Annotated in this window: 80 protein-coding genes (2 of these 80 only partly in view); 48 read left to right on the forward strand and 32 right to left on the reverse strand. The window is 71.3% G+C overall.

Going from position 1 to position 115,343, the window contains the following annotated elements; translation table 11 throughout:
- The 4 genes in view from C4J65_RS31550 to C4J65_RS31565 are tightly spaced (each overlapping or abutting the next) and all read left to right on the forward strand, a layout consistent with a single transcriptional unit that may run on beyond the window.
- Positions 1-1,125 carry the 3' portion of a TIGR02677 family protein gene (locus tag C4J65_RS31550; protein WP_240330562.1) on the forward strand. The gene continues 483 nt to the left of window position 1, outside the view, so 1,125 of the gene's 1,608 nt are visible here — the last part of the coding sequence; its start codon lies beyond the left edge, outside the window; its stop codon occupies positions 1,123-1,125.
- The gene (locus C4J65_RS31555; protein WP_115745494.1) at positions 1,125-2,474 is read left to right on the forward strand and encodes a TIGR02678 family protein; all 1,350 of its coding nucleotides are present in this window, start codon (positions 1,125-1,127) and stop codon (positions 2,472-2,474) included. The genes C4J65_RS31550 and C4J65_RS31555 overlap by 1 nt, the downstream gene beginning before the upstream one ends.
- A complete protein-coding gene (locus tag C4J65_RS31560) occupies positions 2,471-6,664 on the forward strand; it encodes a TIGR02680 family protein (RefSeq protein ID WP_115745495.1) in 4,194 nt (1,397 codons plus the stop codon). Before C4J65_RS31555 ends, C4J65_RS31560 begins: the two co-directional genes overlap by 4 nt.
- Positions 6,661-7,959: a TIGR02679 family protein gene (locus tag C4J65_RS31565; RefSeq protein WP_115745496.1), complete on the forward strand. Its 1,299-nt coding sequence runs from the start codon at positions 6,661-6,663 to the stop codon at positions 7,957-7,959. Before C4J65_RS31560 ends, C4J65_RS31565 begins: the two co-directional genes overlap by 4 nt.
- Positions 7,960-7,961: 2 nt before the next feature.
- On the opposite strand, the gene C4J65_RS31570 is transcribed toward C4J65_RS31565, so the two are convergent.
- Positions 7,962-9,947 (reverse strand): N-6 DNA methylase, encoded by a 1,986-nt coding sequence (locus C4J65_RS31570; protein ID WP_115745497.1) that lies wholly within the window; start codon positions 9,945-9,947, stop codon positions 7,962-7,964.
- Positions 9,948-10,101: 154 nt separating this feature from the next.
- On the opposite strand from C4J65_RS31570, the gene C4J65_RS31575 reads away from it, so the two are divergent.
- The 4 genes from C4J65_RS31575 (at position 10,102) to C4J65_RS31590 (ending at position 20,247) form a co-directional block, all read left to right on the forward strand.
- Positions 10,102-11,043, forward strand: a complete 942-nt coding sequence (locus C4J65_RS31575; RefSeq protein WP_115745498.1) for a serine/threonine-protein kinase — start codon at positions 10,102-10,104, stop codon at positions 11,041-11,043.
- A 212-nt stretch (positions 11,044-11,255) separates the two neighbouring features.
- Positions 11,256-12,521, forward strand: a complete 1,266-nt coding sequence (locus C4J65_RS31580; RefSeq protein WP_115745499.1) for a serine/threonine-protein kinase — start codon at positions 11,256-11,258, stop codon at positions 12,519-12,521.
- A 155-nt stretch (positions 12,522-12,676) separates the two neighbouring features.
- Positions 12,677-15,928: a DISARM system SNF2-like helicase DrmD gene (gene drmD, locus C4J65_RS31585; protein WP_115745500.1), complete on the forward strand. Its 3,252-nt coding sequence runs from the start codon at positions 12,677-12,679 to the stop codon at positions 15,926-15,928.
- Entirely contained in the window at positions 15,925-20,247 is a 4,323-nt protein-coding gene (locus C4J65_RS31590; protein ID WP_115745501.1) for a hypothetical protein, read from the forward strand. The genes drmD and C4J65_RS31590 overlap by 4 nt, the downstream gene beginning before the upstream one ends.
- Before the next feature lie 85 nt (positions 20,248-20,332).
- Here C4J65_RS31590 and C4J65_RS31595 read toward each other — a convergent pair whose 3' ends face one another.
- Complete coding sequence (locus C4J65_RS31595) at positions 20,333-20,524, reverse strand: DUF397 domain-containing protein (protein ID WP_115746721.1); 192 nt, start codon at positions 20,522-20,524, stop codon at positions 20,333-20,335.
- An 11-nt stretch (positions 20,525-20,535) separates the two neighbouring features.
- A complete protein-coding gene (locus tag C4J65_RS31600; RefSeq protein ID WP_115745502.1) occupies positions 20,536-21,396 on the reverse strand; it encodes a helix-turn-helix transcriptional regulator in 861 nt (286 codons plus the stop codon).
- A gap of 1,089 nt (positions 21,397-22,485) precedes the next feature.
- On the opposite strand from C4J65_RS31600, the gene C4J65_RS31610 reads away from it, so the two are divergent.
- The 4 genes from C4J65_RS31610 (at position 22,486) to C4J65_RS31625 (ending at position 24,531) form a co-directional block, all read left to right on the forward strand.
- Positions 22,486-23,133: an AAA family ATPase gene (locus C4J65_RS31610; protein WP_240330563.1), complete on the forward strand. Its 648-nt coding sequence runs from the start codon at positions 22,486-22,488 to the stop codon at positions 23,131-23,133.
- On the forward strand, positions 23,121-23,249 hold the full coding sequence (locus C4J65_RS37135; protein WP_275898178.1) for a hypothetical protein: 129 nt from the start codon (positions 23,121-23,123) through the stop codon (positions 23,247-23,249). Before C4J65_RS31610 ends, C4J65_RS37135 begins: the two co-directional genes overlap by 13 nt.
- A gap of 320 nt (positions 23,250-23,569) precedes the next feature.
- Positions 23,570-24,022: an ATP-binding protein gene (locus tag C4J65_RS31620; protein ID WP_115745503.1), complete on the forward strand. Its 453-nt coding sequence runs from the start codon at positions 23,570-23,572 to the stop codon at positions 24,020-24,022.
- A 101-nt stretch (positions 24,023-24,123) separates the two neighbouring features.
- Complete coding sequence (locus tag C4J65_RS31625) at positions 24,124-24,531, forward strand: hypothetical protein (protein ID WP_115745504.1); 408 nt, start codon at positions 24,124-24,126, stop codon at positions 24,529-24,531.
- A gap of 6 nt (positions 24,532-24,537) precedes the next feature.
- Here the strand turns inward: C4J65_RS31625 and C4J65_RS36445 are convergent, their stop codons facing one another.
- The gene (locus C4J65_RS36445) at positions 24,538-27,843 is read right to left on the reverse strand and encodes a type ISP restriction/modification enzyme (protein ID WP_205351098.1); all 3,306 of its coding nucleotides are present in this window, start codon (positions 27,841-27,843) and stop codon (positions 24,538-24,540) included.
- 331 nt (positions 27,844-28,174) lie between these two features.
- Here C4J65_RS36445 and C4J65_RS31640 point away from each other — a divergent pair, with 331 nt between their 5' ends.
- Positions 28,175-30,577: a hypothetical protein gene (locus tag C4J65_RS31640; protein ID WP_115745506.1), complete on the forward strand. Its 2,403-nt coding sequence runs from the start codon at positions 28,175-28,177 to the stop codon at positions 30,575-30,577.
- Positions 30,578-30,591: 14 nt separating this feature from the next.
- On the opposite strand, the gene C4J65_RS31645 is transcribed toward C4J65_RS31640, so the two are convergent.
- The gene (locus tag C4J65_RS31645) at positions 30,592-31,254 is read right to left on the reverse strand and encodes a hypothetical protein (RefSeq protein WP_115746723.1); all 663 of its coding nucleotides are present in this window, start codon (positions 31,252-31,254) and stop codon (positions 30,592-30,594) included.
- Positions 31,255-31,400: 146 nt separating this feature from the next.
- Here C4J65_RS31645 and C4J65_RS31650 point away from each other — a divergent pair, with 146 nt between their 5' ends.
- Positions 31,401-31,751: a deoxyxylulose-5-phosphate synthase gene (locus C4J65_RS31650; RefSeq protein WP_115745507.1), complete on the forward strand. Its 351-nt coding sequence runs from the start codon at positions 31,401-31,403 to the stop codon at positions 31,749-31,751.
- A gap of 81 nt (positions 31,752-31,832) precedes the next feature.
- Here C4J65_RS31650 and C4J65_RS31655 read toward each other — a convergent pair whose 3' ends face one another.
- Positions 31,833-33,788 carry a serine/threonine-protein kinase gene (locus tag C4J65_RS31655; protein WP_205351178.1) on the reverse strand — a complete coding sequence of 652 codons (1,956 nt, stop codon included), beginning with the start codon at positions 33,786-33,788 and terminating at the stop codon, positions 31,833-31,835.
- Between the two features lie 116 nt (positions 33,789-33,904).
- Positions 33,905-34,273: a hypothetical protein gene (locus C4J65_RS31660; RefSeq protein WP_115745509.1), complete on the reverse strand. Its 369-nt coding sequence runs from the start codon at positions 34,271-34,273 to the stop codon at positions 33,905-33,907.
- A 264-nt stretch (positions 34,274-34,537) separates the two neighbouring features.
- Here C4J65_RS31660 and C4J65_RS31665 point away from each other — a divergent pair, with 264 nt between their 5' ends.
- Positions 34,538-35,191 carry a PASTA domain-containing protein gene (locus C4J65_RS31665; RefSeq protein ID WP_115746724.1) on the forward strand — a complete coding sequence of 218 codons (654 nt, stop codon included), beginning with the start codon at positions 34,538-34,540 and terminating at the stop codon, positions 35,189-35,191.
- Between the two features lie 249 nt (positions 35,192-35,440).
- Complete coding sequence (locus C4J65_RS31670; protein ID WP_115745510.1) at positions 35,441-37,210, forward strand: hypothetical protein; 1,770 nt, start codon at positions 35,441-35,443, stop codon at positions 37,208-37,210.
- 138 nt (positions 37,211-37,348) lie between these two features.
- On the opposite strand, the gene C4J65_RS31675 is transcribed toward C4J65_RS31670, so the two are convergent.
- The 4 genes from C4J65_RS31675 to C4J65_RS31690 form a co-directional block, all read right to left on the reverse strand.
- The gene (locus C4J65_RS31675; protein ID WP_240330565.1) at positions 37,349-38,053 is read right to left on the reverse strand and encodes a hypothetical protein; all 705 of its coding nucleotides are present in this window, start codon (positions 38,051-38,053) and stop codon (positions 37,349-37,351) included.
- A 144-nt stretch (positions 38,054-38,197) separates the two neighbouring features.
- Entirely contained in the window at positions 38,198-38,803 is a 606-nt protein-coding gene (locus C4J65_RS31680) for a hypothetical protein (RefSeq protein ID WP_240330566.1), read from the reverse strand.
- A gap of 33 nt (positions 38,804-38,836) precedes the next feature.
- On the reverse strand, positions 38,837-41,386 hold the full coding sequence (locus C4J65_RS31685) for a DUF262 domain-containing protein (protein WP_115745511.1): 2,550 nt from the start codon (positions 41,384-41,386) through the stop codon (positions 38,837-38,839).
- A gap of 119 nt (positions 41,387-41,505) precedes the next feature.
- Positions 41,506-42,354 (reverse strand): hypothetical protein, encoded by an 849-nt coding sequence (locus tag C4J65_RS31690; RefSeq protein WP_115745512.1) that lies wholly within the window; start codon positions 42,352-42,354, stop codon positions 41,506-41,508.
- Between the two features lie 306 nt (positions 42,355-42,660).
- On the opposite strand from C4J65_RS31690, the gene C4J65_RS31695 reads away from it, so the two are divergent.
- On the forward strand, positions 42,661-48,564 hold the full coding sequence (locus tag C4J65_RS31695) for an AAA domain-containing protein (RefSeq protein ID WP_240330567.1): 5,904 nt from the start codon (positions 42,661-42,663) through the stop codon (positions 48,562-48,564).
- A 101-nt stretch (positions 48,565-48,665) separates the two neighbouring features.
- Here the strand turns inward: C4J65_RS31695 and C4J65_RS31700 are convergent, their stop codons facing one another.
- The gene (locus C4J65_RS31700) at positions 48,666-50,837 is read right to left on the reverse strand and encodes a DEAD/DEAH box helicase (protein WP_115745513.1); all 2,172 of its coding nucleotides are present in this window, start codon (positions 50,835-50,837) and stop codon (positions 48,666-48,668) included.
- A 179-nt stretch (positions 50,838-51,016) separates the two neighbouring features.
- Here C4J65_RS31700 and drmA point away from each other — a divergent pair, with 179 nt between their 5' ends.
- The 3 genes from drmA to drmC are packed head-to-tail and all read left to right on the forward strand — an operon-like array spanning position 51,017 to position 57,512.
- Positions 51,017-54,859 (forward strand): DISARM system helicase DrmA, encoded by a 3,843-nt coding sequence (gene drmA / locus C4J65_RS31705; RefSeq protein ID WP_205351099.1) that lies wholly within the window; start codon positions 51,017-51,019, stop codon positions 54,857-54,859.
- On the forward strand, positions 54,856-56,751 hold the full coding sequence (locus C4J65_RS31710) for a DUF1998 domain-containing protein (RefSeq protein WP_115745514.1): 1,896 nt from the start codon (positions 54,856-54,858) through the stop codon (positions 56,749-56,751). Before drmA ends, C4J65_RS31710 begins: the two co-directional genes overlap by 4 nt.
- Positions 56,748-57,512, forward strand: coding sequence for a DISARM system phospholipase D-like protein DrmC (gene drmC / locus C4J65_RS31715; protein ID WP_115745515.1), 765 nt, complete (start codon positions 56,748-56,750; stop codon positions 57,510-57,512). Before C4J65_RS31710 ends, drmC begins: the two co-directional genes overlap by 4 nt.
- A 71-nt stretch (positions 57,513-57,583) precedes the next feature.
- Here the strand turns inward: drmC and C4J65_RS31720 are convergent, their stop codons facing one another.
- Positions 57,584-60,577 carry a carbohydrate binding domain-containing protein gene (locus C4J65_RS31720; protein ID WP_115745516.1) on the reverse strand — a complete coding sequence of 998 codons (2,994 nt, stop codon included), beginning with the start codon at positions 60,575-60,577 and terminating at the stop codon, positions 57,584-57,586.
- 344 nt (positions 60,578-60,921) lie between these two features.
- Between C4J65_RS31720 and C4J65_RS31725 the strand changes: the two genes are divergently transcribed.
- The 4 genes from C4J65_RS31725 to C4J65_RS36915 all read left to right on the forward strand — a co-directional run bounded on the left by C4J65_RS31725 (position 60,922) and on the right by C4J65_RS36915 (position 66,866).
- The gene (locus tag C4J65_RS31725) at positions 60,922-62,646 is read left to right on the forward strand and encodes a carbohydrate-binding module family 20 domain-containing protein (protein ID WP_115745517.1); all 1,725 of its coding nucleotides are present in this window, start codon (positions 60,922-60,924) and stop codon (positions 62,644-62,646) included.
- Between the two features lie 180 nt (positions 62,647-62,826).
- Positions 62,827-63,930 (forward strand): C40 family peptidase, encoded by a 1,104-nt coding sequence (locus tag C4J65_RS31730; RefSeq protein ID WP_115745518.1) that lies wholly within the window; start codon positions 62,827-62,829, stop codon positions 63,928-63,930.
- Between the two features lie 4 nt (positions 63,931-63,934).
- Positions 63,935-64,867 (forward strand): hypothetical protein, encoded by a 933-nt coding sequence (locus C4J65_RS31735; RefSeq protein ID WP_115745519.1) that lies wholly within the window; start codon positions 63,935-63,937, stop codon positions 64,865-64,867.
- Positions 64,868-64,988: 121 nt separating this feature from the next.
- Complete coding sequence (locus tag C4J65_RS36915; protein WP_240330568.1) at positions 64,989-66,866, forward strand: GNAT family N-acetyltransferase; 1,878 nt, start codon at positions 64,989-64,991, stop codon at positions 66,864-66,866.
- Positions 66,867-66,991: 125 nt separating this feature from the next.
- Here C4J65_RS36915 and C4J65_RS31750 read toward each other — a convergent pair whose 3' ends face one another.
- On the reverse strand, positions 66,992-67,909 hold the full coding sequence (locus C4J65_RS31750; RefSeq protein ID WP_162833445.1) for a LysR family transcriptional regulator: 918 nt from the start codon (positions 67,907-67,909) through the stop codon (positions 66,992-66,994).
- Between the two features lie 71 nt (positions 67,910-67,980).
- On the opposite strand from C4J65_RS31750, the gene C4J65_RS31755 reads away from it, so the two are divergent.
- The gene (locus C4J65_RS31755) at positions 67,981-68,424 is read left to right on the forward strand and encodes a tautomerase family protein (RefSeq protein WP_115745520.1); all 444 of its coding nucleotides are present in this window, start codon (positions 67,981-67,983) and stop codon (positions 68,422-68,424) included.
- A 22-nt stretch (positions 68,425-68,446) separates the two neighbouring features.
- Here C4J65_RS31755 and C4J65_RS31760 read toward each other — a convergent pair whose 3' ends face one another.
- The gene (locus C4J65_RS31760) at positions 68,447-69,496 is read right to left on the reverse strand and encodes a LacI family DNA-binding transcriptional regulator (protein WP_205351100.1); all 1,050 of its coding nucleotides are present in this window, start codon (positions 69,494-69,496) and stop codon (positions 68,447-68,449) included.
- A 138-nt stretch (positions 69,497-69,634) separates the two neighbouring features.
- Between C4J65_RS31760 and C4J65_RS31765 the strand changes: the two genes are divergently transcribed.
- Genes C4J65_RS31765 through C4J65_RS31780 form a run of 4 tightly spaced genes read left to right on the forward strand, consistent with a single transcriptional unit; the run spans position 69,635 to position 75,111 of the window.
- Positions 69,635-70,939, forward strand: a complete 1,305-nt coding sequence (locus tag C4J65_RS31765) for an extracellular solute-binding protein (protein WP_115745521.1) — start codon at positions 69,635-69,637, stop codon at positions 70,937-70,939.
- Positions 70,940-70,949: 10 nt separating this feature from the next.
- Positions 70,950-71,906 (forward strand): sugar ABC transporter permease, encoded by a 957-nt coding sequence (locus tag C4J65_RS31770; RefSeq protein WP_115745522.1) that lies wholly within the window; start codon positions 70,950-70,952, stop codon positions 71,904-71,906.
- Positions 71,903-72,721, forward strand: coding sequence for a carbohydrate ABC transporter permease (locus tag C4J65_RS31775; RefSeq protein ID WP_115745523.1), 819 nt, complete (start codon positions 71,903-71,905; stop codon positions 72,719-72,721). The genes C4J65_RS31770 and C4J65_RS31775 overlap by 4 nt, the downstream gene beginning before the upstream one ends.
- Complete coding sequence (locus C4J65_RS31780; protein WP_115745524.1) at positions 72,718-75,111, forward strand: glycoside hydrolase family 3 N-terminal domain-containing protein; 2,394 nt, start codon at positions 72,718-72,720, stop codon at positions 75,109-75,111. Before C4J65_RS31775 ends, C4J65_RS31780 begins: the two co-directional genes overlap by 4 nt.
- Positions 75,112-75,164: 53 nt before the next feature.
- On the opposite strand, the gene C4J65_RS31785 is transcribed toward C4J65_RS31780, so the two are convergent.
- Positions 75,165-75,737: a dihydrofolate reductase family protein gene (locus tag C4J65_RS31785; protein WP_162833446.1), complete on the reverse strand. Its 573-nt coding sequence runs from the start codon at positions 75,735-75,737 to the stop codon at positions 75,165-75,167.
- A gap of 40 nt (positions 75,738-75,777) precedes the next feature.
- Positions 75,778-77,454, reverse strand: coding sequence for a PucR family transcriptional regulator ligand-binding domain-containing protein (locus C4J65_RS31790; protein WP_162833447.1), 1,677 nt, complete (start codon positions 77,452-77,454; stop codon positions 75,778-75,780).
- A 151-nt stretch (positions 77,455-77,605) separates the two neighbouring features.
- Between C4J65_RS31790 and C4J65_RS31795 the strand changes: the two genes are divergently transcribed.
- From C4J65_RS31795 to C4J65_RS31810, 4 genes are all read left to right on the forward strand, one after another.
- A complete protein-coding gene (locus C4J65_RS31795) occupies positions 77,606-78,868 on the forward strand; it encodes an aminotransferase class III-fold pyridoxal phosphate-dependent enzyme (RefSeq protein WP_115745526.1) in 1,263 nt (420 codons plus the stop codon).
- Positions 78,869-79,013: 145 nt separating this feature from the next.
- The gene (locus C4J65_RS31800; protein ID WP_115745527.1) at positions 79,014-80,453 is read left to right on the forward strand and encodes an NAD-dependent succinate-semialdehyde dehydrogenase; all 1,440 of its coding nucleotides are present in this window, start codon (positions 79,014-79,016) and stop codon (positions 80,451-80,453) included.
- Positions 80,454-80,522: 69 nt separating this feature from the next.
- A complete protein-coding gene (gene argG, locus C4J65_RS31805; RefSeq protein WP_115745528.1) occupies positions 80,523-81,968 on the forward strand; it encodes an argininosuccinate synthase in 1,446 nt (481 codons plus the stop codon).
- Positions 81,969-82,349: 381 nt separating this feature from the next.
- A complete protein-coding gene (locus tag C4J65_RS31810) occupies positions 82,350-85,745 on the forward strand; it encodes a CARDB domain-containing protein (RefSeq protein WP_115745529.1) in 3,396 nt (1,131 codons plus the stop codon).
- 33 nt (positions 85,746-85,778) lie between these two features.
- Here C4J65_RS31810 and C4J65_RS31815 read toward each other — a convergent pair whose 3' ends face one another.
- The 5 genes from C4J65_RS31815 to C4J65_RS31840 all read right to left on the reverse strand — a co-directional run bounded on the left by C4J65_RS31815 (position 85,779) and on the right by C4J65_RS31840 (position 93,718).
- Complete coding sequence (locus C4J65_RS31815) at positions 85,779-88,061, reverse strand: PI-PLC domain-containing protein (RefSeq protein WP_115745530.1); 2,283 nt, start codon at positions 88,059-88,061, stop codon at positions 85,779-85,781.
- Positions 88,062-88,157: 96 nt separating this feature from the next.
- The gene (locus C4J65_RS36240) at positions 88,158-89,174 is read right to left on the reverse strand and encodes an ABC transporter ATP-binding protein (RefSeq protein WP_162833448.1); all 1,017 of its coding nucleotides are present in this window, start codon (positions 89,172-89,174) and stop codon (positions 88,158-88,160) included.
- On the reverse strand, positions 89,171-91,183 hold the full coding sequence (locus C4J65_RS31830; protein WP_115745531.1) for a dipeptide/oligopeptide/nickel ABC transporter permease/ATP-binding protein: 2,013 nt from the start codon (positions 91,181-91,183) through the stop codon (positions 89,171-89,173). The genes C4J65_RS36240 and C4J65_RS31830 overlap by 4 nt, the downstream gene beginning before the upstream one ends.
- Positions 91,183-92,133, reverse strand: coding sequence for an ABC transporter permease (locus C4J65_RS31835; protein WP_115745532.1), 951 nt, complete (start codon positions 92,131-92,133; stop codon positions 91,183-91,185). Before C4J65_RS31835 ends, C4J65_RS31830 begins: the two co-directional genes overlap by 1 nt.
- A 31-nt stretch (positions 92,134-92,164) precedes the next feature.
- The gene (locus tag C4J65_RS31840; protein ID WP_115746733.1) at positions 92,165-93,718 is read right to left on the reverse strand and encodes an ABC transporter substrate-binding protein; all 1,554 of its coding nucleotides are present in this window, start codon (positions 93,716-93,718) and stop codon (positions 92,165-92,167) included.
- A 208-nt stretch (positions 93,719-93,926) separates the two neighbouring features.
- Here C4J65_RS31840 and C4J65_RS31845 point away from each other — a divergent pair, with 208 nt between their 5' ends.
- The 6 genes from C4J65_RS31845 to C4J65_RS31870 all read left to right on the forward strand — a co-directional run bounded on the left by C4J65_RS31845 (position 93,927) and on the right by C4J65_RS31870 (position 100,154).
- Complete coding sequence (locus C4J65_RS31845) at positions 93,927-94,658, forward strand: FadR/GntR family transcriptional regulator (RefSeq protein WP_205351179.1); 732 nt, start codon at positions 93,927-93,929, stop codon at positions 94,656-94,658.
- A 254-nt stretch (positions 94,659-94,912) separates the two neighbouring features.
- The gene (locus C4J65_RS31850; protein ID WP_115745534.1) at positions 94,913-95,935 is read left to right on the forward strand and encodes an alpha/beta fold hydrolase; all 1,023 of its coding nucleotides are present in this window, start codon (positions 94,913-94,915) and stop codon (positions 95,933-95,935) included.
- A gap of 25 nt (positions 95,936-95,960) precedes the next feature.
- A complete protein-coding gene (locus C4J65_RS31855; RefSeq protein WP_115745535.1) occupies positions 95,961-97,445 on the forward strand; it encodes an exo-alpha-sialidase in 1,485 nt (494 codons plus the stop codon).
- Between the two features lie 89 nt (positions 97,446-97,534).
- Positions 97,535-98,494 (forward strand): dihydrodipicolinate synthase family protein, encoded by a 960-nt coding sequence (locus C4J65_RS31860; RefSeq protein ID WP_115745536.1) that lies wholly within the window; start codon positions 97,535-97,537, stop codon positions 98,492-98,494.
- Positions 98,491-99,438: an ROK family protein gene (locus tag C4J65_RS31865; RefSeq protein ID WP_115745537.1), complete on the forward strand. Its 948-nt coding sequence runs from the start codon at positions 98,491-98,493 to the stop codon at positions 99,436-99,438. Before C4J65_RS31860 ends, C4J65_RS31865 begins: the two co-directional genes overlap by 4 nt.
- Positions 99,435-100,154 carry a putative N-acetylmannosamine-6-phosphate 2-epimerase gene (locus C4J65_RS31870; RefSeq protein WP_115745538.1) on the forward strand — a complete coding sequence of 240 codons (720 nt, stop codon included), beginning with the start codon at positions 99,435-99,437 and terminating at the stop codon, positions 100,152-100,154. Before C4J65_RS31865 ends, C4J65_RS31870 begins: the two co-directional genes overlap by 4 nt.
- 10 nt (positions 100,155-100,164) lie before the next feature.
- Here the strand turns inward: C4J65_RS31870 and C4J65_RS31875 are convergent, their stop codons facing one another.
- Positions 100,165-101,619 carry a glyceraldehyde-3-phosphate dehydrogenase gene (locus tag C4J65_RS31875; RefSeq protein WP_115745539.1) on the reverse strand — a complete coding sequence of 485 codons (1,455 nt, stop codon included), beginning with the start codon at positions 101,617-101,619 and terminating at the stop codon, positions 100,165-100,167.
- Positions 101,620-101,832: 213 nt separating this feature from the next.
- Here C4J65_RS31875 and C4J65_RS31880 point away from each other — a divergent pair, with 213 nt between their 5' ends.
- Positions 101,833-102,252, forward strand: coding sequence for an SseB family protein (locus C4J65_RS31880; protein WP_115745540.1), 420 nt, complete (start codon positions 101,833-101,835; stop codon positions 102,250-102,252).
- A gap of 29 nt (positions 102,253-102,281) precedes the next feature.
- Here C4J65_RS31880 and C4J65_RS31885 read toward each other — a convergent pair whose 3' ends face one another.
- Positions 102,282-102,692 carry a MarR family transcriptional regulator gene (locus C4J65_RS31885; RefSeq protein WP_115745541.1) on the reverse strand — a complete coding sequence of 137 codons (411 nt, stop codon included), beginning with the start codon at positions 102,690-102,692 and terminating at the stop codon, positions 102,282-102,284.
- 129 nt (positions 102,693-102,821) lie between these two features.
- Between C4J65_RS31885 and C4J65_RS31890 the strand changes: the two genes are divergently transcribed.
- From C4J65_RS31890 to C4J65_RS31910, 5 genes are all read left to right on the forward strand, one after another.
- Positions 102,822-103,109: a helix-turn-helix domain-containing protein gene (locus C4J65_RS31890; protein WP_162833449.1), complete on the forward strand. Its 288-nt coding sequence runs from the start codon at positions 102,822-102,824 to the stop codon at positions 103,107-103,109.
- A 211-nt stretch (positions 103,110-103,320) separates the two neighbouring features.
- Positions 103,321-103,785 (forward strand): fluoride efflux transporter CrcB, encoded by a 465-nt coding sequence (gene crcB, locus C4J65_RS31895; RefSeq protein WP_115745543.1) that lies wholly within the window; start codon positions 103,321-103,323, stop codon positions 103,783-103,785.
- Positions 103,782-104,126, forward strand: a complete 345-nt coding sequence (locus C4J65_RS31900) for a DUF190 domain-containing protein (protein WP_115745544.1) — start codon at positions 103,782-103,784, stop codon at positions 104,124-104,126. Before crcB (C4J65_RS31895) ends, C4J65_RS31900 begins: the two co-directional genes overlap by 4 nt.
- Positions 104,123-104,497 carry a fluoride efflux transporter CrcB gene (gene crcB, locus C4J65_RS31905; protein ID WP_115745545.1) on the forward strand — a complete coding sequence of 125 codons (375 nt, stop codon included), beginning with the start codon at positions 104,123-104,125 and terminating at the stop codon, positions 104,495-104,497. The genes C4J65_RS31900 and crcB (C4J65_RS31905) overlap by 4 nt, the downstream gene beginning before the upstream one ends.
- Positions 104,498-104,536: 39 nt before the next feature.
- On the forward strand, positions 104,537-105,373 hold the full coding sequence (locus C4J65_RS31910) for an undecaprenyl-diphosphate phosphatase (protein WP_115745546.1): 837 nt from the start codon (positions 104,537-104,539) through the stop codon (positions 105,371-105,373).
- Positions 105,374-105,394: 21 nt separating this feature from the next.
- Here C4J65_RS31910 and C4J65_RS31915 read toward each other — a convergent pair whose 3' ends face one another.
- Positions 105,395-106,453, reverse strand: a complete 1,059-nt coding sequence (locus C4J65_RS31915; protein WP_205351101.1) for an acyl-CoA desaturase — start codon at positions 106,451-106,453, stop codon at positions 105,395-105,397.
- Between the two features lie 135 nt (positions 106,454-106,588).
- Between C4J65_RS31915 and C4J65_RS31920 the strand changes: the two genes are divergently transcribed.
- Entirely contained in the window at positions 106,589-107,521 is a 933-nt protein-coding gene (locus tag C4J65_RS31920; RefSeq protein WP_162833450.1) for a glutaminase, read from the forward strand.
- 18 nt (positions 107,522-107,539) lie between these two features.
- Here the strand turns inward: C4J65_RS31920 and C4J65_RS31925 are convergent, their stop codons facing one another.
- The 3 genes from C4J65_RS31925 to C4J65_RS31935 form a co-directional block, all read right to left on the reverse strand.
- Positions 107,540-108,715, reverse strand: coding sequence for a serine hydrolase (locus tag C4J65_RS31925; RefSeq protein WP_162833451.1), 1,176 nt, complete (start codon positions 108,713-108,715; stop codon positions 107,540-107,542).
- A 98-nt stretch (positions 108,716-108,813) separates the two neighbouring features.
- The gene (rho, locus tag C4J65_RS31930) at positions 108,814-109,953 is read right to left on the reverse strand and encodes a transcription termination factor Rho (RefSeq protein ID WP_115745548.1); all 1,140 of its coding nucleotides are present in this window, start codon (positions 109,951-109,953) and stop codon (positions 108,814-108,816) included.
- Positions 109,954-110,314: 361 nt separating this feature from the next.
- Positions 110,315-110,725 carry a nuclear transport factor 2 family protein gene (locus tag C4J65_RS31935; protein ID WP_115745549.1) on the reverse strand — a complete coding sequence of 137 codons (411 nt, stop codon included), beginning with the start codon at positions 110,723-110,725 and terminating at the stop codon, positions 110,315-110,317.
- A gap of 80 nt (positions 110,726-110,805) precedes the next feature.
- On the opposite strand from C4J65_RS31935, the gene C4J65_RS31940 reads away from it, so the two are divergent.
- Entirely contained in the window at positions 110,806-111,393 is a 588-nt protein-coding gene (locus tag C4J65_RS31940; protein ID WP_115745550.1) for a PadR family transcriptional regulator, read from the forward strand.
- 4 nt (positions 111,394-111,397) lie between these two features.
- A complete protein-coding gene (locus C4J65_RS31945) occupies positions 111,398-112,123 on the forward strand; it encodes a class I SAM-dependent methyltransferase (RefSeq protein ID WP_115745551.1) in 726 nt (241 codons plus the stop codon).
- Positions 112,124-112,132: 9 nt separating this feature from the next.
- Here C4J65_RS31945 and C4J65_RS31950 read toward each other — a convergent pair whose 3' ends face one another.
- From C4J65_RS31950 to C4J65_RS31965, 4 genes are all read right to left on the reverse strand, one after another.
- Positions 112,133-112,897 carry a winged helix-turn-helix domain-containing protein gene (locus C4J65_RS31950; protein ID WP_115745552.1) on the reverse strand — a complete coding sequence of 255 codons (765 nt, stop codon included), beginning with the start codon at positions 112,895-112,897 and terminating at the stop codon, positions 112,133-112,135.
- Positions 112,898-113,021: 124 nt separating this feature from the next.
- Positions 113,022-113,990: an acetylxylan esterase gene (locus C4J65_RS31955; protein WP_115745553.1), complete on the reverse strand. Its 969-nt coding sequence runs from the start codon at positions 113,988-113,990 to the stop codon at positions 113,022-113,024.
- Between the two features lie 119 nt (positions 113,991-114,109).
- On the reverse strand, positions 114,110-114,694 hold the full coding sequence (locus C4J65_RS31960; protein WP_115745554.1) for a hypothetical protein: 585 nt from the start codon (positions 114,692-114,694) through the stop codon (positions 114,110-114,112).
- A gap of 150 nt (positions 114,695-114,844) precedes the next feature.
- Positions 114,845-115,343: the 3' portion of a ferredoxin reductase gene (locus C4J65_RS31965; RefSeq protein WP_115745555.1), read on the reverse strand. It continues 263 nt past the right edge of the window; the window shows 499 of its 762 coding nt (coding positions 264-762); the start codon falls outside the window, past its right edge; the stop codon is at positions 114,845-114,847.

Below are 115,343 nucleotides of genomic sequence, written 5' to 3' on the forward strand. Positions count from 1 at the left end.
CCGCAGCGGGCGCTTGAGCGGATCAGCACCCTCTTCGTGCAGTTCGCCGAGTTCGCCGAGTCGGTCCGGGACTTCTACGCCTACCTGGGACAGGTGCTGGCGCGCTACGACCTCGACTCGGCCGAGTACCAGGGATTCAAGGAACTGCTGCTCGACTACGTGGAGGCCATCACCGAGGACGTCTCCTTCCGGGCCCCGCGCATCGCTGCCCACCTTGACGTCCTCCGGCCGCACCTGCCGGCGCTGCTCGCCCGAATCGACGCGCACGCGACGGGTATCGGAGCACTCGCCGACGGACTGCCCGAGACCCGGGTGCAGCGCAGCCGCGGCCGGGACCTCGCGGACTGGGAGGGACTGCGCGAGTGGTTCACCGTCACCGGAGCGCACTCCAGCCAGGTGGACCAGCTGCGGGACGCCACCCTGCGCGCCCTGCAGTCGCTGCTCGCCAACGCCAAGCGGATGCTGCGCTCGGCCTCCGGCGAGATGTCCCGCCGCAAGGACCTGCTGCGGCTTGCGGCCTGGTTCGACGCCGCGGAGCCCGACGAGGCCCACGACCTCGCGGTCGCCGCCTTCGGGCTCTACGGCGCGCGGCACCTGGGAGTCGCCCCGGACCCCGACCAGTCCGTGCCAGCCTACGTGAGTTGGTGGACCGGCCCCGTGGTCGACGTGCCGGTGGCGCTGCGCGAGCGCGGCAGCAGGACCCCGCGCGGACGTGCGGCGGCGGCCGAGGACCACTCCGAGCAGAAGCTCCGCCTCATGGAGCAGGCGCGAGCGCAGGCCGAGGCCCGGCAGACGGCGGCTGACGAACTGCGCAGCGCCTCGGGCCGGTTCGACCAGGTGAGGCTCGGTGCCCCGGCCATGCGGCTGTTGCTGGAGCTGCTCACCACGGCCCTCGGCAACGCCCGGCTGAACAAAGCATCCGGCGACTTCCTGCTCGACGGCGCGCAGGCGGACGACGCTGATCTCGGCATCCGGCTGACCGCATGGCGCACGCCAGGCCGGTCCACTGTCCTGCGGTCCGTGGACGGCGACCTGACCGCGGACGATCTCACCGTGGCCGTCGAAAGCACCTCCGCACCCGCGGTGGGGGAGACGATGCCCGAGGCCGAAGAGGCGAGCGCCTGATGCCCCTGCCGTCCGCCCACGACGTCGCCCTCGCGGCCGAACGCCGCACCGCCGCCCGGCTTCTGCTGGCCCACCCCCTGGTCACCAGCGCCGGCCCGCACAGCGACACGTTTCCACTGATCCGGCGCCACGCCGACTGGCTCGCCCAGCGCTTCCAGCAGGTGTTCGGCTACCGCCTGCTGGTGGAAGCCTCCTATGCCCGGCTGTTCAAAGCGGGCCTCGGACCGGGATCGGGCCACCGCCTGGAACGCCCGTCGACCGGCACGCCGTTCACCCCGCCGACGTACGCCTACCTGGCCCTGGCCCTGTCCGTCCTCGTCACCGCCCCGGAACAGCTCCTGCTCTCCCAGCTCGTCGCCGACCTGCGCGCCGCGGCCGTCGACGCCGGAATCGAGATCACCGACGCCGGGCGGCAGGCCGAGCGGCGGACCCTGGCGGCCGCCCTGCGGCAACTCGTCGACTGGGGCGTCCTGGTGGAAACCGAGGGCCGGGTGGCGGCCGTCGCCGAGGAACGGGCCGGAGAGGCACTGCTGACCGTGGACCGCGACATCGCCCGGGCCGTCGTCGCGGGTCCGCTCGCCCAGAGCCGCGACGGCGCGGACCTCGTGCGCCGGGCCGCCGACCCCGGCTTCGGAGGACCCCGTACCTACGTCCGCCGGCGTCTCGTCGAAACCCCCGTCGTCCACCTCGACGACCTCACCGACGCCGAACGCGAATGGCTGCGCACCCGGCAGCGGCGCGAGGCGCAGGCCTTCTCCGAACTGCTCGGCCTGGAAGCCGAGATCCGCGCCGAAGGCATCGCCTTGATCGACACGGACGACGAACTCACCGACCTGCACCTGCCCGGCACCGGCACGGTCGCCCAGGCCGCGCTGCTCCTGGTGGAACGGCTGGCCGACCGGCTGCGCCCCGAAGAGCCCGGCCATCCGGCGGTCGGCGGCCGGCTCGTCATCGGCGTACCCGTCCCCGACGGGCTGCTGCCCGGCCTGCTCGACGAACTGATCGAGGAGTACGGCAAGCGCGGCACCTGGCAGCGCGGCCACTTGGAGGACCGGGACGGATTCCTGGCCGCCGTACTCGACCTGCTCGTCCGCATGAACCTGATGGCTCCCGCCGGTCCCGTCCGCGCGGACGGGACCGGCGGGCCGGAGGGATACGAGCGGGACCCGGCCGACGGCCGCTCCGTTACCGACGTCTCCCAGGCGCGCGGCCAGAGCCGCACCGACGGCGGCGGCTGGATCCTGCTCGCCGCGGCCGCCCGGTACGCCACGAAGGTGGCGGTCAAGCCCCGTACCACCCCCTCCCCGGCGGACGTCGCCCCGGACACCCCGAAGGAGTCACCCCGATGAACCGCCCGCAGTCCCCGCACCGCTACCGACTGCACCGCGCGGGCATCCGGAACGTCTGGCAGTACGACCACCAGGAGTTCACCTTCGGCCAGGGCCGCATGCTGCTGCGCGGCAAGAACGGCGCGGGCAAGTCCAAGGCCCTGGAGATGCTGCTGCCCTACCTCCTCGACGGTGACGCCCGCGCACTTGACGCCACGGGAACCGGACGCACCACCCTGGCCTGGCTGATGCTCGACGGCTTCGCACAGACCAACAGGCTGGGCTACCTGTGGCTGGAGTTCGCGCGGACGGACGAGGAGGGGAACGACCGGCATCTGACTATCGGCGCGGCCGTCCGGGCGTCCCAGTCGACCAAGACGGCGAAGCCCTTCTTCTTCACCACCCGGCTGCGGGTCGGCGGGGACCTCGACCTCGCCCCCGCCGGCCACCCGCTCCCCGTCGACCGGCTGAAGTCGCTGGTCGGCCCGGAGAACATCACCGAACGCGCCGTCGAGCACCGGGCCAGGGTCGCCCGCGATCTGTTCGGCCTCACCGACCCGGCGCGCTACCGCAACCTGCTCCACCTGCTGCACCGGTTGCGCCGCCCCACCATCGGTGACCGCATCGACTCCGGCGGACTGGTCTCGGTCCTCGCCGAGACCTTGCCCGCCCTCGACGACGAGGTCGTGGAGAAGGTCGCCCGCAGCCTGGACGACCTCGACTCCGTCAGGGCCTACCTCGGACGCCTCGAACGCACCGACCGGGCGCTGCGCACCTTCCTCACCGGCTACCGCGGTTACCTCCACGGAGCGCTGCGCCGGCGCACCGACCGGACCGGCGATGAGCTTCAGCGACTGACGGAACACCGCAGGTCCGCGGGTGACGCGGCACACGAAGCGGAAGCGCTCCGCGAACGGGAACAGGAACTCGACGGCCGCATCGCAACCCTCGAGAGCGAGACGAACGCGGCCGAGACGGACCTGGCCGCGCTGCACGCCAGTGCCGGATACCGCAGCCTGCGCGAACTCGGAGAGAAGCGCGCCACCGTCACCGCGCTGCACAGCGCGGCCGGCGCCGCGTTCAAGGCCGTCCGCCAGGCGCATATCAACGAGGAGGCGGCGGGGCGGCGGCTCACCGCCGACACCGGACGGCTCGGCCAAGAGCTGGTCGAACTGACCACCGGACACGGAGAATTGCTGCGAGACGCAGAGCGATCCGGGGTGGACTCCGTGCACCTGGGAGAGCCCGTGGGGACACCCGTCGCCCCGGTCGCACTCGCCACCACCGCAGAACTGACCGCCCCTGAAGGAGACTTCCACCTGGTCCGGCACAGCGAGGTGCTGGCCGTCGACACCGAGATCTGCACGACCGCCCTCCACGCCTGGGACGCCCGGCTCGACGCCGCACAGCCGGTGATCAGGAACCGCGCCCGGTTCGTCACGGAACTGGGCGCCCTCATCGAGCGGTCGGACGCGGCCCAGCGGCAGGCGGACGACGCCGACGCCGCCCGAGAACATCTGGAAGAACAGGCGGAGCACGCGCGCACCCAGGCGGAGCGACGCCGGGAGGAAACCGTGGGCGAGGGGGCGGCGTACGCGGATGCCGCCAGAGCCTGGACCGGCGAACTGCGCAAGCTCACCGGCCTGCCCCTGGACGACGTGCTGTCCCTGATCGCCTACGACCAGACCGACGGCCCACTGCCCGCCCAGACCCCCGATGAGCTGGCCGACACGGCCCGTTCGGCCGTCGACTTGTGGCTGACCGACCTGGGCGAGGAGCGCGACGCTCTCTCCCTGACCGTCCACGGCCTCAAGAGCGAACGGGACGGCCTTCGGCAACGGCGCGAGCAATGGGAACACCTCACCGACCCCGAGCCGCCACCCCCGCCCCACCGCACTGCTCCCCGCACGCCCGGCACAGGAGCGCCGCTGTACCGGCTCGTGGACTTCGTATCCGGCCTGGAGGCGGACGCGCGGGCGGGGCTGGAAGCCGCGCTGGAGGCGAGCGGCCTGCTCGACGCCTGGGTGCGCACCGACGGTACGGTCCTTGACCCGGCCACGTACGACACCCTCGTGGCTCCAGGATCACCGGTCACGGGACCGTCACTCACCCGCGTACTGCGGCCGGTCGCCGCACCGGACAGCGGAGTGACGGCGGAGCAGGTCCAGCGTGTGCTGGGATCGATGGCTCTCGCCGAGAGCCCTGAGGTGCACCCGGTGGACGTGGCAGAGACCGGGCCGCACACCGCGATCGGAACCGACGGCTCCTGGCGGCTCGGCATCGCCCGCGGCCGCCACACCAAGCAGACCGCCGAGTACGTGGGCGCGGAGGTACGCGCCCAGACCCGCCGCCGGGCACTGGCGGACATCGACCGCAGGCTGAGGGACGTACAGGACGAGCTTGAGCAGCGTCGGCACCGGCTGCGCGTCCTCACCGAGCACCGCGACCAGGTCGGCGGCACCCTGCGCCGACCGCCCTCGGCACGAGGACTGACCGATGCGTGGGCCCGAACGGCCGAGGCCGAGCGTGCCGCCGAGTCCCTCGCCGCGCAGGCGTCCGCAGCCACCCGGGAGGCGCAGCAGGCACGCACCCGCGCGGTCACCGTCCGACGTGAGACCGAGGCGACGGCGAGTGCCCAGGACCTCCCGGTGAACCCGGCCGCACTCGGCACGGTCCGCCTGGCCCTCGACCGCCTCGGACAGGGCACCCAGCAGCTGCGGCGGCGGATCAGCGCGGTCCTGTCCACGACCGAGAGCCACCGCGCCGGCCGCACGGACCACGAGCGCGCCGAGTCCGCCCGCCGGGAAGCCGAGGCGGACTACGCCGAGCCGCTGGGCCGCCTGGAGACGGCCCGCCGTACCGTCCGGGGCCTGGAAGACGCCCTCGGTGCCACGGAGCAGGAGATCCTCGCCCGCGAGGCCGGGGTGAAGCGCCGCCTGGACGCCGTGGGACGGCAGCTCCCGCCAGCGAGGAGGGACCGGGACGAGGTGCACGACCTGCGCGTACGGGCGGAAGAAGACGAGAGGAAGTGGCGCGAGGCACTCGCCGCCCAGGAGACCGAGGCACTGGCCTGCGGCAGCGGTCTGCGAGTGGCCCTGTCGCTGCCGGGCGTCCTGAGGGCGGCGGGCCTCCACGCCGACGCGGGCGGGGGACCCGTCAAGCCGGACCCCGTCCACCATGACCCGAGGGAGCGCATCACGGCACTGAGCCGACTGGTCGACGCCGTGCGCGGCGGCCTGGACGCCGAACACCGCGACCTCTCGGACACCGCCCTCCTCAACCGCCACACCGAACTGCGCGACCAGCTCTCCGGCGGTTACGACGCGACGATCGAGGAACAGGACGGCATCAAGCTCTGCCGACTCGTCGACGACCGGGGTCCGCGCGACATCGCCGAGGTCGGCGAGCGCATCGCGACCGAGGCCGCCGAGGCACGCGACCGTCTGACCGAACGCGAACGCGAGGTCTTCCAGCGCTTTTTGACCGGAGAGCTGGGCGATCACCTGTCCGCACAGGTGCTGGCCGCCGGCGCCCTGGTCGCCGCGCTCAACACCACCCTCGACACGGTCCGCACCTCGCACGGTCTGGGCGTCAGCCTCGACTGGAAACTGGCCGACGGGGTGGAGGCGGACGTCAAGGCGGCCGTCGACCTCCTGCGCAGCCCCTCGGGTCTGCGCACCCGTGAGCAGTCCGAGCGACTCCGCGACGTCCTCCAGCGCCGTATCGAGGATGCCCGCCGCGCCGACCCCTCCGCCGGTTACGCGGCCCACCTGCGCACCGCCCTGGACTACCGCAGCTGGTTCACGTTCACCCCCTGGGTGGTGAACGACGCGGCACCGGGCAGCCGCCGCAAACTCTCCGGCCGCACGGGCCTGAGCCAGGGCGAGCAGCGCGTCCTCTCCTACCTGGTCCTCTTCGCAGCGGCGGCGGCGCACTTCACCGGCCTCGCCGACACCGCCCCGCATACACCCCGCCTGATCCTCCTCGACGACGCGTTCGCCAAGGTCGACGAGCCCACCCACGCCCGCCTCGGCCGCATCCTGGTCGACCTGGACCTCGACTTCGTCCTCACCAGCGAACGCCTGATCGGCAACTGGCCCGACGTACCGTCCCTCCACATCTACGAATGCCTGCGCGACCCGCACGTACGGGGCGTGGCCACGCTGCACTACACGTGGAACGGGCGGCATCGGAGACTGATGCCGGTATGAGCCGCCCCGGACGCGCCGACGAGGGTTCCCTGAACGCCGAGACCCTCGCCTTCCTCACCCGGCCGGGCCTCAACCGCCTCTGGACGGCGGCCCGCGCCCGTCTCGAACGCAACGGCCTTCGGCCCACCGGCACCATGAGACTCCAGCACCTGGACGCACCGGAACGCGAGGCCCTCTCCCTCCTCCTGGCCAGACCCGTCACCGGCACCACCGCCGCGATCAGCCTCTCCGACCTGGACGCCCGCCTGCACACCAGCGCGGCCGGCCGGGGCCTGGCTGCGACCCTGGAGGCGCTGGGCCCGCCCCTGACGGACCGCAGGGCGCTCCGCGACGCGGCGACGGCCGAACGGGCCCGCGTATGGTCGACGGCCCGGACGGAGCTGGAGTCCACCTCTCTGTCGTCCCAGCCTTGGACGGAGCGGTGGCTGGAGGACCTACGACGCGGCGGCACCCTCACCCGCCAGGACCCGTACACCGCGGCCACGGTCGTCACCCAGGCGATCCGCACCCTGGCCACGCTCTTCCCGGACGGCGACGCGCACCCCACTCCCGTTTCCTGGGGCCGCGGCGAACTGGCCACCCGAGCAACCGGCTCCGCCCACGGCCTGGACGACGGCACCCTGCTGTCCCGGCTGGTCCTACGAGGCATAGCCCTGGCGCACGACACGGAGTTCCCCACCGACGCCCCCACCCGCCGTGCCCTGTGGCGCACGGCCTCGGTCACCCCGGACGAGGTCTCCAGCACGGTCCTCACCTACGGCCTGCGCCCCACCGGCGGTACCTGGCAGGAGACGGCCCTGTGCGAGCGCGCCGACCACCACAGGGAAACCCACCTGACCCTGCGCGAACTACGCACACTGACTCTGCGGTTGCCGCCCGGCGCCCGGGTCCACGTCTGCGAGAACCCCCGCGTGGTCGAGGCCGCCGCCGACACCGCCCGTACCGCACCCCTGGTCTGCACCTCGGGCAGCGCGACGACGGTCGTCCTCACCCTCCTCGATGTCCTGGCGGCGTCCGGCTGCACCTTCGCCTACCACGGCGACTTCGACTGGCCCGGCATCGCACTCGCCAACCGGATCACGCAGCGGTACGGAGCGGAACCGTGGCGGATGCGGGCGGCCGACTACGAGTACCTGGCGTCACGTGCCCAAGTGCGGGACACACCGACGATCCTACTCACCGGCCCGCCGGCCGAGGCCGCCTGGGATCCGGAATTGGCCCCCACGATGACCGCTGTGGGAATCGCCCTGCACGAGGAGGCGGCGCTCGATCTGCTTCTGGAGGACCTCGGGTGAGGTCAGACGCCGAGCCCACCCGCGGCGAGCAGGTCGGACACGTCGTTCACCAGTTTCCTGCCCGTGCCGTCGGCGTTGACGAGTCGCGTCTCGAAGTCTCTGAGGCTCCGGAAGACCTCGGCGTACGCCGCCTGCTCCGTCAGAGGGAGTTGGAGAACCTGCAGGCGCCGGATATCGACCCGTGACGAACTGGAGGCGTGGGTGCCCGCCTGACGTCCGTTGGACGGCGCGCGCAGGCAGCCCGCCAGGAAGTGCGCGTCCAGTTTCGCCGGGTCCACCCGCAGGGCGTGCAACTGCGGTCCCAGGGCCGTCGGAGGCCCCTCATGCACCCAGGCCTTGAACGCCCGCACGACACCGGCGACCACGACATCGCCCTTCTCGGCGATCACAGGGGCCGACTCGACGGCGACGTTTCCGCTGGGTGTGCCGTCCGCCACTAGGTCGGCAACGGTGAGCAGGGGCACGGAGGTCCCTCCGGACGCCACCGCACCGTCCAGCGGCTGCTGCCCGGCGCGCAACGACAGGGCACCAGCCTTGACGAGATCTCCGACGCCGACCGTGGTCTGTGGTCCGTCACCGTCGAACTCCAGTTCCGACAGGCGCTCGGCCCGACGAGCCAGGTCGGTCAGCGTCGCCCCCACTTCCTTCCAGACCGTCGAGAGTTCGAGGCCGGACGGCTCGGTGCGCACCGAGGTGTAGCGCCCGGGCGTGACGTCCACCTCGTCGTCCAGAAGTTCGATGAGAGGAACCCGGACGGCACCGTCCGGCAGCTCCACGTCCGGGTGGTCGAGGGCTTGCAGCGCGGAGAGGACAAAGGCCTGGAGCGGCTCCCAGGTGGGGCCGGACTCCCGCCCGCCGGTTCGCGCGAAGCGCGTCGCGTCGATCAGAAGCGCGTCCTGGCCGGGCGAGCCCGTCCCCGGGCCGTCCGGAGCGGCTCTGAGGATCCACAACTGGAGCGAGACGCTGTGCGGTTGGGCGCTGCCGGGCGGGAGAGCCACCACGGCCCGGAGCGCGCCGGTGCGCAGCAGGGAGCCTCGGATGCGCCGGCCGGCCTTGCGTGAGGCGACCGCGGGAGGCAGAACGACGACGGCCGCCCCGCCGGGCTCGAGATGGGCGAGCAGGTGCTGCACCCAGGCCAGTTCGGGCTCGGTGCGCGGCGGGAGACCGTAGGTCCAGCGCTGGTCGGTGGCGAGTTCCTCGTAGCCCCAGTCACGCTCGTTGAACGGCGGGTTGCACAGTGCGACGTCCGCCGGCACCTGGGCGAACGGGTCCGCGCGCAGAGCGTCGGCAGTGGCGATCTCCGTACGGACGTCGTGGTCGTCCGCGACGAACGCCAACCGGGCGGAGGCCAGTGCGGCGAGGGCGGGGTCCCGCTCGCACGCCAGCACCCTGACACCCGGACTCGCGCACTCCTGCACGGCAGCAGCCGCCAGGTGCCCTGTGCCGCAGGCCGGGTCGAGGACGGTGAGTCCCTCGTCGGGCCCGCCGACACGGACGTCGAACCCGATCCGTGCCATCAGGGTGGCGAGGGGCGCAGGCGTGGTGCTCAGCTGACGCACATGGGTCTCGAGCCACCGCTGGAGCAGGAACTCGAACGTCTCGCGCGTCCCCTCGTTGCGCCCCAGCTTCGCCGCCTCGACCGCCAGACGCTCGGCCTCGGGGGAGAGTTCCACCCGTGAGGAACGTGCGCGTGGCGAACGCATACGGTGGGCCGCCTCGGAGATGGCCAGACCCGACTGGTCCCTGCTGCCGAGCACCTCGAACCGTGGCCACAGGAGCTCGCGCCCCGCGATGCTGTCGAGCTTGCCGTTGTCCCGCAGCCACTGTTCGACCTCCGCCAGGGAGAACTGGGGACTGACGTCCGTGCCTCCGATACGCGTGGGGAAGGAGTCGTGACGCCGCCGCCAGTTGCTCACCGCGGCACGTCCCACCCCGGCGATCCGGGCGATCTCGGCGAGGCTGACGGGTACGGAACCGGTTGTACTCATCGACAGTCTCCGAGGTACTGGGGGTGTGCGTGCGGGTTGGTGGTGAGCGGGTCTCCGTAACGCGGCTGTACGTGAGAGGCTACTACGCTCATTGACAGTGTTCACAGTGCAAGTGTCCGCGTGTGTTGTGCGGATAGTGTGGAGGACGGGCGAAATGCAGAAATTCACGCCTGGGACAGTGCTCCTGGACCGCTACCAGCTCACATCGGTGCTCGGCCGAGGGCTGATGGGCCATGTGTGGCAAGGACGGGACATGCGCCTGGAGCGGCCCGTGGCCGTGAAGACGGTCGCCGCCCACCTGCTCGCCGTTCCCCAGAGCCGGGAAGAGGCGCTGCGGCGCTTTCAGCGGGAGGCGAAGGCCGCGGCACGCCTCAGCCACCCGAACACGACCACCGTCTTCGACGCGTCCATCACGGACGGCACCTGCTGCCTGGTGATGGAGTTGATCGAGGGCACCACCCTCGAGTTCCTCTTCGACCAACAGGACGACGGACGGTTCGACGTGCCCACGGCCGCCGCGGTCGCGGCCCAGTTGTGCGCCGGCCTGTCGGCCGCCCACGGGGCCGGCCTCGTCCATCGTGACCTCAAGACGCAGAACGTCATGGTCCGCGGGGACGGTCTCGTGAAGATCCTGGACTTCGGACTGGTGAAGGTGCTGAGCGACACCGACCCGCGCCTGACCATGACGGGCGAGAGCGTCGGCAACATCGTGTGCGCCTCGCCCGAACTGCTTTCCGGGCACGGCCGGCTCGACGGGCGCAGCGACCTCTACGCGGTCGGCTGCCTGCTGCACCACATGCTCACGGGCGAGACCCTCTTCGCCACGGACCAGCCGGCGCTGCTGGCGACGCACCACCTGAGCTCACCGCCGCCCTTGATCGCGGACTCGGGGGTCGACGTCCCCCGCGACCTGGGGGAACTGATCACAGCCCTGCTCGCCAAGCGTCCGGAGGACCGCCCGTCCTCCGCGGCGGAGGTGTACACGGCCCTGGCCCCCCACCTCCCGGTTCCCGACCCCCGGCTGGCCGCCCGGCGAGGTACGCCGGAGGACCCTCGCCGCCCGTTCCTGGTCCCGCAGGGACCGATCCCCGTGTGAGCGGAACCCGGCGTGAGCGGCACTCCGCGGATGCGGTCCCCGCGCGGGCGGTGTCCGTGCTGAGAGGCGCCCGGCGTGAACATGGTGCCGGGGGAGCAGAGCCTTGTGTGAGCGGTGAGAAAATGGCCGCGCCGACCGGGTGCGTGACCTGACCACGCCCCGGCCACAGGGAAGCCTAGGGCGCACGGGCGCCGGGACTGGGGACGGGCGCGATGCGGCGAAACCTTGGACGGTACGAGCTCACCCGGGAGCTGGGCCGGGGCGGCATGGGAGTCGTCTGGGCGGCGAACGACAGGGAGGGCGGCCGCGAGGTCGCGGTGAAACTCCTCGCCCCTCCGGCGGGCGGCGCCGACTTCACCTCACTGGAGCGCCGCTTCCTCCGCGAGGCCCGACTCACCAGCCGCCTGAACCACCCGGGCATCCCCGCCGTCCACGACCACGGCAGCCACGACGGGGAGCTCTACCTCGTCATGGACCTCATCCCCGGCCGAGCCCTCGACGCCGTCCTCAAGAGCGAGGGCCCGCAGCCCGTCCAGCGTGCCGCCGACATCACCCGGCGTACGGCCGACGTCCTGGCCCACGCCCACGCGAAGAGCGTCGTACACCGAGACCTCAAACCCTCGAACCTGATGATCACGCCCGACGGCGAGACCAAGGTCCTCGACTTCGGCGTCGCCGCCGCTCTCGAGCCGCAACCCGGCGAAACCCGCTTCACCGCGGCGAACGCCACCCCCGGCACCGTGATGTACATGCCTCCCGAACAGGCCGTGGGCCAGACCGTGCCCGCCAGCGACCTGTACTCGCTGGGCTGCGTCCTCTACGAGCTGCTCACCGGCGCCCCGCCCTTCGCCACCGGAAGCCACTTCTACCTCTACCACCAGCACGCGCACGACCCCGTGCCCCCGCTCGACGAACGCCGCCCCGGCGTCCCGGCCGGACTGCGGGAGCTGGTGGAGGCGCTCCTGGAGAAGAAGCCGGAGGACCGGCCCGCCTCCGCGGCCGAGGTGGCCCTGCGCGTGGCGACCTGGGCGTCACCCGTCCCGGCCCGCCCGTCGAAGCCGGTGATTCCGCACCCGCGGCTGGCCGAGATCGACCGCCTCCGCCGCTCCGGCCACCCGGCCCGCGCCCTCCAGGAGTACGGCGACCTGATGGCCGGTGCCGGCCTCGGACGGGCCGACGTGCTCGCCGCCCGCGCCGGACACGCCCTGTGCGCGGGCACCATCGGCCGCACCCGCGAGGCACTCGACGAGCTGAAGTCGGTCCTCGCCGAGCAGCGCAGCCTCCTCGGACCCGACGACCCCGGGGTGCTGGACACGCGGTACGAGATCGCTGTCCTGCTGGCCCGCACCGGCGAGCGCCACGCGGCCGGGGAACTGCTGAAGCGCCTCGCCGACGACGAGGACCGGATCCTCCCCGCCGCCGACTCCGGGTCCGGGCGCGCCCGCGCGCTGCTCGACCGACTTCGCCGTATGAGGTGACCCGTGACCACAGGTGCCGGAACCTGACAGCAAGTGAGCTTGTAATCTATGTTCACAGGTGACGAGCGTGCTAGCCTGCGGTCGCACCGTTCCGGTGGGGAGACAGGACACTGTCTACGGACGGCAGCAGGAGAGAACCGAGGGGAACAGCGCCCATGACGTCAGCAGCTCAGCGTGAGACCGAGCGGTCGGGGGCAGCCGAGAAGCTCCCCGAGGAGGGCAACCTCGTCGAGGTGCGCGGCCAGTCGTGGGTGGTCGCCCGTGTGGAACCCTCCCCGCCCGCAGAGGATGGTGAGGAGGAGCGCCGCCCCGCCACCCTGGTCCACCTCCAGTCCGTCGCCGACGGCCGCTTCGGCGACACCCTCTCCGTCATCTGGGAGGTCGAGCCCGGCCGCCGCGTCCTGCCCGCCGGCTCCCTCCCCGACGCCTCCACCGGCACCTACGACTCCCCGAACCGCCTTGCCGCGTTCCTCGACGCCGTCCGCTGGTCCGCAGTGGCCTCCGCCGACGCCAAGACCCTCCAGGCCCCGTTCCGCTCCGGCGTCGCCGTCGAGCCGTACCAGCTCGAGCCGGTCTCCCGCGCCGTCGGCGCCCCTCGCGTCAACCTCCTCCTCGCCGACGACGTCGGCCTCGGCAAGACCATCGAGGCCGGACTCGTCGTCCAGGAACTGCTACTGCGCGGCCGGGCCCGCCGCACCATGGTCGTCTGCCCCGCAGGCCTCACCCTCAAGTGGCGCGACGAGATGGCCGAGAAGTTCGGCCTGGAGTTCACCATCGTCGACTCCGAGCACTGCGCCCGCCTCCGCCGCACCCACGGCACAGCGGCAAACCCCTTCCGCGTCCACCCGCTCACCATCGTCTCCCTGCCCTGGCTGCGCGGCCAGAAGGCACAGCGCCTCCTCGACGAGGTCATCGGCGCCCCCGAGGAGAGCCCCGACGGTGAGCACAAGCGCTTCTTCGACCTTCTCGTCCTCGACGAGGCCCACCACGTCGCCCCCGCCGCACCCAAGCAGGTCTACGCCGTCGACTCCCAGCAGACCAAGCTGATCCGGCGCCTGGTCCCGCATTTCGAACACCGCCTCTTCCTCTCCGCCACCCCGCACAACGGCTACCCCGAGTCGTACACCGCCCTCCTCGAACTCATCGACGACCAGCGCTTCGCTCGCGGCGTCGACCCCGACAAGGAGGCGCTGAAGGACACCGTCGTACGCCGCCTGAAGTCGACGGTCACCAACGCCGACGGCACGCCCCGCTTCCGCACCCGCGTCACGCGCGAACTCGCCGTCGACTACACGCGGCAGGAGCGCGCGATCCACGAACTGCTCGGTTCGTTCGCGGAACTCCGTCGTAAGAAGCTCACCCCGAAGGCCCGGGGCGGCCGCCGCGCCGCCGACCTGGTGACCCTGCTGCTGAAGAAGCGCCTGTTCTCCTCCCCGGCCGCCTTCCTCCACACCGTCCAGGTCTACCTCTCCCACCTGGACGACACCGGCGGCGGCCCGGCCCGAGGACGCTCGGCAGCCGCCGAAGTACCGGAGTGGCTGGAGGAGTTCGCCGACATCGTCGCCGACCTCGACGACACCGGCCTGGTCGACGCGGAGGACGACGCCCTGACCCGCTCCACCTCGCTCACCCCGGCGGAGGACGGCCAGGAACTGGACCTGCTCCAGGAGATGGAGCGCTGGGCCCTCACCCACGAGGCCGCGCCCGACTCCAAGGCGGAGGCGCTGATCGCCGAGATCAAGGCCGTCTGCCGCCCCGACGGCAAGAAGTGGACCAACGAACGGATCGTGGTCTTCACCGAGTACCGCGACACCCAGGAGTGGCTCCACGACCTCCTCCAGCAGGAGGAACTCACCGACGGCGGCCGCGTCGAGCGCCTGCACGGCGGCCTCTCCACCGAGGAGCGCGAGCGCATCCGCCTCGGCTTCCAGACCGAGCCGTCCCGCGCCGAGGGCAAGGTCCGCATCCTCCTCGCCACCGACGCCGCCGGCGAGGGCATCGACCTCCAGAACCACTGCCACCGCCTGATCAACTACGACATCCCCTTCAACCCCAACAAGCTCGAACAGCGCATCGGCCGCGTCGACCGCTGGGGCCAGAAGAAGGACCCGGAGATCGCCCACTTCATCGGCTCCGGCTGGCAGCAGGCCCAGGCCGGCTCGTACGAGGCCGACCTGGAGTTCCTCTCCCGCGTCGCCAAGAAGGTCGCCCGCATGGAGCACGACCTGGGCTCCGTCAACGCCGTCCTCGCCGACGCGGTACAGCGCCGCATGACCGGCGACACCGCTCCCGTCGACGTCGAGAACGCCAGGCCCAAGCCCATCAAGGGCCGCCGCACGGGCGGCGACGTCGCCCCCGAGCAGAACGTCACGGCCCAGACGAAGCGGCTCGCCGACCAGTACGAGGAGACGGTCGACACGCTGGGCCTGACGCCGGTCAACGTCAAGCGCGTCGTCGACACGGCCCTGGCCCTCGACCACCAGCCGCCGCTCCAGCCGTCCACCGTCCGCGCCGAGGACTTCGAACCCGGCGACCTCTTCGACGTACAGCCGCTGTCCGGCAGTTGGGAGCGCGCGACCCGCGGTCTCGCGCACAAGCTCCGCGAGGGCGAGCAGCGCCCGCTCACCTTCTCCCCGCAGGTCGCCGCGCAGGGCAGGGACGACGTGGTCCTCGCCCACCTCAAGCACCCCCTCGTCGCCCTCTCCACGCGCCTGCTCACGGCGGCCGTCTGGAACGCCGACTCGGTCGGCCTGAGCCGCGTCACCGCCGTCGTCACCGACGACCCGGCCGTCACGACGACGCTCGTCTCGGCGTACGCCCGTTACGTCCTCGTCGGCACCGACGGCACCCGCCTGCACGAGGAAGTCCTCTACGCGGGCGGCTGGTTCGGCGACACGGGACGCTTCCGCCGCTGGGAGTCGGTGGGCGAGCAGGGCCGGATCCTGTCCCAGGCCCTCACCCAGGGCACGGAGGCCGCCCCGCACCTGCGCAGGGAACTCACGGAGGCCTGGCCCAAGCTCCGCGACCCCCTGTACCGCTCCCTGGAGGCCCGCGCCGCCGAACTCGGCCGCCAGCTCGAGAGCCGCCTCGCCGACCGCCGGACGGAAGAGGAGCGCCGCATCACCGCCACCCTCGACCGCTTCGAGAACACCCTGCGCGCAAAGCTCAAGGAGGAGGGCGACGGAGAGGGCGAACAGCTCGCCCTCCTCACCGCCCACGAACTGACCGGCCACGAACGCCGCCAGTTCGAGGAGGACCGCCAGCGCTGGCAGCACCGCCTCGAAGGCCTCCCCGCCGAGCGCGAGCGCGAGCTGGCCGCCATCGCCGCCCGCTACCGCGAGCCCCGCTCGCACCTCTTCCCCGCCGCCGTCGTCTTCGTCGTCCCCGCAAAGGAAGCCCGCCGATGAGCCCCCGCCGCCCCATGAGCCGTGGAGTAGCCGCCGCCAAGGCCCAGGCCGCCGACGGCCGCCGGCAGCACCAGGAGTGGCTGGACCTCACCGAGGTCTCCGGCCCCTTCCTGACGATGCCCGTCCTGCTGCGCGCCTGGCCTCAGCTCGACACCCTGGAGAAGGACGAGCGGGCCCGGCTGCGTGCCCACCACGCCGACTGGCAGACGGACACGGTCGCCGGGCGCGACGCGTGGGTGGCGTACGTCCTGCGCCGCCTGCTCGGCTGGGACGACGCCCTCACCTTCCGCGAGGGCGACTCCGAGCACCACGGCCTGGACCGCCTCGCCCTGCGGGTGGCCGAGCACAACACGGAGGTCCGCCCGGACTTCGCGCTGGTGGAACCGGGTGCCGACCTTGCCGCCGAGCCGGACGTCGACGCTGCCGCGAAGAGGGTGAGGCTGCTGGGCGTCACGGTCCCTGCGGGCACCGTGCCGACTGCGCGGGCGGGCGGTGGTGGCGACTGGGCGGCGGCTCCAGCCGACCGCCTGGCCCGTCTCCTGCGTCACCACGGCGTCCCGCTGGGCCTGGTCACCGACGGCCGCTGGTGGTGCCTGGTCTGGGCCCCGCTGGGCGGCGTGACGACCACCGCCGTCTTCGACTCCATCGGCTGGAACGAGGCGGCGGAACGCAACGTCGTCCGCGCGTTCGGGTCGCTGCTGAGCCGGCGTCGCTTCTTCGAGTACGACGAGTCCGAGACGCTGGTCGGGCTGCTCAAAGCGAGCCTGGCGGCGGGCGAGGACGTCACCGAGGCGCTCGGCGTCCAGGTCCGGCAGGCGGTCGAACTCCTCGTCGACGCGATCGGGCGGGCGGATGTGCGTGCCGTCGAGAACGGTGCGGCAGGCCTGCACGCGTCGGGGGTACCGGCAGGCGACATCTACCGCGGCGCGGTCGCGGTGATGATGCGCGTCGTCTTCCTCCTCTTCGCGGAAGAACGAGGCCTACTCCCCGCCGACAACGAGGTGTACGCACGCTCGTACTCGGCCCGCTTCCTGCGCGACGAGTTGAAGGCGCGGGCGGACGAGGAGGGCGAGACGTCGCTTGAGCACACGACGTCGGCCTGGCACCGCCTGATCGCCCTCTTCCACGCCGTGCACGGGGGAGTGGACCACCCGGGCTCCGGCTTCCGCCTCCCCGCGTACGACGGCTCGATCTTCGACCCCGACAAGTACCCGTGGCTCGAGCGCACCACCCCGCTCCTCCCCATCGACGACCGCACGGTCCTGCACATGCTCCAGGCCGTGCAGGAGGTCCGCGTCGGCAAGGGCAAGGACCGCGAGGTCCGCACCCTCAGCTTCCGCGCGCTGGATGTCGAGCAGATCGGCTACGTCTACGAGGGCTTGCTGTCCTTCGACGGGCGCCGGGCCACCGAGCACATGGTGGGCCTGATCGGCCCGGAGGGCCTGGAACACGAGGTCCCGCTGCGGGAGCTGGAGTCCCTGGCGGCGAAGGCGGGCGGCTCGCTGAAGACGCTGGCGAAGTCCATCCATGAGAAGTGGAAGGACCCCAAACCTCCGGCGACGGCGGGCCAGTTGGAGAAGAAGCTCGCCCCGTTGGGTGCGGAGGAGTCGGCGGAGGCCCGTCGCCGCCTGAACGCGGTGACGAAGGACGCGGCACTGACGGAGCGGCTGCTCCCGTTCGTCGGCATCCTCCGCGACGACCTGCGCGGCCTCCCGACGGTCATCCCGAACGGCGCGCTGTTCGTCACCGAGTCCTCCCTGCGGAAGAACACGGGAACGCACTACACGCCCCGCTTCCTGGCCGAGGAAGTCGTCCTGCACGCACTGGAGCCCTTGGTCTACGAGCCGGGCCCGCTCCAGACGGCGGACACGGGGGAGTGGCGCCTGAAGTCCGCCGACCAGATCCTGGACCTGAAGGTCGCGGACATCGCGATGGGCTCGGCGGCGTTCTTGGTGGCGGCGTGCCGCTACCTGGGGGACCGCCTCATCGAGGCCTGGGAGGCCGAGGGCCGCACGGATGCGATGGCGTACCGCGCGGGCCGGGCGGTGGACGCCGTTACGGCGGCGGACGCGGAACAGGACCCGGTAGTGGTCGAAGCACGCCGCCAGATCATCGAACACTGCCTGTACGGCGTGGACATCAACGCAATGGCCGTGGAGATGGCCAAGCTGTCGCTGTGGCTGGTGTCCATGGACCCCGAGCGGCCCTTTACGTTCCTGGACGACAGGTTGGTGTGCGGCGACTCGCTGCTGGGCGTGCACAGCATGGAGCAGCTCCAGTCCGTCCACATGAAGCCGCAGGGGCAGACCGACGTCCTGGCCGAGCAGGCACGGGAACTGGTCGACCAACTGACGCGCGAGCGCTTGGCGATCACCGCCATCAAGGGCGTCGACCTGCCGGCGCTCCAGAAGAAGCGGGAGCGGCTGGAGGAGGTCAACCGGCACTCGCGGCGGCTTCGGTTGGTGGGTGACCTGATTGCGGGGGCAGCGCTGGCCACTTGTGCTTCGGGGCGGGTGCCATGGTATGAGGAGGACGGGGGCGAGCGGGTTCGGGATCTGTTCCCGCGGGCTGCATGGATCGTTCAGCAGGTCGTGGCGGACGGCGTCGAGGACAACTCGGAGGTGGTGTGCGAGGCGAGGGCCGCGGCGGAGGAGTGGCTGGCCGCGGAATTGCCGGAGGGGGCTCTGGAACGGCGGCCGGTGCACTGGCCGCTGGTATTTCCGGAGGTGTATTCGCTAAGGGGCGGGTTCGACGCCGTTGTGGGAAATCCTCCGTTCCTCGGCGGTAAAAAGCTCACTGCACCTCTTGGGCAGGCCTACCGTGAATATATGGTTGATTTCCTCGCCAATGAAGTGCGAGGAAATGCGGACCTCGTCGCGTATTTCGCGCTCAGGATTCATGAACTACTGAATGCCTCGGGTCAAACGGGCATTATTGCGACCAATACTTTGGCGCAGGGTGACACCCGCGAGGTGGGCCTCGATCAATTGATTGGTGCGGGCGTAGAAATCAGGCGAGGAATCAAGAGCGCTCCGTGGCCCTCGAAATCTGCTGTCCTGGAGTACTGCGCTGTATGGATGGCTAAGGAGATTGCTAAAGGTGTTCCCGCCATTCTTGGCGGGCAGGCCGCGCCCAGCGGCATCACGACGTCACTCAATCCCGTCACGCGGATGCGGTCGTGGGTCGAGAAGTTGCAACAGAGTGCACATCTTGCCTACATGGGCAACAATGTCAATGGCATCGGGTTCGTCTTGCAGGCCGAACAGGCAGAAGAGCTCGTAGCTGCTGATGCCCGGTCAGAGGAAGTAATCTTTGGTTATCTAACCGGCCAAGACGTGAGCAACGATCCTGAGTGTGCCCCGAGCCGACAGATCATTGATTTCGGCGGTATGAGCCAAAGCGAAGCCCTGTGCTTTCCGGCGGCATTCGAGCACGTCCGCAAACATGTGAAGCCGCAGCGGGAACTGCTGGGCGATGACAAGAAGTCCGTACGGGAAAAGTGGTGGCAGTATGAGAAGTTGGCTCCAGGGATGCGAGTGGCCATCAAGCAGCTGAGGCGCTGCATTGTCATCTCGCTAGTCGGGAAGGCAGTTATGCCTGTAATGGTGCCAACCGGGCAGGTTCTTTCCCACAGGCTAGGAGTCTTCGCGTCGGATGATACTGCTTTGCTCGCGTTGCTGAGTAGTGCGCCCCACTTCTGGTGGACACTGGACCGGACATCCACGCTAGAGACTCGTATCAACTACAGTCTCTCGGATGTGGTGGAGACGCTTGGCCGTCCAACGCCCACTGAGCGATTGCGGAAGGCTGGGGCTCTTCTGGACACCCATCGTCGAATGTTGATGCTCGCTCGCACTATGGGACTCACGGATACTTACAACTTGGTCCACGATCCTGATTGCCAGGACGAGGGAATCGTCGAACTCCGCAGTATCCACGAGGAAATCGATCAGGCTACCGTCGAGGCTTACGGTTGGAGTGATCTCCAGGACGGATCCGGGCAAACCCCACCGATCGACCCGACTCATGAGACGTTCCCTCTCGACCATGGCTTCCACGAGACGGAGCAAGGCATCCGCTACACCATCGGCCTGCTGGCCCGGACTGAAATTATTGACCGCCTGCGTCAGTTGAACCACCAGGTGTACGCCGACGAGGTTCACCTTGGTCTGCACAAGGGAGTGACGGAGAAGAAGGCCAGGGAGAAGCACCCCGACCTGCCTCCGCCCTCCCTGAAGGTCGTACGGAAGCGCAAGGAGCAGCTGGCTGCGCGAGGTAGGTCGGATTTCGGTGAGGGCACCGAGGGTGCCCTCTTCTGAGCCGGTGGCATGACAACGGGCTGGTTCGCGTCACCTCAAGTGACGCGAACCAGCCCGTTGTTCCGCTCGGAAGTACTGGGCGGCGCTATCCCGCCGTGAGCGCGACGAACGCCGCCCACCCGCCCCGGTTGACCAGCAGCACCGGCCCGTCGCCCCCAATCTTGGAGTCCCGTACGTACACGGCGTTGAGACCGGTAGCCACCTCCACGCAGTTGCCGCCGTCGGATCCGCTGTAGCTGCTCTTGAACCAGTGCAGCCTGTCCAGGTGCTCGGCCATCCGCTCCACGCTCACGTCTCTCCCACCATCCGCTCGATGAGTCGCGCAGACTCCTCGACGTTCAAGGCCTGCGACCGCAGCTTGCCATATCGCAAGGCGAAGGTACTGACCTCGGTGGGCTCGGAGACGACGCACCCGACACCCTGGGACTCGAAGTATCCGAGGTGCTTGTGATCCTGGGTCTCCACTACCACGAACGCACCGTTCTTACCGGGGTGGAAGCCCCGGCAGGCGGGCACGACCTGGACCTCCACATTCCGCAACGCACCTACTTCGAGGATGCGTTGCCACTGTTCGCGCATGACCTCGGGGCTGCCCACCGGATCGCGTAGCGCCTCCTCGTTGATGATGAAGGAGACCTCCGTGAGCGGCACCCGATCCAACAGCTTCTGCCGCCCAAGCCGCGCTTCCGTACGTTGGTCGATGCTCTCCTCGCTCAGCGGTGGGCAGTGCCCGGAAAAGACAGCCCGCGCGTACGCCTCCGTCTGCAACAGCCCCGGCACGAGCAGTGGCTCATAGTCGCAGCGACTCACTGCCTCCGCCTCGATGACCGCGAAGTTGCGGAAGAAGCGCGGCAGCTTCGCCCGGTCCACCTCGTCCTGGAGAACCTCCAGAACCCCACCCGCCTCCAGCACCCGGTCCGCGGCCCGTGTGAACGCCGCCTTCGCCGGCCGCCGCCCCTGCTCGACCGAGGAGACCTGCTCCAGCGAGTAGCCGATGGCCTCCCCCAGCTGCTGCTGGTTCAGCCCGGCCCGCTTTCGCAGATGCTGGAGCAACCTCCCGTACGCCGCCCACGCCCCCGGCAGGTCGCCCCCGCCCTCGTCCTTCGCCTTCGCCGCCCGACCGCTCCGCGTCTCCCGCACCGTACTCATGCCTAACGCCCTTCCGTCCCGCAACGCACCCCGCCCACCCGTACCCCGGGCGGCTCCCGACCGGACCGCCGATACCTTGCTCAACGCACGCCGCGGTGGCCTGGGTACGGCTCCGGACCCGTACAACACCCGTACCGAGTCCCGTACGACCGCGTGCAGCGAGGGTCGGTTCCCGTCGACGGAAACGGGCTTCGCCCCTTTCCGCACGACGATCGCATCATGGTGAGATGGGCGCCGTGAGCCAGATATGCAAGTGGTGCGACCGCCCGTTGAAGCAGCGCCGGTGGCGCCGGTACTGCAACCGCCGGCACGCGGTGAAGCACCGGGTGACGAGCTGGATCGACCAGCTGCTGACCACGGTTTGTGACGCGGCCGAGGACCGGATGCCCTGGTCGCCCGGAGGATCGGTCAGGTCTCCGGCAGTACGAGCCAGATCTCGGATAAGACGAGGCCGTGCTCACCACCACCGCCCCGCAAGGGCAGCCAAACGTGGCCCGGTGCCAGTCGCAGGCCACTGTCCAGGGGCCGTCCCTGCCTCCGCACTCGGGGCAGCCGACGGTTTCGGCCGCCCATACGTCCGGCGCGGGTCTGCTGTAGTGACGGAATCTGCCCGAGTGACGGGCCTGCCAGGGCTCGACCGGTGGCGTGAGGGGGACGGCTCCGGGCATGTTCGTCGCAGCGAGGGCGGTGAACAGTGCAGTGAGGTCGGGGAGCGGGGCTTCGCCCGTTTCGGTCGGCGGCGCCACGTGATCCGTCGTCTCCGGCACGATGCCATTCCTCGGAGCCGCAGCCGCGAGGGGCGGATTCGGGGCCGAGTGTCAGGGCAGCAGGGCGCGGGCGACGGCGGCCAGGAGAGCGGCGGCAGGCGGACTGACGGCACCGGCGTCGCGGTGGTGGACGGGGCGATCCTGAGGATGCGCTGAAGCCGTCTGTGACCAATCCCGGAGGGCCGTTCGGTCAGGTCAGGGACGACAACTTCGACCGCGTGACCGACTACCGCACCCCCGCGACGCTCGGACGCAACGGAAATCCTCCCGCAGAGTTCCAGGTCGATGACTCCTCGTGGGCCGTCACCCTTCGGAGGGCCTCATGAGCCGGACGTCGATCGCGCTGTTCAACAACACGGGCGGAGTGGGGAAAACGACTCTGACCTATCACATGGCGCACATGTTCCGAAGGCTCGGGCTCACCGTGCTGGCCGTCGACCTCGACCCGCAGGCGAAACTCACCTCGATGTGCTTGGACGAGACCGAGATCGAAGAGCTCTGGGAGAACCCCTCCGAACTCATCGCGCAGGGCGCCGCTCCGCCCGCCCTGCCCGGGACCGGCCGCGTCCGCAGCGGGCAGACCATCGCCGACGGGGTGCGGCCGATCCTGGAGGGCACCGGAGACGTCGCCCCCGTAGAGCCGGCCGAACTGCAGGACGGCCTGTGGCTGCTGGCGGGCAGCCTGGACCTGAGCCGCTTCGAGGACAAGCTGTCCAACGAGTGGTTCAAGACCTTCGCCGGCGGCATCGCGGCGATCCGTACGACCACCGCGTTCCACCGCGTCGTGGAGCAGGCCGCCGCAGCCGTCCACGCGGACATCGTGTTGGTCGACGTGGGCCCGAACCTCGGGGCGATCAACCGGTCCGCGCTCATCGCGGCGGACACCGTGCTCATGCCGCTCGCCGCGGACCTCTTCTCCCTGAAAGGGCTCAGCTCGCCCACGACGCACGGAAGCCCATGTTCGACCTGAAGGCGGCCGACGGCGCGCTCGGCAGCACCCAGAAGTACGTGCAAACCTGCTATCGGGAGTTCCGCGGACTCGCGGAAGGAGTGCTGGCCAGGATGGAAGAACTGGCCGCGGAGTGACCGACCGGTTCCCCCAGCGGGCGAAACCGGTGGATGGTGCCCTTCCACCGAAGGGCACCATCGCGCGGAACTACACAGTCGCGAGCGCCACGAGCACGGCCCACCCGCCCCGACCGACCCGCAGCACGGCGCCGTCGTCTACGGCCTTCGAATCCCGTACACAGACGGCGTCCGACCGGCGGCCACCTCTACGCCCGGCGCTCCAGCCACGGGCGCGGACTCGTGCACCTGTCGTACGAACCCGTACAGCGGCCGTACCGCGAGCCCGGGTACGGAAGTCCGACCTCGCCAGGCCATCTGCGTGACGTGACGGTGGCTCTGTGAAGCCATCCAATCTCAGGGTCGAGCCATCCGCCGCTGCCCCACACCTCACCGTCCTTCTCAGCAGCACTCCACGCGGAGCCCGTCTCGCCCGTCGCCTCGCCGGACAGCAGCTCGCGGCCTGGGGGACCCCGTACGACTCCGAGACGTCACAGGCCGTCGCCCTCGTTACGGCGGAGCTGGCGGCCAACGCCATCACCCACGGCCGTAACCCCGGACGCGATTTCCGTCTGACGCTGCTCCACCTGACCGAGCACGGCGTCGTCCGCATCGAGATGACCGACACTCGCCCGGGTTACCTTCCCCGCGGCCCGGGGGCTGAACCGGCGGCGACCGACGCTGTGTCGGGACGTGGACTGCTGCTCGTTGAGACCTACTCCGAACGGTGGGGCTGCGAGGTGCGGGACGCGTACACGAAGACGGTCTGGGCGGAGGTGTTGTGCCCGACCTGATTCAGTGCCAGGCAGGCAGTGGGGCCGAGCCTCTGTGGACACCGTGGTACGGGTGCGCCAGGAGAGCCCGCGCCCCGCACGGTGGGGGCCATACTGGGGCCATGCTCGATCCCATCGGACAGTTGTCGCCGCTCCAGCAACGCCTGTTGCGGGAACTCGACCTCTGCGACCTCCCAGCACCCGAAGCCGAGCCCGAGTCCTACGCGGTCCGGGACCTCGACGCGGACGAGGTCCGGGAGGCCCTTCCGGCACTGCTGTGGGCCGGACTGGTCGAGCAGCGGGACGGCGACCGGGGCACGCTTCGCCTCACCGTCACCGGAGCGGCGACTCTGCGTACGGCGGAGTACGACGAGCTGGCGGGACGGTTGAGTGCGGTGGTGTCCTTCGCCGACACCGTCGGGCGCGGTACGGCGCCCCGCTCCGCCGGACACGCCCTGAGACGGCTCGCGGAGGGGTCGTGGAACCTGGAACGGGCCGAGGCTCATGTCGCGGCCGGCGATGGTGCGTAGCCGCCGTCACGGTTCGTCCGCCGGTCGGTCGAAGTCCAGCACGACGCGTCGGCGGGCACGGTCGGCCCTGGGCTGCGGCGGGAGAACGCCCGCCGACATGAGGTCGGTGACAGTGACCACCGGGGAGTTCACGATCTTCGTGGTGAGGGCCTGTTGTGCCGGAGCGAGGTCGACCAGGCGGCGCAGGACGGACAACAGGTCGATCAGCTCCGTGGACCACTCGCTCGGCCACGCCGTGACGTGGAGGTCGTCCAGAGGGCTGGTCTTCCGGCTGGTGGGGGAGGCCTTCCGGTAGCCGAACCACTTCTTCACGATCCGCATGCTGCCGACCTCGTAGTTCCAGACCTCGGGCGGAACTCCCGTGAAGGTGCCCGGTCCCACGTGGAGGGTGCCGCTCCCCTCGTCGTACGCCAGCGTGTCGGGCACGGCGGAGCCGATCGGGGTCACGTACCGCACCTGGCGTGGGTCCCCGGGAGGGAAGCCGACATCCTCCTGCCCGGACGCCGGTGCGGCGGGCGGAGTGCCCCGCTCACCGTAGGTGGCCGCCCACAGAAGCGCATGCCCGACACGGACTGCCTCGCTCCACAGCTCCGGGTCGCGGCTGAGGGGTAACCGGACGCCCGGGGTGAGCAGTTCCTCGGCGAACTGCTCGGTGAAGGCGCTATGCCCGGCGACGGCCACGGCGTAGGCGGCGAGGTCGTGCACGGTCACCCCGTCCAGGCCGAGGACACCGGACAGGTACCGGAGCAGACCGGTCGGCACGTTGGCACTGCCGTCCGGGTGAAGGACGGGGTGCACCCTTCCGCCCCGGCCGTTGAAATGATGCGTGTCCGGGAGCAGCGCCGTCGCCACCAGCGCGGGGCCACGGTCGATCTCGTGGCTGCTCTGCTGGTTGAGGAACACCTGACCCGGTTGCAAGGACTCCCACAGCTCGGGCCGTGGGCGGTCGAGTACCCGGTTGTCGGCGATGAGCCACTGGCGGTCGAAGCTGCGCAGGGCGATGCGCAGGAGCGATGGGCGGGTTCCGGCCTCCTTGTCGACGGTTCGGTCGGGGTGCGGGAAGCCCGGCAGACACGCGGCCCGTGTGCCGAGCCGGCGGTCCGGTGTCTCCTTGAAGAGGAGGGCCTTGGCCTCAGGGGCCTGCTCACCGCCGAGACGGGCCCAGCGCCGCTGGAGGACCGACGGGTGAGGTGACGTGACCCAGGACCGGTTCGTCTTGCAGCCCGGACTGCCCCAGGGGAACAGCGAGTCCAGCGCCGGGTACTCCTCCCAGCCGGACAACGCCGCCGGGGTGAAGGGCCGTGTCCCTTGAGTGTGTGCGTCCCGCCAGCCGTCGTCGTCCAGGCCCACCGACCGGAGCTGGGCGAACTTCTCCGCACGCTTGCCGTGCAGGGCCCGGTAGTGGATGCGAGCGGGGCGGATGGCGTCGTGGTCCGCGCGCCGTACGAAGAGGCAGATGGACAGCGGCTGGGCGACGTGCGGGAAGACGCGGGTGGCCACGTCCGAGCGTTGTCCCTCGGGCGACAAGTTGATGATCCACCCCTCGTCGCACGTCCGGCGCAGGTAGTCCCGCATGCCCCGCCCGGCTGGGCCGGTGGCGAAGGCGGACGGGGTGATGAAGCAGACGACGCCGTGCCGGTCGTCCTCGTGGGCGTCGAAGACCTTCCACGTGGCCCAGCGCCAGAAGTAGACGTACAGGTTCTTCAGCGCGTGCTCGTAGCGGCCGTTCCCGGGGTGGCGGAAGTCGTCCAGGGGCGGGCGGCCCTGGCCCTTGACGCGCTTCTCGATCCAGCCGCCGCGGTTCTCGGCCTTGTCGTCGTAGGGTGGGTTGGAGATGACCACGGTGACGGGCACGTTGGCCTTCACGTGGTTGGCGCGGGCACGGGAGACCGACAGGGCCGCGTAGGTGGAGGCGAGCTGCTCCTCCTGGACGTAGGGGTCGTCGAGCGTGTCCGTGACGTGGAGGTTGAGCCCGCCCGGCGGGAGTTCGGCGCCGTGCTTCTTGAGCAGGTCGGCGGCGCGGAGTTCGGCGACCGCGAACGGGCCCATCTGCAGTTCGAAACCGTACAGGCGCCCGGCGAGGCGGCCGATCGCGTCTCGCGCCATGGCGTCGCCGGAGCGTTCGGCGGCCTGCCGCGCCACCCGCTCGATGACCGTGTGCAGGTAGGTTCCGGTGCCCATCGCGGGGTCGACGATGTGGACGGCGTCGTCACCGTAGCCGCGGGCCTTGCCCAGGCGGGTGCGCAGGACCTCCTCGGCGAGGCGCACCATCTCCTCGACCACCTGGTGCGGGGTGTAGTAGGAGCCGCTGCGCCGGCGCAGGTCGTCGTCGTAGACGGAGAGGAACGACTCGTAGAGGTGCAGGTACGCGTCCCGGTTGCCCTGCCGGATGGTCTCCCACTCGACGCGTTCTACGGTGCGGGCGAGGAGGTCCAGGGTCACCTCGAACCGCTCGTTGACGTTGTCGGTGAGGAGCTGGAGGGCCTTTCCCATCAGGGCGTGACCGGCGTGGAGCTGCCGTCCGATCTCGTGGAAGCTCGTGCCGGTGACCCGGATGCCTTCCGTACGGGCGAGGAGCAGGGCGAAGGTGACGGTCTGGGCGTAGCCGTCGGCGAAGGTCGCGTCGTCGGCGGTAGGGAAGAGCAGGCGGCGCCAGTCGCTTCGCAGACCGGTGAAGGGGCGCTCGACGGTGGGGTCGTCGGCGTCCGTCCCGCTCTCCGCGCGCAGTTGTTCCCGCACGGCCTCGCGCAGGAGCCGGCACAGCGGGGCGATGTGGTGGACGAGGACCGAGACCCGTCGGACCGCCTGCGGTTCCCAGAGGAGCACCGTTCGTGCGAGCGCGTCGAAGGCGGTCGGATCGGCGGCGGCGAGTTTCGCTCCGGCGGTCTTGAGCGACCCGGACAGCACCACCTCCTCGCCGACCTGCGTGCCGTACTGGAAGAGGCGCCAGTGAGTGCCGTTGGTGTAGAGCAGGTTCGGCAGGTCGCGCAGGCGCTGCCACTGCCGTTTGTCGTGACCGGTGAAGGTGTCGGGGTCGACGCTCTTGCCGGGCCGCTTCACCTCGATGTAGCCGGTGATCTGGGCGTCGACGCGTACGGCGTAGTCGGGGCGCACACCGAGGTGCGGTATGCGCGTTTCCGGATGCCAGCTGATCTCGCGCAGGGCGTGGTGCTTCCCCATGGCGCGGAACAACTGCTCCAGCGGGCCCCGGATCGCCGCCTCGCGATCACCCGGCCCCGCCAAGCTGCGCTTGCACTCCGCGCCGAACGCCGAGACGGCGTCCTGTAACCACTGCAGGCGTGCGTCAGCCATGGTCCCCCCAGACCTCGGGCCCCGTACGTCAAACGGAGCCAACCCCTCCTGACGCGCAGTATGAGGCAGTATTTGACCAAACGGCAGGGCGCGTAAATCGGTTGGCGCGCTCGGTTCACGCGCTCGTACGGTCGCACACGGCCGGAGTGCCCGGTCTCGCCGCAGGTGTGTATGCGTCGTGAGTGTGCGGCACCCGCATCAGGAGAGCAAGGGTGTACGCGAAATCTCGCAGATTTCTTGTGAACTCAGTGCATGAAAAGCATACTTAAGTGGATCGTGCCACTCCCGCCGTTCGGGCGGACATTCCTCTGACGTCCCACTGCGAGGTCCCATGCTCGACCACCGTCTCGTGCAGACAGCCGTGATCGGTCACAAGAACTCCGACCATCCGGTCATTCTGCCGATGGACGCGTGGGAACTGGATCGCTGGCGCAAGGCACATCCCGGCTACAGCTACTGGTGCGGGCTGCAGCTCGGCGGCTGTGGCGGGGAGCTGAGCGACCGCCGTTACACCACCAAGGTGTGCCACTTCGCCCACCACTCGACGGCTCCGGTCTGTCACCGGAAGAACAACGGTGAGTCCAGCGCCGACCACCTCTTCATCAAACGGGGAGTGCAGAGGCTGCTCGGCAAGCGGCAGGTGAAGGGGCGGGTCGAGACGCGCGACCTCGGCACCGGTCCGGGCGACGTGGTGGACGTGTATCTGCCCGACAGTCGTCGCCGGCTGCGCTTCCAGCTCGGTGCCGTCGACTACCGGGCCTGGCGCCGGGCCGACGACGAACTCGCCGCGGACGCCGATGGCATGGACTGGATCTTCTCCTCGGAAGGGCCGATCACCCAGCAGTTCGTCGGCCGTCACGGCTACTGCCTCCGGGTCCGCTGCGAAACGGTGGGCGGCGAGCGCCGCGTCCATATCGGAGCCGAGGCGCGGGACCGCACGGTGTCCTGGACACCGCTGGAGGAGTGCGCGGTGACGTCGTCCGGCATCGCCACACCGGAGACCGAGAAGATCCGCCTGATCCGCCCCCGACCGACCGTGCTCCCGCTCCAGGGAGGTCTCGTCTTCGCGCTCGACCCCGAGGCCGACGTGCCGGCCGGCTCCCCGTTCACGGCGGAGGACCGGCACCTGCTCGTGGCCGATGTGAAGCCCGTGGACAGTCCGATCGTCCGAGCGCTGGTGTCCCTCCCGGGAGACACCAAGGTGCCGCCGGCCGAGCACGTCTACCGCGTCGCCGACGGCGCCCGCTTGTTGATCGCCGAGGGAACCGCGGGCTGGGCGGTCGAGGCGAACCGCTATGTACGTCTCAACGCGCACGAGGCTCAGCGCACCGGTCTGTGGGTCCCGCCCTCCATTCCGGAATCCCCGTTCGTTCCGGAGCCCGTACGCCGGGCGGCGCAGGCGGCCCCGCCACCGACGACGCAGGCCGTGACGGCGACACGCACCGCGGTGACCGAGCCACCGCCGGTGAGCGGCACGCCAGTGGCATCCGCGCCGATGACCCGCGCCGAGCTGGTGACGGCCCTGCGCGACGCGTTGTCACATCACGCCCGCCTGCACACCACGACCACGTGGGAGACCCTCGCCCGCACGGTGAACCCCGAACTGGCGAGGTACTCCCACACCGACCGGCGTTACCTGCTCGTCGAGTTGGACAGCCCGCTGCGCGACCACGCGCCGGTCCTGTCGGCGCTTATCCGGGAGGGCGACGCACCGCTCCCGTACCTGTCCAACATCCTCTCGCAGCTCGGCGTGGCCTACGCCGGCACGCCCTCCAGGATCAAACGCTGGGCCGTGGTGGAGACCGAGCGGGCGTTCGCGGCGTACGGGACGCCCCCGCGCACGATGCCGCCGCGCTTCTCTCTGAGGCCCGAACAGCCGCTGGTGCGGCAATTCGTGAGGAAGAGCGGGGGCGCGGGCCTGACCCCCGAGGTCAAGGTGCGGCGCCCCGCCGACCGTCAGGTGAACGTGGCGAGGCCGATGGGCAGGACGGTCGCCGACACCTCCATGGTGAAGCGTCTGCGCTCCCTGCTCCAAGAGCTCACCGGTCTCCTGAGCCTTGTCGACAAGCCGACGCGGAAACGGGCGCGAGAGGTCATCAGCGAGACGCAGACGTGGCTCGCGCACCACGACGGCGCACTCCTGTCGGCAGCCCAACGGGCCAAGGTGGCCGACAGGAGCTCCGGATATCACGTCCGTCTCGTCGAGGACGAATTGAAGGCCGTGAACGGCGTTTTGAAAGCGGCGAACCGGCGTACCGACAAGGAGGCGAAACGGCTGGCGAGGATGGAGGCGGCCCAGAGCAAGGCCAGGCTCGCGCGGTCAGGGGAGCCGTCCAGGAGCTCCACGCCCGCCGAGGACCCGGTGGACCGACTCAGAAGCCAGCTCATCGGAGTTGCCGCCCAGGGCGGCAACGTCGCGCTCGGCGACCTGAACACCAGCGAGTCCGGACTGGGGCCCCGGCACTGGCTGGTGACGCTGGACCGGCGAGCGGGGGCCGACAGTTTCCCTCTGCTCTCCGCGCTGGTCGTAGACGCCCACGGTGGTCCGGTGGTCTTCTTCCGGGACGTCCTCGGGGCCGCAGGACTCGCGGTGCCGCGGACGGAGGAAGCCCTGCTGGCGATCTGGCGGCGGGAGCAGGAACGCGCCCACGCCGCTCACGCCCGTCCGCCCCGTCCACTGCCTCCTCGCCTCGTCCCGCGGGCCTCGGTGCCGAAGGACGAGACCGGACGGTGAGGCGGGGGTGTGCGTCAGGCGACGGTTCCCGGCCGTCGGGGTGAGGCGGACGGCGGGCCCTGTGCGGGGAGGAGCAGGGCGCGGCCGAGGGCGGCGGTCACCTGGGCGGCGTGATCGGGGAGTTGCCGGACGGCCCACGCGGCCGTCAGGGCCAGAAATTCGGTCAGGTCGCGCTCCGCTCCGGTGAGCAGGTGCCGCAGGTCGCCGACGGCGAGCTCGATCACGGGGCTGTCGTCCCGGTCGGCGTCCACGGTCAGGCGGACGGCGTCGCCGTGGCGTTCGGCGAGCGGGGACGGGTCGTGGCCGAAGGAGGCCCAGCCGTCCCCGTCGAGGACGTCGAACCAGTCGTGGCGTTCCTCGAGGCCGTTGCAGCAGCCCGGCAGCAACGTGACGCCGGTGGCGGTGTCCGTGACCCGCAAGCCGCCGGACGCGAAGACGTCGTCCACGGTGAGCAGCCCGTGCAGGAAGGAGCCGAGCGGGTCCGCAGGCCGCGGCGGGCGGTCGTCGGCCGGTACGACGTCGTTGTGGGCGGCGATGCTCATGATCGCCGTGCCGACCTCGGCGGGAGCGAGCGCGCCACTGAGCGGCAGGAAGCCGTACGGCTCGATCCCGGCGACCGGCCAGAGCGTGAAGCCGGCGGGATCGGAGACTTCGAGGACGGGCTGCAACACGATCACCCGGAGAGTGTGCGGCGCGTCGTCCCCGTTCCGCACGGTCACGGTGCGACGGCCACCGTCCGTGAGGATCCCCGAAGACCTCCAGGGAGCCGCCCCTGCACCTGAAATGCGTCGAGCCCCGCACGGATCCCGCCTATCCTTGCCGCATGGGCCACGGAAAGACCTCCTACGTCTGCCTGCCCTGTCGGGCCTCGTACAAGCAGCCCTACGACAGGGACAGGCCGCACCGCATCTGTCCCCGCTGCGCGGAACCGCTCATCCACGCGGGATCGGCCTTCGCCGCGCCGCCGCGCCGGGACACCCGGGCCTGGAGGGTGCTGTCCGTCCTGCTCCACGCGGGTGTCCGCTTCCACAAGAGCTGCTGCGGCGGGCCCGGGTACCGTCCGCGCACGCTGCGGGAGGTGCGCGCGCGGATGGTGTACGCCCGTCGGACCGGCGAGCCCTTCGCCAGTGCGCTCGTGCGTTACGAGGTGCCGCGACGGAGGGCCCGGACCTGATGCGGTTCGCGCCGCCGCCGACCGCTCCCGTCGACGCCCGCGGAAGCTGGACGGCAGTGGGGGCCGCGCCCGGGACGTGGCTCACGCGGAACAGTCGGCCTGCGGAGTGACCGTGCCCCAGCGGATCATCAGGTAGCCCGATCCGCCGATCTCCGCCACGGCGTAGCGGGTGTACGGCCAGCCGTCGCCCGAGGTCTGCCTCTGGTTCGCCAGGGCCCGGCACGCCTCGCCGGCGACCATGTCCGCCCAGGTCTCGATCTGTCCCTGGTTCCACATCAGGTACTCCGACCATACGTACATGGCCGAATTCGCCGGGCCGAAGCCCACCTTGATCTCGTCGTGGCCGAGCACCTGGTCGGTGCCGAGCGTCTCGCGCATCGCGTTGGTCCGCTCGATGATCTTCGTGGCGGTACGGTCCGCGACCCGGATCTCGGTGCCGTCGGTGCTGGGGATCATCGCCTCCCCGAGTCCGTACTCGTCCGGCTCCCAGTCCTGGCCGGTGCCGTAGGCCGCGTCGGTGCCGTCCTCGAGGGCCGATCGGCACTGGGCGTCGGCGACGAAGTCCTCCTGCCACGTCACCTGCGGGTCACGGCCATCCTCCTCCCTCACCGTGACGTACGTGCGGTAGGGCAGCTCGGGATGAAGGCGGAGGACGACATCATTCAGCGTCAGGCACATGGACCTGGCGATCTCCGTTTCCGCGTACAGGATCCCGTGCTCGTCCTCGGCGTCCAGCCGGTACGAGAAGTAGACCTCCCCGCGTGACGAGTGGAACTCCACGGCCCCCAAGGAGAGTTCGATAGGGTTGAGGTCCCGGGCGAGGACGTCCAGATCGTGCAGCAGTGCGCTTGCCACGGCGTGCTCGCCCTCTCCCTGTGCCGCACGTGCCTGCCCCCAGCTCTTCCTATCCGCCAAGTCGTCGCCCGCGGCCTGCTGTTCCCCTCCCGCCGTGTCGTCCTTCGCGGTGTCCGCGGACGGCTGTGCGGACCCGGCCGAGGCGAGAGGCGACGCCGGGGGAGTGGCGGAGGAAGTGCGTTCGCCGTTCCCCGTGTCGCCGGGCATCAGGGCGGCCGCCCCTCCGGCCAGGCCGCCGACGACGGCGGCGGCAAGAACCACGGCGCCCACCAGCCGTCGCTTCGACCGATTCCGCTGCGGGGGCACGTGCCATGCCGGATCGGCCTCGACCGGTACGTCCCAGAGGGCCGTGACCATGTCCACGGCCGTTTCCGGTACCGCGCCGGCAGGCAGCACCTGGGTGACCTGGGAGGCCAGCAGTTCCGCGCACGCCCGGGCGGCCTCGGCGGCCGACGGGCGTTCGTCCGGCTCCTTGGCCAGCGCCTTCTCCGTAATCCGACGCAGTTGCGCGGGGACGCCGTCCAGGTCCGGTTCCCCGGACATCACGCGGAACGCGACCACGTCCGGTGCGCCGGTGCCGAAGGGCAGCCTTCCGGTGGCCGCGTAGGCCAGGAGCGCTCCCCAGGCGAACACGTCGCTCTCGGGGCCGGTGGTCCCCGTGCGGTAGTGCTCGGGGCTGATCCAGCCGGGGGTGCCGGTCATGACACCGGTGCGGGTGACGCTGGTTCCGTCGGCGGCGTGAGCGATCCCGAAGTCCAGTACGCGCGGGCCGCCGGGCGTGAGGATGACGTTCTGCGGTTTCACGTCGCGGTGCACCACGCCCGCGGTGTGGATGGCCGCCAGCGCCTGTGCGGTGGCCCCCGCGAGCGCGTACAGGCTGCCTCCGGCGAGCGGGCCGTGGGCGAGCAGGTGCTGGTGCAGCGTCAGACCGGGGACGTACGCGGTGGCCAGCCACGGGGTCTCCGCGTCCGGGTCGGCGGTGAGAAGCGGGACCAGGTACGGGCCGGTGACGCGGGAGGACAGCTCCACCTCACGCCTGAAACGGGCCCTGAACTCCGGCTCTTGGGCCTGCTCCGGATGAACCACCTTCACCGCGACGCGCGTTCCGTCGGAGCCGACACCGGCATGGACTGTCCCCATGCCTCCGGCCCCGAGACGGCCGACGATTCGGTACGGGCCCATGCGGGAGGGGTCACCGGGACGGGCCGGCTGGACTCTTCCGCCGGAGCCGTTCTCACTCACAGATTGTTCCTTCGTACGGGACTGCGGCGGTCCGTCCCGCCCCTGTCGACAAGCCTTCAGCGAACAGAGAAGTGACTCGAGAGCCGGTTGATCTCCTTGACCCACAGCTCCATGTCGTCACCCGGTCGCTTGTAGGGTGCGCGCCGGGCCAGTTTGAAGAAGCCGCCGGACGGCCGCCTGGTCTCCCGCAGGACCACGAGCGCCGAGAGCAGGGGCAGCGACCCGTCCGGGCTCTCCCGGACGGAGGCGTCCTCGAGCAGGTAGGGCATGGGGCCCTCGAAGGCGGGGACGTGGTGGCCCCTCCGAGCCAACTCGGTACTGAGGTCGCCGTACGTCAGCGGTGCCGCCCCCGCGCATGCCCGGTCCCGCAGGATGTCGACCACGGCGTCCAGCGCCCGCTCGTACTCCAACGTGTCCTTCTTCATCGCCCTCTCCCCACCCCGGTGTTCGGCTCCGAACCGGCTCAGAGCCTAAGCACCCCGAGCGCCGAAGGGCAGGGTGCACATCAGATTTTTAGCATAGAGTTGTGAACTGAGTGCACGAACGACATACTGGTCCGGCCGGTGCCGCCGAGCAGGTCCGGCTCACCGCCGGTGGAGCACTCCTCCGGGGCCGACCGGCGGGGCAACGGGCCCCATGCGTGTCCGCACGACAGGCCACTCTCATCCGCAACAGTTTTGGGGTTCACCATGCGCATCACCCGTGTCTCCGCAGCCGCGACGCTGCTGCTCGCAGCCCTCACCGCCTGCGGCCCGACCGCCGACAGCGGCACGGACGACGCCGCCTCCACCGCCCCGTCGGCTCCCGAGGCGTCGGCCGCCGACACCGGTGAGGCGGCCGAGGATCCCTCGGCCGACGCCGAGACCACCGCGACGCTCCCCGACATGGTCGGCAAGGGGCTGCAGAGTGCCCAGGACGAGGCGCAGGCCGCCGGCTTCTACCTCCTCACGTCCCACGACGCGCTCGGGCGGGGCCGCAACCAGCTCCTCGACCGGAACTGGAAGGTCTGCGCCCAGAGTCCCGCCTCCGGCACGCAACCGACGGACACGGAGGTCGACTTCAGTACCGTCAAGCTCGAGGAGAGCTGTCCCGCGAGCGGTGACCAGGCCGAACCCGAGGAGGCCGGTGGCACCATGCCGGACTTCGCGGGCAAGTCCGTCAAGGTCGCCCGCCAGGCGCTCGACGGCTCCACCAGCATCACGGTCAACGACGTGTCCGGTCAGGACCGGATGGTGCTCGTCGAGTCCAACTGGCAGGTCTGCTCGACCGACCCCGCAGCCGGGGCGAAGCTCGACGGGCAGCCGGTGACGATCGGGGCCGTCAAGTTCGGCGAGAGCTGCTGACTGTGTGCTGGTTCCGGAGCAGGTCAGTACCTTAGTCGTACTTCGCGATCGGCTTCGACAGCCTGCAGAGATGTGGGTTGGAGCTGAATCACGGGGTGGGGGTGGGTGGATGTGCCGGCGCACGGTCAGGCTGGTCCGGAATCGGCGCCGCTGGATTCGGGCCGAACCGTAGGGTGCCGAGCCATAGACTTCAGCCAGGGAACGCCGACGATGTCTGTCCGTCGCGCGCCCTCGTGGGGAGGAGATCGCATGCAGGAACCTGAGGACTCGACGGGGAGCACCCAGCCTGAGGAGAACGGCTGGGGCAGTACCGCCGACTCACCTGATGTGGACGGTTTGACGTCCGACTCGGACATCGACCCGGCGACGGTATCGACGGTCCTGGTGGAGGTGCTCCCAGGGGTGGCTCTTGTCGCCGGTGAGGTCCCGCCGGAGCTGAAGCCCGATCTGATCGACTTCGGGCTCGTGCCGGCTGCCGACCGCAAGCAGCTCTCAGCGATCCTCGCCTCGATCGGGAACGCGGCGACCGCGGTCGGCAACCTCGGGAACGCGTTCGCCGGAGTGCAGGGGCTCTACAGGATCGACGCCACGACACAGGCCCTGCTGAACAGCGGCGCGACGCTCGCCGTCAAGGACGGCGGGAACCTCGGAGCGGTGATGATTCCTGGCCGCATCATGCGTCAGGCCCGCTTCTACTCCGTGAATGCGGTGAACAAGGCGCAGACCGCAGCCTCGATCGGGCCGGCGCTGGCCATGGTCGCCCTTCAGATGATGCTGAGCGAGGTCTCGGGCCTGGTCAGGACCAACCTCGCGGTGACAAGCCAGGTACTGACCACCATCCGCAAGGATCAGTGGGCCGAACTGACAGGGCTCGTCGCCGCCATCGATCGCGCGGTGGACCAGGCGCGGGAGATCGAATCGGTCCCGACGTCCCTGTGGGAGGACGTCGCAGGTAGTGGAGCGCAGCTGCAGAAGCAGCTTGAGCGGTACCAGGGGAACGTTCGCGACCACATTGAACGCATCGGCCGGGCCGAGGTACGCAGCCACAGAGAGTATCTTCAGACGAACGCCGAAGCGATCGCCTTCGACGCCCACGCCCTCCTTTCCTCCCTCAGGGCATGGACCGGCTACCACGCACTGCGCGCCGCCAGGGCAAGGGCCGCTGGACGTGCGGACCAGGCCGAGGCTCAGTACGCCGAGGTCATCGCGCGCGACACGCGCACGGAGTTCGACTCCGCTCTCGCCGAGGCAACGCGCCTCGTCGACGCACTGACGCGGGAGCTGCGGATCGCGGCCGAGCTCCCCGGCCCCGACGCATGGCCGCTGTCAGGGAAGCGGAAGGACGTGAAGGCAGCCCGCGAAACCTCCGCCCGTCTTCTGGAAGCGATCGAGCCTCTTGCCGATGCTCTTCATCCACCAGCGGCTCCGCTCGAAGCTCCGGGCGTCGTCTGCGCACCCAAATCATTGGAGCTCAAGCCGTACCTTCGCATTCTGCGATGGTTCATCGAGGATGGTGAGAACCTGCGTGTCCTCGGCTTCCCCGACCAGCTCGACGCCCTCAGTCCCGTTTCTGCGCTCCTTGGCGGGGCGAAGGAGAAGTTGGCGGCAGCGAGGGACAAGACCGCGGTAAGGGAACTGGTCGCTGTCACGGATCGCCGCATCATCACGGCCAAGACGAACGCATTTCTTGAGCAGGGCGAGATCGGTCAGGACATTCCGATCGACCGAGTGCGATACGTTCGAGCAGCGACCACACAGGACAAAAGCGTGCGCTTGGCGATCGACCTCATCACGCGCGACGAGAACATCCGGTGGCTCTTCCCCGCCGACATCGATGACACTCAAGTGGACGTGCTCGCCGCCGTGCTTGCGGAGTCGATGTCGATCCCGGACGTTGAACGCGACGCGCTTGAACGGCGGCGCCATGCCGCCATCGAGCCGGGCAGTGAGGGCGAGAGTACTGGCGTGAGGTCTGCGGAACCGGCTGGTTCCGAGTCCTCGACCCATGATGCCGATTAGGGCCCGAGCCGATTGACCACTTCGTGGCCGGGGCCGATGAGGAGACGGCATGGACGACCCACGCCCTTCTCCCTCGCCGGCCCCTTCGAGGCACGACGGGGGCCGCAGGACGCGCCGACCCGTGCGCGTATCTCACCGTCACAGGTCCGGGAAGCCAGGAGCCCACGTAAGCCCTATGCCGGCGGATCGGGCCAATGAGGACCACCGAGGGTCCATCGGCCGCTTCTCCAGCACCAGGACGGGATGCAGGCGGCGGTCGGGGTGGGCGGCCCGGAGCTGGTACGCGTAGTCGAGGACCTGTCCGATGCCCAGGTGGATCTGCTGATCCTCCCGCGCTCCCGTCAGACTCTTTACCTCGGCGATGAACACGTCTCCCCCGCGTGACCACCCCGCGTCGAACGCGGGAGCGCCCGGTGCATGAGCGTGTACGTCGATGCCTTGACCGGAAAGGTACGCGAGGAGCGCACCCACCGTCGCCTCGTGCGTGGCCGTCGCCTTGTCGAGACGGTTCAGATCGAGTGTGAGATCCCCGGACGAGCGTTGGCCCGGTCTGCGCACCCGCAGGGGGCCGCCGAGGATTTCGCTCCGGGCCGGAGCGGCCGCCACGGGGCGCACGCGCCCGGCACCCGACTTCCTCAGTTCCAGACACGGGGCAGGCCGCCGCTTGAGCAACTCAGAGAAACCGTCGGCGTCCACGACGCAGACGTGCCGTCCTCCGTTGCGTGAGGCATCGGCGTCGACAAGCTTGCTGCTGTAGGCCCGGCGGCTGTCCGTCACGACCTTGCTGGCCAGATCGCCGTAGACGACCAGGGTGATCCTTCGCGAGAAGTCGGTCTTGGCCACCGCACCACGATCCTCGGCCAGTTCCGCACAGCGCGGCCTGACCGTCCACCCGCCGTCGACGAGCACGCGCCCCGTGAAGCAGATCGTGTGGCCGGCGAGGCCGCGGACGGTTCCTTGGCACGTCCTGCCCGGTACCACGCCCCCTCAGCCGCCGTCCGAGCTCAACCAGCCGACGTGACGGAGCACGGGCACGACACGGAAGTGGGCGAAGCCTAGTACCGGCGTCTCATCGTCCTCGGCGGGGAAGAACAATGCGTGCTGGAAAGGCTTCTCGTCCTGCGGATCCTCCAGATCGACGAGCGGCAGGTTCGGACGGTCATGAGCGGGTTCCAGTGTGACGCCTTCCCGCGCCGTCAGCTCCCGCAATACAAGCAGTCCCACCCGATCGGTGAGGTCCCACGTGGTCAGCGACTTGTTGAACCGCGGCCTGTCGCGCTCGTCGACGTACGTCAGATACACCATGATGCGGAGTTCCGGCCGTCCCGGTGTGGAAGCGACGCCCGAACGCAGCCGTTCGTGGAGATCCGACAGAGCCGAGGGCGTTTCAGGCATGACCGGAGGCCTGTGAAGCCTCAGGTCCCGTTCGCCGTTGCGCCAGTGGTTGTCGCGGATCTTGAGCGTAGGACGTCCGGGAAGGCGGAGCTCCCACTCGACGGCGCTCCCCACCGATGTCTCGCCGGACGGTGTCGTGCCGGTTGTCGTCACTCGGCCGCTGCCGCGCGTCATTTCAAGTCCGCTCAGCACGTGCATGGATGCCTCCCTCATACGTGATGGTGACTTCGCTCACTCCCGTTGTGCCAGATCCAGTGCAGCCGTGTGCACGAACCAGTCCAGCACCCCGCAGATCTCTTCCTCGTGCTCCGCGAACACCCGCACGGGGAAGGACGGACGCAGTTCCAGCTTCGCCTCGGGCAGGTCGATGCCCTCGATCTTGTTGAGGCGGTTCAGCAGTTCGCGGCGCTGTTCCGTGTCGTCGAAGGGTCTGCGGTCCTTGAGGTACTGGAAGACCACCTCGACCGTTCCGCTCACCGGGTAGATCGCGACCGGCCAGACCAGATGAGGCTGGCGACTGGTTCCCGCGTCCAGCATCGGGAAGCAGCTCGTCTCCTCGTGCCTGCCGTAGGTGACGTGACCGCCTTGCAGGCGCCAGAAGTCGAGGGTGCCCAGGACCCCGGCCGAAGTCTGCGGCCAGTGCTCCTGCAGCTGCGCGCGGAAGCGCTCGGCCGCCGCCGCGTTCTCCCCGTCGGGAAGCGGGTCGAGCGACGCGGGCTGCGTGACGTCCTTGCCGAGCAAGGTCGCCAGCTCCGCCGCGGTCAGGCGCTGCGAACCGTGGGCCCGGCCCGACGGGTCGAACCTCACGCCTTCACCCGTCAGCAGTTCCTGCGGCGGCTGCCGGTCACTGCCCTCTGCCCAGCGGAACGCCGCGGAGATCCTGCCATCCGCGGTGAGGACCCGGTAGGCCCCGATGACCGTGGGGTTGGAACCCAGGTACGTACCTACCGGAACGGGGTGGCTGCCGATCAACTCGGCGACATCGCCGTACGTCGTCCACGTGCCGCTCGGCATCCCCACCAGGGCCGCCCGCAGCTCGGCCCAGCCCGGCCACTCCTCTCCGGCCGGCTTGACCCCGCCGATCGGCCCGGGCCACAGGCCCACCGCCCGCTCCGTCAGACGGTCGGCGCGGGCCAGGATCTCGGCCTTGCCCCAGCGCCGTTCCGCGGCGATCTCCTGGTTCATGCGCAGGGCACTCGAGTCGAGGAGCTGCTGCTTGCGCTCGAACGGGCTGTTGGACAGCTTCGCGTTGTCCCCGGTGAGAGTGAGATTGCCCAGGGTGTGCACCAGCAGATCGTGCAGTTCCTGAGGCGTCTGGTTCGGCTCGGTCTCGTCGGCGAGCAGGTCGAACCACGAGGCTGCCGGTCGCTGCGGTAGTACGTGCTCGACGCTCAGGTTCGCCTTGACGAAGTCCACGGGCTCGGTGGAGCCGTGACTCTCCTCCAGGCGGCGCAGGATGTAACTCCGCTGCGGGGGGCGGCCACTCCAGTAGAAGGGCTTGCTGCGGATCGCTTCGCGCAGTTCCTCGTCGCTCGGCCAGCGGCGGCGTCGGCCGGACAGGAACCGCCGGACCGCCTCGGCGGCGGGACGGTCCGTCTCCAGTTCCTTGGGGGCCTCCATGAAGATGCGGTTGAGGCCGGTGGTCGATGTCTGGCAGACGAGGCGCCGCACCAGGTAGGACTCGACGTACTTCAACGCCTCCGCCGCGTCGTCGGACGTCGTGCTTCCACCGTCGACGAGGTCCAGCAGGTGAAGGGCGAGCGGGTAGTGGGTCTGGCCGCCCCATGCGGCGAGGCGCTCCAGTACGGCGCGCAGCGCGGGCGACCGCTCACGCCGGGGCTCGATGATGCGGAGGAACCGGCGTCCGCGTTCCGCGAGTTGCGCGACTTCGCGCTGCAGCGCGTCCTCGTCGCCGGTCAACGGCTGAAGCCGCTTCTGCTGCTCCCGGTAGATCTCGCTCTGCTTGGTCTTGTGGTGGCCGCGCACCACCAGGTCGAGCCAGACGAGGAGTTCGAGGTTCTTGGGGCCGAGCGTCTGCTGCATGGGCAGCCACAGCTCCTGGTAGACCCGCTCGCCCTGCTTGGGCAGGAGCATGAACACGTAGTTGCGCAGCAGGTCGCTCTGGCTGAGCCCGACTCCCGTGTTGTTGATCGACTCGAAGATTCGGTAGACGTTGTCACCGGGCTCGGCTGTGATCTCCACGATCGACAGGAGGTCCTTGAGGACGGTCTCGACCGTCGTGATCCACCGGTCGTCGTCCGCAGCCTCCCGGCCCTCGGCCAGTGCGCCGAGGAAGAACCGGTAGGCGGCACCGATGTTGTCACCACCGCCGGCTTCGGCGCGGGACTGGACACAGGCCGTGTAGGCCTCGCGGTCGGCCTGTGTCGGCAGCAGGCGGTAGTGGTCGAGGCCCTCGTGGAACTCGTTCACCAGAGTCTGCCGGTGCACCCGGTCCACACCGCGCGCGTCACCGGTCTCCCTGAGATGGTCGCGCAACGCGGTGAACGCCAGCATCAGCGTCGTCATCCGCTGCTGTCCGTCCACGACCAGCCACCGCTGGACACCGCCGGCCTGGAGTTGGCCGGGGGCGAGTACCACGGAGCCCAGGAAGTGCGGCGCGGTGGCCTCCCCCGAAAGATGTTGGTCGACGAGCTCGCCGACGTCCTCCCACAGTCGCTTCAGCTGTTCCCTGCCCCAGCTGTACGTGCGTTGGTAGAGCGGAACCTGAAACTGCTTGTCACCCTGGACGAGCTTGAGGAAGGTGATCTCCTGCGCGCGCATGCGCTTCCTTTCCTGGGCCGGATGGGCGCGGTCTGACGGCTTGTCCGACGGTCTTCAGGCCCTCGCGGGTCCCGTCAATCTACAGTGAACTCTGTCAACGACGTTCAGGTTCTGACTACTTACGACTGACGGAGCACTCCGTGTGCCGAGACTGCGGTCGTCTGCTTGGTGATCCGGGGCATGGTCTCGTTGGGGGACCGGCACAGCAGCTTGATGGGCCTGTCCTCGGCCCACGCGTTCCACGCCTTGAGGTAGTAGAGCAGGTGCTCACGTGAGTCGTCGCGGCGTCGGTGGCTCTTGCCCGTGGCGAGGCTGAGCATCGTGTTGCGCAGGGTCAGGCGGGGGTCGCCGGGCTCGAGTCGTGCACCGGTGACGATTCCTTCCTTCCAGGAGGTCTGTTCGATGTCAGGCCGGGCTTCGGTGGTCACGTACCAGCCGATGGTCGCGGCTGTGACGGTGATGCGGCAGGCACGGTTGAGCGCGATGCCGTGCTGCAGGGCGTCACGGACGCCGGGGTGCTGGTCGAGCATGGTCAGCAGTTGATCGTTGCTCGTCACGGACGAACCGCCGCTCCAGGCCGAGTTGGGTGCGTTCAGATACAGGTGGAGGCCACGCAGGGCGGCCGCCAGGTGGGTCGAGTTGGCCTCTCCCACGAGCGCGAGGGCATCCCGGCCGGTGCGCTTGCGTCCGGTGTCCATCACCGTGAAGGAACTGCGCGGGACACCGTGGGTGACGGTCAGGGGCACCGTCATTCCCGCTTTGGCGATGGCCGCCAGGCGGTGCTGTCCGTCGATCAGTACGCCGTCTTCGTCGAATGCGATGCCCTGGTGGGTCAGCTGCCACTCGCCTCGCTGGATCCTGCCGGCCAATTGCTGAACGGCGCTCTTGCTGAGGGGCCGGTTGCTGGTGTTGCGGGTGAGCCACTCTGCTGCCAACTCGGGACTGACCTGGAGCACTTCCATGTGCATGATGTGCGGCCTCCCTCTCTTGTGTGCGGGGCACGAGCTCGTGTGGGTGACGCTCACCGTCATCATGGAGTATTGCTGTGAACAGAGTCAACGGAGTAGTCTTTTTGTCATCGAAGTTTCGATGCGATTGTGTGGGGGGTTGCCCGGCAGGTCTCGTGCAATCGACCCCGCTGATACGCTCGCCCGTGTGCTCAGTTCACATACGCAAGGCGTGCTGGGGTGGGCGTCGTGTGCGCACTCGGGTGGCCGGGGCGGGATGACATCAAGTAGCCACCCATGTGGCCCTGAACAGCAGGGGGGTGGCGCGTGAGCCAGGGTGAGAGTGGCCTCGGTGACGGTGTGTGGCCGGTCGGCTCGGACTTTCAGTACGGCGACGGGTTGCACGTCCGCGTCGACGACGTGGTGCCGTACGAGCTGGTCGATCCGGAGGAGTCGGACGGGTACCGACAGGGCGACGACCTCGTCCGGTGCACGCTCTGTCTGAGCAACGGCACCGCCCGGCCCATCGACGTCGACGACATCACCCTGCTGGTGCGCGGCGGGCCGTACGGCAAAACGGGACGACAGGTACAGGACTACCGCGGCGACCTGCTCGACGGGGGCCTCGAGGGCGTCCTGCGCAAGGGCCGCCGAGCCTCCGTGACCTGGGCCTACAGCATCCCGGCCGGCACCGCCGCGGAGCTGGACATCGAGGTGAGGTTCCCTTACTCGCACGGCCGCGAGAGCGTCACCTTCACTACGGCGCGGGCCGCGGCGTCCGCACCGGTCGAGTCCCCCGCGGCGTCCACGCGTACGGCGCCGGGGCTGCTTCCGGACCAGGGGGCACTGTTCGGCGAGCAGCAGCCGTCCCTGTTCACCGACACGGAGCCGGAGCCGGGGCCTCGAGACGGCCGTGACGGCCTCATCGGCGTGGAGGGAGGCCAGGCCCCAGGCCGACCAGTGCTCGGGGCCGTACCGGCACAGCCCACGGGGTCCGACCGGCCGAGTGCGCCCACCGTGGCGCCGCCGACCGGGCCGCCGACGGCCGCCGCGTCGCCCCGGCGCCAGGAGCTCTCCCCCGACGAGCTCGACGCGGCCCGTGTCCGCCAGATCTTCCGGTTCCTCGCCGAGGCCGAGGAGTCGAAGGCTCGGCCCGTCCGCACGCTCGACGGTGCCGCCGGCACCGTGTGGTTCGAGGAACTGCCCGACGCGCCCGAGGTCGCCGTGATGCTCGACGGTGCTCTCGGTACCGACGTACCGGCCTGGCTGACCCTCGGGCGCCCCGAACGCGAGGACGCCCCGCATCCCAAGCCCCTGCTCGCGCCCTGGATCGACGAGACCCGTGTCCGGGACTTCAAGCAGACGCGCGCCCCGCATCTGCGCCGCAGGATCGAGCCCGAATTCCCCGACTGGTCCCGGGGGATCCCGCTCGACAAGACGTACCACGAGCTCGACGACCACCCGAAGCGGGAGAAGATCGAGAAACTCTACGCCGCCTGGGAACAGGAGTGGCTGGCCTGGGCCGAGCGGCGGCGCGCCATCGACCCCGTCGTAAAACTGTACGACCGGCTGCACAAGATGCACGAGGACGCCGCCAACCTGGGTGAGGCCTACGAACTCGTCCTCGGGCTCGGCCGGCTCACCTGGCAGACGACCGCAGGCCAGCGCGTGGAACGCCACCTCGTCACCCATCGGGCCGCCATCCACCTCGACCCGGCCACCGGTACCCTCACCGCGGCCCCCGACCCGACCGGTCTGGGCCTGGAACTGGAAGAGGGCATGCTGGAGGGGGCCCAGCACGTGCCCGGGCCCGTGCGGGAACAGATCGTCGGCGTCCTGGAGGAGGGCTCCGACGTCACCGACCCGGCTCACCTGGACGCCATACACACCGCCCTGCGCAGCTGGACCAACGCGGCGCACAGCGCCGGGAATTACGCTCCGACCGTTGAACGCGCCCGGCCGCGCACGCTCGACGTGCCCCAGGTGGGACTCACGCCCGCACTCGTCCTGCGGGAGCGCAACCGCCGCTCGACGATGGACGCACTCAAGGCCATCGCGCGGCAGATCGACGCCGGTACCCCTCCCACCGAGCTGCTCGGTTACATCGCGGGCCGCGACGGGGCGCTGACCGCCGCCGACCTCGCGGCTGCCGAGGACGCCGGCGCGGACGCGGGCACCGGCGAGATGTACTTCGCGCTGCCGGCCAACGAGGAGCAGCGCACCATCGCCAAACGGTTGCGTGCCAACCGGCTCGTCGTGGTGCAGGGCCCGCCCGGCACCGGCAAGACGCACACCATCGCCAACCTGGTCACGGACCTGCTCGCCCAGGGCAAGCGGGTCCTCATCACCAGCCACACCCCGCGCGCCCTGCGCGTCCTGCGGGACAAGCTGCCCGAGAGCATCCGCGACCTGTGCGTGAGCCGCACCGAGGACGGCGCGGCCGCCCAGCGGGAGCTCGAGGCGTCCGTGCAGAGGATCCTCAGCGAGTACGCCGGGTACGACCCCAAGGCCTCGCAGAGCGAGATCCGTACGCTCCAGGCACGGCTCGTCGCGGCCCGGTCGGCCCAGCAGGCCATGCTGCGCGACCTCGCCGTACTGCGTGAGCAGGAGACCCACCGCTTCGACGCGGAGATCGGTGACTACACCGGCAGCCTCCAGGAGATCGCCGAGCGCCTCACGGCCGAGACGGAGCGGTACGACTGGCTCGGGCAGGTCCCCCAGGAACAGCCCTCCCTGACCGCCGACGACACACTGAGGCTGCTGCGGGCCACGCGTGCCTTCACGCCACACCACCGGGCCCTCGCGGCCGAAGTGCCCGGCTCCTCCGAGCTGCCCGGTCCGGGTGACTTCGAAGAAGCCGTCACGGTCGTGCGTTCCGCGAACGAGGCCCACGAGGCGGTACGGCAGGACCCGCCGAGCCAGCAGTACGACGCGGCCGTGCGGGGTCTGAGCGAGGCCGAACAGCAGCGGCTGACGACGGCTCTCGACACGTTCTCCGCCGCCAGGGCCCGTGCCACGTCCCTCGCGGCCGCCGCCGGCGAGTGGGCCGGGGCACTCCTGGGAGAGGTGACGGCCGGGCAGGACTGGCAGACGCGCAGCCGGCACGCCGCAGTCACCGACGCCCTCGCGGCCCTCGACGCCTCGCTCGCCACGCTGGGGACGGCGATGGTCAGCGGTCTGGAGCAGTACGACCCGGCCATCGCACTCGGCCAGGCCACCACCCTGCACGACGGCCTCGTCCAGGGACAGAAGCTGCGCGGACCGCTCGGTACCCGCTCGAAGCTCGCCAAGACCGTTGGCACATTCGTGCAGACCGTGCGGGTCGACGGGCGGTCACCCGAGGACGTTGCGACCGCCGGGGTCCTCGTCGCCCGTGTCCAGCTCGAACTGCGCCTGGCCCAGGTGGAGTCGGAATGGGGCACCCCCGTCGGCGCATGGCAGGGGCACGGCCCGCGCCTGGCCCGCCTGCGGCAGGACGCCGAGGTACTGGAGGCACTGCTCGCCGTCGCCGCCGCCCGCACCGACGTACTCACCGCCGCCGCCACCTCTCCCGAACTCGCCGTCGCCACCTGGCACACCGCTTCGGTCGAGAACGCCGTACGCGCCCTGCTGCGCGCGGCGACCACACTGCGTGCCGCCGGGCAGTCCCGCAGGGTGATCGCGGACACCGAGGAACTGCTGCGTGCGTGGAGCGACCGGCCCGGCGTGGCACCCGCCGTCACCCGCGCGCTCGACGCCGTGCGAGCCCAGGACCCGCAGGGCTACCGGGAGTTCAGCGACGAGATCGCCGAGGTACGTGAGGCCGCCCGGCTGCGGGCCGCGCAGCACGCCGTACTCGGCCGTGTGCGCGAGGCGTTCCCCGCCCTCGCCGAGCGCGTCACCGACTCCCCGGAGGACACCGCGTGGGACGGCCGGTTGCCGCTGCTCGCCGAGGCCTGGGCCTGGTCCGCGTGGCGTGAGCGGATGGAGCGGCTGACCGACCCGGAGGCCGAGCGCGGCCTGCGCCGGCGCCTGACGGAGGCCGACGACGAGGCGCGCATCATGCTCGCCCGGCTCGCCGCCGCCCGTGCCTGGCACCGCTGCCTCGGACTGCTCACCGGCGACCAGTCCCGCGCCCTCAGCGCGTACCAGCAGGCCGCGCGCCGCATCAGGGGCAAGTACCAGCACCGCTACCGGCGCGACGCCCAGGCGGCACTGCGCAAGGCGCAGACGGCGGTGCCGGCCTGGATCATGCCGTTGCACCAGGTGGCGGAGACCGTGCCCATGGACCGGCCCGGCATGTTCGATGTCGTCATCGTCGACGAGGCCAGCCAGTCCGGCCTGGAGGCCATGCTGCTGAGCTGGCTCGCCGACCGGATGGTCGTCGTCGGCGACAGCAAGCAGGTCAGTCCGTCCAACGTCGGCCTCAAGCAGGACGAGTACTTCCACCTGCGGGACCGGCTGCTCACCGCGCTCGAACCGGACGTGCGCAGCCTCTTCGGTCCCGAGTCCAGCCTGTTCGACCTCACCGAGGCGTTGTCCGCGGGCCGCGGCACGCTCATGCTCAAGGAGCACTTCCGGTGCATGCCGGAGATCATCTCCTTCTCCAACGACCTCTGCTACAACGGCCGGCTCCAGCCGCTGCGGCAGTACGGCGCAGACCGGCTTCCTCCGGTCCGCACCGTGTACGTCGAGGACGGCGAAGCCGTCGGCGGCAACGACCGGCTGGTCAACGCCGCGGAGGCCGAAGCCCTTGTCAACGCGGTCGTGCGCTGCTGCGCCGACCCCGCGTACGAGGGGAAGACCATGGGCGTCATCAGCCTTCGCGGCGCCAAGGGGCACCTGACGGAACTGGAGAACCTGCTCGCCGAACGCCTCGACTACGAGCAGCGTGCGGAGCGGCGCATCCGGGTCGGCGACGCCGAGGACTTCCAGGGCGACGAGCGGAACGTCATGTTCGTCTCCAGCGTCAACTCGGCCACCACCGCCGCCGGGACCGTACCGGGCGGCTTCAACGGCAAGACGTACGAGCAGCGGCTCAACGTGGCCGCGTCCCGCGCCCAGGACCAGGTGTGGGTGTTTCACAGCGCCCGTCCGGAGCTGTTCCACGAGAACGACCTGCGTCGACGGTGGCTCGACCACCTCACCCGGCCAGCGGAGGAGGACACCGCCGCGGTGGAGGGCGAGGTGCTGCCTGATGTCCGTCATGAGGCGTTCGACAGCCTGTTCCAGCAGAAGGTGTACCTGGAACTGACGGCTCGCGGCCACCGGGTGCGGCCCGGCTACCGGGTCGGCCGCCACACCATCGACCTGGTCGTCGAGGGCGGCACCCGCAGACTGGCGGTCGCCTGCGACGGCGACGCCTTCGCCGACGGAGAGGACGCGTCCACCGCCGCCGCCCGCCAACGGGACCTCGAACGCGTCGACTGGACCTTCGTCCGGATCCGGGGCAGTCGCTTCCATCTCGACCGCGAGCAGGCTCTTGCCCCACTCTGGGCGGAACTGGAACGACTGGGCATCGAGCCGCTCCCCGAACAGCCGGAAGTGCCCGGCTCCCCTGCCGACGGGCCGGATCCCCAGGTGCCGTCGGCCGACGGCCGGGAGGAGGACGACGGGGCGGGGGAGTCGCGGGAAGGCGAGCGCCCACAGAACCCGAGCCCGGCACCCGTCGTGGCGCCCCACACGGCGCCCTCCGTCGCCGAGCCCGGCGACCCGCGCGTGCCCTGGCCGGCCCTCGCGGGAGAAGAGGCCAGTGAGCCCGCGCCCCGCTCCGCAGACTCCACCGCCCGGAACTCCCTCCCCGTCCGGGAGATCCCCGCCGCCGCGTTCCACCGGCTGGTGCGCGAGATGCAGGAGCTGCAGGCCGCCATCGACGCTCCCGACGAGACACCTGTGGACGCCGACGCGGCGAGCCTCGTCTTCCTCAGGAAGACGCGGGCCGATCAGCGGGAGCGACGTACGAAGAGGCTCGGCTTCCTGCGGAGCTTCCTCGACGCCGTGCACGTCGGCCGGGAGGAGGAGATGCCGAAGGCGGTGTTCCCCGGTGCGCTGCTCGTCCTCGAGTTCGACGGACAGGCCGACGAAACGACCCTGTACACCATCGCCGAGCTGCCCACCGAGGACGCGGACGTCATCTCCCCGTCGTCCCCGCTGGGGCACGCGTTGCTGTGGCAGCCGACGGGCCGGGAGATCTCGTACGACGCTTCCCAGGACAGGGCCCACTCGGTCGTCGTCCGGGAGATCCGGGTCTGACACCGCTCGCAGGGCCGGCGCGCGAGCGCACGGGCGCCTGCGGCGACAGCCTCGGTGCCTCGGACCCGGAACGGGGTTCGAGGCAGCGGGGTTCGTGCGTGTCAGCCGGTGACCGGATCCAGCATGCGGCTGCGCTCACCGCTCCACGAGACCGCCAGCGCGTCGCGGGCACGCGTGCACGCCACGAACAGCAGGCAGTGCTCGGCCAGCAGATCCGACTGGTGCTGGACGGGATCGGCCTCGGCCGGTGTCACCTGCGGCGCGAACGGCAGCACACCGGACGTCACACCCACCACGGCCACGCACCGGAACTCCAGCCCCTTCATCGCGTGCATGGTGGCCACCCGCACACCGGACACGTCCGGCCCGGGGTTGTCCTTGACCGCCACCGCCGGGACACGCTCCCGGCGCAGCCGCGTGATGACCGCGTCGACCAGTGTGTTGAACCGGGCGCACACCGCCACCTCGGACGGCTTGACCCCGTCCTGCTCGATCCAGGTGCGCACCTGCTCCACCAGCGCCCGCAGTTCCTCGTCCTGGCTGCCGTATCCGCGTGCCGCCGGGGTGCGGCCGTGCAGCTGGGACCGGTAACCGCGCAGGGAGTCCCGGCCGCCGTCATCGTCGTCGTCCTCGCCGAGCTGGCCCACCGGCTGACCGTCGAGCAGAGACGCGGACCAGCGCAGGATCTCCTCCGTACTGCGGTAGTTGAGGCGGAGCCGGGAGGTGCGTCCCCGGACGTTGACGCCCAGCGAGCGCAGCGAGACGCGGGAGTCGTAGATGCGCTGATGGGGGTCGCCGACCAGGAACATGTCGTCGGCCTGGACGGCGACGCAGGCGCGCAGTACGCGCCACTGCGCCGGATGCAGGTCCTGCGCCTCGTCCACGACGACATGGCGGTAGCGCGGTGCTCGTTCGGCGAGGATGCGTGCCGCCTGGTCGCACAGCTGCGTGTACGTCGCCGAGTCGCGTGAGGCGAGGTCCGCCGTGAACCGTTCCATCACCCGCCACAGCCGGGCCCGTTGCACCCGCCCCACCTGGGTGCCGCGGCCCCGCCGTACACAGCGCAGGTACTCCTCGGGTGTGCGCAGGCCCTGCGCCAGGACGACGTTGCGGAACTCCTGGGACAGGAACTGCTCCGTCCAGGGCAGCTCCTCGCGTGCGACGGCGCGGGTCCAGGCGCTCTTCTCGGCGGCGGCCGACAGAGGCTTCGGGGAACCGCCCTTCGCCTCCCGGACGGCCCGCGCGGCGAGCGAGTCCACCGTCGTGACGTCGACGCGCTCCAGCAGGTGCGCGTCCGCGTCACCGAGCAGCAGCGCGAGGCTGTCCCGCAGGGCGGCCGCCATGGCGTTGGTGAACGTGGTCAGCAGGATCCGGTCGCCCTCGCGGCCGGTGCGCAGCAGATGGCGTACGCGGTGCAGGGCGACCACCGTCTTGCCGGTGCCAGGGCCGCCGGTGACCTGGGCGGGACCGTTGAAACCGGGGTGGTAGGCGTAACGGCGCTGGGCGGGGTGGAGGAAGATGCGCCAGCGGGTGAGGTCCTCGGTGAGGATGCGTTCCAGCTCGCCGGGGCCCGTCACCTCCACGATGCGGTTGGGCGTGTTGAGGATCGCCTCGGTGAGCGTGACCGCCGGCCGGTCCTCGGCCGTGCGCACGGTCTGCCCGCGCGGGGCGATCAGCTGCTCCCAGACGTCCTCGGGGGAGTGGCCGTCGGCCAGGAACCACAGTGCCTCGTACTGGTCGCCGGGCATCATGGGCGGCGCCATGACGGTCAGGTCGTCGACCGTGACGCAGACGCGGGCCAGCCGCAGCACCTGGTCGTCGATGCCGAGGTCGCGCAGGACGGTGTCGGAGTGTGCGTCGAAGAGGCGGCTGGGGGTGGTGTCCGCCTTGGTCCCGAAGTAGGTCTCCATCTGCTCGAGGGCCTCGACGTTGCGCACCTCCAGGCCGCCGGTGGCGCCGTTGACGGAGTAGGTGCGTTTGCAGGCCCAGTTGATCGCCTCGTCGTGCGGGGCGACCCGAAGAAGCGTGAACAGATCACTGCCGTCGTCGGGGGCCAGGAGGACACCCCGGTAGAACTTGGTGATGCGGATGGTGCGGATCCGGGGGTCGCGGGCCCGCTCGAGCTTCTCCAGGTGCATGCCCTTGCTCGCGTGGAGTTGGGGGACGGTCATGCTCCCGAACATCTGGATCGCGTCGCTGACTTCCTTCTGGACCGGTCTCTGCAGGGAGACGAGGTCCACGACGAAGTCGTCGGAGAGAGCGAGTCGGGGCATCGGCATCCTCGGTGACGGACGGGCGGCGGTCGGGACCAGCCTAGAGACTCAAGCCGGCCGAAGCGACGGAGCACCGGATACGCATTGTGTGAACTGAGTCAACGGGTCTAGGCTTCGTGTTCTGCCCCACGTAGAATTTCCCTCCTGCTCCATCGGATTCGTCCGGAAGGACCCACCGCATGCCGGCCCAGCCTGCCCAGGCCGCTGTCCCGCACCCGCTCGACGAAGTGCCCCAGACCTTTCGTGCCGGGGACTCCTACGAGGTGCGGGACGGACTCGTGACCTACGTCCGCCGCGATCTGCTGGGCCCCTGGGACGGAGAGACCGAGACCCTGCCGAGCGCCTCCTCCGGGCCGCGCGACCGGTATCTCGTGGGCATGCTCGGTCCACGGCCCCAGACCGGCACCGCCGACCGGATCGCCCTCGTGGCCGCCCAGAGCGCGGACGGAGAGTCCGGCGACGAGCAGGAGGGCGACGACACCGAGCTGCAGGACCGGCTGACCCCGCAGGCCGCCGGCCACATCTGGGCCTCCTCCATGGGTCTGTCCTTCACGGTCCCCGCCTCCGTCGGCACGCTCAGCGTCACCGTCCGCTGGGGCCGCTACACCCAGTCCGAGGAGGCCACCGACCGCGGCACGACCCGCAGGGTCTGGTCGCGCGAGCCGGTCGAGCACCCGGTGGACATCGACGTGACGGGTGCGACGGACCACACCGTCGGGCTCGAAGGGGGAGAGGTCGTCCTCGACGTGCAGGTGCGCCGGCACACCGGCCGGGCCGGCACCGAGGACCTCCGGGTCGTCGAACTGGCCCTGGTGAACCGCCAGGAGGACAGCCGCGATGCCCGCGACGCCCGCTGGCTCTTCCAGACGGAGATCGACGTCACCGCCTTCCCGAACGACCAGGCGGCGGTGTTCTTCCCGGTCGACGACCCGCTCGACCCCGCCAACCGCGGCAACGGCGCCGAGGACGCCGAGGAGCGCAGGCTCCGGCTCCTCTACCGCGACAGCCTCAGCCACGCCAAGGGCCGCAACGCCGCGGTGCACGCGCAGGTGCGCGACGGCGAACGCAACGCGCACCGCCTCACGACCACCTGGCTGCCGGAGTACGACGTCCCGGCCACCACGGCACCGACCGCGGGGGAGCAGGACCTGCTCCGCGGGCTCGAACTCGGCATGGACGAACTCGCGGCACTCGCGGTGCCCTCCCGCCGGGCCGAACTGAGCGCCGCCCTCGCCCCGCTCGCCGACGGCTACGGCACCTGGCTCGAACAGCAGCGCGCCAAGGCCCGTTCGCTCCCCGACGACCTGCGCGCCTCGGCCGACGTCGCCATCGACCAGGCACTGGACATCTGCGACCGTATAACGCTCGGCATCGACCGGCTCGTGGCCGACGACACCGCCCTGAAGGCGTTCCGGTTCGCCAACCGGGCCATGGCTCTCCAACGCCGCAACACCGCGATCGCCACCGCCCGCGCCGGCCGCGAGGACGACCACGCCTCCTACCGGGAGGCCTACGACCAGATCCACGCCCAGGGCAAGCAGGCCGCCAGCTGGCGCCCCTTCCAGCTCGCCTTCGTCCTGCTGAACCTCGACTCCCTCGGCAGGCCCGGGCACCCCCACCGCGGCACCGGCCGCGAGGCACTCGTCGACCTGCTGTTCTTCCCGACCGGTGGCGGCAAGACCGAGGCATATCTCGGCCTCGCCGCGTACACGTTCGCGCTGCGCCGTCTGCAGGGCACGATCGGCTCCGGCACGGAGGCACGCAGCGGTGAGGCGGGTGTCGGCGTCCTCATGCGCTACACCCTGCGCCTGCTGACCGCCCAGCAGTTCCAGCGTGCCGCCGCCCTAGTCAGTGCCTGCGAAGTGCTGCGCCGCGAGGAGTTCGCCCAAGACGTCCGCTGGGGCGCCACCCCGTTCCGTATCGGGCTGTGGGTGGGGACCTCCGTCTCGCCCAACTGGTTCGGCGAGGCCAAGGACCAGATCGCCGAGGCCCGGGAGAACGCGAGCGACAAACACGCCCGCGTCCTGCAGGTCCTCACCTGCCCGTGGTGCGGAACCGGCCTGACCGCCCGCTCCCACATGGAGTACGACGAAGGTCGGCGCCGCGTCCTGCTGTACTGCCCGCGCGGGGAGGGGGAGGACCGCTGTCCCTTCTCCCGGCGAGCATCACCCGGCGAGGGCATCCCCGTGCTCACGGTCGACGAGGAGATCTACCGGCTCGCCCCGTCTTTGTTGATCGCCACCGTGGACAAGTTCGCCCAGCTGCCCTGGAACGGGTACGGCGGCCTGCTGTTCGGCAGGGTCACCGAGCTGTGCCCGCGCCACGGCTACCGCCACGACGACCTCGACGCCAAGACCGGCTGCGGCAGTCGTCACAACGCCAGGGGAGACCTGCCCGGTGTCACCGCACAGCCGGTGACGCGCCTGCGTCCCCCGGACCTGATCATCCAGGACGAGCTGCACCTGATCTCCGGCGCCCTCGGCACCACCGTCGGCCTCTTCGAATCCGCCGTCGACCAGCTTTGCACCTGGAGCGTCACCGACGCCCAGGGGCGACGCCACGAGACCGCGGCCAAGATCGTCGCTTCCACCGCGACCACCAAGCGGGCCGCCGACCAGGTGCTGGGCGTCTTCGGACGCAAGGTCGCCGTCTTCCCGCCCCAGGTCCTCGACGTCGGCGACACGTTCTTCTCCCGGCAGGTCGAGCTGAGCCGCGCCAACCCCGGCCGGCGGTACCTGGGCGTGTGCGCGCACGGCACCCGCCTCAAGGCCGCCGAGATCCGGGTCGCCGAGATCCTGCTGCTGGCCGGACAGCAGCTCTTCGACGACTACGGCAAGCCGGCCGACCCGTACATGACCCTGGTCGGCTACTTCAACGCGACACGTGAACTCGCCGGCATGCGGCGCTACATGGACGACGACATCACGACCCGAGTACGCTCCAACGGCAGCCGCCGGGGCCAGAACACACTGGCCGACCGCATCGTGGGCCGCACCGGCATGCTCGGCATCCAGGAACTGACCTCACGCATCTCTTCCTCCGACATCGGCGCCGCACTCAAGCGCCTGGAGACCGGCTTCGACCCCGAGCGGGACACCTCCGACCGGCGACGCGCCTTCCTGCGGGAGTACGCGGTCGCCGCGAAGGAGAAGCGGGAACCCCGGGCTGCCATGACGCCGCTCGCCCGGCAGGCGGTGGACGCCGTCCTCGCCACCTCCATGCTCCAAGTAGGCGTAGACGTCTCCCGGTTCGGCCTGATGCTGGTCGTCGGTCAGCCCAAGAACACCGCCGAGTACATCCAGGCGTCCTCGCGTGTCGGCCGTGACGCCTCGCGCCCCGGTCTCGTCGTCACCCTCTACAACTGGTCCCGCCCCCGCGACCTCGCCCACTACGAGGACTTCGAGCACTACCACGCCACCTTCTACCGTCAGGTCGAGGCACTCTCCGTCACCCCGTTCACCCGCCGGGCCCTCGACCGGGGCGTCGCCGCCACCTACGTGGCGGCGCTGCGTCAGGCGGCGCACGACACCTCGCGCAACCTGGACGCTCACCAGGTGGACCTCGACGGACCCCTGGCCAGGGACGTGGAACGCCGACTGCTGGAACGTGCGGAACGGGTGGGCGGGGACCTCCCCCGTCAGTACCTGAGCGAACGGCTGGACCGGCTGAAGGACGAGTGGCGCCGCAAGCGGGACGAGAACAGCGCGGCTCTCGGCTACCGCAAGGAGAAGCACAAGACCACCGTCGTCAACGGGCTGCTCCGACGGGCGGACGGATCCCGCTGGACCGAACTGACCGTCGGCATGTCGATGCGCGAGACGGAGAACGAGATCAACCTTCTGCTGCCCGGCGGCGGCACCTTCCTCGAAGACCCCTCGGGCGGTGGCCCGGACTGGAACTTCGGAGCGGCCGGCACGGACGCCGGCACCGACGCCGAGACCGACCGCGACCTGGCGGCCACCGTGGACAGCGACGAGTACGGACCCACCACCGCGGGCACGCCCAGGAAGGCACAGCGATGACCACTTGGAGCAACCGCAGGGTCGGAGCCGTCCGCCCCAGCCACCTTATGTTCACCGCCGGTGTCGGCTCCCTCGTCGACCTGCCGAACTTCTCCGTCCTGGTCAGGGGACTCGACGCCTGGAGCTACTCCGGCATCACCGACTACGACATCGACGAGCCCCGGCTGCGCGCCGCCGTCAACCGCTCGCTCCAGCGCTACGGGCGCGGACAGATCGAGCAGTTGCGCGCCGCCCCCTGGCTGGAGGGCGCGGACACGGACCCCAGGGGCTGGGCGGCGCAGGGAGTCGGAGTGCCCGCCGCACCGTTTCCGCAGTGGCTGCGCTGCACCGCCTGCAACGTCCTCGCCGCCATCGACTCCGACGAGTTCACCTTCCTCAACGCCAACCCTCGTGCGCCGCACGAGGCCAAGTTCGTCCACGACTGCAAGCGGGGCAAGCCCCCGCTCGCCGTGGCCGCCCGCTTCACCCTCGTATGCACGGCAGGCCACCTCGACGAGTTCCCCTACACCCCGTACGTCCACCACGGGCAGGCCTGCGGCAAGATCCCCAGGCCCAAGCTGCGCATGAAGGACCACGGCGGTAACCAGGCCGCCAACGTCACCATCGAATGCGTCGCCTGCGGCGCCAAGCGCAACATCCGCGAGGCCATGGGCGAACGAGGGCGCCGCCACCTGCCCCACTGCCGCGGCCGCCATCCGCATCTGGGCACCTACGCACCGAACGGCTGCGACCAGAACCCGGTGCTGATGGTCGCGGGCGCCTCCAACCAGTGGTTCCCGCTCACCCTCAGCGCGCTCGCGCTGCCCAAGGGACAAGGCGGCGACATCGACAAGCTGCTCGACGATCACTGGCCGGAGCTCGAGAAGGTGGAGGACCGGAGCGAGCTCGCCTTTATGGCGCGTCTGCCCCAGTTCGGATTCCTGAAGGAGTTCGACGCCGACGCCGTCTTCGCGGCGGTCGCGGCCCGCAAGCAGGGGGCCGAGGGGCCGGCCCCTTCCGCCCCCGACGTCCAGGCCGACCTCTTCCGCCCCGAATGGGACGCCCTGTCCGGTCCGATCCCCCCGCCCAGTGACGACTTCGCCCTCAGGCCCGTCCCCGTCCCGGCCCCGCTGGGCGAACTCTTCTCGGACGTCCGCCAGGTCGAGCGGCTGCGCGAGGCGCGCGCCCTGATCGGCTTCACCCGGCTCGACGCCCCCGATCCCGAGTCACCGGAGATCGCCACCCGCGTCGACCTGTCGCGGGGCACACAGAACTGGGTGCCGGCCAGCGAGGTCCGCGGGGAGGGGATCTTCCTGCGGGTGCGGGACGACCTCATGGCCCAGTGGGCGGCGCGCATGGAGAAGTCGCCACAGATGGAGGCGCACCGGGAGGCCTACGGCCGGTTCCGCACCAACCGGAAGTCGGACCGCAAGACGAGTGACTTCGATCCCTTCCACGGCTGGCCCGGTGCTCGCTACATCGCCCTGCACACCCTGTCCCACCTGCTGATCCGCACCATCGCCCTCGAATGCGGTTACAGCTCGGCCTCCCTGGCCGAACGGATCTACGCCGGCGACGAACAGAACCCGAGGACGGGGATCCTGATCTACACCTCCGTCCCGGACTCGGAGGGCACCCTCGGTGGCCTGGTCTCCCTGGCCGAGGAACGCGAGTTCGACCGGATCGTCCGCCGGGCCCTGGCCGACGCCGGGCACTGCTCGGCCGATCCGCTCTGCTCGGAGCGTCTGCCCCACGACCCGGGCGACTACCTCCACGGGGCGGCCTGCCACGTCTGCCTCTTCGTCTCCGAGACCACGTGCGAGCGTGCCAACCGGTTCCTCGACCGCCGCTTCCTCGTCCCGCTGTCCGGGGACAAGGAGCAGATACTGACACCGGTCGGTCTGCTGCCGTGAGCCGGCGCGAGTTCGAGGCCGCCGCGGAGTCCGCCGTCGCCGTCCTCGGCCTGTCCCGGGGCAAGGACCTCGCCGGACTGCTGGCACGGCGAGGCAGCAAGGAGCGGGCCCTGACCGAACTCACCACACCGGGGGCCGCCGCGGTCGTGGCGGAGTTGTACGACGCGCTGGAGGGAGACTCGGTGCCGCTCGCCGAGGCAGCCGCCTACGTGCGGGGCTATGTGGCGGCCATGCTGCGTGCCCGGGACGAGGTGCGCGTCCGCACCGTGTGGAGCGGCCCCTCCACGCCGGGCGTACCGGTGCGGGCGACCGCCCAGGTGCTGGTCGACGTCATCGACGAGGCCCATGACGAGCTGCTGGCCATGACCTATGCGGCCCGCCCGTATCCGGCTCTGACACGGGCTCTCACAGCAGCCGCGGAACGGGGCGTGCGGATCCACGTCGTGGTCGAGACGCTGTCCGGCGCAAAGGGACTGCTCAGGGGCCGGGAGCCCGCCGAGGCGTTCACGACCGTTTCCGGACTGAGCCTGTGGCACTGGGCCCGGGACCCGGACGGCCACCCTCACTCGCGCCAGCACGCCAAGCTCGCGGTGGCCGACCGCCGTACGTTGTTCCTGGGCAGCGCCAATCTGACCGAGTCCGCGGCCCACCGCAACATCGAGGCGGGAGTGCTGGTGAGCGGTGGCGAAGCACCACGACGGGCGGCAGAGCACATCGTCGAGCTGCAACGTCTGGGCGCGCTGAAGCCGTTGCGGCCGTGAGCAACCGTGCGGCATGACGTGTGGGGCCACCGGCGATCGCTGACGGCCCCACGTCGGAGGATTCCTCCGGCCTACTTCAGATAGGGGCCGTCCGTCCCGATCTTCCCGGGACCGTCCAGGACGTACACCCGCAGATTGCCCTTGCCGGGGGCGGCGACGGTGAGCCGGCCGTCAGTGACGGTTCGGGTGTCTCCGGTGACCGCGTCCCGGTACGTGCCGTTGGGGATGCCGCTGTAGGTGGCGCCGCCCGAGACGGTGACGAGGGCGAAGCTGTCCGTGCCGCCGTCGGTGTAGCGCCGTTTGAAGGCCATGTCGCCGGTGATGCCGTCCGTGGAGTACTGGCCCATCTGGAGGGCGGGGACGGCACGGCGGATCTGGTTGAGCCGCTGCACGTGCTTGACCAGGGGCTGTGCCAATGTTGTGGCGACGGCGCCGGTGGCCGAGTCGACCCGGGAGAAGTCGGAGGCCGTCACGTCACCGGCGAGGTGGTCGCCGTAGTAGGCGCGGCCCGTCGTGGCGAGGGGGCAGGTGGGGCCGCAGTCGATCTTCTTGCCCTTCTGGAACTCGATCTCCGAGCCGTAGTAGAGGGTGGGGATGCCGCGAAAGGTCCACATCAGGGACATGTTCTCGGCCCAGGCGTCGGTGCCGCCCGTGTAGCGCTCGCTGCTCTTGTTCGGGCCGTAGTCGTGGCTGTCGACGTAGACGACGTCGTACGTGGCGTCGTTGTAGCTGTCGTCGGAGTCCTTGCCGTTGTGGAAGGCGTTGCTCGCGTCGCCGAAGTTCATGTGCATGCGCATGTCGATGACGTTCATGCCGGAGAAGCGGCTGTGGTCCGGGGTGTGGTAGCTGTTGCCGTCCAGGAAGGCGTTCGTGGACGTCGGCTGGTTGCCCGTGCCCTGCTGCTGCTCGTACTCGTACATCTCCAGCGCGGCCTTCTCGTCGTCGGCGCTGTACTCCCTGCGCTCCTTCCACGTGTAGAACTGCGCCGAGTGGTTCACCGAGCCGCGGTTCCACTTGTCGTTGACGAAGGCGGCGACCTCGCCGAAGACGAAGAAGTTCGCCGCGGCCTCGGCGCCGTGCTGCTGGGCGACGCGCTCCTGGATCGCCGGCAGGAAGCGGCGGTTCCAGGTGGTGCGCGGGATGTGCACGGCCGTGTCGACGCGGAAGCCGTCGACGCCCATGTCGATGTACTTGTCGTAGGCGCCGATGAGGTAGTTCTGCACTTGCGGATTCTCGGTGTTGAAGTCGGCGAGGTCCTCGTGCAGCCAGCAGGAACGGGAGTCCTCGCCCTCCCAGTTGCCGATCCAGCAGTCGTGGTAGAGCGCCTTGGGGAACATGCCGGACGTCGGGCTGGGCCACTGGCAGTTGTAGAGGGTGTAGCCCTCGGGGCTCTTGGCGCCGGTCGGCTTGCCCCAGTCCACGCAGGTGTTGCCACTCGGCTCGGTGGTGGACCACAGGTCGCCGTTGTAGTAGGACTTGCCGCTCTTGGGTTCGACGGTCAGGCCGTCGTACTCGAAGCCGGGCTGCTTCTCGTCGTAGTACCAGCTCCACTGGGAGTCGCGCACCCCGTAGACCGTCGGGGTGAACAGGCCCTTGGCGCCCCAGCGGGAGGAGTGGTTGTAGACGACGTCCTGGTAGATCTTCATGCCCTTGGCGTGGGCCGCGTTGATGAGGTCCTGGTAGGAGGCGCCGGCGGACTCCAGGCGCGGGTCGACCTGGTAGAAGTCGTAGCCGTGGTAGCCGTGGTAGTCGTAGTCCGAGCGGTTGAGGACCACGGGTGTGATCCACACGGCGGAGAAGCCGAGGCCTTTGATGTAGTCGAGCTTGTTCACCAGGCCCTTGAAGTCGCCCCGGAACATGGGGTCGTCGTTCGCCGCGTTGCCGGACCTCTCGTGCTGGCTGCCGCCGCGGTTGTTGGAGCTGTCGTCGTCGTTGAAGCGGGCGGTGAGGACGAAGTAGATCGGGTCCTTGCGGGGATCGGTGGCCAGGGGCTTGCCCGCCGCGGGTGCCGGCGGTTTCGTGCCGGTGGTGGCGATCGCGGCGGCGGAGGCCGCGGAGACGTTGCCCGCGGCGTCCGTCGCCCTGACGGTGAAGGTGTAGGTGGTCCTCTCCTCCAGGCCGGTGTCGGAGAAGACGGTGGAGCCGACGTCGCTCACGACCTCGCCCCCGGTGCCGCCGCTGCGGGTCACCTGGTACTTGGCGACGCCTGTGTCGTCGGTGGACGGCTCCCAGGTCAGCACGACGGACACGCCGTCGGCCTGTGCCTCCACCCCGGCGGGCACGGTCGGCGCCTGGGTGTCGGGCGCTTCCCCGGCGCACGGGTCGTCGGCGTCGGCGGTGACCGTGTTGTCGGCGACGGTGGTGACGCCGGCCGGCAGGGTGTAGTCGGCGCCCTTGTTGTTGTCCCACACTCCGTTGCCGTTGTTGAAGGCGGCCGTCATCGAGGTGGCCGCGCCCAGGTCGACGTCCTTCTTCCACCAGCCCGCGCAGGCGGCCCGCATGCCGACGCCGGGGACGGCGGTCCAGGAGCCGCCCGCGGGCCGGTAGTGGATGTTGGCGGTGGTCCAGCCGAGGGTGCGGGTGGAGTAGTAGACGGTGGCCAGGTTGCCGTCCCCCGGTGCCGGGCCGGGATCCTGGGCCCCGTCGCAGGGGTCGGAGTGCGCGATCACGCCGTCCTTGACCGTGATGGCGCCGGTGCCGAGGGCGTAGTTCGCGCCCCCGTTGTTGTCCCAGGTGCCCGAGCCGTTGTTGAAGGTGGCCCGCAGCCCCTCGGCGCTGCCCAGGGGGACCGTCCGCTTCACCCAGTCCGGGCACGCGGCCTCCATCGCCACGCCGGGGACCTCGGTCCAGGAACCGCCGTCGGGTGCGTAGTGCAGGTTATACCGGTCCCAGTTCTTCGTCTTCGTGTAGTAGAAGACGGTCGCCGTGTTTCCGGCCTCGGCTGCCGCCGCGGCGGAGTCTGTGGCGGGGGAGGCGGTGGGGGAGATGGCGGGTGGGGCGGGCGCCACCGACAGGACGGCGCCGACGGTGACGGCCGCGGCCAACGGCCGTCCGAGCCACCGCATACGGATGCGTCTCGTGCGTCTCGTGCGTCTCATGCGTGTCTCCGGGGAGGCGGGCGAAGCAGCGGGCGGGCGATCGAACGCGACGGGCTTGAAAGGGTGAACGGAAAGTTGCAGAAATCTCTTACGGCAGCCGGAAGGTACCCGTACGCGGCGACGTCGTAAAGAGGTCGCGCTTCAACTTTCCGGCGTGCGGGAGGGGTTGACCGTGGTTGAAGGCCGCCCGTACGGTCACGACCGCAACCGCTTGCAGCATTCTTGCTGCAACACACTGCAAGTGCCTGCCGACTCCCCAGACTTCGTCGGCACCGCACCCGGGACACCCGCATCCTCACACGGGAGACTCCATGCACGGGAACACCAGCCCAGCGCGAAGAATCACCGCAACCGCGCTCGCCCTCACCGCCGGCGTGGCCGGCAGCCTGCTGGCCACCACGGCACCGGCCCAGGCGTCCCCACCCGGCGACAAGGACGTCACCGCGGTGATGTTCGAGTGGAAGTTCACCTCCGTCGCCCAGGCGTGCACCGACACCCTCGGCCCGGCCGGCTACGGCTACGTCCAGGTCTCACCGCCCCAGGAGCACATCCAGGGCGGACAGTGGTGGACCTCGTACCAGCCGGTGAGCTACCGGATCGCGGGCCGCCTCGGTGACCGCGCCCAGTTCAAGAGCATGGTCGACACCTGCCACGCGGCCGGGGTGAAGGTCGTCGCCGACTCGGTCGTCAACCACATGTCGGCAGGTAACGGCACGGGCACCGGCGGCTCGTCGTACACCAAGTACGACTACCCCGGCCTCTACTCGTCCAACGACCTCGACAACTGCACCTCGCAGATCAACAACTACGGCGACCGCTTCAACGTCCAGGAATGCGAACTGGTCGGCCTCGCGGACCTGGACACCGGCGAGGACTACGTCCGGGGGAAGATCGCCGGCTACCTCAACGACCTGCTGTCCCTCGGCGTCGACGGCTTCCGCATCGACGCCGCCAAGCACATGGCCGCCGCCGACCTGGCCGACATCAAGTCCCGGCTCAGCGACCCGAACGTCTACTGGAAGCACGAGGCGATCTACGGCGCGGGCGAGGCCGTGTCCCCGGCCGAGTACGTCGGCAGCGGCGACGTACAGGAGTTCCGCTACGCACGCGACCTCAAGCGCGTCTTCAACGGCGAGAACCTCGCCTACCTGAAGAACTTCGGCGAGGCCTGGGGCTACCTGCCCTCGGACAAGGCCGCCGTCTTCGTCACCAACCACGACACCGAGCGCAACGGCGAGACCCTCACCTACAAGGACGGCGCCACCTACACCCTGGCGCACGTCTTCATGCTGGCCTGGCCGTACGGCAGCCCCGACGTCCACTCCGGCTACGAGTTCAGCGACCACGACGCGGGCCCGCCGAGCGGCGGTCAGGTGAACGCCTGTTACAGCGACGGATGGAAGTGCCAGCACGCCTGGCGCGAGATCTCCTCGATGGTCGGCCTCCGCAACACCGCACGCGGCCAGGGGGTGACCGACTGGTGGGACAACGGCGGGGACCAGATCGCCTTCGGCCGCGGCTCCAAGGCGTACGTCGCCATCAACCACGAGGGCACCTCACTGACCCGTACGTTCCAGACCTCGCTGCCCGCGGGGGACTACTGCGACGTCCAGACGGGCAAGGGCGTCACGGTCGACGGGGCAGGCCGGTTCACCGCCACCCTGGGCGCCAACACCGCCGTGGCCCTGCACGTCGGCGCCCGCACCTGTGACGGCGGCGGCGATCCCGGCGACCCCGACCCGGTGTCCTCCGGCGTGTCCTTCGCGGTCGACGCCACCACCAGCTGGGGCCAGAACATCTACGTGACCGGCAACCGGCCGGAACTGGGCAACTGGAACCCGGGCAGCGCCCTCGAACTCGACCCGGCCGCCTACCCGGCGTGGAAGGGCGACGTCGAACTCCCCGAGGGCACGACCATCGAGTACAAGTACCTCCGCAAGGACGGGGCGGGCAACGTGACCTGGGAGAGCGGCGCCAACCGCACCGCGACGGTGAACACCACGAAGACCGCTCTCAACGACACCTGGCGCAACTGAGCACTGCCCGGTGAACAGTTGCGTGTGAGCAAGCCGACACACGTGGGGAGACCGGGTGGGCCGTTCGGGGGAAGGTAATGTGTTCAAGACCCGAACGGCCCACCGCGCGACCCGCGGTGGCGACCGCGGCGGCAGCCGTCCGTCCGGTCCGCCCGCACGCGACCTCTGAGAGTGGAGCTCATGAACGTGTCGACCGGCGGCAGACGGTTACGGAGTCGGGGCACCACAGCAGCCCTCGTCTGCGCGATCATCCTGTTGCCCGGCCCCGGTTACGCGGCCCCGGGCGACCCCGACCCGCACGCCGACCAGTCGATCGAGGACATCCGCGACGAACTGGACGGCCTCTACCGTGAGGCGGAAGTGGCCACCGAGGCCTACAACGCCGCGAACGAGAATGCGGCCAAACAGGAGAAGCGCCTGACGACCCTCCGCAAGGACCTCACCCGTGCCGAGAAGCGGGTGAAGGACCTGCGCGACCTCGCCGGCGCGGCCGCCCGGACCCAGTACCGCGGGGGCGATCTCGCCGCCACCGGCATCCAGTTGCTGCTCGGGGACCACCCGGAACAGGCTCTCGACGAGGCATCCCAGGCCCGCCAGGCCATGCGCGGCCTGGTCAACGTCTCCGAGACCCAGAAGACCGCCCGCGAGGCACTGGGCGAGCAGACCGAGGCCGCCTCGAAGGAACTGCTGGAGCTGAAGAGCAGCCGTGCGGACAAGGCCGCGGCGAAGCAGAAGATCGAGAAGAAGATCGCCTCCGCCGAGCGGATCGAGGCCGGACTCGAGGAGGAACAGACCCGCAGGCTGGCCGCGTTGGAAAACCAGCGCACCCGGGAGGCCGAGGCCAGGTGGACGGAGTCCGGCGGCTCCTCCGGCGGTTCTTCGGGGAAGAGCAAGGGCAAGGGGCGGGCGCCGGGCGGCGGGACGCGGGTGAGCGGAGCGGCCGGGCAGGCCGTGGGCTTCGCGATGGCGCAGATCGGCAAACCGTACGTGTGGGGCGCGGTGGGCCCGTCCTCGTACGACTGCTCCGGACTCACCTCCGCCGCCTGGGCGGCGGCCGGGCACCCCATTCCCCGCACCTCGCAGGCACAGTGGGGCGGCCTGACCCGCGTCAGCCTGTCCTCGGCCCGCCCCGGAGACCTGATCATCTACTACAACGACGCCACCCACGTGGGCATGTACATCGGAGGCGGACAGATCGTCCACGCACCGCGGCCCGGCCGCAACATCACCACCGCGCCGGCCGCCTCCATGCCCGTCCTCGGCGTCGTACGACCCGGAGCCTGACCGGATGACCCACTCGCTGACCCCCCGTGACGAGGGGAACCTGCCCGCACTGGCCGCCCCGCCGCTGATCCGCCTCGACGCCTACGTGGCCGAGGACGGGTCGACGGTGGTCAACGGCCACCTGCTGGAGATGGGCGGCATGCGACCGCCCAACGAGGCGATACTCGACGCCGTCGCCATGTTCGCCCGCACCCTGGGGGCCCCGGTCGCGGCCACCGTCATCGACCGCACCGTGCAACAGGTGGCGCGCCTGCGGGTCCTCCCCGACGGCTCCAGCCGGACCATCGCCGACGAGGACGACCTGCCGCCCGGGCGGGAGCGCACCGCCGCGGAGGAGGAGGCGTTCCCGCCGCTCGCCCGCGTCGAGCGCATCATCCAGCACGCGCAGCGCGAGGAGTTGCACGCCGCGTTCGTCCTCGCCAGCGCGCTGCGGGAACACCTGACCCTGCGCCGCGGTGCCGAGGACGAACTCTCCCTGGAGGCACGGGCGATCGAGGCCTACCTCGCCTACCTGCGCGGCGACCACATGCTCTCCACCGTCCTCGCGCTGACCGTCGCCCGCATCCGCTGCCGCACCGACCTGAACCGGGCCGCCCCCGACGTGGCCCGTGCCACCGCGGCATGGCAACGGCTGTGGGACGAGAGCCAGGTGGCCACCCGGGGGCAGGAACTGCTGCACATGTGGGAGCGGCTGTCCGCGGCCGGCCTGCTCCAGGAGGCGTCCCACCACGCCATGGCCCAAGCCGTGCGGACCCGGCTGGAACAAGGCGGCCGTTCCGTACCTCCGCAGTCCGAGCCCGCTGCGGCGGCCCTGCCCGCGGGCAGCGGCTCGGCCCCCACCGCCGTCGCCCCCGAGGACAAGCCCCTCAAACCCGCCCGGCGCGGCCTGCGCCGCTTCACCCGACGGGCCGGCAGGTCCCCCGGACAGTCTTCCTGAGGGCCGCCCGCCAGAGGGCGAATCCATGTCCATCATGACAGCTCAGAGGTGGATTTCGTAGGACGGACGGCACAGCCCGTCGGCCTTCCCCGACGCGTGGGCGAGGCTGACAATCGTCGTCATGCCCAAGCCCACAGAGGTCGATCAGGACAGCGTCGTGCGCGCGCGGAACATACTCCTCGCGTCCGGACGACGGACCGCACGCGAGGAGGTCGACGCCTGCCGGGTGCTCGCGCGCGTCAGCCCCGCCGCGTATCTGCCGCGGCTGGCACGCGCGCTGCGGAATCTCAGCCACGACCGCATGTACCGGGACCGCCCCGAGGACCGACTCGCCCTGTGTGAGGAAGCGGTGGCCGCCGCACGCGCCCTCGATCCGGCCCACCCCAAGTACGCCGACGTGCTGTACGACGCCCTCGACGGCTGTCAGCGCGCGCTCTACACACTCGGCCGCCGCGCCGAAGGCCTCGCCGTGCGGGCCGAGATGCTCGCCGTCGGACGGACGCGGGCCGAGTCGTCCGGCGACGGGGCGGTGTGGGGACTGTCCCCGTGGGCCACCGGACTCCTGGAGGAGGGCCGCTACGCGGAGGCGGCGGACGTGCTGTCGGAGTCCGTGGCCCGCGGACGCCCCCACGGCCCGCAGGACGGCACGTTCGCCTGGACGCTGTTGGAGTGGATCGCCGCCCTCGACGCCGCGGGCCGGTCCGACGAGGCGCTGACCGCCGTGGCGGAACTGCTCGCCGTGCTGGCGGCGGGGGCCGTGAAGGACGGGACGCGGGCCTGCCGGCTCTACGTGCTGATCCGGTATGCCCAGATGCTCGACGGCGTCCTCCGCCGGGCCGAGGCGACGGAGGTCCGTCAGGAGGCGCTCGCCCTGTTCCAGGAGCTGGCCGCCCACGGGGAGGAGGAGGCGAAGTCGTGGAGCGGATACCACGCCGCGTTCTGGGCCCTCCTGTTCTTCATGTCCGTCGCCGACAGCGAGCGACCGGCGGCCGGACAGCCCCGCCCGCCTGTCGGCACCGGGGTCCACCACTGGTCGCCCGACGTGAGGGAGCGCTACTTCCAGAGCCGTAAGAGTCTCCGGGCCGACGTGGACCGACTCGCGCTCCGCGCGGCGGACGGCCCGGACGGCCCCGACGGCCTGGCGGAACAGATCCGGCTGCACCGGATGCTCACCGTGCGCTGGGCCCTGTCCTGGGGGTGGCAGAAGGCACGGCTGCGCGAGCTGTTCGACGAGGGCGTGGCTCTGGCCCGGAACCTGCGGCGGCAGGACTCGGTCGCCGGGAGCAGGGCCCTGGCCACGGCTCTCACGAGCAGAGCCACCTTCCACGTGGCCGCCACGGAGTTCGCCGAGGCCCTCGACGACTTCCGGCAGGCCGTGGAGCTTCACCGAGGTCCTCTTCAAGCAGCCGGCCGGGTGGGCCAGGATGCAGACATGACACAGGGAATAGGTTCCGGGCTTCCGCGAGAGAGCATCGAACTGCCGGACGGCTCGGTACTGCGACGGCGCTCCCTGGTCTCCGACGACGCGTTCATCGACGCCGTCGCCGCCGACGTCGAGCATCTGGGTGAGTGGCTTCGCTGGGCCCGGCATCCGCCCACCCGCGAGGAGACCGAGCGGTTCCGCGCCGAACAGGACGCGGACTGGGACGCGGGGCGGTCCTTCGTCTACGTGCTGACCCCGCCGGACCGACTCGACCAGGTGCTCGGCGGGGGCGCGATGTTCCCGAACGGCGAGGTGGGCGTCCTGGAGATCGGCTACTGGGTCTGTTCCTCGGCCACCGGCCGCGGACTCGCCACCCGGGCCGCGGCCGCGCTGACCGAGGAGGGCCTGGGGCTCCCCGGCGTCAAGGCCGTGGAGATCCACTGCGACCAGGCCAACGCCCGAAGCGCCGCGATACCGCCCCGGATCGGGTACCGGCTGCTCCGCATCGAAGCGGACGAACCGCAGACCGCCGCGGAGGCCGGACGGAGCATGGTCTGGCGCCACGATGGCGCCTGACCCCGTCGTCGGGGTCCTTGGCCAGACAGGCGTCGACCCGGTACACGGGTCGATGCGGCCTTCGCCCCCGGACTGGCCGAGATCACGGCCCTGCGGGCGGGCATGAGGCCCGGCCGGCCCGCGCGTCAGCCGGCCAGGTCGGCGGCGCGCCGTCGCAGGGCGTTGACCAGTGGCCCGGCGGGAGCCGTGAGCCGGCCGGGCAGCGACACCAGGTCGATGCGCCGTACTTCCTCCGCGACGCCCGTGACGCCGACGAAGCGGACGCCTGGCGGGACCACGGGCAGCAGCGCCGGTGAGGCCGTGGTGACGCCCGCCCCGGCCGCGACCAGGTGCAGCTTGGTCAGCCAGTCGCGGGCGGTGTGCGCGATGCGGGGCCGGCCGGGCAGCCCCGGCCAGACGCCGAGCAGCGGCTCGTCCGTGCTGCCGGGACCGGCGATCCAGGGCTGCGCGGCGATGTCCTCGACGTCCGCGGTGCCCTGTTCGGCGAAGCGGCTGTCCGCCGGAACGGCCAGGGCCAGGCGTGTTTCCAGCAGCGGTTCGACGTGCAGGGCAGGGTCGTCCGTGTCGGGTGAGCGGTGCGGGGGCCGGGAGGTCAGGAGCGCCAGGTCGAGGGTGCCGCTGCGCAGTGCGCGCACCAGTGCGGGAGTGCTCCCCTCCCGCGTCGTCACCCGCAGACGGGAGTGTTCCCGGCGCAGTGCCGACAGGGCGTCGGCCACGAGCACCGCGCCGGCGGCGGGAAAGTACCCCAGCCGGACCCGGCCGGTGGCGTCCCGCACCCCGCGCAGTTCCCGGTCGGCCGCCTCCAGGGCGTCCAGTGCGGCGACGGCGTGGCGCAGCAGGGCGCGGCCCGCGCCGGTCGGCCGTACACCGCCGGGGAAGCGGTCGAACAGGCGGGCCCCCGCCGCCTGTTCCAGCGCGGCCATCTGACGGGAGACCGCCGACTGCGTGTAGCCGAGGCTGTGCGCGGCCGCGGTGAAGGTGCCGCGCTCGGCCACCGCACGCAGCACTCGCAGCCCGACCAGAGTCACATCGGCCATGCCCATGAGGCGACAGCATATCCACCATGCCGAACATTCGCTGTCGGAATGCCCTCCGGGCTCCTAGCGTCGGCAGCATGCCTCTGATCACCGTTTCCCTGCGGCAGGGAACCACGCCCCAGTACCGCCGCCTCGTCTCCGAGGCCCTCCACAGGTCCATGGTCGACGTGCTGAAGATCCCGCAGGACGACCAGTTCCACGTCTTCCACGAGGTCGCCGACGACAACTTCGTCATACAGCCGGTCGTGTTCGGCCTGCGGCGCACCCCGCGGACCCTGTTCATCCAGTTGGCGTTCAACCGGCGCAGCGCGGAGCAGAAGGCGGAACTGTTCCGGGCGATCGTCGCCAACCTCCGGCTGTACGCGGACGTTCCCGAGGAGGACGTCATGCTGGTGGCCTTCGAGACGGCGAGGGAGAACTGGTGGGCCGCCGGCCGCGTCGTCGACCCCGCCACCGGCTACGACGAGCGCATGACCGACGTGCCCGACCTGCCGGGCGTGTCCGAGGACCCGGGCCGGTAGGGGCCGCCGCCGCGGCTCCTCGTCAGGTGTCCGCGCCGCCGGGCGCGGCGGGAGCGCCGCCCGGCGGCGCCGTGCTCTGCCGTACGACGAGGTGGGTCGCCAGCTCGATGCGCCGGCCGGCCCGGCCGGGCTCGTCCGGACGGAACAGCATCCGGGTGGCCTCCTCGGCCATGTGCCGCAGCGGCTGGTGGACGGTGGTCAGCGGCGGGCTCGACCACTGGGCCAGCGGCACGTCGTCGTAGCCGACGACCGACAGGTCCTGAGGGACCCTCAGGCCTTTGACACGGGCCGCCTCCAGCACCCCGAGCGCCTGGAGGTCGCTGCCCGCGAAGACCGCCGTCGGCCGGCCGGGACCCGCGAGCAGGTCCATGCCGTGCTCGAAGCCGCTCTCCACGCTGTAGTCGCCGTACCGGACCAGGGCCGGGTCGATCGGCAGGCCCGCCATCGTCATCGCCGAGCGGTAGCCGTCGAGTCGGGCCAGCGAGCACAGCATGTCCTCGAACCCGGTGATGATCGCGACGCGTTCGTGCCCGTGGTCGGTGAGGTGGCGGGTGGCCGCCAGGCCCCCTGCCCAGTTCGCCGAGCCGACCGACGGAACGTCGGGGTCGGGGTCGCCGGCCGGGTCGACGATGACGAAGGGGATGTCCCAGGACCGCAGCCGCTGCTTGACCTCCGCGGGGAGCGAGGAGAAGACCAGCACGACGCCCAGCGGCCTGCGCCTGAGCACGCCTTCGATCCAGTCCGGCGCGGGCGCGTGCCGAGTACCGCTGCGGGTGAGTACGACCTCGGTCCGGTTGGCCTTGGCCACGTCCTCCACGCCCCGGACGAGTTCCATCGCCCAGACGCTGTCCAGCTCGTGGAAGACGAGTTCGACCAGCGGCGAGCGCGGCGGGCTCGTGTTGCGCCGACGGTAGCCGTGCACCTCGAGAAGCCGCTCCACCCTGGCCCTGGTGGCGCTGGAGACATCCGAACGACCGTTGAGGACCTTCGAAACTGTCGGAGGAGAGACTCCCGCCTCTTTCGCCACCTCGGCCAGGGTCACCCGGGCGCCCACCTCAACTTCATCGTGCATGCAGGAAGGATAGGCCATGCGCTCGATAACGTTTTGAGTCGGCAGCCGCACGGCCATTGACCAGAAATCCGGTCTCACTTTACTGTCCGACCAGCATGGACTTTCGGTGATGGTGCCGAAACTTTCGAAAGGCGAACGATGAAGACACGTGCGCGCTTGCCCAGACTGGTCGCCACCGGTGCGACGCTCGCCCTGGCGCTGAGCCTGTCGGCCTGCGGTGACGGGAACGGCGGGGCGTCGTCGGACGACGGCAAGATCCATGTCCTGGTCTACGGGGACGCCAGCAACAAGATCGAACAGCAGATCGTCGACACCTTCAACAAGACCTCCGACGTCAAGGCGGTCCTCGACACCATCCCCGGTGCCGACTACCAGACGAAGCTCCAGACGATCATCAACACCCCCCAGGCCCCGGACATCTTCTACAACTGGGGCGGCGGCAGCATCAAGCCGTTCGTCAAGGCGGACCTGCTGCTGCCGCTCGACGACTTCATCAAGAAGGACCCGGGCCTCAAGGACAAGTTCCTCCCGTCCGTCTTCAACAGCGCCGTCGTCGACGGCAAGCCGTACGGCATACCGATGCGCGGCACCCAGCCGGTCCTGCTCTTCCACAACAAGAAGGTCCTCGAAGACGCGGGCGTCCAGCCGCCGAAGACCTGGGACGAGCTGCTCGCCGCGGTGGGCAAGCTCAAGGACGCGGGTGTCACGCCGATCGCGCTCGGCGGCGGCGACGTGTGGCCCACCCAGATGTGGTTCCAGTACCTCTACGACCGCATCGCCGGTCCGGAGCTGTTCGCGAAGGCCATCGGCGGCGACAAGAGCGCCTGGGAGAGCGCGGACAGCAAGAAGGCCCTGGACATGATCAGCGAGCTGGTCGACTCCGGCGCCTTCGGCAAGAACTACGACTCCGTCAAGTACACCAACGGCGGCTCGGTCCAGCTGGTGGCCTCCGGCAAGGCCGGCTTCGAGCTGATGGGCTCCTGGTACTACTCCCAGCAGCTCACGGACCACAAGGAGTTCGCCGAGAAGGACCTCGGCTACACCGCCTTCCCGACCGTCGAGGGCGGCAAGGGCGACCCGGGCAACGTCGCCGGCAACCCCAACAACTACTACTCGGTGATGAAGAAGACCAAGCACCCCGAGGCCGCCGCCGAGTTCCTGAAGCTCATGTACTCCGACGAGTTCGTCAAGGCCCACCTGGACATCGGCAACCTGCCGACCACGACCAACACCGACAAGTTCATCGACAGCTCGGCCACCCCCGAGTACACGCGCTTCCAGTACGACCTCGTCTCCGACGCCCCGAACTTCCAGCTGTCCTGGGACCAGGCGTACCCGCAGAAGGCGAGCTCGGACATGCACAAGGCCATCCAGCAGTTCTTCAACGGACAGCTCGACACGGACGGCTTCATCAAGGCCATGCAGGCCCTCCCGACCGAGTGACGAACGGCTCATGACCACACACCTCACGAGCGCTCGGCCCGCCGCCGGACCCCGCAAGGAGTCCCGGCGGCGGCCGCCCGCCTCGTCCGCGACGACGGTGGGCCGCCCCAGCTTCGCCTGGGCGGTTCCCGCCGCACTGTTCTTCGCCCTCTTCGCGATCGTCCCGCTGATCATGGTGGCGGTGCTGTCCTTCATGAGCTGGGACGGGATCAGCTCGCCCGAGTTCGTCGGCATGGACAACTGGTCGCGCCTCATCGACGACCCGGTGATGCTCAAGAGCATCTGGCTGACCCTGCTGCTCACCGTGCTCGGCGTGGTCCTGCAGACCCCGCTGAGTATCCTGCTCGGCGTCTGGGCCGCCGGTCACCAGCGCAACCGGGCCGTCCTGTCGGTCATCTACTTCATCCCCCTGCTGCTCTCCGCGACGGCCGTGTCCGTGCTGTGGCGGGCGCTGCTCGACCCGAACTTCGGCATCCCGGCCGAGGTGACCTGGCTCTTCGGCGACGGCAACCTCTTCGGCGAACAGAGCACCGCCATCGGGGTGCTGGCGTTCGTCAGCACCTGGCAGTTCACGCCGTTCCACACGCTGATCTACCAGGGCGCCGCCCGTGCGGTCCCGCAGGTGCTGTACCAGGCGGCGGAGATCGACGGGGCGGGCCGCTACCGGCAGTTCTTCCACATCACCCTGCCGCAGCTGCGCACCTCCATGATCACCTCGATGATCCTGATGATCGTCGGCGGCCTGACCACGTTCGAGACGGTCCTCATCCTGACCCAGGGCGGTCCCGGCACCGACACCACCATCAGCGCCTACTACATGTACGACAAGGCCTTCAAGAGCTTCGACTACGGCATCGGTTCCGCGATCGCCCTGGCGCTGGTCGTCGCGGCCACGATCATCTCGCTGATCGTCGTCCGGGTCTCCGGCTACGACAAGATGCGCAGCTCCATGGAGGGTGTGTCATGAGGCGCCGACCCAACTACGTGGCCGGCGTCGGCTCGCTCGTCTGGCTCGTCCTGGTCGGCCTGCCGCTGTACGTGATGCTCGCCGCGACCCTGCGCACCCGCCAGGACTACGCCGAGAACGGCCCGGTCTCCCTTCCGGACAGCTTCACCCTGGACAACTTCACCGGCGCCTTCGACTCCGGCTTCGGCCAGTACTTCTTCAACACGCTCGTCGTCACCGCCTGCGTGATCGGCATCGTGCTGCTGCTGGTGCCGCCGCTCGCCTACGCGATCGTCCGCAGCCGCGGCAGGGCCACGTCGGCGATCTTCCGGCTGTTCCTGCTCGGCCTCGCCATCCCGGCCCAGGCCGTGATCGTGCCGATGTTCTACCTGATCAGCGAGGCCGGGCTGTACGACAACCTGCTGGGCGTCATCCTGCCCACGGCCGCGTTCTGCCTGCCGATGTCCGCGCTCATCCTCAGCGGCGCGATGCGTGACATCTCCCCGGAGCTGTACGAGGCCATGGCGATGGACGGCGCGAGCCCCCGGCGCATGTTCTTCCAGCTCGTCATGCCGCTGTCCCGCGGGGGACTGTCCACCATCGTGGTCTTCTCCGCGCTCCAGGCCTGGAACGGCTTCCTGTTCCCGCTGGTCCTGACCCAGTCCGACTCCACCAAGGTGGTCACCCTGGGTCTGTACAACTTCCAGACCGCGCACGGCATCGACATCCCCGGTCTGCTGGGAGCCGTGGTGCTGTCCATGGTGCCCATCCTGCTCGTCTACCTGTTCGCCCGTCGCGCCCTGGTCCAGGGACTGATGGGTGTCGGAGGAAAGTGACTGCCGACGTGGCCGTAGAGACCACCCCCGAAATCCCCCTCTGGAACGACCCCACCCACCCCGTCGCCACCAGAGTCGACGCGCTCGTCGCCGCGATGACCCTCGAGGAGAAGATCGCCCAGCTGTACGGAGTGTGGGTGGGCGCCTCCGACAAGGGCGGCGAAGTCGCCCCCCACCAGCACGACATGGAGGAGGCCGTCGACCTCGACGCGCTCGTGCCCGCCGGGCTGGGTCAGCTGACCCGCCCCTTCGGCACGGTCCCCGTCGACCCCGCGCTCGGCGCGCTCTCCCTCATGCGCACGCAGAGCCGCATCACCTCGGCGAACCGCTTCGGCATCCCCGCCGTCGCGCACGAGGAGTGCCTGGCCGGCTTCGCCGCCTGGGGCGCCACGGCCTACCCCGTCCCGCTGTCCTGGGGCGCCACCTTCGACCCCGACACGGTGCGCCGGATGGCCGCCGCCATCGGCCGCGACATGCGGTCCGTCGGCATCCACCAGGGCCTCGCGCCCGTCCTCGACGTGGTCCGCGACGCCCGCTGGGGCCGGGTCGAGGAGACCATCGGCGAGGACCCCTACCTCGTCGGCACCATCGGCACCGCCTACGTACAGGGCCTGGAGTCCGCCGGGATCGTCGCCACCCTCAAGCACTTCGTCGGCTACTCCGCCTCCCGCGCCGGCCGCAACCTCGCCCCCGCGTCCGTGGGCAGCAGGGAGCGGGCCGACGTCCTGCTGCCGCCGTTCGAGATGGCGGTCCGCGAGGGCGGCACCCGCTCCGTCATGCACGCCTACACCGACATCGACGGCGTCCCCGCCGCGGCCGACGAGACCCTGCTGACCGGGCTGCTGCGCGACACCTGGGGCTTCGAGGGAACGGTCGTCGCCGACTACTTCGGCATCGCCTTCCTCAAGACCCTGCACGGCATCGCGGCCGACTGGGCCGACGCCGCGGGCGCCGCGCTGGGCGCGGGCGTCGACGTGGAACTGCCCACCGTCAAGACGTTCGGCGCACCGCTCGTCGAGGCGGTCACCGAGGGCCGGGTCCCCGAGTCGCTCATCGACCGGGCGCTGCGCCGCGTACTCGGCCAGAAGGCGCTGCTCGGACTGCTCGACCCGGACTGGAGCCCGGTCCCGCCCGCGCTCGACGGGGTGGACCTCTCGGACCCGGAGGCGCTGCGCGGCCGGATCGACCTGGACCGGCCCGAGAACCGGGAACTGGCCCGCGAGATCGCCGAGAAGGCGGTCGTCCTGCTCACCAACGACGGCACCCTGCCGCTCACCCGGCCCCGCCGCATCGCCCTGGTCGGCCCCAACGCCACCGAGGCGACCGCCGTACTCGGCTGCTACTCCTTCCCGCGGCACGTCGGTGTGCAGCACCCGGAAGTCCCGGTCGGCATCGACCTGCCCACCCTGCGCGACACCCTCACCGCCGAGTTCCCCGACGCCGACATCACCGTCGCCCGCGGCACCGGCGTCGACGACGGCGCGCTCGCCGGCATCGCCGAGGCGGTGGACGCGGCCCGGGACGCGGACGTCGTCGTCGCCGTACTCGGCGACCGAGCGGGTCTGTTCGGCCGCGGTACCAGCGGTGAGGGCTGCGACACCGAGTCCCTCACCCTGCCCGGCGCACAGCAGCAGCTCCTGGACGCGCTGCTCGACTCCGGCAGGCCGGTCGTCACCGTCCTGCTCGCCGGACGGCCCTACGCGCTGGGCCGTGCCGCGGCCGAGTCCGCCGCGATCGTGCAGTCGTTCTTCCCCGGGGAGGAGGGCACCGCCGCGATCGCCGGCGTGCTCAGCGGGCGCACCAGCCCGTCCGGGAGACTGCCCGTCAGTGTGCCCAGCGGCGCGGGCGCCCAGCCGGCCACCTACCTGGGGGCGCGGCTCGCCCAGGCCAGCGAGGTGTCCAACATCGACCCGTCACCGTCCTTCGGTTTCGGCCACGGGCTCACGTACACCACGTTCGCCTGGAGCGACCTCGAAGCGCACATCAAGGAGGCGCCGACCGACGGTGAGTTCTCGCTGGAACTGACCGTCCGCAACACCGGCGCACGGCACGGCACCGAGGTGGTGCAGCTCTACCTGCACGACCCCGTCGCCTCCGTCGTCCAGCCGGTGCAGCGCCTCGTCGGCTACACGCGGGTGCCGCTGGCCCCCGGCGAGGCCCGCAGGGTGCGCGTCGAGGTCCCGGCCGACCTTGCCTCCTTCACCGGCCGCGACGGTCGCCGGATCGTCGAACCGGGCGAGCTGGAGCTGCGGTTCGCCGCGTCCAGCACCGAGCCGCGGCTGACGGCGACGGTCACGCTCACCGGACCGGAACGGCGGGTCGACCACACCCGGCGACTGCACGCCGTCTTCGCGCAGGAGACCGTGGAAGGCGCCGCCGAGGGCACCTGATCAGCCCGTGCACGGCGAGCGGTGGCCCCCGGGACCACCGCTCGCCGGGCGGTTCAGCGGACGACGTCGAAGACGTTCTTCTGCAGGCCGTTGGCGTAGACCTCGTGCTCGACGAGCTTCAGCCGCTGCGCGTCCTTGTCCGTGTCGCTGAACAGCCGCTTGCCCGCGCCGAGGAGGAGCGGGAACACCAGCAGGTGGTAGCGGTCGATCAGCCCGGCGTCCGACAGGCTCCGGTTCAGGGTGGCGCTGCCGTGGACGATGATCGGGCCGCCCTCGCCCTCCTTCAGCGCGGCGACCTCGTCGAGCGAGCGCAGGATCGTCGTCTCGCCCCAGTTCGTGACCAGGTCGTCCTCGGTGAGAGTGGTGGAGACGACGTACTTCGGCATCGTCCGGTACTCGGGGAACTCCGCCATGTCCGGCCACACCGGGCTGAACGCCTCGTAGCTGACCCGGCCGAGGAGCAGCGCCGCGGCTTCGCTCTGCTCCCGGCCCTTGATCTCGTAGGCCTCCGGGAGGAAGTCCACGAGCTTGAAGGTCCACCCGGAGTTCCGGTAGCCGGGCTCGCCGCCCGGGGCCTCCACGACACCGTCGAGCGAGACGAAGGCGGTGCTGATCAGAGTACGCATGCGGGGCTCCCCAACGTTTCGGTTTCCGGTCTGTGTACCCCTACGACCGCGGGCCGGGGGAAAACTCATCGGTCCCCGGTCGGGGCGAGGTGACCGGGGGTGCCCGCAGTGCGTCGACGGCGTGCAGGGCGGCGTGGAGTTCGGTGCGCTGCTCGCCGGACTCGAGGTCGCCGCCGAGCAACCGCTCGATGGCGCGCAGCCGCTGGTAGACGGTCTCCCGGGACAGACCCGCCGAGCGGGCGGCGACCGTCTTGTTGCCCGCGGCGTCCAGATAGCCCCGCAACGTCGCCACCAGGTCGGTGCCGTGCCGGGCGTCGTGGTCCAGCAGCGGGCCCAGCCGCCGTTCCGCGTAGTCCTGCACGCGCGGGTCGTCGCGCAGGGCGTACAGCAGGCGGCGCAGGCCGATGTCCGACCGCTCGTGGAAGCAACGGCCGGACGGGAGGGGCCGGCCGGGCTCGGTGGCCTCGGCCACCCGGGCGGCCTCGCGGAACGAGCGGGCCACGTCGGCGAGGTCTCCGGCCGGCGCACCCACGCTCACCGTTGCGCCCGGGGCCGCGTCCAGCACGGCGCGGCCCACCCGCTCGACGGCCTCGCGCCACGGCCGGGCCGGGCGCAGCGCCAGCAGCACGCCGAGACGGCCCGGGGACAGGAGCCCCACGAGGGCCGGTACCCCCGTGGCGGTCAGCACCTCGGAGAGCCGGAACTCGGTGGCCTCCCCGTCCTGCTCGCGCGGCAGGTCCGCGAGGACCGCGACGAGGCGGACCTGTTCCGCGGGCAGCCCCAGGGCCGCGACGCGGGCCCGTGCGTCCGCGGGGGAGCGGTGACGCTGTTCGACCAGGTCGCGCAGCGCGTTGCGGTGGGCGGTGCGCTCCCAGGACGTGGGACGGGTGAGCCGGGCGATGGTGAGCGCCATCGCGGTCCGCTCCAGCACCGTGACGTCATCGGGCCCGAAGGCCCGGCCGGGGAGCGCGCCAGGGAGCATGACGGCCCGCCCCCACCGCTCGCCGCGGTACTCCACGGGGGCCGCGAGCCAGCCCTCGGGACCGGAGACCCCCGCGCGGTCGGTGGCGGGCGTGGTGCGTGAGCGCCGCTCCCAGTCCGCGAGCGCCGCGTGGGCGGTGGTCCCGGAGGGCTCGCAGGCCAGCGCCCGGTGCACCAGATTCTCCACCACGACCGTGCGGCCGCTCATCTCTGCCGCGGCGCGCAGCACCTCCTCGGGGCCCGCACCGCGCAGGGTGAGGGCGGTGAACGCCTCGTGGACGCGCTGGGTCCGGCGCATCGCGTCCGCCTGCCGGCCGAGGATCAGGGTGTGGACGACCTGGGTGACCTCCAGGAAGTTGACGTCCCTGGCGAGCGTGACGAGGGGCAGTCCGCGCGCACGACAGGCCCGGACCAGGGCGTCGGGCGGCCGGTGATAGCGGCGTACCAGCTCCATGACCAGGGCGGCGGCACCGACGGCGGCGAGTTCGTCGACGTAGCGGCGGACCCCCGCGGCGTCGTCGGGCAGGGGCATGCCAGTGGTGAGGACGAGTTCGCCGCCCTTGAGGAAAGAGGCGGGGTCCGTCAGTTCGGTGATGTGGACCCAGCGGACCGGACGGTCCAGGTGCTCCTCGCCGGCCACCACCCGCGGATCGCCGGCGGCCAGGACCGGCAGGGCCAGCACGTCGGCCACGGTGGGCGGCCGGTCCGCCGGGCCGGCCTGCCGGTTCTCGCTCACGGTGCCTCCCTGTGTCCTCAGGTTACGCCGAACGCCTGACACATCGTCCGGACACGCGGCCCCGGCCGGACAGATCACGCGTTGCCGCGCCCGCCGGGGCGGGAAGGCTCGGGGGACCGCAGGACACCGACGAACAGGCCGGGAGACGAGCATGACCGCACTGTCGCCGCACCTTCGCCAGGCCACCCCCGTGGTGGCGGTCCGGGGCGAGGGCATCCACGTCGACGGCGAGGACGGCCGCCGCTATCTGGACTTCACCGCCGGCATCGGCGTCACCAGCACCGGCCACTGCCACCCCCGGGTCGTGGCCGCCGCCCAGGAGCAGGTCGCCACCCTGGTCCACGGCCAGTACACGACCGTCATGCACCCGCCGCTGCGCCGCCTGGTCGACAAGCTCGGCGAGGTGCTGCCGCCGGCACTGGACAGTCTGTTCTTCACCAACTCCGGCAGCGAGGCGGTCGAGGCCGCGCTGCGCCTGGCCCGCCAGGCCACCGGACGGCCCAACGTGCTGGTCTGCCACGGCGGCTTCCACGGCCGCACCGTGGCCGCCGCCTCCATGACCACCTCCGGCACCCGCTTCCGGTCCGGGTTCTCGCCGCTGATGAGCGGCGTGGTCGTCACCCCCTTCCCGACGGCCTACCGCTACGGCTGGGACGAGGCGACCGCCACCCGCTTCGCCCTGAAGGAACTCGACTACACCCTCCAGACGATCTCCTCGCCCGCCGACACCGCCGCCGTGATCGTCGAGCCGGTGCTCGGCGAGGGCGGGTACGTCCCCGCGAGCCGCGCCTTCGTCCAGGGCCTGCGGGAGCGGGCCGACCGGCACGGCTTCCTGCTGATCCTCGACGAGGTGCAGACCGGCGTGGGACGCACCGGCCGGTTCTGGGGTCACGAGCACTTCGGCGTCACCCCCGACATCCTCGTCACCGCCAAGGGACTGGCCAGCGGCTTCCCGCTGTCCGGCATCGCCGCCCCCGAGGAGCTGATGCGCAAGGCCTGGGCGGGCTCGCAGGGCGGCACGTACGGCGCCAACGCGGTCGCCTGCGCGGCGGCCTGCGCCACGCTGGACGTCGTACGCGACGAGAAGCTCGTCGAGAACGCCGAGACGATGGGTGCCCGGCTCCGCCACGGCCTGGAGGCGGTGGCGTCCCGGAACCCGGCCATCGGCGACGTACGGGGCATGGGGCTGATGCTGGCCAGCGAGTTCGTCACCGAGGACGGCGAGCCGGACCCCGGGACCGCTGCCCGGGTGCAGCGGGCCGCCGTCGACGAAGGCCTGCTCCTGCTGCTCTGCGGGGCCTGGAACCAGGTGGTCCGGATGATCCCGGCCCTGGTGATCGACGAGACGGCCGTGGACGAGGGCCTGCGGGCCTGGGCCGCCGCCGTCGAGGCCGGGACGTCGGGGGCGGCGTGACGACGACGGCCGCCGCGCACCGCCGCGCGACCCGCCCCGTACGCGCGATCCGCCCGGTGCGTGCGGTCCGCCCCGTACGCGCGATCCGCCCCGTGCGTGCGGTCCGCCCCGTGCGCACGACGCACCGGCGATCAGGAGGGACCCCATGACCGACATCCCTACGCAGCTGTTCCTCGGCGGTGCCTGGCTGGACGCCGCGGACGGCGCCGTCATGCCCGTGGACGACCCCGCGACCGGCGAGGTCCTCGCCCATGTCGCGGACGCGGGCCCGGGGGACGCCCGGCTCGCCGAGGAGGCGGCGGTCCAGGCGCAGCAGGAGTGGGCCCGGACGGCGCCGAGGGCGCGCAGCGAGATCCTGCGCCGCGCGTACGAGATCGTCCTGGAGCGCACGGAGGCACTGGCCCGCCTGATGACCTCCGAGATGGGCAAGCCACTGGCCGAGGCCCGGGGAGAGGTCGCCTACGCCGCGGAGTTCTTCCGCTGGTTCTCCGAGGAGGCCGTCCGGATCGACGGCGGCCACGGCGTCCTGCCCGACGGCCGCAACCGCATGCTGCTCTCCCGGCGCCCGGTCGGACCGTGCCTGCTGATCACGCCGTGGAACTTCCCGCTCGCCATGGGCACCCGCAAGATCGGCCCCGCGGTCGCGGCCGGCTGCACGATGGTGCTCAAACCGGCCCCGCAGACCCCGCTCTCCAGCCTGGCCCTGGCCGCGATCCTCAAGGAGGCGGGACTGCCGGACGGGGTGCTGAACGTCGTCACCACGTCGAGGGCGGGGGAGGTGTGCGAACCGCTCCTGCGCGGCGGGCGCATCCGCAAGCTGTCCTTCACCGGTTCGACGGCCGTGGGGCGGCTGCTCCTCGCACAGTGCGCGGACACCGTCGTGCGGACCTCGATGGAGCTGGGCGGCAACGCGCCGTTCGTGGTCTTCGACGACGCGAACCTCGACGCGGCCGTGGACGGCGCGATGGTCGCCAAGATGCGCAACATGGGCGAGGCCTGCACCGCCGCCAACCGCTTCTTCGTGCACCGCTCGGTGGCGGGGGAGTTCGCCGGCCGGCTGGCCCGGCGGATGGGAGCACTCGTCGTGGGCCCCGGCATCCGTGACGGTGTCGACGTCGGCCCGCTCATCGACGCGGCCGGGCGCGCCAAGGTCGAGGAACTGGTCGCCGACGCGGTGGCGCGCGGCGCCCGGGTGCTGGTCGGCGGCACCACGCCCGGGGGCCCCGGCTGCTTCTACCCGCCCACGGTGCTCACCGACGTCTCACCGGACAGCCGCCTGATGGCGACGGAGATCTTCGGCCCCGTCGCGGCGATCCTCGCCTTCGACGACGAGGACGAGGTGGTCCGCCGCGCCAACGACACCCCCTGGGGGCTCGTCGGCTACGTCTTCACCGAGGGCCTGGACCGCGCACTGCGGGTCAGCGAACGCCTGGAGGTCGGCATGGTCGGACTCAACACCGGCCTGGTCTCCAACCCCGCCGCGCCCTTCGGCGGCGTCAAGCAGTCGGGCCTCGGCCGGGAGGGCGGCCGGGTCGGGATCGAGGAGTTCCTGGAGTACCAGTACGTGGCGCTGCCCACCAGGTGACGCGGGAGGCCGCGATCCCATGACGAGGAAGGCTTTGCATGGTCATGCGTAATCATGCATACTCTTCCTATGTCCAAGGTCCTCACCTCCCTCCCCACCGGCGAGCGCGTCGGTATCGCCTTCTCGGGCGGCCTCGACACCTCGGTCGCGGTCGCGTGGATGCGTGACAAGGGCGCCGTCCCGTGCACGTACACCGCCGACATCGGCCAGTACGACGAGCCCGACATCGCCTCGGTGCCCGACCGTGCCCAGACGTACGGCGCCGAGGTCGCGCGCCTGGTCGACTGCCGCGAGGCGCTGGTCGAGGAGGGGCTCGCCGCGCTGACCTGCGGGGCGTTCCACATCCGCTCGGGCGGGCGGGCGTACTTCAACACCACGCCGCTGGGCCGCGCCGTCACGGGCACCCTCCTCGTCCGGGCGATGCTCGAGGACGACGTCCAGATCTGGGGCGACGGCTCCACGTTCAAGGGCAACGACATCGAGCGGTTCTACCGCTACGGCCTGCTCGCCAACCCGCAGCTGAGGATCTACAAGCCCTGGCTGGACGCGGACTTCGTGACGGAGCTCGGCGGCCGCAAGGAGATGTCGGAGTGGCTGGTCGCCCACGACCTGCCCTACCGGGACTCCACGGAGAAGGCGTACTCCACCGACGCGAACATCTGGGGCGCCACCCACGAGGCCAAGACCCTCGAGCACCTCGACACCGGCGTGGAGACCGTCGAGCCCATCATGGGCGTGCGGTTCTGGGACCCGTCGGTCGAGATCGCGCCCGAGGACGTGACCATCGGCTTCGACCAGGGCCGCCCGGTGACGATCAACGGCAAGGAGTTCGCCTCCGCGGTCGACCTGGTCATGGAGGCCAACGCCGTCGGCGGCCGGCACGGCATGGGCATGTCCGACCAGATCGAGAACCGGATCATCGAGGCCAAGAGCCGCGGCATCTACGAGGCGCCCGGCATGGCCCTGCTGCACGCCGCCTACGAGCGCCTGGTCAACGCCATCCACAACGAGGACACCCTCGCCCAGTACCACACCGAGGGTCGGCGCCTGGGCCGGCTGATGTACGAGGGCCGCTGGCTCGACCCGCAGTCCCTGATGATCCGCGAGTCGCTGCAGCGCTGGGTCGGCTCGGCGGTCACCGGCGAGGTCACCCTCAGGCTGCGGCGCGGCGAGGACTACTCGATCCTCGACACCACGGGTCCGGCGTTCAGCTACCACCCGGACAAGCTCTCCATGGAGCGCACCGAGGACTCCGCGTTCGGCCCGGTGGACCGGATCGGCCAGCTGACCATGCGCAACCTGGACATCGCCGACTCCCGCGCCAAGCTGGAGCAGTACGCCGGTCTCGGCCTCATCGGCACCGCCAACCCCGCCATCGGCGCCGCCCAGGCCGCCGCGACCGGACTGATCGGCGCCATGCCGGAGGGCGGGGCGCAGGCCATCGCCTCCCGCGGTGAGGTCTCCGCCGACGACGAGCTGCTGGACCGCGCCGCGATGGAGTCCGGCACGGACTGACCCCTCGTCCCCTGTCCGAGGGGACCCCGCACCGGCAAGGGCCGGCTCGACGCCTCAGGGCGTCGGGCCGGCCCTTCTGTTTCTCTCCGTCGTGCACGACTTGCGTGCGTTGCGAGCTTCCTGTGACCCGATCTGCCCGCTCAAGAGCTTGGTTGCCAGTTCAAGTGCTACGCAAGGCTGTCGCAAATGACGCAAGCGGTTTTCGTGCCAACTCCGGCCTCAGCCGCGACCGTTGACAAACACATGACGCGCTAGAAACCTGATGACGCACTTTCCGCAAAGAATCGACTGTCCTGCTCAATTGGCGCGCAGATTCGGTGCTTCCCCCCAACTGCCGGGCCGCCGCGCCCTCCCCGACTCCCCACGGAACAGAGGACCCCCATGACACGGAGATCTCTCGGCCGACGGACGCTCATGGGCGCCGCCGTCGCCGGGCTGATGACCCTCGGACTGCTGCCACTGCCCCTCGCCGCCACCGCGCAGGCGGCGACGGCGCCGCCGACGGCCGCCGCCGACGTCAACCTGGCCCTCGGCCGCCCCGCCGAGGCAGGCGGCTCGCACGGCGCCTACCCGGCCGGCAACGCCACCGACGGACAGCAGGCCACCTACTGGGAGGGGCCGGCCGGCACCTTCCCCGAGTGGCTCCAGGTCGACCTCGGCACCGCCCGTGACGTCGACCGGGTGATCCTCAAACTGCCCGCCGGATGGGAGAGCCGCACCCAGACGCTCGCGCTGCGGGGCAGCACCGACGGCACCACCTTCCACAGTCTCGACGCCTCCGGCGGACGGGCGTTCGGCCCGGCACAGGCGGGCACCGTGGCCATCGACCTCGACTCCCCGTCCGAAGCCCGCTACGTCCGCGTCGACATCACCGGCAACACCGGCTGGAACGCCGCCCAACTGGCCGAACTGGAGGTGTACGGCGACGACGTAGACACCGGCCCGCCGCCCACCGGCACCAACCTCGCCCGCAACAAGCCCGCCGAGGCCACCTCGACCACCCAGAACTACGTCGCCGCCAACGCCACCGACGACTCCACCTCCACGTACTGGGAGGCCGCGGGCCATCCGGCCGACCTCACCGTCAAGCTCGGCGCCGACGCCGACGTCAGCGGTGTCGTCGTCAAGCTCAACCCCGACCCGGTCTGGTCCGACCGCACCCAGAGCATCCAGGTGTTCGGACGGGCCCAGGGCGAGGGCGACTTCACCTCGCTGCGCGACCGCACCGACTACGCCTTCAGCCCGGCCCGGGACAACGCGGTGACCATCCCGGTCAGCGGCCGGGTCTCCGACGTACGGCTCCGGTTCTTCGCCAACACCGGCGCCCCCGGCGGCCAGGTCGCCGAGTTCCAGGTCCTCGGCAGCGCCGCGCCCGCCCCCGACCTCACCGTCACCGGCCTCGACTGGTCGCCCGCCGCGCCGAACGAGCGCGACGAGGTCACCGTGAACGCCACGGTCCGCAACGCCGGCACCGCGGCCTCGGCCGCGACCACCACCGAGGTCACCGTCGAGGGGCAGGCGGCCGGCAGCGCGGCGGTCCCCGCGCTCGACCCCGGCGAGTCCGCCGAGGTCGCAGTCGCCACCGGCGCCCACGCGGCCGGCAGCTACGCGGTCGCCGCCGTGGCCGACCCGAAGGACACCGTCGCCGAACTGGACGACACCAACAACAGCCGCTCCGCCACCGACCGACTCGTCGTCGACCGGGCACCCGGACCCGACCTCGAGGTGCGCTCCATCACCACCAACCCGGCCAACCCGGCGGTGGGCGCCGAGGTCTCCTTCACCGTCGCCGTGCACAACCACGGCACCGGCGCCGTCGAGGCGGGCTCGGTGACCCGGGTCCAGGCCGGCTCCACCACCCTGGACGGCACCACCGGGCAGGTCGCGGCAGGCGCCACGGTGAACGTGCCGGTCAGCGGCACCTGGAAGGCGACCAGCGGCGGGGTCACCCTCACCGCCACCGCCGACGCCACCGCACGGGTCGCCGAAACCAACGAGAACAACAACGTGCTCGCCAAGTCCCTCGTCGTCGGACGCGGCGCCGCCGTGCCCTACACCGAGTACGAGGCGGAGGACGGCCGCTACGACGGCACCCTGCTCACCACCGACGCCAAGCGGACCTTCGGGCACACCGACTTCGGCACCGAGTCCTCGGGCCGCGAGTCCGTCCGGCTCGACTCGACCGGCGAGTACGTCGAGTTCACCTCCACCACACCCACCAACTCCGTCGTGGTGCGCAACTCCATCCCCGACGCCCCGGGCGGCGGCGGAGCCGAGGCCACCATCAGCCTCTACGCCGACGGCGAGTTCGTGCAGAAGCTCAACCTGTCGTCCAAGCACAGCTGGCTCTACGGCAGCACCGACGACCCCGAGGGGCTCACCAACCGGCCCGGCGGCGACGCCCGGCGCCTCTTCGACGAGTCCCACGCGCTCCTCGACCGGACCTTCCCGCAGGGCACCGAGTTCCGCCTCCAGCGCGACTCCGGCGACTCGGCCGCCTACTACGTCATCGACCTGATCGACCTGGAGCAGGTCGCGCCCGCCAAGGCCAAGCCCGCCGAATGCACCTCCATCACCGAGTACGGGGCCGTCCCCGGCGACGGACTCGACGACACCGACGCCATCCAGCGCGCCGTCACCGACGACCAGAACGGCCGGATCGACTGCGTCTGGATCCCCGCCGGGCAGTGGCGCCAGGAACAGAAGATCCTCACCGACGACCCGCTCAACCGCGGCCAGTACAACCAGGTCGGCATCAGCGACGTCACCGTCCGCGGCGCCGGCATGTGGCACTCCCAGCTCTACACCCTGACCCCGCCGCAGGAGGCCGGCGGCATCAACCACCCGCACGAGGGCAACTTCGGCTTCGACATCGACGACAACACCCAGATCTCCGACCTCGCCATCCTCGGCTCCGGCACCATCCGCGGCGGCGACGGCAACGCGGAGGGCGGCGTCGGGCTCAACGGCCGCTTCGGCAAGAACACCAAGATCAGCAACGTGTGGATCGAGCACGCCAACGTCGGCGTCTGGGTCGGCCGCGACTACTCGAACATCCCCGAGCTGTGGGGCCCCGCCGACGGCCTGGAGTTCACCGGCATGCGCATCCGCGACACCTACGCCGACGGCATCAACTTCTCCAACGGCACCCGCAACTCCAGCGTCTACAACTCCTCCTTCCGCACCACCGGCGACGACTCGCTCGCGGTCTGGGCCAACAAGTACGTGAAGGACCCGTCCGTGGACATCGGCCACGACAACCACTTCCGCAACAACACGATCCAGCTGCCGTGGCGGGCCAACGGCATAGCGGTGTACGGCGGTTACGGCAACACCATCGAGAACAACGTCGTCTCCGACACCATGAACTACCCCGGCATCATGCTCGCCACCGACCACGACCCGCTGCCCTTCTCCGGCCAGACGCTCATCGCGGGCAACGCCCTGCACCGCACGGGCGGCGCGTTCTGGAACGAGGACCAGGAGTTCGGTGCCATCACCCTCTTCGCCCAGGGCCAGGACATCCCGGGCGTGACCATCCGGGACACCGAGATCCTCGACTCCACCTACGACGGCATCCAGTTCAAGACGGGAGGCGGCGCGATGCCGGACGTGAAGATCGAGAACGTCCGCATCGACAAGTCCAACAACGGCTCCGGCATCCTCGCGATGGGCGGCGCCCGCGGCAGCGCGACCCTGACCGACGTCACGATCACCAACTCGGCCAAGGAGGACGTACGGATCGAACCCGGCTCCCAGTTCAGGATCAACCAGTAGGCAGGCCAGTGGGAACCGGCCGGTAGGAGACGGTCACCGGGAAACCGCCCGGCGGCGCGGAGCACCACCGCGTCGTCGGGCTTCCGCCGCGCCCGGGATCCGGCCGGGTGTGCGCTCGACCGGCACGCGGGGGTCGTCCTCGACGCGTTCGGCGTTGAGCTCGTTCACCGCGCCGAGCGCGTCGCCGATCGTCGCGTAGTCCACCGCGATGAAGTTGACCGGTCTGCCGCGCTGCCGTTCACAGGTGTGCGCCCGCTCCAGCACCCGCTGCCGCGAGTTGACGACCCCGGCGTCCAGCCGCAGCCCGCCGCCCGCCGTGACGAAGTGGTTCAGCAGGAACAGCCGCTTGTCCGAGCCGCCCCGGTTGGGCAGGCACGACATCTCGTCCGGGCTGCGGAAGGCGAAGGGCGTCTCCATGCCGTACCGGTAGAGGTTCCGGTACCAGGGCGCGGGTCCGTCCGCCTTCTCCGCGAAGACGACCAGCCGCCGACCGCTGTCGATCATGTCCCCGAGCTTCGGCCACGGCCGGTCCGGGTCCCGGTCCGGCTCGTACAGCAGGTCCGAGAGACCGGCCCGGACGAAGGCGTCCCGCGTCGTCACCGCGTCCACGCCGTCCTGGAGGATCAGCGTCACGATCTCCGTGGGGTTGTCGCGCAGCCACTCGCCGATCTGCCGCAGCGTCGGCTCCAGTTCGAGGGCCCCGGCGCCGCACACCGAGTGGCACAGCCACAGGCCCGGATGAGGCGGGTTCACCCGTTCCAGGATCGCGGTCAGCCGACGGCGCTCGGCGGGGGAGAAGTCGGAGGTGCTCAGCCGCTCCGCGACCTCCTCGGGCCGCTCCCAGCGGTGGGTGTCGAGCAGCAGGACCCGCGACCCGGCGTCCAGCTGACCGACGATGTCCGGGTCCTGGAGGGGACCGATGAACCGGTCCGCCGTCGTCGCCATCGCGTTGTGCGACGCGAGCTGGGCGATCTCGTCGTAGCGGGCGTCGCACAGCTCGGCACTGCCCTGGCAGATGCGCGGGGAGGAACCGGTGATCGCCACCGGCGCCAGCATCGTCCCGACGAGAGCGACGGCGGTGACGGTGAAGGTCAGCGCCGGAACGTGCCGCGGATCGGTGAGCACCGGCACGCTGGGCCGGGTCTGCCAGACCCAGCCGACGGTGATCAGCAGGGCGCCCGCGGCGAGCAGGATCACCGCGACGACGACGGCCGTGGTCAGCAGCCGGTCGAGCGCGGCGGCCTGCACGTCGGCGAGCAGCCCCGTGGCCGCCGGCGGCCAGGACGTCGGGGTGCCGAACAGCGTGTCGCCCAGCGTGAGCCGCAGCACGAGCACGGTGAGCGCCATGAGTGAGGCGGCGGCGGCCGGCACCCAGCCGAGCGGGATCAGCCGGCGCTTGGCGGGCGACGGCGTCAGGAACCACAGCAGGGTGAGCGCGGCGGCGCACAGCACGGCCGCCGCCGGTTCCACCACCTCCTGGAAGAGCCGGGTGACCGTGCGGGCACGGTCCAGCGGAGCCAGTGCCTCGGTCCCGGGCCCGACGTCGACGGTCACCACCCACGTGCCCTGCCTCGCCTCCCGCAACAGCTCCTCGGCGGCGTCCCGGACCTGGTCGGTCAGGGCGACCGGGGCGATCGCGGCCAGGGCGGCGGCCACGTCGCCCCGGTCCAGGGCCGTCATCACGGTCGATCTGACGCCGTCGCGCGTCGCGCCGTCCGGCACCAGCCGCATCAGCGCGTCCGTGGCCGCGCCCGCCTGGCTGTGGGACAGCGGCAGCGTCGGCAGCTCGTCCAGCGGCGCCTCACCGGCCACCACCCGCGCCACCAGCTCGCTCAGATGCTGCACGAAGGCCTGGAAGTCGGGTTCGGACCGCTTCTGCAGCGCCGCGACGGCATCACCGAAGTACGCCTGGCTGAGCCGTTCGACGTTCGCGACGACGGGCTCCAGGTCGACCGTGATCCGCAGCCGCTCGCGGTCGCCCTCCAGATAGTGGACCATCTCCGCGATCTGCCCCTGGCCCATGGTCCGCAGCGTCTCGGGCGGGACCACCACCTTGAGGTTCGAGGTGATGGTCGACTGCGGAACGGGCAGCCGCTCCAGCAGGTCGCTGGTGAACGGCGTGCTGCGCGGGTCCACCAGCACCTCGTCGTAGAAGCGCTGGTAGGCGTGCTCGTCCTCCAGCACCTGGCCGTAGAACCCGGGGTCCAGCACCGTACTGCGGACGACGGCCGCCGCGGCCAGGACGGTCAGGCTCAGCACGGCCACGCACCAGACCAGCACCTCCACCCAGGGCGGGCGCCGAACCAGTGCGTTCATGGAACCATTCTCGTATCAGCCGGCCGTAGTACCGCACGGCGCCCGGACGGGGCGTGCCCTCACACGCATGCCCCGGCCCGGGCCGGCCGATACCCGTCAGCCTCCGCCGGGCGCCCCGTCCGGTGCGGCGCTCCCCTGCGGATGGACGCAGTGCCACCGATGTGCCCCGGGTCCCTCCGCCGCCGGGAAGACGGTGGCGCAGGCGTCGTCCGCCTTCCAGCAGCGGGTGCGGAACGGGCAGCCGGAGGGCGGGTGGGTGGCCGAGGGCACCGGACCGTGCAGCACGATCCGCTCGGGGCGCTCCAGCAGGCTCGGCGTCGCGGAGAGCAGCGCCTCGGTGTACGGGTGCCGGGAGGCGCCGGAGACCTCGGCGGCCCCGCCCTCCTCGACCACGCGGCCCAGGTACAGCACCGCGATGCGGTCCGCGAGATATCGGACCGTCTGCACGTCGTGCGAGATGAACACCATGCCGAGGCCCAGCCGGGCGCGCAGGTCCACCAGCAGGTTGAGGATCTGGGCGCGCACCGACACGTCCAGGGCGCTGGTGGGCTCGTCGGCGACGATCAGCTCCGGCTCCAGGGCCAGGGCGCGCGCGATGGCCACCCGCTGGCGCTGGCCGCCGGACAGCTGACCCGGCAGCGCGTCCAGGGTGTGCCCGGGCAGCCCGACCAGGTCGAGCAGCTCCTCCACCCGTTCCTCCCGCTCGGCCCGCGTGCCGCGCCGGTGCACGTCCAGCGGGTCGCGCAGGATCCGGCGCACCGGCAGCCTCGGGTTCAGCGCGGTGGAGGCGTCCTGGAAGACCACGCCGACGGCGGCTCCGAACCCGGTGCGGCGTTCGGCGGCGCCCATCGTCCACAGGTCCCGGCCCCGGAAGTACACGTGTCCCTCGGTGGGGCGCTGCAGTCCGGTGACCACGCGGGCCAGCGTGGACTTGCCGCAGCCCGACTCGCCGACCAGGCCGAGGATCTCGCCGCGCCGGACCTCCAGCGTGGTGTCGGTCAGGGCGTGCACGGCGTCCCGGCGCAGGATGCCGCCGCTGCGGGCCCGGTGCCGTACGTGGATGCGGTCGAGCCGGACGAGTGGGTCCATGGTGCTGTCCTCGGTGGCGGTCATCGGGCACCCTCCAGCGACTTCGCGGGTCCGGACCCGGAAGCCGGTCCGTTCCCGGCGGGCGTCCGGCTCGCGGACGCCGGGTGGTGGCAGGCGAAGAGGTGGTCCGGGCCCGCGTCCCGGTCGGTGGCGGGCGGCGGGGTGGTGGCGCACAGGTCGGTGGCGGCGGCGCAGCGGGACGCGAACCGGCAGCCCGGACCGAACGCCCTGGGGGCCGGTACGACGCCGCGGATCTGGTGCAGCCGCTCGGCACCCGACTCCAGCGAGACGACCGAGCCGAGCAGTCCCCGGCTGTAGTGGTGCGCCGGGTCGGTCAGCAGCGCGCGGGTGTCACCGGCCTCGGCGACCTGACCGGCGTACATCACCGCGACCCGGTGGGCGAGGTCGCCGACCAGGGCCAGGTCGTGGGAGACGAGGACCATCGCGAAGCCCAGTTCGTCGCGGAGCCGGACCAGCAGCTCGACGACCTGGGCCTGCACGGTGACGTCGAGGGCGGTGGTCGGCTCGTCGGCGATGAGCAGGCGCGGGCCGCGGGACAGGGCCATCGCGATCAGCACCCGCTGGCGCTGGCCGCCGGACAGCTCGTGCGGGTAGCTGCGCAGGGTGCGCTCGGGGGAGAGGCCGACCAGTTCGAGAAGCTCGGCGGGGGTACGGGTGCCGCCGCGGGAGGTGAGCCACTTCAGCTGGGTGCCGATCAGCACGGAGGGGTTCAGGGACGACATGGCGTCCTGGTAGACCATCGCGATCTCCGGGCCCATCAGCGCCCGGCGCTCCTTCGGCGTCAGCTTCAGCAGGTCGCGGCCCCGGTAGCGGATCTCGCCCTCGGCCTCGGCGTTGCGGGCCAGCAGGCCCATGATCGCGAGGCTGGTGATGGACTTGCCGCAGCCCGACTCGCCGACCAGGCCGAGGGTCTCGCCCTCGCGGACGGTGAAGGAGATGCCGTCGACGACGCGGGTGTCGCCGTAGCGGTCCGGGAAGCGGATGGACAGGTCCCGTACGACGAGCAGGTCGGCGGCGTCCTCGGCGAGCGGCGGCACGGCGGGCTCCATGGCCGCCAGCCGGGTCGCCAGCTCGGCGAGCGCGGCGCTCACCTCGGCCTCCTCGGCCGCCGGCGCGGGTGCGGCGGCGTCGTCGTCGGAGTCGGTGCCGCCGGTGCGGGACTTGTCCGGGGAGGCGGCGGCGTCCGTCATGCCCTCGGAGAGCACGTTCAGCGCCAGCACCGTGACCAGCACGCACAGGCCCGGGAAGAGCGTCGCCCACCAGCCGCCGGACAGCAGGATCTGCCGGCCGTAGGCCAGCACGCTGCCCCAGCTCGGGTCGGGGTCCTGCACACCGGCGCCGATGAAGGACAGGCTCGCCTCGAAGATGATGGAGTCCGCCACCATGACCGTCGCGAACACCAGCACCGGCGCCGCGCAGTTGATCGCGACGTGCCGGGCCACGATGTAGCCGCGGCGGGCGCCGACGACCCGCTCGGCGGCCACGTAGTCCTCGCCGTACTGCTCCAGCACGCCTGCCCGCACCACGCGGGCGAGCGAGGGCGAGTAGACGAACGCGATGGTGAGGATGATGACGGGCACGCTGGGCCCGAAGACCGCGACCAGCACGGCGGCCAGCGCGATCGGCGGGAAGGACATGACGACGTCGAGCGTGCGCATCACCGACTCGTCGGCGAGCCTGCGCGAGGTGGCCGCCAGCGCGCCCAGCGCCGAGCCGAGGACCAGGGCGAGCAGGGTCGCGCCGAGTCCGATGACCAGGGAGTAGCGCGCACCGTGCACGACGCGGGCGAACACGTCGCGCCCGGCCCGGTCGGTGCCGAACCAGTGGTCGGCGCCGGGAGCCCGGGCGGGGACGCCGGTGGCGAGCGGATCCTGGGTGAGCAGCGGGGCGAAGACCGCGCCCAGGACCACCACGAGGAGGACCCCGAGGGCGATCCGGGAGGACAGGGGCAGCCGGCGCAGGCGGGTGCCGGGCCGGGCGAGGTGCCCGGCGAGGGAGCGTGGAGCGAACATCACACCGTCCTGATGCGCGGGTTGACGAGCAGGTAGAGCAGGTCGACGACGACGTTGACCACGAGGAAGGCGATCGCGATGGTGAGCACGGTGCCCTGGACCAGCCCGACGTCGCCTCCGTTGACACCCTCGAGGATCAGCTTGCCCATGCCGGGCAGGTCGAAGATCGCCTCGATCACGACGGCGCCGCTGAGCATGTAGCCGACCTTGACTCCCAGCACGGTCAGCGGGGTGACCAGCGCGTTGCGCAGCACGGACCGGATGATCAGGAATGGCGGCAGGCCGCAGCCCCTGGCGGTGCGCACGTAGTCGCGGTCGAGTTCGGTGACCATCGAGGTGCGGACCAGCCGGGCCAGCGACGAGGCGACCGGCAGGGCGAGGGAGACGGCGGGCAGCGTCATGCTCTCGATCCAGCCGGAGAAGGAGTCGGCCGGGTTGACGTAGCCGCCGGTCGGCAAGAGCGGCGTGTTCAGCGCGAACTGCTGGATGAGCAGGACGCCGATCCAGAACGAGGGCAGGGCGATGCCGGCCATCGACAGCACCCGGAAGACCTGGTCGGGCCAGCGGTCCCGGTGGACGGCGCTGAGGACGCCGAAGACCAGCGCCAGCACGACGGCCAGCGCCAGGCCGAGCAGGGTCAGCTGCAGGGTGAGCGGGAACGCGGTGGCGATCCGGTCGGTGACGGGCTGACTGGGCGACATGGTGACGCCGAGGTCCCCGTGCAGCAGGTCGCCCAGGAAGGCGAAGTAGCGCACGGGCAGCGGGTCGTCGAGCCCGTGCGCCTCGGCGAACGCCGCTCGCGCCTCCGGGCTCGCCGACTCGCCCAGCGCGTTGTACGCGGGGTCGGTCGGCGAGAACTGGAGGACCACGAAGACCAGCAGCGCGATGCCGAGGACCATCACCGGCATCATCGCGACGCGGCGCAGCGCGAGCCGGAGAAATGCAACCATCGTGAGGTTCCTAGCGATTGGGTGTGCGGAGTCAGGCCCGGCCGACGTCGATGAAGGACAGTCCGGTGGTGGGCAGCGGCTCGAACCCGCTCAGTGCTCCCTCCCGCCAGGCGGTGGGCAGCTTGCGGTGCAGGATCGGGTACAGGGCGGCCTCGTCGGCGACCAGGTCGGTGACCTGGCCCCACAGCTCCTTGCGCCTGGCCTCGTCGGCCTCGGCGGCGGCCTTGTCCAGCAGCGACCTGGTCCGCTTGTAGGCGGAGCTGCCCTTCCACCCGTAGCGGTTCTCGGGCCAGAAGCCGTAGTAGAACCAGCGCAGCAGCAGGTCGGCGTCGTTGCCGAAGACGGACGGGTCGCCCGGCGCGGCCAGTGCCTCGAAGTCGCCCTGGTCGATCTTGGCGTACTGCGCGGGGGACTGCTGGATGTCCAGCTCGGCGTCGACACCGACCGCGGCCCAGCTCTCCTTGATGAGCGGCGCGATGTCCTTGACCCAGCCGTTGTCGGTGAGCATCAGCGTGAAGGACAGCTTGCCCACGCCCGCCTCGGCGAGCAGCTTCCTGGCCCTGGCCGGGTCGTGGGCGTAGACGGTGGCGGCCTTGTGGTAGTCCGGGTGCGTGGCCGGGACGTAGCCGGAGGCGGCCTCGGCGTTGCCGAGCAGCGCGGTGGAGATGATCTTCTCGGTGTCCAGCGCGTAGTGCAGCGCCTGGCGCACCCGCTTGTCCCGGAACCGCTTGTCGGCGCAGTTGAACATGAGGAAGAGCAGCCCGAAGGACTGGACCGACTCCACCTTGTCCTTGCCGGTGAAGCCCTCGACGTCGATGTAGGGGACGTCCTCGATGGCCTGCACACGACCGGACTTGAGCGCGCTGACCCGGGCGGACGGGTCGGACATCAACCGCCAGATCATCTTCTTGGCCTTGGCCGGGTGCGGGCCGTTGTACTTGTCGTACGCCTCCATGACGATCTTGTCCTCGCGGACCGCCGACACGAACTTGTACGGGCCCGAGCCCACGGGCCGGGCGTCGAAGGACTTGGCGTCGGCGCCCGCGATCTTCTTCGGCACGATCCGCACCACGGATATGCGGGAGGGGAAGAGCGCGAAGGCGTACTTCAGCTTGAACTCCACCGTCGACCCGTCGACGGCCGTGACCCGGTCGATGAAGGGGACGAACTGCGCCATCAGCGAGGCGTTCGCCTCGTCCAGGACCCGTTCGAAGCTGAACACCACGTCGTCGGCGGTGACCGGCGAGCCGTCGTGGAAGGTCGCGCCCTCGCGCAGGGTGGCCCGGTAGGTGGTCGCGTTGATCTTCTTGGGCATCCCGGTCGCCAGCGCCGGCCGCGCCACGAGGGTGGCGGGGTCGAGGTCGACCAGCCCCTCGAAGATGTGCATGTTGGCCGCGTACGGCGTCGCACCCGAGGTGATCATCGGGTCGAAGCCGGTGGAGAGCGGGTAGGAGAGCCCGGCCTCGATGGTGTCGCCGCCGCTGCCCGAACCGCCGCTGCCGTCTCCGCTGGAGGCCGGGCCCCCGCAGGCCGTCAGGCCCGTGGTGACCGCGGTCGCCACACCGATGGCACTGGTGTATCTCATGAACGTGCGGCGATCGACGCCGGCTGCACTGCGCGCGGACAAGGAGTCCTCCAGGCGGGAGATGAGGGTCGAGCAAGGTGGAGGAGGCGAGTGTGGGGTCGGCGCCTCACCGACAGTGCGTCAGACGTCTGATGTCTGATGCTTGATAACGTGGGAACGTAGCCGGGCAAGTGAGAGGGGTCAAGAGGTGGCGGTGGGGCAAAGGGCGATTCGGCGGAGAGAGCCGGAGCCCAAGACGGCACGACAACCGTTGCGGCAGGAGGTCGTCGACGGCATCAAGGCCTACATCCTGCGCAACGACCTGCGACCGGGGGATCCGCTGCCGACCGAGCCCGCCCTGTGCGAGGCGCTCGGCGCGAGCCGGTCCAGTGTGCGGGAGGCGATCAGGATCCTCACCGCGCTCGACATCGTCGAGGTGCGGCACGGGCACGGCACCTACGTCGGCAGGCTGAGCCTGTCCGCCCTGGTGGAGAGCCTGACCTTCCGCGGCCTGCTCAGCCCCGACGACGACTTCCAGGTGATGAGCGACCTCATCGAGGTCCGGGAGCTGTTCGAGCGGGGCATGGCCGAACGGCTGGTCTCCTCGCTGGACGAGGAGCAGATCGACCGGCTCGAGGCCCACGTGGACGAGATGCGCAGGGCCGGCGCGGGGGAGGGGCACGGGTTCGTCGAGGCGGACCGGGCCTTCCACACCCTGCTCCTGGCTCCGCTCGGCAACGACCTCATCGGCCAGCTCTCCGCGGCCTTCTGGGACGTCTACGTCATCGTCGCGCCGCATCTCGACGTGTTCACCCGCGAGCACGAGGCGGCCACCATCGCCAACCACCAGCGCATCGTGAACGCCGTGCGCGACCGTGACCCGGTCGAGTTCGCGGCGGCCCTCGCCGAGCACTACGCGCCGGTGCGCCTGCGGATCGAGGAGGCCCGCGCCCGGCGCTGACCGGGTCGCACGGACGGCGAAGGCGCCCCCGCCGGGGGCGCCTTTCCCATGCCCGGCGTCCAGCGGCCCGGCGCGCGGCCGGAGCGCCGGGCACTTGACGGTCGTCTTCGGGATCTCTAATGTCCTCGATCAGCAGACATCAGACGTCTGCTGATCGAGAGTGAACCGCTCTCCTCGCCGGGGCCGGTCCGGCCGGTCCCTCCCGTTCCTCCGCCGCTGCGCCGCGCGCACGCCTCACCCACCGGGGCCCCTCCATGCCACTGACGGACCTCACCCTCGCCCAGTGCCTGGCACTGCGGCCCAACCTCGACGAGCCCACCGACCTCGACGCCTTCTGGGAACAGACCCTCCGCGAGGCCCGAAACGCCGGCGGCACACCCGGCTTCACCCCGGTGGACACCGGCCTGACCGAGGTGACGACCTACGACGTCACGGTGCCGGGGTTCGCCGGCGAGCCCGTCCGGGGCTGGCTGCACCTGCCCGCCCGCGGGAGCGGACCGCTCGGCTGCGTGGTGGAGTTCCTCGGCTACGGGCGCGGTCGCGGCCTGTCGCACGAGCAGGTGCTCTGGGCCAACGCCGGTTACGCCCACCTCATCATGGACACGCGCGGCCAGGGCTGGTCCACCGCCGGCGGCGACACCCCCGACACCGCCGCCCTGAACGGCACCGTCCCCGGGTTCCTCACCCGTGGCGTCGAGAGCCCCCACGACCACTACTACCGGCGGGTGTTCACCGACGCCGTGCGTTTCGTGGAGACCGCCCGCGCCCACTCCGCCGTGGACCCGGACAAGGTCGTCGTCACCGGCGTCAGCCAGGGCGGCGGCATCGCCCTCGCGGTGGCCGGCCTCGTACCGGGCCTGGCCGGCGTGATGCCCGACGTCCCCTTCCTCTGCGACATCCGGCGCGGCGCCACGATCGCGGCCCGGCCGCCCTACACCGAGGTCGCCGAGTACCTGCGCCTGCACCGCGACCGCACCGAGGCCGTCTTCACCACCCTGTCCTACGTCGACGCCGCCCTGCTGGCCGCCCGTGCCACGGCCCCGTCGCTCTTCTCCATCGCGATGATGGACGACATCTGCCCGCCCTCGACGGGCTTCGCGGCCTACCACCGCTACGGCGGCCCCAAGGACCTGCGCGTCTACGAGTTCAACGGCCACGAGGGCGGCGGCGGCCACCACCGCCGCGAGCAACTCGCCTGGGTTCGCGAACTGCTGACCGCACCCCGCCCCGACGCCCGTACCACCCCGACCGCACTGCACGACCCCCAACTCGCCTGATCCCTCACCCGAGAGAGGCCTGTTCATGCAGCGAAGAGTCACCCTGGCCATCGGCACCGCCGCCCTGGTCGTCCTGGGCACCACCGTCCCCGCCGCCCACGGCGCCGACTCCCCGCGCAGGGCCGCCGCGGCCGCCGGGACCCTCACCTCGCAGGACCTCGCCACCGCGGGCACCGGCTCCCCCTACTACCGCATCCCCGCCCTGACCCGGACCACCAAGGGCACGCTGCTCGCCGCCTACGACGCCCGCCCCACCCTCGGCGACCTGCCCGGCAACATCGGCGTCGTCCTCAGGCGCAGCACCGACGGCGGGGCCACCTGGCAGGCCCAGCAGGTGGTGCGCAAGGACGCCGCCCCCAAGGGCTACGGCGACCCCAGCCTCCTCGTCGACCGCGAGACCGGCCGCGTCTTCGTCTTCTACGCGGCCTCCGTGAACCAGGGCTTCTTCGGCTCCGCCACCGGCAACGACGAGAGCGACCCGGACGTCCTCCAGGCCGACTACAGCTACTCCGACGACGACGGCCTCACCTGGAGGCACGAGCGGATCACCGCCGACATCAAGGACCCGGCCTGGGCCGGCATGTTCGCCGCCTCCGGCGAGGGCATCCAGCTGCGCCACGGCGCCCACAAGGGCCGCCTGATCCAGCAGTACGCCATCCGCAAGGACGGCGCCAACTACGCCGTCAGTGCCTACAGCGACGACCACGGCGCCACCTGGAAGATGGGCACCCCCGTCGGCCCCGGCGGCGACGAGAACAAGACCGTCGAGCTGTCCGACGGCCGCGTCATGCTCAACAACCGCTCCAGGCCCTATCGGACGGTCGCGTACTCCACCGACGGCGGCGTCACCTACAGCTCCTTCCAGCAGGACGCCGAGCTGCCGGATCCGGCCAACAACGGCTCCGTCACGCGTTTCGCGCCGAACGTGGCCGCCTCGCACCCGAGGGCCTCGTGGCTGATGTTCAGCAACACCGCGACGACCGGCAGCCGCAGCAACCTCACCGTCCGTCTCTCCTGCGACAACGGGCAGAACTGGCCGGTGCGCAGGACCGTCGAGTCCGGAGCGGCCGCCTACTCGACGCTCACCCCGCTCGGCGACGGCACCGGACCCAACCCGGGCATGGGGCTGCTGTGGGAACGGGGCAACGTCGACCACATCTCCTACTCCTCCTTCGACCTGAAGTGGCTCGGCGGAGTCTGCGCGCCGGTCACCGTCACCTCGCCCTCCTCGCTGCCCGCGGGGCGTACCACCACCGTCACCGTCCGCGTGGTCAGCCAGAACGACGTGTCCCTCCCCGCCGGCACCGTCTCCCTCGACCTGCCGGAAGGCTGGAGCGCCCCCGAGGCCGTCGTGCCCGCACTCGACCCCGGCCAGGGCGCGAACATGAAGATCCCCGTCACGGTCCCCGCGAACGCCGCCGCGGGTGACGCCAGGACGACCGCCGTCTACGAAGTCCGCGGCTCGCAGCACTCCTACGGCGACAAGACGTTCACCGTCACCGAGCCCTGACCGGCCAGGAGCCGCCGGGCGCCGGTGTCCAGGCGCCCGGCGGCCCCGTACCACCCGTTCCGCCATCCGCACAGCCCAGGAGAAACACCATGTCCTCGTCCCAGCCCCTGAGCGGCGTCGTGCCGCCCGTCTGCACTCCCCTGGACGGGTCGGGCGAGGTCGACACCGCCTCGCTCGCCCGGCTCGTCGAGCATCTCGTCGGCGGGGGAGTGCACGGGCTGTTCGCCCTGGGCTCCAGCAGTGAGGTCGCCTTCCTCACCGACCGGCAGCGGGCCGTCGCCCTCGACACGGTCGTCGAGGCGGTCGCGGGCCGCGTCCCGGTCCTCGCCGGGGTCATCGACATGACCACCCCCCGGGTGCTCGTCCACGCCGAGGCCGCCCGCGAGTCCGGCGCCGACGCCCTGGTGGCAACCGCCCCCTTCTACGCCCGCACCCACCCGCGCGAGATCGCCGCCCACTTCCGCGCGATCCGCTCCGCCGTAGACCTGCCGCTGTACGCCTACGACCTCCCCGTCTCGGTGCACAGCAAGCTCTCCACCGCCCTGGTGCGCGAACTCGCCGAGGACGGCACGCTGGCCGGGCTCAAGGACAGCAGCGGCGACGAGGGCGGCCTGCGTCGGCTCGTCGTCGAACTGGGCGGACGCCACGGCCGCGCCGACGGTCCCGCCCCCTCCTTCAGCATCCTCACCGGCTCCGAACTCACCGTGGACGCCGCCCTGCTGGCCGGTGCCGACGGCGTCGTACCCGGACTCGGCAACGTCGACCCCGCCGGTTACGTCCGCCTCTACGACGCCGTGCGCGGCGGCGACCTGGACGGTGCGGCCAAGGAACAGGAGCGGCTCGTCGAGCTGTTCGGCCTGGTCGACGCGGGCCCGGAGAGCGAGATGGGCCGCAACTCCTCGGCCATCGGCGCCTTCAAGCACGCGCTGCGACTGCTCGGGGTGTTCACCCACGGCACCACCGCCGCCCCCCAGATCCAGCTGGGCGAGGCCTCGGTCGCCCGCGTCGAACGGCACCTGCGCGGCGCCGGCCTGCTGCCGGTCCGATGACCGCACGGCACCCCGACGCACCGGTGATCGGCCTCGACCTGGGCGGCACCAAGATCGCTGCCGCCCTGGTCGGGTCCGACGGCACCGTTCTGGCCCGGCACACCCTGCCCACCCCGGCGACCCGGGGCGCCGAGGAGGTCCTGGACGCGCTGGCCGGGGCCGCCCGCGAGGTGTGGGCGCCCGGCACCACCGCGATCGGCGTCGCCGCGGCCGGCGTGATCGACCCCGCCACCGGGACCGTCACCAGCGCCACCGACACGATCCGCGGCTGGGCCGGCACCGTCCTCGCCGCCGGTCTCGCCGGCCGTACCGGACTCCCCGTGGCCTGCGACAACGACGTACGCGCCGCCGCCGCGACGGAACTGGACGGCCCGGACGACGACGGCACCCTGCTGTACGCCGCCGTCGGCACCGGAGTCGGCGGGGCCGTCGCCGCCGCGGGACGCATGCTGCACGGAGCCGCCGGAATCGCCGGACACCTGGGGCACCTGCCCAGCCCGGAGGCCGACGGGCTGCCCTGCACCTGCGGAGCCACCGGCCACCTGGAGGCGATCGCGGCGGGCCCCGCCATCACCGCCCACTGCGCCCGGCTCGGCGGAGAACCGGCCGACCGCCTCCAGACCGTCGCCGACCGCGCCGCCCTGGGCGACCCGCACGCCGCGGCGGCCATCACGCTCGGCGCCCGCGCCACCGGCCGGGCCCTCGGCGGCCTCGCCAACGCGCTCGGCCCGCACCGCGTCGTCGTCGCCGGCGGCGTGCCCCGCATCGGCGCCCTGTACTGGGACGCCCTGTGCGCGGCCTTCGCCGCGGAACTCATGCCCCCGCTGCGCGGCCTGCGCCCGCGCCCGCCGCGGAGCGGCGCCGACGCCGCGGCCCTCGGGGCGGCCGCCCTGACCCGCACCCTGCCCCTGCACCACCCCCACACCACCGGAGCACCGTCATGACCCCGTCCCCGACCGAGCCCGCCGCCCTGGCCGACCGGTTGAAGGGCCGCCTGATCGTGTCCTGCCAGGCACCCCCCGGCGATCCGATGCGCCACACCGGCACCCTGGTCCGCATGACCCTGGCGGCGCGTTCCGGCGGCGCCGCGGCCGTACGCGTCAACGACCCGGAGGTCGTCGCGGCCACCGTCGCGGCCGCCGGCCTCCCGGTGATCGGCCTGTGGAAGGACGGCGACAGCGGCGTCTTCATCACCCCGACCGTGCGCCACGCGCTGGCCCTGGTCGAGGCGGGGGCCGCGGTCGTCGCCGCCGACGCCACCGCGCGTCCGCGGCCCGACGGCAGCACCTTCGCCGAGCTGGTCGAGGCCGTCCACGCGGCGGGCGCCCTGGTCATGGCCGACGTGTCGACGCCGGGCGAGGGGCGCGCGGCAGCCGGCCAGGGGGCGGACTTCATCGGCACCACGCTGTCCGGCTACGTGCCGGGCTCACCGGTGCAGGACGCCCCCGACCTGGCCCTCGTGACCGACCTCGCCGGCGCGCTCGACACCCCGGTGATCGCCGAGGGCCGTATCGCCACGCCCGAGCAGGCCGCCCGGGCGCTCGCCGCCGGTGCGCACAGCGTCGTCGTCGGCACCGCCATCACCGCGCCGACCGCGCTGACCCGGCTCTTCGCGGACGCCCTGGCCCCCGGACCGGATCCGTCCGGGGACCGGACCTGACGCGGCCTGATCAGACCGCCGGAGCCGGGTACGTCGGGTACTCCACCCCGGAGACGTGCTGCACGACGCGGACGACCTGGCAGGAGTAGCCGAACTCGTTGTCGTACCAGAGGTAGAGGATCGCGTTGTCGCCCTCGACCTTCAGCGCGCCCGCGTCCACGATCGAGGCGTGGCGCGAGCCGATGAAGTCGCTGGAGACGGCGTCGGGCGCGCCGATGAAGTCGATCTGGCGCTTGAGCGGCGAGGTCAGCGACACCTCGCGCAGGTGGTCCAGGACCTCTTCGCGGCTCGCCTCGCGGGCCAGCTGCAGGTTGAGGATCGCGATCGACACGTCCGGCACCGGCACCCGGATCGAGCTGCCGGTGATCCGCGCCTTCAGGTCGGGCAGCGCCTTGGCGACCGCGGAGGCGGCGCCGGTCTCCGTGATGACCATGTTCAGGGGCGCGCTGCGGCCGCGGCGTTCCGACTTGTGGTAATTGTCCAGCAGGTTCTGGTCGTTGGTGAAGGAGTGCACCGTCTCCACGTGACCGCGCAGCACGCCGTACTCGTCCTCCATCGCCTTCAGCGGCGGGACGATGGCGTTCGTGGTGCAGGACGCGCAGGACAGGATCCGCTCGTCCGGCTTGATGGTGTCGTGGTTGACGCCGTGCACGATGTTCGGGACGTCGCCCTTGCCCGGCGCGGTCAGCACGACCTTGTCGATGCCCGGACGCAGGTGCTTCGACAGGCCCTCGCGGTCGCGCCACTTGCCCGTGTTGTCGATGAGGATGGCGTCCTTGATGCCGTACGCCGTGTAGTCGACCTGCGTCGGGTCGTCCGCGTAGATCACCTTGATGGCGTTGCCGTTGGCGAGGATCGTGCGGTTGTCCTCGTCGACGGTGATCGTGCCCTGGAACTGGCCGTGCACGGAGTCGCGGCGCAGCAGCGAGGCGCGCTTGACGATGTCCTCGGCGGCCCGCTCCCCACCCCCGCGGACGACGATGGCGCGCAGCCGGAGCCCGTTGCCCGACCCGGCCTTCTCGATCAGCAGCCGGGCGACGAGCCGGCCGATGCGGCCGAAGCCGTACAGGACGACGTCGCGCCCCTCGCGCCGGTCGATCTTGTTGGCGCCGGTCGCCCCGGCGACGGCCTCGGCCGTGAACTCCTCGACCGACAGACCCCGGTCGTCGGTCCGGTAGGTCGCGGCGAGCATGCCGATGTCGATCTGCGAGGGACCGAGGTCCAGCGCGGTGAGCGCGCGCAGGAAGGGCATCGTCTCGGTGACCGACAGCTCCGCCCCGGCGATCTGGCGGGCGAAGCGGTGGGTCTTGAGGATGCTGACCACCGACTTGTTCACCAGGGAACGGCTGTGCAGCAGGATCGTGACGTCCTGCTCCCGGTGCAGCTTCCCGATCATCGGGATCATCGATTCCGCGGTCTCTTCGCGGTGCTTCCAGTTGGTGAACGAGTCGTCGTTGACAGTCACGTATCTATCTTTCGAGCTAGGCGGCGCTCATATGCTAACCCGACCGGGCTGGTGATCGATCAAGTGGGCCCCTCGCCGATCAGATGAGTGCGGGATCGCGTGTGCGTGGCTCGAACAGGGTTGTGCCGTGGGTGACCGGGTACGCGAGGCTGGACCGCGTCCGCGCCGATCGTCCGTGCGGGCCGCAATGCCGCCGCTACCAGGGAAACTGCCATGGAGACACCCGCGAACGACCACCCCGTGACACCCGCGCAGCGGGCACTGGACGCACTCGCCGAGGCCGCCGCGACCACCGAGTCCGCCGACAACACCGCGGCGCTCGACACGCTCGCGAGCAGCGACGTCCTGGTGCCGGTGCCCGACGACGCGAACGACCAGGACGCCGCCGACCCCGGCATGCTGGCGCTGCCGGTCCTGGAACAGCAGGGCGGCGGCCAGGTCGTGCCCGTGTTCACCTCGGAGCTGGAGATGGCCGACCTGCTGCCGTACGTCTCCCGCTACCGCATGGTGCCGCTGGGCGCCCTCGCCGCGCAGTGGCCCGCCGACGACCTGTCACTGTCCATCGACGCCGGCTCGGAGCACCGCCTCACCCTCACCTCGGACGGCGTGCGCACCCTGCTTGCCCGTCCCTGAGGCCGGGGCCGGAGGGCCCGCGTCCCGGGTCAGGGGCGGGGGCCCTCGTCGTCGTCGCCGAGCGCGCGGGCCAGCGCGGCCCGCTGCAGCGGCAGTATCTCGGCGTGCAGCTCCCGGCCCCTGGAGGTCAGCGTGACGTACACGCCGCGCCGGTCCTCCGCGCACATGGAGCGCCGCACCAGCCCGTCCTTCTCCAGCCGGGCGACGAGCCGGGACAGCGCGCTCTGACTGAGGTGGACCCGGTCGACCAGGTTCTGCACCCGGCACCGGCCGCCGTCGTCGGGCGCCTCGGCCATGAGGAGGTCGAGCACCTCGAAGTCGCTCGCGCCCAGGCCGTGCGGGTGCAGTGCCCGGTCGATCTCGCACATCGTGCGTGCGTGCACCGACAGGATGTCCCGCCACCGCTCCTCGAGCCGCGCACCGGCCGTCCTGGCTCCCATGACTGAACGGTAGCACCGGTACCGATATTGGTTGAATGTGCAAATGGCCCGGTTGGCGGACAGCTGGGCGCCGGCTGCGGGAAGGTGGCGGGACACGGTACGGGCGGGCCCGCAGGGAGGGAGGGCGAGATGCCGAGGACCCCCGTGCACGGCACGCGCCTCGACATCCTGGAGTGGCTGAAGGACCCGGCCGCGCACTTCCCGTCGCAGCGTCACGTCGACCCCGCGGAGCACGGCGTCCACGCGGGCGCCGTCGCCGCCAGGCTCGGCGTTTCCCGCCGGGCGGCCGAGACCCACCTCGGGCTCCTCACCCGACTCGGCCTGCTGCGCGCCAGCCGGATCGGCCGCCGCACCTACTACCGGCGCGACGAGGTGCGGATCGCCGAGGTGGCCCGGATGTTCGAGAAGGGATGGTAGTCGCGGAGGCCTCCCGGCGGGTCCCGGTCGACCTCCCGGAGTGACCAGAGCGCCGTCCCGGCGTTACGCTGAGCATCAGCGGCGGCCCGCAGGGGCGCCGCGCGGCGGTGGGGCCCGCCGTATCCGAACCGCGGCTCAGGCGCCGCCAACGGTCCCTACTTGACTTGCGCAGGGGGCATCCCCCTGCCCGGCGAGTAGGAGACGTACGACCATGACAGTCCCGAAGACCGGGCGTCCCGGCGGGATCCGGGCCACCGCCCCGAGACGGTCCGGGTGGCGCACCCAGGCACCGGTCGTCGCGGTCGTGGCCCTCGGCGGGGGCGCCGGCGCCGCCGCCCGCTACGCGGCCTCCCTGCGGTGGCCGACAGCGGACGGGGGCTTCCCCTGGACGACCTTCGGGGTCAACGCCGTCGGCTGTGCCGTGATCGGCGTGTTCATGGTGGTCGTCACCGAGGTCCGGCCCGCCCACCGCCTGGTCCGGCCCTTCTTCGGCACCGGTGTGCTCGGCGGCTTCACCACCTTCTCCACCTACGCCGTCGACAGCCGGTCCCTGTTCGCCGACGGCCGGGCCCCCACCGGCCTGGCCCATCTCGCCGCGACCCCGCTCGTGGCACTCACGGCGGTGTGGCTCGCCGCATGGGCGACCCGCCGGGTCCTGAAGTGGAGGCAATCATGACGAGGCTGACCGGCAGCGCCCTGCGCCTGACCGTCTTCGTCGGCGAGAACGACACCTGGCACCACCGGCCCCTGTACTCGGAGATCGTCCACCGCGCCCACGCGGCCGGCCTCGCCGGCGCCAGCGTCTTCCGGGGCATCGAGGGCTTCGGCGCCTCCTCGCTCATCCACACCACCAGACTGCTGTCCCTGAGCGAGGACCTGCCGGTGGCCGTCGTCGTCGTCGACACCGAGGAACGGGTCCGGGGCTTCCTGCCGCTGCTCGACGAACTCGTCACCGAGGGCCTGGTCACCCTCGACCGGTGCGAGGTCGTCAGGTACGAGGGCCGGAGGCGCTCGTGAACTGGCTCCTCGTCGTCGCGGGCGGCATGGTCGGCGCCCCGCTGCGCTACCTCACCGACCGGGCCGTGCAGTCGCGGCACGACTCCGTCTTCCCCTGGGGCACCTTCACGGTGAACGTGACGGGCAGCGTCGTCCTCGGCCTGCTGACCGGCGCCGCCCTGGCCGGAGCGGTCGGCTCCGACCTGCGGCTGCTGCTGGGCACCGGCCTGTGCGGCGCCCTCACCACCTACTCGACCTTCTCCTACGAGACCCTCCGGCTGGCCGAGACCGGTGCGCGCCTGCAGGCCGCCGTGAACGTCGTGGGGAGTGTGGCGGCCGGGCTCGCGGCGGCGTTCGCGGGGGTGACTCTGGCCGACGCGCTCTGGACCTGACGTCGGGCACACAGCTTGGTGTAGTAGGAACTGGATGCCATGAGCGCCATCAGCATCGGTCAGGCCGTCGTCCTCGGAGCCGTCGAGGGGGTGACCGAGTTCCTGCCCGTCTCCTCCACCGGACACCTCAAGATCGTCGAGGGGCTGATGGGCATCCCGGTCGACGACGACGCCGTCATCGGCTTCTCCGCGGTCATCCAGGTCGGCGCGATCGCCGCCGTGCTCGTCTACTTCTCCAAGGACATCGCGCGGATCCTCTCCGCCTGGGCGCGGGGACTGCGCGACCGGGAGGAGCGGTACCACCACGACTACAAGTTCGCCTGGTGGGTCATCTTCGCCACCATCCCCATCGTCCTCGTCGGCCTCGCCGCCAAGCCCCTGATCAAGGGTCCGCTCGCCTCGCTGTGGGTGGTCGCGGGCTCGCTGATCGTCGGCAGCGGTGTGATGTGGTGGGCCGACCGCACCGGCCGGCACAAGCGGGGCGAGGACGACACGTCCTTCAAGGACGCGATGCTGGTCGGCGGCTCCCAGATCCTCGCCCTGCTCTTCCCGGGCTTCTCCCGCTCCGGCGCCACCATGTCCACCGCCCTGATGCTCGACCTGGACCGGGTCGCCGCCACCCGGCTGTCCTTCTTCCTGGGCATCCCGGCCCTGACCGGAGCCGGACTGTACGAGCTGAAGGACGCCCTGGGCACGGGAGCGGGTGCCGCGCCGCTGGCGGTCGGCACCCTCGTCTCCTTCGTGGTGGCCTACGCCTCCATCGCCTGGCTGCTGAAGTTCATCGCCAAGCACTCCTTCAACGCGTTCGTCGTCTACCGGATCGCGGTCGGCGTCCTGCTGTTCGGGCTGCTCGGCACCGGCGTCCTGCACAGCTGACAGCTGACAGCTGACAGCCGCTCAGCGTGCGGCGCGCAGCGGCTCCCCGACGCTCCTCATGTGCCGCAGGGCCTCGCGGTGCGACGCCAGCAGCCCCGTCTGGTGGTAGGGCACGCCCAACTCGGCGCAGTACGCCTCGGTGATGGCCTGGGCCCGGCCGAGGGCCGGGGTCGGCATGCTGGGGAAGAGGTGGTGCTCGATCTGGTAGTTGAGGCCGCCCATGAAGGCGTCGACGAGCGCACCGCCCCGCACGTTGCGGGAGGTCAGCACCTGACGGCGCAGGAAGTCCAGCCGCATGCCCTCCTCGATCATCGGCATGCCCTTGTGGTTGGGCGCGAAGACCGAGCCCAGGTAGATCCCGAACAGACCCTGGTGGACGGCGAGGAAGACGAGCGCCTTGCCCGGGGAGAGGACCGTGAACAGGCCGCCGAAGTACACGGCGAAGTGGACGACGAGCAGCGTGCCCTCCAGGACCGGACGCTTCACGGCCCGGCTGCCCAGCGCCTTGAAGCTGTTGAAGCTCAGGTTGAGGCCCTCCAGTGTCAACAGCGGGAAGAACAGGGCCGCCTGGTGTTTGCCGATGAACCGCGGGAGTCCGGTCGCCCTGCTGGCCTGGCCCCGTGACCACACCAGGATGTCGGGGGAGACGTCCGGGTCCTTCTCCTCGTGGTTGGGGTTCGCGTGGTGGCGGGTGTGCTTGTTCATCCACCAGCCGTAGCTCATGCCGAGCAGCAGGTTGGCCGCCAGCAGACCGCCGGCCTCGCTGGGGCGCCGGCGGGTGAAGACCTGCCGGTGGGCGAGGTCGTGGGCCGCCAGTCCGAGCTGGCCGAAGACGACGGCGAGCGCGACCGCGACGAACAGCTGACTCCAGCTGTCCCCCAGGGCGACGAACGCGGCGACACCGCCGGCGAGCGTGAGGGCGACGGCGCCGAAACGGATCGTGTAGTACAGCGGGCGGCGCCGGAGCAGCCCCGCGTCGGCTATGCGCCGGGAGAGTTCGGAAAAGTCGCTTCCCCTTTCGCGATCCTTCTCCTGAGCGGGCGTGGGCAGGCTCTCGACGAGCACCGTTGGGTTGGCCATGCGCCACAGTATGTGGGCTGTCTCTCGGAGGGGGGATGGCGGCTACCTCCGAAGTGGGGGTGTGGCCAGCACCACCACGGTGCGGGGGACCACCCGCCGTCGGCATCCCGCCGTCCGGACCTCGCCGGAGGGAGAATGCCGATCATGAGCACACCGACGACCTTCCGGCCGGTCCTGGAGCGCATCGCCGAGGAGAACGAGCGGACGCCGGGCAGCGGCCGGCCCGCCGACTACATTCCCGCCCTCGCCGCCCGTGACCCCCGCCGCTTCGGCATGGCCGTCGCCGAATTGGACGGCACCGTCTACGGCGTGGGGGACTGGCGGGAGCCGTTCTCCGCGCAGTCCCTCACCAAGGTCTTCACCCTCGCCCTCGACCTGGCCAGGGAGGGCGACGCCCTGTGGGCGCACGTGGGCCGCGAGCCGTCCGGCAACCCGTTCAACTCCCTGGTGCAGCTGGAGTACGAGAACGGCATCCCGCGCAACCCGTTCATCAACGCGGGCGCCCTCGTCGTCACCGACCGGCTGCACACCCGCACCGGCGACGCGGCCGGCGAACTGCTCGCCTTCCTGCGCGCCGAGAGCGGCAACCCGGATCTGACCCACGACGAGGAGGTCGCCGCCTCCGAGGCCGCGCACGGCGACCGGAACGCCGCGCTGGCGCACTTCATGGCGTCCTACGGCAACATCGACAACCCCGTACCGGTGCTCCTGGACCAGTACTTCCGCCAGTGCTCCGTCGCCGCGTCCTGCGCCGACCTCGCCCTGGCCACCGGCTTCCTGGCCCGGCACGGCATCCGCGCCGACGGCACCCGGCTGCTCAGCCGCAGCCGGGCCAAGCAGATCAACGCGGTGATGCTGACCTGCGGGACCTACGACGCGGCCGGCGACTTCGCGCACCGGGTGGGCCTGCCGGGCAAGAGCGGGGTGGGCGGCGGCATCATCGCGGTCGTGCCGGGGCACTGCACGCTGTGCGTGTGGAGCCCCGGCCTGGACGAGCGGGGCAATTCGGTGGCCGGGGTGGCGGCCCTGGACCGCTTCACGACGCTCACGGGTCTGTCGGTGTTCTGAACGCGTGCGGCGTTTCCGTCAACTGCCGTCGTCCCGTACGAGCTTGAGCCGCAGGGCGAGCGCCATCACGCCCGCGCCGAGCCCCGCGACACCGAGGATCGCGCCCGTCTCCGGCCAGCCCGGAGTGTCCTCGGCCGGCTTCGCCGCGCTCACCGCCGAGGGCACGGCCTGCGGTCCGTGCGGTGCCCGGTCGCCCTCGGGGACCAGCGAGCCCACCGGGTCGACCTCGCCGGCCGCCTCGAAGCCCCAGTCGAGCAGTGCCCGGGCCTCCTCGTACACGGCGTGGCCGCCGCCCTCCTGAGGGTTCATCACCGTGACGACCAGGGTCCGTCCGTCGCGGCGGGCGGCGGCGATGAGCGTGTTTCCCGCGTTGCTGGTGTAGCCGTTCTTCACCCCGATCAGCCCCGGGTACGCCTCCACGCCGTCGGCCCCGGTGAGCAGCCGGTTGGTGTTCATGATCCCGTACGAGCTCCCGTCGCGGCCGGGGAACATCGCGTCGACCTTGCCGCAGTACCGCGCGAAGTCGGGACGCCGCAGCCCCTCCCGGCCGAAGACGGCCAGGTCGTACGCGGAGGAGACCTGCCCCGGGGCGTCGTAGCCGTCGGGCGAGCGGACGTGGGTGTCGCGGGCGCCGAGCGCGCGGGCCTCGGCCTGCATCCGGGCCGCCGTGGCGCTCCAGCCGCCGGTGAGCGAGGCGAGGACGTGCACGGCGTCGTTCCCGGAGTTGAGGAAGACGCCGTTCCACAGGTCGGAGACGCGGTACGTCTGGCCCTCGACGACACCGACCAGGCTGCTGCCCGGACCGATGCCGGACAGGTCCTCGGGGTCCACCTCGTGCCGGATGCCGCCCGGCAGGGCGGGCAGTACCGTGAGCGCGAACAGCGTCTTGAGGGTGCTGGCGGGCGGCAGCTCGCGGTGCGCGTCGTGCGCCGCCAGCACGTCGCCCGTACCGGCGTCGGCCACGACCCAGGACAGGGCGGAGACATCGGGGACCCGGGGCGCCGCGGGGTGCGGCCGGACCTGGGTGCCGGAGCGGTGCGGCGGCGACGCCCCGGCCGCCGCCGCACCGCCGGGCGGAGCCGGGTCGGGCCGCACCGCGCCGGCGGCAGCGGTGGCGGGCACGAGCGTCAGCAGCCCTGCCGCGCAGAGCATGCAGGTGGATCGAACCGCCCGGGATGAGAATCCGATAGTCATACCGCAAACGTAGGAACGGCCCCCCGCACCGCCACGCTGACCGGGCCGGGTCCGCCCCGCAAACACCCGGATGCCGTAGCGGCGGTGGCGGGGCGGTGTCAGCCGGTGGGCAGCGTCGGCCGGACCTGCCGCAGGAACGTGGCGTTGTCCGGCGTCCGGCGCAGCCGCTCCAGCAGGGTCTCCAGGCCGGACTGTCCGTCCCGGGTTCCCAGGGCCCGCCGCAGCCCGTGCACGGCGGTCGCCTCGGCGCCGGACAGCAGGAGCTCCTCGCGCCGGGTGCCCGAGCCGACCAGCTCGACGGCCGGGAAGACCCGACGGGAGGCCGGCTCCCGGCTCAGCCGCAGTTCCATGTTGCCTGTGCTCTTCAGCTCCTCGAAGTAGAAGTCGTCGGCACGCGAGCCGGTCTCCACCAGGGCGGTGGCGAGGATGGTGAGGGAACCGCCCTCCTCCGCCTTGCGGGCCGCGCCGAAGAACCGCTTGGGCCCCAGCAGCGCCCCGGCGTCGACGCCGCCGCTGAGCGTGCGGCCGCCGGAGGAGGCGGCGTTGTTGTGCGCCCTGCACAGCCGGGTGAGGGAGTCGAGGAGGATCACGACGTCCTCCCCGGCCTCGACGAGCCGCTTGGCCCGCTCGATCACCAGCTCGGCGAGCGCGATGTGCTGCTTGGCGCTCTGGTCGAAGGTCGAGGAGTACACCTCGCCCCGCACCGAGCGCCGCATGTCGGTGACCTCCTCGGGGCGTTCGTCGAGCAGCACCACCATCAGCCGGGCCTCGGGGTGGTTGCCGGCCACCGCGGCGGCGATCTGCTGGAGGAGGACGGTCTTGCCGGTCTTCGGCGGGGCGACGATCAGGCCGCGCTGGCCTTTGCCGACCGGGGCGATCAGATCGGTGACGCGTCCGGCGAGGCCGGCCGCCGGATGTTCGAACCGCAGCCGCTCGTGCGGGTGCAGCGGGGTCAGGTCGGCGAAGTGCCGCCGCTTGCCCTGCCGGTCGGGGGTACGGCCGTTGACGCGGACGACGTCGGTCAGGGTGCGCCGGTCGCCGCACACCCCCTCGACGAGGTCGCCCCTGCGCAGCCCGTGCCGGCGGATCAGCGCGGGGGAGAGGGCGGGGTCGGCCGGCTCGGGCTGCAGGTTCCTGCCGCGCAGGCGTCCCCTGCCGCCCGCCTCGATGTCGAGGACACCGCTCGCGATCTGGGCCGGGGACTGCTGTACAGGGGGGTGTTCGAGTGTGGTGGTCATCGAGGTCGGTCCTTTCGAGGACGCGGGCATGGGACATGCGGAAGGAAGGGGGAAAGCCGCGCGAGGGGGTCGGACGACACGCCTTCGGACGGCGGGGAACAGCACCTCGGACACGACGGGGACAGGGCCCCGCTCACGAGGTTGCGCTGAGAAGCGAACGCGCCGGTCGCGTCAGGACGGACGAGTCCGCGAACGGAGGGAAACTGGCACCGGCGCCCCGATCAAGCGGGGCGTACACAAGTGCTGAGTGCACCCTACCACGGTGCGCCGTGGCGGTGCGGGTGGGACAAGTCACGTCCCACCCCCTGCAACGCGGCCGGTGCGGATTCTGTTCCGGTTTCCGCGATGTCCCGTGCCGGGCTCAGCCCGCCGAACGCGTCCGAGTCTCCTGCGCCTCCTCCGCGATCCGCTCGAACTGCGCGGCCATGGCCGTCTGCAGGGCCTGGGCGCCCGAGAGCGGACGCACCATCACCGTCAGTTCGTCGATGCGGCCCGACGCGTCCAGGCGCAGGAAGTCGCAGCCGCTGATCTCGCGGTCGCCCACCCGTGCCGCGAAGAGCAGGGCGTGGTCGCGGCCGTCCGCCTCGCCGATGACCCGCTCGTAGCGGAAGTCCTCGAAGACGCGCTCGACCGCGCGCAGGATCGCCGCCGTGACCGCCTTGCCCCGGTAGGGCTTGAAGACGACGGGGCTGGAGAAGACCACGTCGTCGGCCAGCAGTGCTTCGACGGCGTCCATGTCGTGTGCCTCGACCGCCGCGCGGAATGCCCGCATCGCAACTCCTTCTTATACAACTATTTGAATAGGCGTGGAGTAGAGTAGTCGTCCTGGTCCCCGCTTGCTAGCGTGTCGACATGTCTCTCAAGTACGCCGTCCTGGCCGCCCTGCTCGAGGGCGAGGCCTCGGGCTACGAGCTGTCCAAGGTGTTCGACGTGTCGCTCGCCAACTTCTGGCCCGCCACGCCGCAGCAGCTCTACCGGGAGCTGGAGCGCCTGGCGGGCGACGGACTCATCGAGGCCCGGACCGTGCCGCAGGAACGCAGGCCCACCAAGCGGCTGTTCTCGCTCACCGAGGCGGGCCGGGAGCAGCTCGGCGCGTTCGCCGCCGCGCCGACCCGGCGGCCCACCGCCATCCGCGACGAGTTCCTGATCAAGATGCAGGCCATGGACGGTGTCGACCCGGACGCGGTCCGCGCGCTGGTCGAGGAGCGCAGGGCCTGGGCGCTGGGCAAACTCGCCCGCTACGAGCGGGTGCGGGAACGCCTCCTGGACGGCCGCACCGAGGAGGAACACCTGCGGGACGCCGACCGCGTCGGGCCCTACCTCACCCTGGCCGCCGGCATCACCTTCGAGCGGGAGAACGCCCGCTGGTGCGAGCGCGTACTCGCCGTGCTCGACGAGCGACGCGCTCCCGCGGGGCCCGCCGGACAGGCCCTGGGCTGACCGGATGTTCAGCCCCGAAGGCCCCACCCTGCGCGAACTCGCCGTCCAGGCACTGTCCTCGGTCGAGCGCGGCTACGACCTGCTCGCCCCGAAATTCGACCACACCCCGTACCGGACGCCGGACCGGGTGCTGGACGCCGTGGCCCGCGCGCTGGAGCCGCTGGGACCCTTCACCGCCGGACTCGACCTCTGCTGCGGCACCGGCGCGGGCGTGGACGTGCTCGCCCGGGTGTGCCGACAGGACGTGACCGGGCTGGACTTCAGCGCGGGAATGCTGGGCGTCGCGCGGCGGCGCACCCTGCCGCCGGGCCCGGCCGTCTCCTGGGTGCGTGCGGACGCCCGCGCCCTGCCCTTCGGCCCCGCCTTCGACCTCGTGGTGAGCTTCGGGGCGTTCGGCCACTTCCTGCCCCGCGAACTGCCGGGCCTGTTCGGCCAGGTGCGCTCCGTGCTCCGGCCGGACGGCTGCTTCGCCTTCCCCGTCGTCGCCCCGCCCCGGCCCGGCTCCCCGGGGTACTGGACGCTGCTCGGCTTCGACACGGCGATGCGGGTGCGCAACGCGCTGTGGCGGCCGCCGTTCGTCATGTACTACCGGACGTTCCGGCTCGGGGACGTGGGCCGCGAGCTGTCGCGGGCCGGCTTCCGGGCGGACCTGCACGCCCTGCCGGAGTTCGGACACCGCCCCGACGGCAGTCCGCGGGTCCGGCTCGTGGTGGCCCGGCGGCTCCCGTAGGGCGCCGGGTCAGCCGGCCGCCGGCAGGGTGAACTCGTAGACCAGGGCGTCCTGTCGGGTGTCCACCAGCAGGTCCGTGATCTCCAGGGGGCGCGCGTACTGGTCGTGCACCCGCCGCACGACCCGGACCGACGCGGCGTCGGGCTGGAGCGTGATGGTGTCCCGGTGATGCAGCGTCAGGCCCGCGCGGCGCATCCAGTCGTAGGCCCGCCGCAACTGCGCGCAGGCGACCCCGTCGGCCCGGTCGCGGTAGCGGGCCAGTTCCTCGACCTCGGCGAGCGCCACGGCGGAAAACGATGTCACCGCCGTCCGCCTGCCGTTGCCCCCGGCCGCCGCCGACGTGTAGTGGTGCACCAGGGTCGGCCGGCCGGGCACCAGCCCCAGCGCCGCGGCGTGCTCCGGCGGCGGGGCGCCCCAGACGACGGAGGCGCGGTCGCCGGTACGCGGCTCCGCCGCCCGGGCGCCCACCGGGAAGACCAGGGGAGCCGGACTTCCGGCCGGCGGCCCCGGCAGGGCGACATGACTGCCCCGTCGGTCGGTGGTGAGCAGACCGTCCCGGCGCAGCAGGTCCAGCGCCTGCCGCACGGTCTCCCGGCTGACTCCGAAGTGCTCCGCCAGCCGGCGCTCGCCGGGCAGCCGTTCACCCGGGGGGACGGTCCCGTCGCGCAACTCGCCGAGCAGCTGGTCCGCCACCCGTCGGTACAGGGGCGGCGTTGCGTCGGCGGGGGACGGATCGGCGGGGGGCTGCTGGTCGTGCGGGATGGTGCGGGCCATGCCGCGCCTCCTGTTGATGACGTACGGTAGCCGCGTGGGCTCGGTGCGCCACCAGGATTACCATTGGTCTAAACCAGCGGGGAAGTCCGGTCCGCCGGTTCGGCCGAAACACCACCCACGAACCTCAGGCGTGGCGGCTCAGCCAGCGCAGCTTCGCGGCCTCCTGGTACGGCCCGCCGCCCTCGTGATCGTTGAAGTCGTACACCTCGATCGTCCGGTCCTCGTGCGTCCAGGCGTTGAACGCGGCGAAAACGGTCGAGGGCGGGCAGGTCTGGTCCTCCAGGGCGGCCGAGAACAGGGCCGGGGCCCGGCCCCGCGCCGCGAAGTGCACGCCGTCGAAGTAGGACAGCGTGCGCAGCGCGTCCCCGGTCCGGCCGCGGTGGGTCTTCAGGTACAGGCCGACCTCACGGTAGGGGTGCCGGTCGGTGAGCGTGGTCGCGCGCGGGAAGTCGCACAGGAACGGCACGTCCGGCGCGACGGCCACCAGGTCCGGCACCAGGCCGCCCACCGCGATCGTGATGCCGCCGCCCTGGCTCGCGCCCAGCGCGACCGTACGGGCCGGGTCGGTCAGCGGGTGCGAACGGGCCGCCTCGACCGCGCGCACGGCGTCGGTGAAGACCCGGCGGTAGTAGTAGTTCTCCGGAGCGTCCAGACCGCGGGTCATGAACCCCGGGTACGCGGGCGTGCCGCCGACGGGGTCCGCGGTGCCGCCACCGCCGCCCCAGGCGCTGCCCTGGCCCCGGGTGTCCATCACGAAGTGGGCCCGGCCGGTGGACGCCCACAGCAGGTGCTCGTGCGGCAGCCCGCGCCCGCCGCCGTACCCGACGAACTCCACGACCAGCGGCAACGGCTCGGCCGCCGCGGCCGGCAGGATCAGCCAGCCCTTCACCGGGTGGCCGCCGAACCCGGCGAACGTCACGTCGTACACCCGCACCGTGGACAGTCCCGTGTCGACCGGTTCGAACCGGGCGTCCAGATCGTGCTCGCGGGCCTCGGCGAGCGTCTTGCTCCAGAACGCGTCGAAGTCCTCGGGTTCGGCCGACGCGCTGCGGTAGGCGTGGAGCTCGTCGAGCGGAAGGTCGAACAGGGCCATCGAGAACCGCCTTCGCGGAGAGACGCAGCAGACCGAACGGATGATCACACGGTACGTGAGCGGCTCGCGGAAACACCAGGTCCGGCCGCCCCTCGGGAACCGCGCGGGCGGGGGTGCCGTCAGGCCCGGCGGTGGGTCCACTGCGGCTCCGTGAGCGCCCAGTCGCGGTCCCACTCCGCCATCCGGTGACGCAGGGCCACCGCGCGTACGGCGCGGTGCGCGAGGAACACGGTGAGCACCGTCCCGATGGTGGTGAACGAACCGATGGTGGCGCTGTGCTGCCAGATCTCGGCGCCGTCCGAGGGCGGGGGCACGCTCTGGCCGTGGGAGTCCAGCCACACGTCGACGGTGTCACCGTGCCGGGTGTCGGCCGGCACCCGCGCCGTGGTGCTCTTCTCCGTGCCGTCCGGTGCCTTCCAGTGGACGGTCGCACGGTAGGAGTGCTGTCCGCCGAGCTGTCCCGTCGAGAGGGTGCCGGGGGTGCGGTCCACCACCGTGGCCCGGACCTCGTGCCGCTCCGCCCGCTGCTCGGCGACGATCGCCTGCGCCTGCCCGTAGCCCCACCACGCGGTGGCGGCACCGAGCGCCGGCGCGGCCACGAACAGCAGGAGGGCGAAGACCACCGCGGTCCACGCCTCGACGACGTCCGACCGGCGCCGCAGCGGATTGCGTCGCAGGCGCCAGCCGCGTACCCGGGTTCGCATGTCGACCTCCCCGCGATCACCGCGACCGGAGGAGCGGACGGACGGCCGTCGAGCGCGGGGGCCGCCGCGCCTTCGTGTCGCGCCATGTGTGCGAGTGCCCGCACTGGACTGGTACCCAGTCCTGCGGGCTCGCTCACGAACCTGGCGGGATCAGCCGAAGCGTTCGATCCGGATCCGGTCCACCGGCTGCCCGGCCGCCACCAGCAGCCGCGACGCGTGCTCCGCGAACGCGTTCGACCCGCACACGTAGGCCTCCCAGCCACCGGCGGGCGGCTCGGCGAGGAGCGGCGCCACGTGCGCGGACGTCAGCCGGCCCACGGGCGTCCCGGCGGGCGCGGTGCGGGTGAACACCGGCGTCGTCTCCGCGCCGAACTCACGGGCGTAGATCAACTCCTCGGGGCCGCGCGCGGACACGAGGAGCCGCAGCGGCACGGTGAGCCCCCGCGCCCGGTGGTGCCGCACCATCGACATCAGCGGTACGACCCCGGACCCGGCGCCGAGCAGCAGGGCGGGCCGGTCACCGGGCCAGGCGAAGAAGCCGCTGAGCGGGCCGCGCACCTCGATCTCGTCGCCGGGCCGGGCCACCGTGTGGAACCAGCCGGACACCTCCCCGTCGGGCACCCGGTCCAGGGTCAGCTCGACGTGCCCG

This window comes from Streptomyces sp. CB09001 (genome assembly GCF_003369795.1).
Classification (GTDB): Bacteria; Actinomycetota; Actinomycetes; order Streptomycetales; family Streptomycetaceae; genus Streptomyces.

Coding starts and splice junctions, on each gene's coding strand:
- C4J65_RS31555 (WP_115745494.1), top strand. CDS start 1,125: ATGCCCCTGCCGTCCGCCCACGACGTCGCCCTCGCGGCCGAACGCCGC.
- C4J65_RS31560 (WP_115745495.1), top strand. CDS start 2,471: ATGAACCGCCCGCAGTCCCCGCACCGCTACCGACTGCACCGCGCGGGC.
- C4J65_RS31565 (WP_115745496.1), top strand. CDS start 6,661: ATGAGCCGCCCCGGACGCGCCGACGAGGGTTCCCTGAACGCCGAGACC.
- C4J65_RS31570 (WP_115745497.1), bottom strand. CDS start 9,947: ATGAGTACAACCGGTTCCGTACCCGTCAGCCTCGCCGAGATCGCCCGG.
- C4J65_RS31575 (WP_115745498.1), top strand. CDS start 10,102: ATGCAGAAATTCACGCCTGGGACAGTGCTCCTGGACCGCTACCAGCTC.
- C4J65_RS31580 (WP_115745499.1), top strand. CDS start 11,256: ATGCGGCGAAACCTTGGACGGTACGAGCTCACCCGGGAGCTGGGCCGG.
- drmD (WP_115745500.1), top strand. CDS start 12,677: ATGACGTCAGCAGCTCAGCGTGAGACCGAGCGGTCGGGGGCAGCCGAG.
- C4J65_RS31590 (WP_115745501.1), top strand. CDS start 15,925: ATGAGCCCCCGCCGCCCCATGAGCCGTGGAGTAGCCGCCGCCAAGGCC.
- C4J65_RS31595 (WP_115746721.1), bottom strand. CDS start 20,524: ATGGCCGAGCACCTGGACAGGCTGCACTGGTTCAAGAGCAGCTACAGC.
- C4J65_RS31600 (WP_115745502.1), bottom strand. CDS start 21,396: ATGAGTACGGTGCGGGAGACGCGGAGCGGTCGGGCGGCGAAGGCGAAG.
- C4J65_RS31610 (WP_240330563.1), top strand. CDS start 22,486: ATGAGCCGGACGTCGATCGCGCTGTTCAACAACACGGGCGGAGTGGGG.
- C4J65_RS37135 (WP_275898178.1), top strand. CDS start 23,121: ATGTTCGACCTGAAGGCGGCCGACGGCGCGCTCGGCAGCACCCAGAAG.
- C4J65_RS31625 (WP_115745504.1), top strand. CDS start 24,124: ATGCTCGATCCCATCGGACAGTTGTCGCCGCTCCAGCAACGCCTGTTG.
- C4J65_RS36445 (WP_205351098.1), bottom strand. CDS start 27,843: ATGGCTGACGCACGCCTGCAGTGGTTACAGGACGCCGTCTCGGCGTTC.
- C4J65_RS31640 (WP_115745506.1), top strand. CDS start 28,175: ATGCTCGACCACCGTCTCGTGCAGACAGCCGTGATCGGTCACAAGAAC.
- C4J65_RS31650 (WP_115745507.1), top strand. CDS start 31,401: ATGGGCCACGGAAAGACCTCCTACGTCTGCCTGCCCTGTCGGGCCTCG.
- C4J65_RS31655 (WP_205351178.1), bottom strand. CDS start 33,788: ATGGGCCCGTACCGAATCGTCGGCCGTCTCGGGGCCGGAGGCATGGGG.
- C4J65_RS31660 (WP_115745509.1), bottom strand. CDS start 34,273: ATGAAGAAGGACACGTTGGAGTACGAGCGGGCGCTGGACGCCGTGGTC.
- C4J65_RS31665 (WP_115746724.1), top strand. CDS start 34,538: ATGCGCATCACCCGTGTCTCCGCAGCCGCGACGCTGCTGCTCGCAGCC.
- C4J65_RS31670 (WP_115745510.1), top strand. CDS start 35,441: ATGCAGGAACCTGAGGACTCGACGGGGAGCACCCAGCCTGAGGAGAAC.
- C4J65_RS31680 (WP_240330566.1), bottom strand. CDS start 38,803: ATGCACGTGCTGAGCGGACTTGAAATGACGCGCGGCAGCGGCCGAGTG.
- C4J65_RS31685 (WP_115745511.1), bottom strand. CDS start 41,386: ATGCGCGCGCAGGAGATCACCTTCCTCAAGCTCGTCCAGGGTGACAAG.
- C4J65_RS31690 (WP_115745512.1), bottom strand. CDS start 42,354: ATGCACATGGAAGTGCTCCAGGTCAGTCCCGAGTTGGCAGCAGAGTGG.
- C4J65_RS31700 (WP_115745513.1), bottom strand. CDS start 50,837: ATGCCCCGACTCGCTCTCTCCGACGACTTCGTCGTGGACCTCGTCTCC.
- drmA (WP_205351099.1), top strand. CDS start 51,017: ATGCCGGCCCAGCCTGCCCAGGCCGCTGTCCCGCACCCGCTCGACGAA.
- C4J65_RS31710 (WP_115745514.1), top strand. CDS start 54,856: ATGACCACTTGGAGCAACCGCAGGGTCGGAGCCGTCCGCCCCAGCCAC.
- C4J65_RS31720 (WP_115745516.1), bottom strand. CDS start 60,577: ATGCGGTGGCTCGGACGGCCGTTGGCCGCGGCCGTCACCGTCGGCGCC.
- C4J65_RS31725 (WP_115745517.1), top strand. CDS start 60,922: ATGCACGGGAACACCAGCCCAGCGCGAAGAATCACCGCAACCGCGCTC.
- C4J65_RS31730 (WP_115745518.1), top strand. CDS start 62,827: ATGAACGTGTCGACCGGCGGCAGACGGTTACGGAGTCGGGGCACCACA.
- C4J65_RS31735 (WP_115745519.1), top strand. CDS start 63,935: ATGACCCACTCGCTGACCCCCCGTGACGAGGGGAACCTGCCCGCACTG.
- C4J65_RS36915 (WP_240330568.1), top strand. CDS start 64,989: ATGCCCAAGCCCACAGAGGTCGATCAGGACAGCGTCGTGCGCGCGCGG.
- C4J65_RS31750 (WP_162833445.1), bottom strand. CDS start 67,909: ATGGGCATGGCCGATGTGACTCTGGTCGGGCTGCGAGTGCTGCGTGCG.
- C4J65_RS31755 (WP_115745520.1), top strand. CDS start 67,981: ATGCCTCTGATCACCGTTTCCCTGCGGCAGGGAACCACGCCCCAGTAC.
- C4J65_RS31760 (WP_205351100.1), bottom strand. CDS start 69,496: ATGCACGATGAAGTTGAGGTGGGCGCCCGGGTGACCCTGGCCGAGGTG.
- C4J65_RS31765 (WP_115745521.1), top strand. CDS start 69,635: ATGAAGACACGTGCGCGCTTGCCCAGACTGGTCGCCACCGGTGCGACG.
- C4J65_RS31770 (WP_115745522.1), top strand. CDS start 70,950: ATGACCACACACCTCACGAGCGCTCGGCCCGCCGCCGGACCCCGCAAG.
- C4J65_RS31775 (WP_115745523.1), top strand. CDS start 71,903: ATGAGGCGCCGACCCAACTACGTGGCCGGCGTCGGCTCGCTCGTCTGG.
- C4J65_RS31785 (WP_162833446.1), bottom strand. CDS start 75,737: ATGCGTACTCTGATCAGCACCGCCTTCGTCTCGCTCGACGGTGTCGTG.
- C4J65_RS31795 (WP_115745526.1), top strand. CDS start 77,606: ATGACCGCACTGTCGCCGCACCTTCGCCAGGCCACCCCCGTGGTGGCG.
- C4J65_RS31800 (WP_115745527.1), top strand. CDS start 79,014: ATGACCGACATCCCTACGCAGCTGTTCCTCGGCGGTGCCTGGCTGGAC.
- argG (WP_115745528.1), top strand. CDS start 80,523: ATGTCCAAGGTCCTCACCTCCCTCCCCACCGGCGAGCGCGTCGGTATC.
- C4J65_RS31810 (WP_115745529.1), top strand. CDS start 82,350: ATGACACGGAGATCTCTCGGCCGACGGACGCTCATGGGCGCCGCCGTC.
- C4J65_RS31815 (WP_115745530.1), bottom strand. CDS start 88,061: ATGAACGCACTGGTTCGGCGCCCGCCCTGGGTGGAGGTGCTGGTCTGG.
- C4J65_RS36240 (WP_162833448.1), bottom strand. CDS start 89,174: ATGACCGCCACCGAGGACAGCACCATGGACCCACTCGTCCGGCTCGAC.
- C4J65_RS31830 (WP_115745531.1), bottom strand. CDS start 91,183: ATGTTCGCTCCACGCTCCCTCGCCGGGCACCTCGCCCGGCCCGGCACC.
- C4J65_RS31835 (WP_115745532.1), bottom strand. CDS start 92,133: ATGGTTGCATTTCTCCGGCTCGCGCTGCGCCGCGTCGCGATGATGCCG.
- C4J65_RS31840 (WP_115746733.1), bottom strand. CDS start 93,718: ATGAGATACACCAGTGCCATCGGTGTGGCGACCGCGGTCACCACGGGC.
- C4J65_RS31850 (WP_115745534.1), top strand. CDS start 94,913: ATGCCACTGACGGACCTCACCCTCGCCCAGTGCCTGGCACTGCGGCCC.
- C4J65_RS31855 (WP_115745535.1), top strand. CDS start 95,961: ATGCAGCGAAGAGTCACCCTGGCCATCGGCACCGCCGCCCTGGTCGTC.
- C4J65_RS31860 (WP_115745536.1), top strand. CDS start 97,535: ATGTCCTCGTCCCAGCCCCTGAGCGGCGTCGTGCCGCCCGTCTGCACT.
- C4J65_RS31865 (WP_115745537.1), top strand. CDS start 98,491: ATGACCGCACGGCACCCCGACGCACCGGTGATCGGCCTCGACCTGGGC.
- C4J65_RS31870 (WP_115745538.1), top strand. CDS start 99,435: ATGACCCCGTCCCCGACCGAGCCCGCCGCCCTGGCCGACCGGTTGAAG.
- C4J65_RS31880 (WP_115745540.1), top strand. CDS start 101,833: ATGGAGACACCCGCGAACGACCACCCCGTGACACCCGCGCAGCGGGCA.
- C4J65_RS31885 (WP_115745541.1), bottom strand. CDS start 102,692: ATGGGAGCCAGGACGGCCGGTGCGCGGCTCGAGGAGCGGTGGCGGGAC.
- C4J65_RS31890 (WP_162833449.1), top strand. CDS start 102,822: ATGCCGAGGACCCCCGTGCACGGCACGCGCCTCGACATCCTGGAGTGG.
- crcB (WP_115745543.1), top strand. CDS start 103,321: ATGACAGTCCCGAAGACCGGGCGTCCCGGCGGGATCCGGGCCACCGCC.
- C4J65_RS31900 (WP_115745544.1), top strand. CDS start 103,782: ATGACGAGGCTGACCGGCAGCGCCCTGCGCCTGACCGTCTTCGTCGGC.
- C4J65_RS31910 (WP_115745546.1), top strand. CDS start 104,537: ATGAGCGCCATCAGCATCGGTCAGGCCGTCGTCCTCGGAGCCGTCGAG.
- C4J65_RS31915 (WP_205351101.1), bottom strand. CDS start 106,453: ATGGCCAACCCAACGGTGCTCGTCGAGAGCCTGCCCACGCCCGCTCAG.
- C4J65_RS31920 (WP_162833450.1), top strand. CDS start 106,589: ATGCCGATCATGAGCACACCGACGACCTTCCGGCCGGTCCTGGAGCGC.
- C4J65_RS31925 (WP_162833451.1), bottom strand. CDS start 108,715: ATGACTATCGGATTCTCATCCCGGGCGGTTCGATCCACCTGCATGCTC.
- rho (WP_115745548.1), bottom strand. CDS start 109,953: ATGACCACCACACTCGAACACCCCCCTGTACAGCAGTCCCCGGCCCAG.
- C4J65_RS31935 (WP_115745549.1), bottom strand. CDS start 110,725: ATGCGGGCATTCCGCGCGGCGGTCGAGGCACACGACATGGACGCCGTC.
- C4J65_RS31940 (WP_115745550.1), top strand. CDS start 110,806: ATGTCTCTCAAGTACGCCGTCCTGGCCGCCCTGCTCGAGGGCGAGGCC.
- C4J65_RS31945 (WP_115745551.1), top strand. CDS start 111,398: ATGTTCAGCCCCGAAGGCCCCACCCTGCGCGAACTCGCCGTCCAGGCA.
- C4J65_RS31950 (WP_115745552.1), bottom strand. CDS start 112,897: ATGGCCCGCACCATCCCGCACGACCAGCAGCCCCCCGCCGATCCGTCC.
- C4J65_RS31955 (WP_115745553.1), bottom strand. CDS start 113,990: ATGGCCCTGTTCGACCTTCCGCTCGACGAGCTCCACGCCTACCGCAGC.
- C4J65_RS31960 (WP_115745554.1), bottom strand. CDS start 114,694: ATGCGAACCCGGGTACGCGGCTGGCGCCTGCGACGCAATCCGCTGCGG.